The 83,215-nt window shown below is 36.7% G+C and carries 84 protein-coding genes and 3 pseudogenes; 32 read left to right on the forward strand and 55 right to left on the reverse strand.

The window, feature by feature from the left end:
- Window positions 1-31: 31 nt before the first annotated feature.
- Entirely contained in the window at window positions 32-1,777 is a 1,746-nt protein-coding gene (locus HMPREF1052_RS07595) for a ShlB/FhaC/HecB family hemolysin secretion/activation protein (RefSeq protein WP_005761126.1), read from the reverse strand.
- A gap of 246 nt (window positions 1,778-2,023) precedes the next feature.
- Window positions 2,024-3,358, reverse strand: a complete 1,335-nt coding sequence (locus tag HMPREF1052_RS07600; protein WP_005761167.1) for a cation:proton antiporter — start codon at window positions 3,356-3,358, stop codon at window positions 2,024-2,026.
- A gap of 207 nt (window positions 3,359-3,565) precedes the next feature.
- On the opposite strand from HMPREF1052_RS07600, the gene HMPREF1052_RS07605 reads away from it, so the two are divergent.
- A complete protein-coding gene (locus tag HMPREF1052_RS07605) occupies window positions 3,566-4,507 on the forward strand; it encodes a Dyp-type peroxidase (protein ID WP_005761162.1) in 942 nt (313 codons plus the stop codon).
- A gap of 78 nt (window positions 4,508-4,585) precedes the next feature.
- On the opposite strand, the gene tkt is transcribed toward HMPREF1052_RS07605, so the two are convergent.
- From tkt to HMPREF1052_RS07650, 9 genes are all read right to left on the reverse strand, one after another.
- The gene (gene tkt, locus HMPREF1052_RS07610) at window positions 4,586-6,583 is read right to left on the reverse strand and encodes a transketolase (protein WP_005761107.1); all 1,998 of its coding nucleotides are present in this window, start codon (window positions 6,581-6,583) and stop codon (window positions 4,586-4,588) included.
- A gap of 240 nt (window positions 6,584-6,823) precedes the next feature.
- Window positions 6,824-7,672: an RNA polymerase sigma factor RpoH gene (gene rpoH, locus HMPREF1052_RS07615; protein WP_005761106.1), complete on the reverse strand. Its 849-nt coding sequence runs from the start codon at window positions 7,670-7,672 to the stop codon at window positions 6,824-6,826.
- Window positions 7,673-7,836: 164 nt separating this feature from the next.
- Window positions 7,837-8,790, reverse strand: coding sequence for a dicarboxylate transporter/tellurite-resistance protein TehA (gene tehA, locus HMPREF1052_RS07620; RefSeq protein ID WP_005761175.1), 954 nt, complete (start codon window positions 8,788-8,790; stop codon window positions 7,837-7,839).
- Window positions 8,790-9,104, reverse strand: coding sequence for a DUF2322 family protein (locus HMPREF1052_RS07625; protein ID WP_005761123.1), 315 nt, complete (start codon window positions 9,102-9,104; stop codon window positions 8,790-8,792). Before HMPREF1052_RS07625 ends, tehA begins: the two co-directional genes overlap by 1 nt.
- Window positions 9,105-9,128: 24 nt before the next feature.
- Complete coding sequence (murB, locus tag HMPREF1052_RS07630; RefSeq protein ID WP_005761150.1) at window positions 9,129-10,154, reverse strand: UDP-N-acetylmuramate dehydrogenase; 1,026 nt, start codon at window positions 10,152-10,154, stop codon at window positions 9,129-9,131.
- 113 nt (window positions 10,155-10,267) lie between these two features.
- Window positions 10,268-11,476, reverse strand: a complete 1,209-nt coding sequence (gene gltS, locus HMPREF1052_RS07635; RefSeq protein WP_005761129.1) for a sodium/glutamate symporter — start codon at window positions 11,474-11,476, stop codon at window positions 10,268-10,270.
- 176 nt (window positions 11,477-11,652) lie between these two features.
- Window positions 11,653-12,087: a D-aminoacyl-tRNA deacylase gene (gene dtd, locus HMPREF1052_RS07640; protein ID WP_005761145.1), complete on the reverse strand. Its 435-nt coding sequence runs from the start codon at window positions 12,085-12,087 to the stop codon at window positions 11,653-11,655.
- Window positions 12,087-12,932: a virulence factor BrkB family protein gene (locus HMPREF1052_RS07645; RefSeq protein ID WP_005761183.1), complete on the reverse strand. Its 846-nt coding sequence runs from the start codon at window positions 12,930-12,932 to the stop codon at window positions 12,087-12,089. Before HMPREF1052_RS07645 ends, dtd begins: the two co-directional genes overlap by 1 nt.
- Window positions 12,929-13,414, reverse strand: coding sequence for a YchJ family protein (locus HMPREF1052_RS07650; protein WP_005761158.1), 486 nt, complete (start codon window positions 13,412-13,414; stop codon window positions 12,929-12,931). Before HMPREF1052_RS07650 ends, HMPREF1052_RS07645 begins: the two co-directional genes overlap by 4 nt.
- 152 nt (window positions 13,415-13,566) lie before the next feature.
- Between HMPREF1052_RS07650 and HMPREF1052_RS07655 the strand changes: the two genes are divergently transcribed.
- Entirely contained in the window at window positions 13,567-15,069 is a 1,503-nt protein-coding gene (locus tag HMPREF1052_RS07655) for a helicase HerA-like domain-containing protein (protein ID WP_005761143.1), read from the forward strand.
- Window positions 15,070-15,115: 46 nt separating this feature from the next.
- Here HMPREF1052_RS07655 and HMPREF1052_RS07660 read toward each other — a convergent pair whose 3' ends face one another.
- Window positions 15,116-16,468 (reverse strand): patatin-like phospholipase family protein, encoded by a 1,353-nt coding sequence (locus HMPREF1052_RS07660; protein WP_005761118.1) that lies wholly within the window; start codon window positions 16,466-16,468, stop codon window positions 15,116-15,118.
- Between the two features lie 175 nt (window positions 16,469-16,643).
- Window positions 16,644-18,458, reverse strand: a complete 1,815-nt coding sequence (locus tag HMPREF1052_RS07665) for a monovalent cation:proton antiporter-2 (CPA2) family protein (protein WP_005761161.1) — start codon at window positions 18,456-18,458, stop codon at window positions 16,644-16,646.
- Between the two features lie 246 nt (window positions 18,459-18,704).
- Here HMPREF1052_RS07665 and hutZ point away from each other — a divergent pair, with 246 nt between their 5' ends.
- Entirely contained in the window at window positions 18,705-19,220 is a 516-nt protein-coding gene (gene hutZ, locus HMPREF1052_RS07670) for a heme utilization protein HutZ (protein ID WP_005761166.1), read from the forward strand.
- Window positions 19,221-19,294: 74 nt separating this feature from the next.
- Here the strand turns inward: hutZ and HMPREF1052_RS07675 are convergent, their stop codons facing one another.
- The 4 genes from HMPREF1052_RS07675 to envC all read right to left on the reverse strand — a co-directional run bounded on the left by HMPREF1052_RS07675 (window position 19,295) and on the right by envC (window position 22,815).
- Window positions 19,295-19,801 carry a DUF2301 domain-containing membrane protein gene (locus HMPREF1052_RS07675; protein WP_005761169.1) on the reverse strand — a complete coding sequence of 169 codons (507 nt, stop codon included), beginning with the start codon at window positions 19,799-19,801 and terminating at the stop codon, window positions 19,295-19,297.
- A 109-nt stretch (window positions 19,802-19,910) separates the two neighbouring features.
- Window positions 19,911-20,672 carry a uridine phosphorylase gene (udp, locus tag HMPREF1052_RS07680; protein ID WP_005761170.1) on the reverse strand — a complete coding sequence of 254 codons (762 nt, stop codon included), beginning with the start codon at window positions 20,670-20,672 and terminating at the stop codon, window positions 19,911-19,913.
- A gap of 80 nt (window positions 20,673-20,752) precedes the next feature.
- Window positions 20,753-21,601 carry a divergent polysaccharide deacetylase family protein gene (locus tag HMPREF1052_RS07685; RefSeq protein ID WP_005761151.1) on the reverse strand — a complete coding sequence of 283 codons (849 nt, stop codon included), beginning with the start codon at window positions 21,599-21,601 and terminating at the stop codon, window positions 20,753-20,755.
- Window positions 21,598-22,815 (reverse strand): murein hydrolase activator EnvC, encoded by a 1,218-nt coding sequence (gene envC, locus HMPREF1052_RS07690; protein WP_005761146.1) that lies wholly within the window; start codon window positions 22,813-22,815, stop codon window positions 21,598-21,600. The genes HMPREF1052_RS07685 and envC overlap by 4 nt, the downstream gene beginning before the upstream one ends.
- 156 nt (window positions 22,816-22,971) lie before the next feature.
- Between envC and HMPREF1052_RS07695 the strand changes: the two genes are divergently transcribed.
- Entirely contained in the window at window positions 22,972-23,655 is a 684-nt protein-coding gene (locus HMPREF1052_RS07695; protein WP_005761127.1) for a 2,3-diphosphoglycerate-dependent phosphoglycerate mutase, read from the forward strand.
- 156 nt (window positions 23,656-23,811) lie between these two features.
- Here HMPREF1052_RS07695 and HMPREF1052_RS07700 read toward each other — a convergent pair whose 3' ends face one another.
- Window positions 23,812-25,134, reverse strand: coding sequence for an anaerobic C4-dicarboxylate transporter (locus tag HMPREF1052_RS07700; protein WP_005761187.1), 1,323 nt, complete (start codon window positions 25,132-25,134; stop codon window positions 23,812-23,814).
- 258 nt (window positions 25,135-25,392) lie between these two features.
- On the opposite strand from HMPREF1052_RS07700, the gene HMPREF1052_RS07705 reads away from it, so the two are divergent.
- From HMPREF1052_RS07705 to HMPREF1052_RS07725, 5 genes are all read left to right on the forward strand, one after another.
- Window positions 25,393-25,830, forward strand: coding sequence for a rhodanese-like domain-containing protein (locus HMPREF1052_RS07705; RefSeq protein ID WP_005761104.1), 438 nt, complete (start codon window positions 25,393-25,395; stop codon window positions 25,828-25,830).
- Window positions 25,831-25,843: 13 nt separating this feature from the next.
- Window positions 25,844-26,362, forward strand: a complete 519-nt coding sequence (secB, locus tag HMPREF1052_RS07710) for a protein-export chaperone SecB (RefSeq protein ID WP_005761110.1) — start codon at window positions 25,844-25,846, stop codon at window positions 26,360-26,362.
- A gap of 93 nt (window positions 26,363-26,455) precedes the next feature.
- Complete coding sequence (gene gpsA / locus HMPREF1052_RS07715) at window positions 26,456-27,463, forward strand: NAD(P)H-dependent glycerol-3-phosphate dehydrogenase (RefSeq protein WP_005761182.1); 1,008 nt, start codon at window positions 26,456-26,458, stop codon at window positions 27,461-27,463.
- A 25-nt stretch (window positions 27,464-27,488) separates the two neighbouring features.
- Complete coding sequence (cysE, locus tag HMPREF1052_RS07720; RefSeq protein WP_005761137.1) at window positions 27,489-28,286, forward strand: serine O-acetyltransferase; 798 nt, start codon at window positions 27,489-27,491, stop codon at window positions 28,284-28,286.
- A gap of 7 nt (window positions 28,287-28,293) precedes the next feature.
- Entirely contained in the window at window positions 28,294-29,106 is an 813-nt protein-coding gene (locus tag HMPREF1052_RS07725) for a shikimate 5-dehydrogenase (protein ID WP_005761111.1), read from the forward strand.
- Window positions 29,107-29,255: 149 nt separating this feature from the next.
- Here HMPREF1052_RS07725 and HMPREF1052_RS07730 read toward each other — a convergent pair whose 3' ends face one another.
- The 3 genes from HMPREF1052_RS07730 to HMPREF1052_RS07740 form a co-directional block, all read right to left on the reverse strand.
- A complete protein-coding gene (locus HMPREF1052_RS07730; RefSeq protein WP_005761149.1) occupies window positions 29,256-29,585 on the reverse strand; it encodes a DUF413 domain-containing protein in 330 nt (109 codons plus the stop codon).
- Window positions 29,586-29,656: 71 nt separating this feature from the next.
- Window positions 29,657-30,271: a thiol:disulfide interchange protein DsbA gene (gene dsbA, locus HMPREF1052_RS07735; protein WP_005761108.1), complete on the reverse strand. Its 615-nt coding sequence runs from the start codon at window positions 30,269-30,271 to the stop codon at window positions 29,657-29,659.
- Between the two features lie 24 nt (window positions 30,272-30,295).
- Window positions 30,296-30,562 (reverse strand): YihD family protein, encoded by a 267-nt coding sequence (locus HMPREF1052_RS07740; RefSeq protein WP_005761098.1) that lies wholly within the window; start codon window positions 30,560-30,562, stop codon window positions 30,296-30,298.
- A 66-nt stretch (window positions 30,563-30,628) separates the two neighbouring features.
- Here HMPREF1052_RS07740 and mobA point away from each other — a divergent pair, with 66 nt between their 5' ends.
- The 4 genes from mobA (at window position 30,629) to HMPREF1052_RS07760 (ending at window position 34,844) form a co-directional block, all read left to right on the forward strand.
- Window positions 30,629-31,204, forward strand: coding sequence for a molybdenum cofactor guanylyltransferase MobA (gene mobA, locus HMPREF1052_RS07745; protein ID WP_005761131.1), 576 nt, complete (start codon window positions 30,629-30,631; stop codon window positions 31,202-31,204).
- A 33-nt stretch (window positions 31,205-31,237) separates the two neighbouring features.
- The gene (gene mobB, locus HMPREF1052_RS07750) at window positions 31,238-31,756 is read left to right on the forward strand and encodes a molybdopterin-guanine dinucleotide biosynthesis protein MobB (RefSeq protein ID WP_005761173.1); all 519 of its coding nucleotides are present in this window, start codon (window positions 31,238-31,240) and stop codon (window positions 31,754-31,756) included.
- A 9-nt stretch (window positions 31,757-31,765) separates the two neighbouring features.
- Entirely contained in the window at window positions 31,766-33,154 is a 1,389-nt protein-coding gene (locus HMPREF1052_RS07755) for a DHA2 family efflux MFS transporter permease subunit (RefSeq protein ID WP_005761117.1), read from the forward strand.
- 91 nt (window positions 33,155-33,245) lie between these two features.
- Window positions 33,246-34,844 (forward strand): ABC transporter substrate-binding protein, encoded by a 1,599-nt coding sequence (locus tag HMPREF1052_RS07760; RefSeq protein WP_005761097.1) that lies wholly within the window; start codon window positions 33,246-33,248, stop codon window positions 34,842-34,844.
- A gap of 219 nt (window positions 34,845-35,063) precedes the next feature.
- On the opposite strand, the gene proS is transcribed toward HMPREF1052_RS07760, so the two are convergent.
- From proS to lptM, 4 genes are all read right to left on the reverse strand, one after another.
- Window positions 35,064-36,779: a proline--tRNA ligase gene (proS, locus tag HMPREF1052_RS07765; RefSeq protein ID WP_005761176.1), complete on the reverse strand. Its 1,716-nt coding sequence runs from the start codon at window positions 36,777-36,779 to the stop codon at window positions 35,064-35,066.
- Between the two features lie 169 nt (window positions 36,780-36,948).
- Complete coding sequence (locus HMPREF1052_RS07770) at window positions 36,949-37,566, reverse strand: glutathione S-transferase family protein (protein WP_005761114.1); 618 nt, start codon at window positions 37,564-37,566, stop codon at window positions 36,949-36,951.
- An 18-nt stretch (window positions 37,567-37,584) separates the two neighbouring features.
- On the reverse strand, window positions 37,585-38,835 hold the full coding sequence (gene lysA, locus HMPREF1052_RS07775; RefSeq protein ID WP_005761165.1) for a diaminopimelate decarboxylase: 1,251 nt from the start codon (window positions 38,833-38,835) through the stop codon (window positions 37,585-37,587).
- 23 nt (window positions 38,836-38,858) lie between these two features.
- Window positions 38,859-38,981: an LPS translocon maturation chaperone LptM gene (gene lptM / locus HMPREF1052_RS11525; protein ID WP_005761168.1), complete on the reverse strand. Its 123-nt coding sequence runs from the start codon at window positions 38,979-38,981 to the stop codon at window positions 38,859-38,861.
- Between the two features lie 97 nt (window positions 38,982-39,078).
- Between lptM and cyaY the strand changes: the two genes are divergently transcribed.
- Together cyaY and recQ are read left to right on the forward strand one after the other, a co-directional pair.
- Window positions 39,079-39,387 (forward strand): iron donor protein CyaY, encoded by a 309-nt coding sequence (gene cyaY, locus HMPREF1052_RS07780; protein ID WP_005761144.1) that lies wholly within the window; start codon window positions 39,079-39,081, stop codon window positions 39,385-39,387.
- The gene (gene recQ, locus HMPREF1052_RS07785; protein WP_005761147.1) at window positions 39,387-41,279 is read left to right on the forward strand and encodes a DNA helicase RecQ; all 1,893 of its coding nucleotides are present in this window, start codon (window positions 39,387-39,389) and stop codon (window positions 41,277-41,279) included. Before cyaY ends, recQ begins: the two co-directional genes overlap by 1 nt.
- On the opposite strand, the gene HMPREF1052_RS07790 is transcribed toward recQ, so the two are convergent.
- The 11 genes and pseudogenes from HMPREF1052_RS07790 to HMPREF1052_RS07825 all read right to left on the reverse strand — a co-directional run bounded on the left by HMPREF1052_RS07790 (window position 41,268) and on the right by HMPREF1052_RS07825 (window position 51,340).
- On the reverse strand, window positions 41,268-41,516 hold the full coding sequence (locus HMPREF1052_RS07790) for an MBL fold metallo-hydrolase (RefSeq protein WP_005761115.1): 249 nt from the start codon (window positions 41,514-41,516) through the stop codon (window positions 41,268-41,270). The two genes, recQ and HMPREF1052_RS07790, sit on opposite strands and share 12 nt — an antisense overlap.
- Window positions 41,517-41,731: 215 nt before the next feature.
- Window positions 41,732-42,592: a LysR family transcriptional regulator gene (locus HMPREF1052_RS07795; protein ID WP_005761180.1), complete on the reverse strand. Its 861-nt coding sequence runs from the start codon at window positions 42,590-42,592 to the stop codon at window positions 41,732-41,734.
- Window positions 42,593-42,600: 8 nt separating this feature from the next.
- Window positions 42,601-44,013: a type I restriction enzyme subunit R domain-containing protein gene (locus tag HMPREF1052_RS11665; RefSeq protein ID WP_407946246.1), complete on the reverse strand. Its 1,413-nt coding sequence runs from the start codon at window positions 44,011-44,013 to the stop codon at window positions 42,601-42,603.
- Window positions 44,014-44,214: 201 nt separating this feature from the next.
- Window positions 44,215-45,018 (reverse strand): annotated as a pseudogene (locus tag HMPREF1052_RS11670) (DEAD/DEAH box helicase family protein); the annotation flags it as partial.
- Window positions 45,019-45,039: 21 nt separating this feature from the next.
- Entirely contained in the window at window positions 45,040-45,801 is a 762-nt protein-coding gene (locus HMPREF1052_RS11385) for a type I restriction endonuclease (protein WP_005761184.1), read from the reverse strand.
- A gap of 17 nt (window positions 45,802-45,818) precedes the next feature.
- Complete coding sequence (locus HMPREF1052_RS07805; protein ID WP_196793379.1) at window positions 45,819-46,679, reverse strand: restriction endonuclease subunit S; 861 nt, start codon at window positions 46,677-46,679, stop codon at window positions 45,819-45,821.
- 29 nt (window positions 46,680-46,708) lie between these two features.
- Window positions 46,709-47,071 carry a transcriptional regulator family protein gene (locus HMPREF1052_RS11390; RefSeq protein ID WP_005761185.1) on the reverse strand — a complete coding sequence of 121 codons (363 nt, stop codon included), beginning with the start codon at window positions 47,069-47,071 and terminating at the stop codon, window positions 46,709-46,711.
- An 11-nt stretch (window positions 47,072-47,082) separates the two neighbouring features.
- The gene (locus HMPREF1052_RS07810; protein ID WP_196793380.1) at window positions 47,083-48,798 is read right to left on the reverse strand and encodes an HsdM family class I SAM-dependent methyltransferase; all 1,716 of its coding nucleotides are present in this window, start codon (window positions 48,796-48,798) and stop codon (window positions 47,083-47,085) included.
- A 411-nt stretch (window positions 48,799-49,209) separates the two neighbouring features.
- On the reverse strand, window positions 49,210-50,142 hold the full coding sequence (locus HMPREF1052_RS07815) for a hypothetical protein (protein WP_005761164.1): 933 nt from the start codon (window positions 50,140-50,142) through the stop codon (window positions 49,210-49,212).
- Window positions 50,143-50,145: 3 nt separating this feature from the next.
- Window positions 50,146-51,024 carry a hypothetical protein gene (locus tag HMPREF1052_RS07820; RefSeq protein WP_005761102.1) on the reverse strand — a complete coding sequence of 293 codons (879 nt, stop codon included), beginning with the start codon at window positions 51,022-51,024 and terminating at the stop codon, window positions 50,146-50,148.
- Between the two features lie 4 nt (window positions 51,025-51,028).
- Window positions 51,029-51,340, reverse strand: coding sequence for a Mor transcription activator family protein (locus HMPREF1052_RS07825; RefSeq protein ID WP_005761112.1), 312 nt, complete (start codon window positions 51,338-51,340; stop codon window positions 51,029-51,031).
- Window positions 51,341-52,804: 1,464 nt separating this feature from the next.
- Between HMPREF1052_RS07825 and HMPREF1052_RS07830 the strand changes: the two genes are divergently transcribed.
- The 4 genes from HMPREF1052_RS07830 (at window position 52,805) to HMPREF1052_RS07845 (ending at window position 54,317) form a co-directional block, all read left to right on the forward strand.
- Window positions 52,805-53,458, forward strand: coding sequence for a hypothetical protein (locus HMPREF1052_RS07830; RefSeq protein WP_005761178.1), 654 nt, complete (start codon window positions 52,805-52,807; stop codon window positions 53,456-53,458).
- Window positions 53,459-53,460: 2 nt separating this feature from the next.
- Complete coding sequence (locus HMPREF1052_RS07835) at window positions 53,461-53,688, forward strand: hypothetical protein (RefSeq protein ID WP_005761135.1); 228 nt, start codon at window positions 53,461-53,463, stop codon at window positions 53,686-53,688.
- Window positions 53,685-53,909 carry a restriction endonuclease subunit S domain-containing protein gene (locus HMPREF1052_RS07840; RefSeq protein WP_005761152.1) on the forward strand — a complete coding sequence of 75 codons (225 nt, stop codon included), beginning with the start codon at window positions 53,685-53,687 and terminating at the stop codon, window positions 53,907-53,909. Before HMPREF1052_RS07835 ends, HMPREF1052_RS07840 begins: the two co-directional genes overlap by 4 nt.
- 69 nt (window positions 53,910-53,978) lie before the next feature.
- The gene (locus HMPREF1052_RS07845; protein WP_005761179.1) at window positions 53,979-54,317 is read left to right on the forward strand and encodes a phage protein Gp27 family protein; all 339 of its coding nucleotides are present in this window, start codon (window positions 53,979-53,981) and stop codon (window positions 54,315-54,317) included.
- A 126-nt stretch (window positions 54,318-54,443) separates the two neighbouring features.
- Here the strand turns inward: HMPREF1052_RS07845 and HMPREF1052_RS07850 are convergent, their stop codons facing one another.
- The 5 genes from HMPREF1052_RS07850 to rpe form a co-directional block, all read right to left on the reverse strand.
- Entirely contained in the window at window positions 54,444-54,701 is a 258-nt protein-coding gene (locus HMPREF1052_RS07850; RefSeq protein WP_005761125.1) for a type I restriction-modification system subunit M N-terminal domain-containing protein, read from the reverse strand.
- Window positions 54,702-55,124: 423 nt separating this feature from the next.
- Complete coding sequence (locus tag HMPREF1052_RS07855; protein ID WP_005761130.1) at window positions 55,125-56,303, reverse strand: ATP-binding protein; 1,179 nt, start codon at window positions 56,301-56,303, stop codon at window positions 55,125-55,127.
- A gap of 634 nt (window positions 56,304-56,937) precedes the next feature.
- Window positions 56,938-57,948: a tryptophan--tRNA ligase gene (gene trpS / locus HMPREF1052_RS07860; protein ID WP_005761142.1), complete on the reverse strand. Its 1,011-nt coding sequence runs from the start codon at window positions 57,946-57,948 to the stop codon at window positions 56,938-56,940.
- A gap of 46 nt (window positions 57,949-57,994) precedes the next feature.
- Window positions 57,995-58,669 (reverse strand): phosphoglycolate phosphatase, encoded by a 675-nt coding sequence (locus HMPREF1052_RS07865; RefSeq protein WP_005761116.1) that lies wholly within the window; start codon window positions 58,667-58,669, stop codon window positions 57,995-57,997.
- Between the two features lie 16 nt (window positions 58,670-58,685).
- A complete protein-coding gene (gene rpe, locus HMPREF1052_RS07870; RefSeq protein WP_005761160.1) occupies window positions 58,686-59,360 on the reverse strand; it encodes a ribulose-phosphate 3-epimerase in 675 nt (224 codons plus the stop codon).
- 140 nt (window positions 59,361-59,500) lie between these two features.
- Here rpe and HMPREF1052_RS07875 point away from each other — a divergent pair, with 140 nt between their 5' ends.
- On the forward strand, window positions 59,501-60,130 hold the full coding sequence (locus HMPREF1052_RS07875; protein WP_005761155.1) for a LysE/ArgO family amino acid transporter: 630 nt from the start codon (window positions 59,501-59,503) through the stop codon (window positions 60,128-60,130).
- Between the two features lie 141 nt (window positions 60,131-60,271).
- On the opposite strand, the gene ilvC is transcribed toward HMPREF1052_RS07875, so the two are convergent.
- Complete coding sequence (gene ilvC / locus HMPREF1052_RS07880) at window positions 60,272-61,750, reverse strand: ketol-acid reductoisomerase (protein ID WP_005761157.1); 1,479 nt, start codon at window positions 61,748-61,750, stop codon at window positions 60,272-60,274.
- A gap of 163 nt (window positions 61,751-61,913) precedes the next feature.
- Between ilvC and ilvY the strand changes: the two genes are divergently transcribed.
- The 6 genes from ilvY (at window position 61,914) to HMPREF1052_RS07910 (ending at window position 68,052) form a co-directional block, all read left to right on the forward strand.
- The gene (gene ilvY / locus HMPREF1052_RS07885; protein ID WP_005761136.1) at window positions 61,914-62,795 is read left to right on the forward strand and encodes an HTH-type transcriptional activator IlvY; all 882 of its coding nucleotides are present in this window, start codon (window positions 61,914-61,916) and stop codon (window positions 62,793-62,795) included.
- A gap of 144 nt (window positions 62,796-62,939) precedes the next feature.
- On the forward strand, window positions 62,940-64,031 hold the full coding sequence (gene dprA, locus HMPREF1052_RS07890) for a DNA-processing protein DprA (protein ID WP_005761095.1): 1,092 nt from the start codon (window positions 62,940-62,942) through the stop codon (window positions 64,029-64,031).
- Between the two features lie 90 nt (window positions 64,032-64,121).
- The gene (locus HMPREF1052_RS07895; RefSeq protein ID WP_040596444.1) at window positions 64,122-64,385 is read left to right on the forward strand and encodes an oxaloacetate decarboxylase subunit gamma; all 264 of its coding nucleotides are present in this window, start codon (window positions 64,122-64,124) and stop codon (window positions 64,383-64,385) included.
- Window positions 64,386-64,409: 24 nt separating this feature from the next.
- Window positions 64,410-66,209: a sodium-extruding oxaloacetate decarboxylase subunit alpha gene (gene oadA, locus HMPREF1052_RS07900; protein ID WP_005761119.1), complete on the forward strand. Its 1,800-nt coding sequence runs from the start codon at window positions 64,410-64,412 to the stop codon at window positions 66,207-66,209.
- Between the two features lie 10 nt (window positions 66,210-66,219).
- Window positions 66,220-67,527, forward strand: coding sequence for a sodium ion-translocating decarboxylase subunit beta (locus HMPREF1052_RS07905; RefSeq protein WP_005761099.1), 1,308 nt, complete (start codon window positions 66,220-66,222; stop codon window positions 67,525-67,527).
- Window positions 67,528-67,635: 108 nt separating this feature from the next.
- A complete protein-coding gene (locus HMPREF1052_RS07910; protein ID WP_005761128.1) occupies window positions 67,636-68,052 on the forward strand; it encodes a PACE efflux transporter in 417 nt (138 codons plus the stop codon).
- Between the two features lie 45 nt (window positions 68,053-68,097).
- On the opposite strand, the gene rmuC is transcribed toward HMPREF1052_RS07910, so the two are convergent.
- Complete coding sequence (rmuC, locus tag HMPREF1052_RS07915; RefSeq protein WP_005761140.1) at window positions 68,098-69,732, reverse strand: DNA recombination protein RmuC; 1,635 nt, start codon at window positions 69,730-69,732, stop codon at window positions 68,098-68,100.
- 135 nt (window positions 69,733-69,867) lie between these two features.
- Here rmuC and HMPREF1052_RS07920 point away from each other — a divergent pair, with 135 nt between their 5' ends.
- The 4 genes and pseudogenes from HMPREF1052_RS07920 to aroE all read left to right on the forward strand — a co-directional run bounded on the left by HMPREF1052_RS07920 (window position 69,868) and on the right by aroE (window position 72,352).
- Window positions 69,868-70,431: a DNA topoisomerase family protein gene (locus HMPREF1052_RS07920; RefSeq protein WP_005761124.1), complete on the forward strand. Its 564-nt coding sequence runs from the start codon at window positions 69,868-69,870 to the stop codon at window positions 70,429-70,431.
- A gap of 1 nt (window position 70,432) precedes the next feature.
- Entirely contained in the window at window positions 70,433-70,984 is a 552-nt protein-coding gene (locus HMPREF1052_RS07925; protein ID WP_005761120.1) for a Sua5/YciO/YrdC/YwlC family protein, read from the forward strand.
- A 3-nt stretch (window positions 70,985-70,987) separates the two neighbouring features.
- A pseudogene (locus HMPREF1052_RS11530) lies at window positions 70,988-71,440 on the forward strand (GNAT family N-acetyltransferase); the annotation flags it as partial.
- A 102-nt stretch (window positions 71,441-71,542) separates the two neighbouring features.
- Complete coding sequence (gene aroE / locus HMPREF1052_RS11535; RefSeq protein ID WP_040596452.1) at window positions 71,543-72,352, forward strand: shikimate dehydrogenase; 810 nt, start codon at window positions 71,543-71,545, stop codon at window positions 72,350-72,352.
- Window positions 72,353-72,430: 78 nt separating this feature from the next.
- On the opposite strand, the gene rimO is transcribed toward aroE, so the two are convergent.
- The 8 genes from rimO to HMPREF1052_RS07970 all read right to left on the reverse strand — a co-directional run bounded on the left by rimO (window position 72,431) and on the right by HMPREF1052_RS07970 (window position 79,253).
- Window positions 72,431-73,765, reverse strand: coding sequence for a 30S ribosomal protein S12 methylthiotransferase RimO (rimO, locus tag HMPREF1052_RS07935; RefSeq protein ID WP_005761177.1), 1,335 nt, complete (start codon window positions 73,763-73,765; stop codon window positions 72,431-72,433).
- Between the two features lie 218 nt (window positions 73,766-73,983).
- The gene (gene slyD, locus HMPREF1052_RS07940) at window positions 73,984-74,622 is read right to left on the reverse strand and encodes a peptidylprolyl isomerase (protein WP_005761156.1); all 639 of its coding nucleotides are present in this window, start codon (window positions 74,620-74,622) and stop codon (window positions 73,984-73,986) included.
- A 101-nt stretch (window positions 74,623-74,723) separates the two neighbouring features.
- Entirely contained in the window at window positions 74,724-75,440 is a 717-nt protein-coding gene (locus HMPREF1052_RS07945) for an SIMPL domain-containing protein (RefSeq protein ID WP_005761186.1), read from the reverse strand.
- Between the two features lie 48 nt (window positions 75,441-75,488).
- Window positions 75,489-75,923 carry a ribonuclease E inhibitor RraB gene (gene rraB / locus HMPREF1052_RS07950; protein WP_005761113.1) on the reverse strand — a complete coding sequence of 145 codons (435 nt, stop codon included), beginning with the start codon at window positions 75,921-75,923 and terminating at the stop codon, window positions 75,489-75,491.
- A 91-nt stretch (window positions 75,924-76,014) separates the two neighbouring features.
- Entirely contained in the window at window positions 76,015-76,398 is a 384-nt protein-coding gene (gene mscL, locus HMPREF1052_RS07955) for a large-conductance mechanosensitive channel protein MscL (protein WP_005761154.1), read from the reverse strand.
- Between the two features lie 73 nt (window positions 76,399-76,471).
- Window positions 76,472-77,848 (reverse strand): Trk system potassium transporter TrkA, encoded by a 1,377-nt coding sequence (gene trkA / locus HMPREF1052_RS07960; protein WP_005761121.1) that lies wholly within the window; start codon window positions 77,846-77,848, stop codon window positions 76,472-76,474.
- An 11-nt stretch (window positions 77,849-77,859) separates the two neighbouring features.
- Entirely contained in the window at window positions 77,860-78,663 is an 804-nt protein-coding gene (locus tag HMPREF1052_RS07965; protein WP_005761138.1) for a glycosyltransferase family 2 protein, read from the reverse strand.
- A gap of 20 nt (window positions 78,664-78,683) precedes the next feature.
- Window positions 78,684-79,253: an anthranilate synthase component II gene (locus tag HMPREF1052_RS07970; protein WP_005761141.1), complete on the reverse strand. Its 570-nt coding sequence runs from the start codon at window positions 79,251-79,253 to the stop codon at window positions 78,684-78,686.
- A gap of 87 nt (window positions 79,254-79,340) precedes the next feature.
- Here HMPREF1052_RS07970 and HMPREF1052_RS07975 point away from each other — a divergent pair, with 87 nt between their 5' ends.
- Together HMPREF1052_RS07975 and HMPREF1052_RS07980 are read left to right on the forward strand one after the other, a co-directional pair.
- A complete protein-coding gene (locus tag HMPREF1052_RS07975) occupies window positions 79,341-80,321 on the forward strand; it encodes an aminodeoxychorismate synthase component I (RefSeq protein ID WP_005761103.1) in 981 nt (326 codons plus the stop codon).
- Window positions 80,321-80,905: an aminotransferase class IV family protein gene (locus HMPREF1052_RS07980; protein ID WP_005761134.1), complete on the forward strand. Its 585-nt coding sequence runs from the start codon at window positions 80,321-80,323 to the stop codon at window positions 80,903-80,905. The genes HMPREF1052_RS07975 and HMPREF1052_RS07980 overlap by 1 nt, the downstream gene beginning before the upstream one ends.
- Window positions 80,906-81,076: 171 nt before the next feature.
- Here HMPREF1052_RS07980 and HMPREF1052_RS11675 read toward each other — a convergent pair whose 3' ends face one another.
- The 4 genes and pseudogenes from HMPREF1052_RS11675 to tnpA all read right to left on the reverse strand — a co-directional run.
- Window positions 81,077-81,250, reverse strand: coding sequence for an IS3 family transposase (locus tag HMPREF1052_RS11675; RefSeq protein WP_081484408.1), 174 nt, complete (start codon window positions 81,248-81,250; stop codon window positions 81,077-81,079).
- A 580-nt stretch (window positions 81,251-81,830) separates the two neighbouring features.
- Window positions 81,831-82,136, reverse strand: coding sequence for a TfoX/Sxy family protein (locus HMPREF1052_RS11540; RefSeq protein WP_005761171.1), 306 nt, complete (start codon window positions 82,134-82,136; stop codon window positions 81,831-81,833).
- Between the two features lie 21 nt (window positions 82,137-82,157).
- Window positions 82,158-82,484: a TfoX/Sxy family protein gene (locus tag HMPREF1052_RS11545; protein ID WP_005761153.1), complete on the reverse strand. Its 327-nt coding sequence runs from the start codon at window positions 82,482-82,484 to the stop codon at window positions 82,158-82,160.
- Window positions 82,485-82,840: 356 nt separating this feature from the next.
- A pseudogene (tnpA, locus tag HMPREF1052_RS07990) lies at window positions 82,841-83,071 on the reverse strand (IS200/IS605 family transposase); the annotation flags it as partial.
- Window positions 83,072-83,215: the final 144 nt, after the last annotated feature.

Raw genomic sequence — 83,215 nt, forward strand, 5'->3', positions numbered from 1 at the left:
TTATTTAAATAGACTTTATCTAACAATACATTTAAAAACTATAGCCAACATTAAATCCTGCTACAGTATTTGAGGTACGAAAACCTTGAGGCTTTTCAATTGGTTCACCCACAAAAACATCATAATAAAACCCCTTCACTGCACCTTTAAGTCCTATCGCAGTTCCGATTAAATGTTTTCCCAATTGATTTTCTGTTGACCAACCCGAAACTCTACCAGCATCCATCGCCCAATAAAGAGCATGATTCGGGTTAAAATGCCAAATCAGTTCATTCTGCCAATTCCAACCTTGTTCTCCAGAAAGCGTAAGCTCACCATCGAAGCCCCGCACAGTATAACGACCACCAATTGAAAATCTGTCTTGCAGAATTAAAGGCGTTTTATTCCATTGAGCATTTAAACTACTTTGCCATTCCCACATTTGATTTTTTATTTGAAATGGTTTTGTTAAACTCACACTTGCAGTAATAATTTTAGGTCGAGAGGTGCCTTCTCCATAAGCTTCTTCAGGTGCTGACAAAGCACCACGAGCTGCTGTACCTCGTTTAAAATTCACCGAAAATTCAAGGCTTGCAGAATCTAAATATTCTTTATGTGAAACACCAACTTCCCAACCTGCCATTCGGCGTTTTTGTACTGTAATTTCGGAACCATCAATATAATTTTGTGATTGACGAGACCAAAGTGCGGTAGAAATCGTCGTTTTTCTTCGACTATCTCGATAAAGAAGATAAGAAAGCATCAGCTTGTCAGTGTCACTTTCACCTGAATAAATATAATTATTATCAAAAGCCTCAAAAACTTGTTGATGATAACGATTTTGAGTATGTGACAATGCTAATTGCCAATAACCGAATGGAATAGAGTAATAAAGAGTGAAGTTTTTGGATTCACGACTGCCTTTATCATCACCTTTTTGCTTAATAGAATGAGTAAATGAGCTATAAAACAAATCATTTGCTGAAAAAATATTATCAATAGAAAGTGTACCACTTGCTTGCCATTTACCTGTAGCTTTTGAACCAGCATCATCAAGCCCTAAATTGAGACGAAATGGGAAAGCTTGATTGTAGGTAATTTTTAAATCACTCTCACCAATCTCTGCGTTATCAGTTTCGCTAGGAATAATTTCAATATTAGCATCAACCGTTGGCACACGTTTGAGGTTTTCTAAAGATTGTTCAATATCTCGTACATTCAGCACATCACCTGAATCAAATGTTAACCCTGTTAATGCATGTAATCGAGTAAAACGTGGAACTAGGCTGCTATCTGTAATAATTGTATTACGAACTTTACCTATAATCACAGTTAAGGCTAATTTACCCGAATTTAAGTCCTGTTCTTGTGTCACAACACGAGTCGTTACATAACCTTGCTCAATAATTTCATTTTGAATTTGTTTTATCAAAATGCCTACCCCCTGACTACCAAAACAATGAGGCAAGGTAAAATGAAGGTGTTCAGCTGCTTTATCTAATGCCCATTGGAATTGGCTTTGTGGGATAGAGGAACCGTAATCGGTTAAAGTAATTTGATGGATAGGATAGCAAGGAGATTCTTTATTAGATAAGCTAAGTGATTCATTTAGTTCGGTATCTAACCGCACATCTGCTTGAGGTTGTAGCACTTTAGCCTGATGTTGTTGATATTGTTGCTGGCGCTGTTGCTGGTCAGCGTCAATTTTCTGCTGAGTTCGATCCAATGGCTCTGCATGAGATATTGCAGAAGTAGCAAACAATATAATACTTAAAATAACACGTTGATAATTATTCATAAATTAGTAAAAATGGCTGATGGGTTTCGGTAGTCTATAAGATTACTGATTCTTTTGCAAATAAGAATCAATCTTAACAATGACAATGTTTTTAATACTAAGCTATAACTAGTTTGGTCATCATTCTGCCATAATAAAAATCCTGATCAAATTAATTAATCAGGATTTTATCAATTTTAGTTAAATTGTATTTGGCAACAGTGGCATAGTACAAAAATTTTTGAATATCATACCGCACTTTTTGTTTTAGATATGTGGTGGATAATCTCGTGTTCCACCTAGTTTTACATAAGCATCACGTTTAGGATCCACAACTTTAGCTCGCTCAATCATATTTTCCACCGTCATTCCTTGTATTAAAATAGAAAAAGTCACCACCGCATAAGTCATAAGAATAATTACATCTCGTAAATCCGCAGTAATGCCCTCGCCTTGAATAGTGACAAGCTTATCAGGAATTGATAACGCCATCGCTAATGCTAAGCCTCCACGTAAACCACCCCATGTTAAAATCCGTAAAGTATAAGGATTATAAGTACGAAAACGTGATATTATTTGATAAGGAACCCATAAACTAACGTAACGAGCCAGTAAACAAACTGGAATGGCAACTAACATTAAAATTGAGCTTTCTGCATTAAACTCAACTAACAAAAGCGCTAATCCAATTAATAAGAATAATAAAGAATTTAAAGAATGATCAATCATTTCCCAGAAGTGATCGAGGTGTTGCTTGCTTTGCTCAGAAAAGCCTTGTCGGCGTGTCCAGTTACCAATCATAATCCCAGCAGTAACCATCGCCAATGCACCAGAAATATGCAACCAGTTAGCTAAAATAAAGCCAGCGGTAGGAATGGTTAAAGTCAATAAAATTTCTAAACTTCCATCATCTGTGGCAGAAATCAATACATGGGCAATAAAACCAATGCATAACCCAAATAAAATGCCTCCAACGGCTTCATGTAAAAACAATCCAAGTACGGACATGAGACTAGGTTCTTCCCCACTAAAAGCAACGGAAAATACTGTCGTAAAAATCACTAAGCCAACACCATCATTAAATAATGACTCACCTTCCACCTGCATAGATAAGCGTTTAGGTGCTTTTAAATTTTTAATAATCGCTAATACGGCAATAGGGTCTGTAGGTGAAATTAAAGCACCAAACAATAAACAATAAATAAAGTTGATGTGAAAACCAATTAAATCAGCAGCCATATAAATTAAGCCACCGATTAGAAAGGTTGAGGCTAAAGTGGAAAATAGAGCAAACACCGCAATTTCACGGCGTTGTTCTTTCATTAAAGGTAATTTAATACCTAAAGAACCAGCAAATAATAAGAAACCTAGCATACCGTTTAGCAAGAAATTTTTAAAATCCAATTCTTGCATAATATGAGCTGCCATGTGATCAAGATGAAACCAATCTAATAATCCAAGCCCAATTAAAATTAGTGAACTCACCATTGCAGAAGCGGTAATGGCAATAGTAGATTGAATACGATCGCTTAATTTGCTAGTTAAAAAAGCGAGAAAAATGGAGATGCTAAACAGTAAGCAAATATAAGCATACACACCCATGACAGCTAACCTTTAAATAAAAAATGAGTGGAAAGTATAAATAATATGCAACAAATTAGAAAGTTAAAATCATCAAAATACCAACATTACGTTAATAAAAATTTTCCTCAATATAACCGCACTTTTATGCCATAACGTACAAATTCGCACCACCAGTATAAAAAGTGTATACTTATTTCATCCTCTACTCTATAAAAAGGAACAACTATGACAATTAATACTCTACTTGCCCAAGATGTGTGGAAAGATATTGGTAAAAACGTACAATTCACTATCTTAGAACTTAAGCGTGAAGATCAAGCGGTTGAAAAAGAAGCCATTATTGAATTTGCGGATCGTTATCAAGCTATCCTTCGCTCATTACGTATTAGAGCAGAAGATTCTAATTTAAAAGCAACGCTTGGCTTTAGCCGTAAAGCTTGGGATTATTTATTCCCCGATGCTCCCGTTCCCGCAGAATTGGAAATTTTTGAAGGATTAGCTGGGCCTGAATATAAAATGCCTGGTACCAAAGGAGATATTTTTCTACATATCCGTGCGAATGATGAAATGGTGATTTATGAAGTTCTTTCATTATTCCGCAAATCGTTAAAAGATGTGAGTAAAGTCATCGATGAAACCAAAGGTTTTCGTTATTTTGAAGGGCGTTCGATTATCGGATTTATTGATGGAACAGAGGTTCCAACAGGTGTTGAACAACTTGAATGCTCATTAATTGGGGAAGAAGATCCTGAATTTATTAATGGCTCTTATGCCTTTGCACAAAAATGGCGCCATGATATGGATTACTGGGATACCCTACCAACAGAAACACAAGAAAAAGCTATCGGTCGTAAAAAGTTTAATGATCTCGAACTAGAAGATGATGAGAAATTTACCAATGCCCATAGCGTAGTTTCCAAATATGAGGTAAATGGTGAAGAAAAACAAATTATTCGTATGAATGTGCCTTTTTCTGATCCCTCATCAGGAAAAACCGGAACATACTTCATTGGCTATGCAAATCATTGGACCGTCATGAAACAAATGTTAATACAAATGGTTGAACAAAGTGACTATTTACTCACTTTCTCAACTGTGATGTCTGGTCAATTATTCTTTATTCCTTCCATTACCACATTAAATAAAATTGCTGATGGTGAATATTAATCAATAAAAACTGCGGTAGGTTTTAGAAAAATTTCCCAAAATCCTACCGCACTTTTATTTAACTATCCTTCTATTTCATTAAAGGATTTCTTTCGCTTTCGCAACTACATTCTCGACAGTAAATCCAAATAGCTTGAACAATTGATCTGCCGGTGCTGATTCGCCAAAACTATTCATTCCAATAATCCGTCCTTGAGTTCCGACATATTTGTACCAGAAGTCCGCAATTTGCGCTTCTATTGCTACTCGTTTTGTCACTGAACTTGGTAACACGGATTCTCGATAAGCTTCTTCTTGTTTATCAAATACGTTCGTACTTGGCATGGAGACAACTCGTACTTTGACGCTTTCACTCTCTAATACTTCTGCCGCTTTCATTGCCAAATCCACTTCTGAACCCGTTGCAATCAGGATTAAATCTGGTGTGCCTGCACTTTCTTTTAAGATGTAACCACCACGTGCGACATTCGCCAGTTGTTCTGCCGTTCTCGTTTGTTGAGCCAGATTTTGACGAGTGAAAATTAAGGCACTTGGTCCTTCTTTGCGTTCCACCGCTTGTTGCCATGCAATAGCTGATTCCACTTGGTCTGCTGGGCGCCAGGTGTTTAAGTTAGGGATTAATCGTAAGGAGGCGGTTTGTTCTACTGGTTGGTGTGTTGGACCATCTTCTCCTAAGCCGATAGAATCATGTGTGTACACAAATAATGAACGTTGTTTCATTAAGGCTGCCATACGTACGGCATTATGGGCATATTCGTAGAACATTAAGAAGGTCGCTCCGTAAGGAATGAACCCGCCATGTAAGGCGATACCATTCATGATGGCTGACATGCCAAATTCTCTTACCCCGTAGTTGATGTAGTTGCCATCAAGATTGGTTTTCGCTCGTATCGGTTTTGAGCCTGACCATAAGGTTAAGTTTGAACTCGCTAAGTCTGCTGAACCGCCTAAAAATTCAGGTAATAGGTGGGCATAGGCTTCAATGGCATTTTGAGAAGCTTTACGACTCGCTATCGCTGCTGGATTCGCTTGTAATTTCTCTATAAATGCTTTTGATTCTGTCGCCCAGTTCGCTGGTAATTCACCATTGATTCGTCTGGTAAATTCTGTCGCTAATTCAGGGTAAGCTTTCGCATAAGCCGCAAATTTTTCATTCCAAGCTTGTTCCGCTAATTGTCCTGCCGCTTTGGCATCCCATTTCTCATAAATATCTGCAGGAATTTCAAAAGGAGCATATTCCCAACCTAAGGCTTTACGTGTTAAGGCGATTTCTTCATCACCTAGCGGTGCTCCATGGCAGTCGTGAGAGCCAGATTTATTCGGTGAGCCGTAACCAATGATGGTTTTACAGATGATTAATGTCGGTTTCGCTTTTTCTGCTTTCGCCAGTACAATGGCGGATTTGATTTGGCGTGGGTCATGTCCATCAATGTTGCGTATCACCTGCCAACCATAAGCTTCAAATCGTTTTGCGGTGTCATCGGTAAACCAACCATCAACATGACCATCGATAGAGATGTTGTTGTCATCATAAAATGCAATTAATTTGCCTAAACCTAATGTCCCCGCTAATGAACAAGCTTCATGAGAAACCCCTTCCATTAAGCAACCATCACCTAAAAATACATAAGTGTTGTGGTCGACAATTTCATGTCCTTCTCGGTTAAATTGACCCGCTAAGGTTTTCTCTGCTATCGCCATTCCCACTGCATTGGTAATCCCTTGTCCTAAAGGCCCTGTCGTGGTTTCAACTCCTGGGGCATAACCATATTCTGGGTGTCCTGGCGTTTTAGAATGTAATTGACGGAAGTTTTTTAAATCTTCTATTGAAAGGTCATAACCTGTTAAATGTAACAAGCTATAAATTAACATGGAGCCGTGTCCATTAGAAAGTACAAAACGGTCTCTGTCTGCCCATTTCGGATTATTCGGATTGTGTTTTAAAAATTTACGCCATAATACTTCTGCAATATCTGCCATACCCATTGGCGCTCCTGGGTGACCTGATTTCGCTTTTTGCACTGCATCCATACTGAGTGCTCGTATCGCATTCGCCAGTCTTTTATGATCTGCCATTTTGTTCTCCTGAATAATTAAAATGAGGAATAAAGATTAAAGTATTGTACCTGATTTATTGCTAAAAAATACCAATTAATGTAATAAATCTAATCGTTTTGTGATATGGATCGATAAGATAAAACAAGGGATAAATAAACCGCCCTTTATTTGTTTCTTATTTGTTATAATTTTGAAAGATATGTAATAGATAAATAAAAAACCGACAAAATGCCGGTTTTTCATCAATCATAAAATTATTTAAAAACTAACCGCACTTTTCAATTTTTTCAATGCGTTGTTTTCTAGTTGGCGGATACGTTCCGCAGAAACGTTATATTTTGCTGCCAAATCATGTAAGGTTGCTTTGTTATCATCCAACCAACGAGATTGAATAATATCTAAGCTACGTTCATCTAAGGTTTCCATGGCTGCGCTTAGTTGATCTACTGCTTGATTTTCAAAATTTTCATTCTCTAATTCAGCCGCAAAGTTTGAACCTTTATCTTCAAGGTACATTGAAGGAACAAAGGTATCTTCTTCACCATCATCATTTGGCAAATCAAATCCCACATCGGCGCCTGTCATACGGCTTTCCATTTCAATGACATCTTCTTTTGATACGCCTAATTCATTGGCAACTAAATCTACTTCATTATCACTAAACCAACCTAAGCGCTGTTTAGTTTTACGTAGATTAAAGAACAATTTACGTTGTGCTTTTGTGGTTGCCACTTTAACGATACGCCAATTACGGAGGACATATTCGTGAATTTCTGCTTTAATCCAGTGTACAGCAAATGACACTAAGCGTACGCCAACCTCAGGGTTAAAACGTTTTACCGCTTTCATTAAGCCAATATTCCCCTCTTGGATTAAATCAGCTTGTGGAAGCCCATAGCCAGCATAACCTCGAGCTACATGGATAACAAAACGAAGATGAGACAAAATTAATTTTTTAGCTGCCTCTAAATCTTCTTGGTAATACAAACGTTCCGCCAATTCCTTTTCTTCCTCTGCAGTTAGCATAGGATATTCATTAGCAGCTCGAATATAGGCTTCGATACTACCTTGCGGAACTAACATCATAGTTTGAACATCTTTAGTCATTATCTTCCTTCTTAGTCAGAGACTGTCATTACAGTTTTATAGTTATAACACAAATTGAAAGAATATCAACCGCTTTATCTTTCCAAATTTATGTTAAATTAGACGTCGCTTTCATTAAAAAAGTTCATTAATTCTTGAGTTATTTTATCAACTAATATAAGCAATTATTTCAGCAGGAATTTTCCTTTTAATACTAATCCTAAGGTAGCAATAAATAATAAACCGATAGAACAACTTCCTACCCAAAACATTGGTAAACCGACTATCCCTGCACCTTGTCCATGGCTCATAGCATAAATATGAATGCCATCTCCAGCCATGGCGGCAAGCCCAAATGAGATTGCCCAATACCCTACATGGAAATGTCGGAAAATACCCATCCAACCAAGTAAGCGGCTAATAAAAAAGAATTGTAATACGCCATAGCCCATGAGCATCTTAACAATAAAATCAATTTCACCACCATTGATGGTTAAATACGATGAACAGCAAACAAAGGCTGGAGCAAGCTGAATGCCTAAAGTAGGGCGAAGCGCCATGGGCATATCAGCAATATTACGTAAGCGTTGTTGAATCGTAGGTTCAATCATTATCCAAAATAAACAACCTGCTCCAAAAAATAAAATCGCAACATCTGGTTCGCCTAATAACACTAGTCCTATCGCACTTACCCAATTTGCTGGAACAATAGGCAAATAGAGTGCTGGAGTTGTGAATTCTTGTGGTTGCCTTCCTTGCCATAATCCTGCTGAACGATACACCGCATAACTGACCTGTAAAGCAATACAAGTGAAGGAAATATATTCCCCTAATATGGTATAAGGCTTTAAGATCAACCCCACAAAAATTCCCGAAATAAACATCAAACTGACAAAACAACCTGTGATAGGATGTATGACTTCTGCTCGTGCCAATTGCGGGTAATTGATCCACTTATAAACATATACAATAACAAACAATGCCCATACCACTGAAGCAAATAGGCCTATCAGCTCTCCACTCCAAGCGGGTACATTAATTACAGTTGCCGCATAACGCCATGCAAACCCTAAGGAACTTAATCCTAGAGTTAAGGCAAAATAATTAACAGGAATAGGAAAGGGTTTATTGTCTAACATCAGGCTTTTACGGGTTGAAGTTGATACTCTAAATTTTCATTGTTCACTTTAAACAACAAATCAATATTAGGGTGTTTTCCAGGATTTTGCTGGGCATCTGCAACATGTTCAGCAAAAATCTCAATGCCTTTTTGCGCAGAAGTGCGGTCTAATTTTCCATGAAATTGCTGTGCTAGAGCATGATAAACCTTTAATGAACCTAATTTACCAGCTATAGCTGGAATATGATGAATGACTTCACCTTTCGCTAAAATATTTAATCCTGCCAAGCCATCAATGCTTGGTAAAGTTTCTAAATTTGTTTTGAAATCCATCGTTATCTTTAATAATAAAACTAATTAACTAATTGCTGTTTCTGCATTTACTTCACCCTGTGCAGCAATAAAGCGTACTTCAGGTGATAAATATACTTTAAATTTATCGGCTACTGCTTGACGAACATGATGTGCCAAGGCCACGACATCTGCCCCCGTCGCATGGGCTTTATTAATCAATACCAGTGCTTGATTTTGATGAACTGCTGCGCCACCTATTTGATAGCCTTTAAGTTGGCATTGATCGATTAACCAACCTGCGGCTAATTTCACTGAGCCGTCTGCTTGAGGATAATTTGGAATGTGAGGATAAGCCTGTTGCAAGCGAGTGAATTGTTCTGCCGAAATCACAGGATTTTTAAAAAAGCTACCTGCATTGCCAAAATCTTGTGGATTGGGCAATTTTGCTCGGCGTACTGAACAAACCTCATCAAATATTTGTTTAGCCGTAACAGTATTTTCATCAAAATTGGATAATGAGCCATATTTCAATATGGGTTTCCAATGTTTAGCTAATTTTAATCCTACCGCAATGACAATAAATCCATATGCATATTTATGTTTAAAAACACTTTCACGATAACCAAATTCACATTCTGCATTAGTTAAACGAAATTGTTTACCAGTATTCAGATCAAGTACATCCACATAATGACAAAAATCTTTAAATTCACGACCATAAGCGCCAATATTTTGTACAGGAGCGGAACCTGCACAACCTGGGATCAGTGCTAAATTTTCTAGCCCATAAATACCTTGTGATAAAGACCATTGCACTAAATTATGCCAATTTTCACCCGCATTGACGTGTAAATAATGAAAATTTGCATCCTCAGATTTCTCAATTCCCATCAAACGATTGAGTAATACTGTACCTTGAAAATCTTCAAGAAATAAAACGTTACTACCTTGCCCTAAAAATAATACCGGTTGTTGTTCAGCAACACTCTCATTCCATAGCTGTTGAAGTTGTTCAAGTGCGGTAATTTCTACGATTTTTTTAGCACTTGCTGGCACAGAAAAGGTATGAAATGGCATTAAACTTTGCATAAATAATCCTTATGATTTTATCTGGTGCTTAGTTTAACTTTTGTTATCTATTTGAGCAAATTTCTAATAAAAAAATACCGCACTTTGTGCGGTATTTTTTAAGAAAATTTTATTTAGTGAAAGTAAGCAGCAATTTCAACAAAAACTTTCAATAATGAGGCATTCAATAAATCAATAAAAAATGCCCCTACCATTGGCACAATTAAGAATGCTTTATGTGACGGACCAAAATGAGACGTGATCGCTTGCATATTGGCTACTGCTGTAGGCGTAGCACCCAAGCCAAATCCACAGTGTCCCGCACTCAGTACAACGGCATCATAATCCGAGCCCATTGCTTTATAGGTCACGAATACAGCAAATAACGCCATCACGACCACTTGTACAGCTAATATCACAAAAATTGGTAAAGCTAAGCCTGCTAATTCCCAAAGTTTTAATGACATTAAGGCAATAGCTAAGAAAATGGATAATCCCACGGTCCCTAATACATCAATTGCTTCATCAGGCGCTTTAAATTTAATGCCATAAGTTAATGCATTACGTAAAATAACCCCAGTAAATAAACACCATACGAAGGTTGGTAATTGTAAAGCGGTTCCTTTGGTAAGATTATCAAGATGCTCACCAAACAATAAACAAATTGAAAGCATGGTGATGGTTTCAATAATGGTACGTGTATTTACTTTACGACGATAAACAGGTTTTTCAAAGGCTTCTTCAATATCGTCTACATTTTCATCTTCTGTTTCTTCTTGTTTGTGTAAACGTTTAATTAAGAAACTGGCTACTGGGCCACCAATAATACCACCAAAAACTAAACCAAAAGTAGCACAAGCCATGGCTAATTCCATCGCACCAGAAATACCAAAATCACGTGTTAAGGTTTCAGCCCAAGCGGCACCAGTACCATGCCCACCTGTTAACGTAACTGAACCCGCAATTAAGCCATAAGCTGGATCTAGATCTAGTGCTAGCGAACCCAAAATACCGACAGTATTTTGAATAGCAATTAAAGCTGCCGCCACAACTAAAAATACGATTAAAGGTTTTCCCCCTTTTACTAAACGAGAGAAGTTTGCACTTAGACCTATAGAACTGAAGAATACTAACATCATAGTACGCTGTAAGTTCCCATCAAAACTGAAACTTAATCCCCAAAACTGGTGAACAATAGTTAGTACAATAGCAACAATAAAACCACCGACTACAGGTTCTGGAATATTGAAGTGTCTGAGTAATTTAATACGTTTTACGAGGAAATAACCAAGCAATAACACTAAGCAAGCAAGGGCTAGCGTTTCATAAGTATCAAATGTCATAATTTTCCCTTTTTAGTTCAAAATGAGCAAAAAATTAAATCTGAATAGCATAAACCTATTCAGTAAATTAACAAGACTTGTTTTAAATAGCCGTCTGCACTTTATCAGAAAATAAAATAAGGTGCTAGGAAAACCACTTTTATTCTGGTTAACCAGCATTCAATTTATATCAACTGCTATACATTCAACCAAAAGGTAACGGGACCATCATTGGTTAAGCTGACTTTCATATCTGCAGCAAATTGACCATTTTCCACATGAATTTTCTCCGCACATTTTTGAGAAAAATATTCATATAATTGATTGGCAAGCTCAGGAGGAGCGCCATTTGAAAAACTCGGTCGAAGTCCTTTTTGGGTATCAGCGACCAAAGTAAATTGAGAAACGATTAACAATGAACCTTCCGCTTGTTGAACATTGAGATTCATTTTTCCTTGTTCATCATTAAATATACGATAATTTAATAGCTTTTCCGCTAACTTATCTGCTTTAAAACAGTTATCTTCTTTCTCTACGCCAAGTAATACTAATAACCCAGATCCAATTTGACCAATAGTCTGCCCGTTTACATCCACTTTTGCCTGCGTAACACGCTGAATTAATGCAATCATTACTGTTTATCCCGAATACTTTGAAAATCTAAATGTCCCGATTTAATAGAACGCATATCATCTAACACAGCTGCAAGTTGTGCTCCTAACAACACAAACAACCAACTTAATTGAATCCATAATAAGGTAATTGGCAAGGTTGCCATCGCCCCATAAATTAACTGATAAGACGGAAAGGTTACAATATACCACGCAAAAGCTTGCTTACCTAAAGTGAAAAAGATAGCCGCGACTAAGGCACCTACCGCTGCATGTTGAAAACTTACTTTTTTATTGGGTACTAAGGCATAAATCAAAGTAAAACTTAACCAGGTTAAAAAGAAAGGTACGAAACTAAGTAGTTGTAGACCAAAGGGCAAATCTAACTCGGAAGCAAATAAACTCATTGAACGAACATAACTACTTGCTGCAAAACTTACACCAATAAAAATAGGTCCTAAAGTAAGAATCGTCCAATAAATAGCAAAGGAAAATATTGTACTGCGATTTGTTACATTCCAAATATCGTTTAGGGTATTATCAATAGACTTAATTAATAACAGTGCTACGGCAATTAAACTAATCACACCAATAGCACTCATTTGTTTAGAATTATTCACAAACTCATCAATATATTGTCCAACAACATCACCTGTCGAAGGAGCCACATTGGTAAATACAAATTCTTTCATGGTTGCAGTAGCTTCAGCAAACATTGGGAACGCAGAAAAAATCGAAAATACGACCATCACTAATGGCACAATTGCTAACATCGTGCTATACGTGAGAGAACCTGCTGCTTGGGGTAATTTATTTTGATTAAAACGATGCCAAAATACCTGTAAAAATAATTTGAATTGTGTCATAACAATCCTCCACAACAAGCTTTAAATTTTTTTCCCGAACCACAAATACAAGGCTGTTTATTGGTGGGTAATGGCACTGTTGGATCAACAAAATACCAACGTCCATCAATTTTTACAAACAATGAATTTTCATGATGAATCTGTTCACCTTCATTTGTATTAAAAAAAGCCTTAAATTCTACCGCACTATGAATATTAGAAAGTTTGGGATGATGTGCCAAAATCGCTAAACCAACCCAATCTGTTTTTTCTGACCAATCTTGCAATGCTTTAACATCTAACAATGCTTGTTGATTTGGAACCGTAGTTTCAACCACATAAGAAATTAACTGCAAAACATAAGCACTATAACGTGAACGCATTAGCTGTTCTGCGTTTTCAGGAAAAGCCTTTAAAAGATGAAAGGGGGCACAACAGTCTTCATAAGGCTTACCTGATTGACAAGGGCAAGCTTGTGTGAAAAGTGCGGTTAAATTTTTCAAAATTATTTCCTTAACGACAGAATCCAATAATTAATAAAAAGCATACCATAAAATTCAGTATTTTTTGACCGCACTTTGATTTTTCCTTATTATGCACAACAGAATATTCAATCGAACTAACAAAATGTATTAGCGCATTTTTAGGGGTTTTTATGACACAATATAGCATCGCACAAACAGAACAAGGTACTCAACTCGGTATCACTGCTAAAATGGCTAATCGCCATGGATTAATTGCAGGTGCAACGGGAACAGGTAAAACAGTAACACTACGTAAATTTGCTGAAGCGTTCAGTGATGATGGTGTTCCTGTATTTTTAGTAGACGTAAAAGGTGATCTTTCAGGTCTAACTGTCAAAGGAACCATGCAAGGCAAAATTGCCGAACGTATCCAACAATTTAATTTAGGTGGTGAAAACTACTTAACTAGCTACCCTGTATCTTTTTGGGACGTGTTTGGTGAAACAGGCATTCCACTGCGAACCACTATCTCAGAAATGGGTCCGATGTTACTTTCTCGTTTACTCAATTTAAATTCAACTCAAGAAGGTTTACTCAATTTAGTCTTCCGAGTGGCAGATGATCGTGGGTTATTACTAATTGATTTAAAAGATTTACGCGCGATGTTGAAATTCGTTGCCGAAAATGCCAAAGAATTTCAAGTAGAATATGGTAATGTATCATCGGCTAGTGTGGGAGCTATTCAACGTGCATTACTCGCATTAGAAAATGAAGGTGCAGATCATTTATTCGGTGAACCAGCATTAAATCTAGATGATTGGATCCAAACACGTGATGGACGTGGCGTGATTAATATTCTGAACTCTGAAAAACTAATTAATTCTACGCGCATGTACAGTGCTTTCTTGCTGTGGTTAATGGCTGAATTATTCGAACGCTTACCTGAGGTTGGAGACCCAGATAAACCAAAGTTTGTTATGTTCTTTGATGAGGCTCACTTATTATTTGATGGTGCACCATCTGCGCTGATTGAAAAAGTGGAACAAGTAGTACGTTTAATTCGTTCAAAAGGTGTAGGAATTTATTTTGTGACACAAAATCCTTTAGACTTACCAGATACCGTACTCGGTCAATTAGGTAACCGTGTCCAACATGCTTTACGTGCTTTTACTCCACGAGATCAAAAAGCAGTAAAATCCGCAGCAGAAACATTTCGCACCAATCCTCAAGTTAATGTAGTGGAAACAATTTCCACCTTAGGCGTCGGTCAAGCTTTAGTTTCCTTCTTAGATGAAAAAGGCATGCCCTCACCAGTAGAAATTGCAACAATTTTCCCACCAAAGAGCCAATTGTCTCCAATTACTGAACAACAGCGTGCGGCTTGGGTAAAAGATGATGAAATCTATCCTGTCTATCGTGATTTAGTGGACAATGAATCTGCTTATGAAATGCTCAATGATCAAGCATTACAAGCTCAAGTTCAACAACAAGCAGAGGAAGCGGCTAAACAAGAAGAAAGCAATGATTTCTTAGGTGGTATGATTGCCTCAATTTTTGGTTCTAAGAAGAAAAGTCAACAAACCGTGACTGAGCAAGTTGTTAGCAGTGTTGCTCAACAAGTCGGGCGTAATTTACGCAATCAAGTTACCAAACAAATTATGCGTGGCATTTTAGGTGCGATTACTAAACGCTAATTAATCTAGTAAATCATAAGCCCATATATTGATATGGGCTTATTTTTTACCTCAAGGATTTCAACATATCCTGATATTCTTTCGATTCATCTAATAAAATTTTAGCGGAAGCTTTCAGTTTATTCACCTCGGAATCTAATAAATAGAATGAGGTACTAATATTCAATACATCTTTTTTCAATTCAGACTCGGGTAAATTTTTTAAGCCTAAATCAACAAAGTGCATTTCAACGCGTCTATTCACAGGTTTCTTTTGCATATTTTTATTCCATTCATCAGCAAATTCACGGAATCGATGCAAAGTGATTTGGGTATTACGGTCAATAGGCACATTCACGATAGTATTGACTACATCTGCTGGTCCAGGAACATCCGCACTTTTATTAATTTCACTCACAATCTCATTTTGTGCATTGACATTAATCACAATAATACGCTTAATATTATGGTTCAATGCTTGTTGATACATGCCTTCTTGACCCGCCACATCAAAAATATCAATTAACCCCGCCAAACCTAAATTATCGGTTAATCCACCATCTACTAAATGAATATAAGGATATTCTTTACTATTTTGATAATATTTAAGTAAATCTTTTGCTTCTTCAATGTTCTTTGTTTTCTGTGTTTCTGAACTAATCTGTTGTGTCATTCGCACTAACTCAGGCACTGAAAAATGACAATTTCCACCATTATTATTAAGTGTTAAAGGGCTAAAAATTAAAGGTACTGAACTAGAGGCTGCCACGGCTCTAGAAATTTCCATTTTACTTAAATTTAAACAAAGTCCGTCAAAGAACTCTTGGGTAAATGTAATTTTTTGCCCAGAATTCATATCTGTGGCACTTATCACGGCAAAAGGCCCTTTACGCTTTGCCACTAAGTCACCAAAGGTTGCTCCTTTGTATAAGGCTAAATCTAGTTGTTCCTGCAATAAATCGCCTCGCCCAAATTGCGGAGAAGAAATACGAGGTAAATTAGAAAAAGAGAAAACTTGACTAATAATTTCACGTTGAAAATCTTTCTTTAAAAAATTATTTTCAAACTTAGGAACGGCATCTGCACCATATAATGCATAATAAGCCGCCAATACTGATCCGCCAGAAACACCATAAACGATATCTACATTATCAATTAATCTAGAACCTTTATCAGTGGGCTTAATTTGCGTATTTTTAAAAGCTTCAAGTACACCATAGCCTAAACTCGCTGCACGGCTACCACCACCAGAAAACATTAGAATAATTAGATTTCCATCAGGTTGATTTATCGCCGTTTTCATCCGATAACCTTGATTCGGATTAATTTGACTAATTGTCTCAAGAGGCTGATAAGTAATTAAACTACAAGCAGATAAGAGACATAACGTAAAAAAGTTTAGCGATTTTTTCAATATCATATTAATAACAATATTCAGAATAATAATGAAATAAATTTTACTCTACCTTATCCCAACTGATGATGCAATATATGGAATTTGGCCTCGCATAATAAAAAATAACATACAGATACAAATAAAGTGCGGTAAAAATTTTAGAAATTTCTACCGCACTTTAACCTTTGATTGAGGATGATTATTCTGGTTTATCTTCGCAAGCCAAAATTTCTTGAATAAGGCGAGTAAGATCTTGATCTTGCTCCAATACTATACGACGGATTTCTTCATTATCAAATCGCCCAAACTTAGGATCATAAGCATCCGCCATTAACTGCACTGCTTGTTCATCCTTACGTGCATATAACTTTGCAATTTCCTCTACTTTTTGCTGGCTAATTCCTAATGTGCTCAAAGCAAATTTTCCTGCCTGCAAAGCAGATTCGAAAGTTTCACGCACCTCTTTATTTGCCCCAGCTTTTTGTAATTGATAGACATGAATACGGTCGAAAGCACGAGCAATAATAGTGAGGTTTGGATTAAATTTACGTGCTAATTTCACAATACGTGTAGATTTTTCTTGATCATCAATAGCCACAATTAATAGTTTTGCCTGCTCAATTCCTGCTATTTGTAATAATTCTGGACGAGTTGCATTACCATAATAGCCTTTCACTCCGAAACGTTTCATTCCCGCAATCATACTTTCATCCAGATCTATTACCGTGGCATGATGCCCTGTCATAATAATCAAATCATGTACAATCTGACCAAAACGACCAAAACCAATTAAAATAATTGGCTTCTGTTCTTCAATATAATCATCTGGACGTGTTGATTTTTTAGGCAGACGAGGCTCAATTAATTTTTTATAAACTAGAATAAAAACTGGGCTTAGCAACATGGAAATAACCACAATAGCTACCCCATTTGCTTGTTCTGTACGAGTAATTACTCTTTGACTAGCGGCGGCAGAATAAAGCACAAACGCAAATTCACCACCAAGTGCCATGACCACCGCCCGATCAAATGCATCTGTTAAACTTGCTCGAGTTAAGCGTCCAATCATAAAAATACCAATCGCGTTAGCAAGCATTAACAACAGCACACTCATAATAATAAAACGAAAATTTTTCATCACTAGCGAAAGATCTAGCGACATTCCAACACCTAGAAAAAATAATCCAAGTAACAATCCTCGGAAAGGCTCAATGTCTGCCTCTAATTGATGGCGGAAACTTGACTCCGATAGCAATACACCTGCCATGAAAGCGCCCATTGCCGTAGAAAGCCCACTGGCTTCCATTAATAATGCGGAACCTAATACCACTAATAATGCAGCAGCAGTCATCATTTCTCGTAATTTTGTTGAAGCGAGAATTCGGAATAGTGGATTCAAATAACGTCCACTGAGCAATAATATTCCTATACCTCCCATTGCAATCAAAATTTGTTGCCAAATGGGTTCTGCGTCTGAAGCTCCCTCAACAGAAGAAAGGAAAGTTACAATGGCAAATAAGGGCACGATTAATAAATCTTCAAATAATAAGACCGAAATCATACGCTGACCACGTGGTGAACCAATGTCCCCTCGTTCAGTAAGAATTTGAACCACAATCGCCGTTGATGTGAGTACAAAGCCCGAAGCGATAATAAATGCGGTTTGAAAAGAAAAATTTAATAAATAATATCCCACTAAGGTAATCAAAACACCACTAGCGAAAACCTGTAAACTGCCTAAACCAAATATTTGCTTTCTTAAACTCCAAAGGTGAGAGGGTTTCATTTCAAGACCGATAATGAATAAAAACATTACCACACCAAGTTCGGCAATATGTAGGATAGCTTGAGGATCATTTGAAAGCCCAAAGCCGAAAGGCCCAATCACTAAACCTGCGGCAAGGTAACCTAAAACTGAGCCTAACCCTAATCGCTTAAATAAAGGCACAATTAACACTGCGGCAGTTAATAAAGTCACCACACTGACTAGCTGATTTGCACTTTCTGCTGCCATACGTTCCCCAAAATTAAAATCGTAAATGTACAAAATTACATCATTATTATAAAGATAATATTTTTATTTATAAAGGTTATCAACTTGTAACTTCTATTTTTATATTTAGTTACCAAGATTGTTCACCTAACATTGTTAAATTTACTTTTCACACAGCTTGTAAACTCCTCTAAAATGATTATAATACATAACGCTATGTTACATTTTATTAACAAAAAACTATCAAATCGAAAAACAAGGGAAGTTATGGCAAAACAAGAAGTTCTTCAAAATCGTTTAGGACCTCAAATTCAAGAGTTAAAAGCTGAAGCAAAAACAATTATGTTAGCTACAGTGGACAGCATGGGTACGCCGAATATCAGCTATGCACCATTTGCGATTAATCAAGGAGAATACCAAGTATTTATTTCTACGATTGCTCGTCATGCGCGTAACCTACTTGAAAATCCTAAAGTTTCTTTAATGATTATTGAAGATGAAAGTAAAAGTCGTCAGATTTTTGCTCGTCGCCGTTTATCATTTGATGCAACAGCACGTGTTATTGAACGCCATTCAGCAGAATGGAAAGATGGGCTTGCAATGCTTAAAGCAAGACACGGTAAGTTGATTGATGATTTAGCGACCTTAGAAGATTTCAAATTGTTTAGTTTCAAACCAGGTCCTGGTCTATTTGTAAAAGGCTTTGGTCAAGCATTTCAAGTCAGCAATGATGATTTAGTGAGTGCCGTTCATTTAGATCAAGGGCATCAAAAAGAAGAATAACCAAAAACTGCGGTTATATTCTGATTAAATTTTTAAACAAAAGGTTTTGCTTAGCAAAACCTTTTTATTTTCCATTACACCTGATACTTATTTTTATCCCCAATATCAAAATGCAATGGCATACGCCATTTTTGAATGGCTACAATCAAAAATAAAAGTGCAGAAATTGCCGATGTTAACTGCAATAAAACTTCAATATTTAATACATAGCCTATCCATAACAAGGCAACAAAAATCGGTTGATAATTCAATGCAAAAACTTTAAAACAAAAATATTCTTTAAAACATAATCCACCAAGAGTAAGTAATGCACCACCTAATGCTAACTGTGAAAAACCAAACACTTCACATAATAGAGCCAACCAAGTAGCAAATTGTAAAATCAAACGAAAATGCTTTACATAAATATGTAAACTTGATGCACAACAACTCGCAGCGACTAATAATCCGAGCAATGAGAGATTAGGTTGATAAGGTAAAAGCGCAATAAAAATCGCGGCTAACACAAACCCTGAACGGTAGATACAAACGGTTAAGTAATCCCAACTATCCATGGGCGATTTAATATGTGGATCTGCCATAAACTAAACTTTCCTAATAAAATTTACCAGTTTGAAACATGGTATGTACTATATCAAATTTATGATAATAAAAAAGCCTCTTATGAAAGAGGCTCTATTCATTATTTCACTAAATTTTTGCCATTTTACCCGCAGCTTCAACAACAACCGACACTGCCTTTTCTTCTGTGCCTTTTATAGTTGCTTCATTTGGAATTTCTTGTTGAGTACGATTTACAATCACACCAGCAACCATACCCGCTTTTAAGCCAAGTGCCGCACACATGGTAAATAGCGTTGCAGATTCCATTTCATAATTCATTACATTTAATTCTTGCCATTGTTTTAATGAACCTTTAAATTTGGAATATACTTTACCCGTATAAGTATCATAACGTTCTTGGCCTGGATAAAAGGTATCTGAAGAAGCTGTAATACCTACATAAGGCGTTGTACCCTGTGCAACAGCAGCATTATATAATGCATTAGTACATTCAAAATTTGCCACCGCAGGATATTCTAGTGGTGCAAAATGTTGGCTTGCTCCATCTAAACGAACAGCTCCTGTGGTTACCAATAAATCACCTACGTTGATATGTGGTTGAATTGCTCCAGTTGTACCAATACGTAAGAATGTTCTTACCCCTAATTGTGCTAATTCTTCAACACAAATTGAAACAGAAGGTCCTCCAATCCCTGTTGAACAAACCACAACAGGCTCACCATCGACATAACCTAGCCAAGAAGTAAATTCTCGAGTTGAGGCTAAAAATTCTGGGTTTTCCATATGTTTTGCAATACGTTCACTACGTGCTGGATCACCTGGTACAATGGCAACTTTAGCGCCCTTTAGCATCGCTTTCGTCAACCCTAAATGAAATACTTCTGACATATGTCCTCCTTAATATACTGAAATTTCCTTTTTCTTTTATAAAAAACCCCTTCAAAAATGAAGAGGTCTTAAGTTTAAACTTATTTAGGCACCCCACGCAACAGCGGAACCGATTCAAATGGTGCAATAGATGTCGGTGCTGGCATATTAGGAAAAATAAAGATAAATGGTTGCGGTGGAACCACTTTCTCATTACGCCATAAGTTTCCCATCCCTACCAATTGAATATCTGCAGGTAAATTTTTTAATTCTGCTTGTAATACAGCAATAGTATTTTTCCGTGGATGACCAATAGCAATTGCTATACCATGTTTTCTTGCATATTGAATCGCTTGTTGGTATTGATGTTGTACATCATTATAAGCATCACTATCATCAAGGAAAATATGACGATCTAATGAATTAACTCCCTGCTGTTTTGCAATTTTTCCCGCTACTGAACGACCAATTGTTCGACTATCTAGAAAAAACAAATGATGTTTATATAACTCCGCCATCAAAAAATGCATTAATGTTGAATCTGCCGTTGCTGCACTTCCCATATGATTATTCATACCAATAGCATTAGGAAGTATTTGTTTAGCCATTTGAACTCGTCGAGCCACTTCTTCTTGAGACATACCCAATAGTAACCCACCTTCTTCAATTTTCATATTATTCATAGGCTGCATGGGCATGTGAATCAAAATATCACGGCCTTGTGCTGTGGCTTGTTGATGAATATGTTTAGCATAAGGAGCAGAAGGAATAATTGCCACAGAAATCGCTTTCGGCATAGACAATATTATCTCATCCTCTCGAAGATGGTATCCCATATCATCAATGACAAGTGCAAGTTGAGCAGCCTGACTAAATAAGCTCAATAAACATAATGTCAATAAAATAACGGTTTTTTCTACCGCACTTTTAAGCCAAATAATATCAATCATCTTAACCAACTTGCTGGATTCACTGCATTTCCTTGGCGGCGGATCTCAAAATACAATCCTGTTCTACCTTGGCCTCCGCTATTTCCTACTTCAGCAATTTTCTGACCACTACGCACTAAATTACCCACCTTAACGGAAACAGCTTGATTATAACCATATAAAGACATATCACCTTTACCATGATCAATCACTACCACTAAGCCATAACCTTGTAACCAACTAGCTAAAATGACCCGACCATCAGCAATCGCCTTGACTGCCGTACCTGCAGATGCACCAATCACCATGCCTTTCCATTTGACTTCACCCACCTGAGTCGCTCCATAAGAATAAAGTGTTTTACCAATCACAGGACGTGGATACTTACCAGCTAATCCTGTTCCTGTATGCATTAATTGTTGCTCTTGATTCGTCGGTTGATAAGGTCTGTTATTTTTCTTCTCTTCACTGGCTTTTTTCTGCGTATAAGCTTCACGTTCACGTTGTTCTTGCTCTTGTGCAATTTCAGAGGCACGTTGAATCTCATTACGCAATGCATTTTCATTTGCTTTTAAGGTTTCTAATTTATTCTGATCTTTTTCTAATGATTTACTTAATTGATTAAGTGTCAACTGACGTTCATTTTTGACTTTCTGCAATTCTTGCTGTTGCTTCTTTTGAGTGGATAACTGTGTTTTTTGTTCTTCTAATTGAGAACCGAGTAAATTCTTTTGCTCATCTAATTGCTTACGTGTATCACGAATATCTTGAATAGCCGTCATACGAGCTTGATTCATATGCTCATAATAAACTTTCATACGATCTGCTTTTTGTGCATTATCAGACAATAAGTGTTCCACAACAGAGGCAGGATTACCTGAACGATACACAGCATCAAGCTGTTTTGCTAACTTTATTTTCTGTGTTTTTTCTTGTTGTTCTAGCAATTTAATTTGCTTATTAGTTTCATTAATCACCTTACGAGTTTCTTCTACATCAGCCTGTGTCTGACGCAAATTTCCAATCACTCCACTCATTTTGGTTTCCTGAGCTTGTAAAATAGATTGGAGTTGATTTTGGGTACGTTTTTGCTCTGCAATTTTTTGTTCTTGTTGCTTAATTTGTTGCTGAATTTTAGACAAGTCCGCAGATTGTGCAGAAAACGCCCCTAACATCCCGACACAAAAAAGTGCGGTACATTTTAAAGAAATTTTTTTATTAAAATTTGATAGCATTGCTAAAACTACCCAAGCTTATTTTATCTTGTCAGTAAATATAGCATTATTTTTGCGAAAGATCAGAAAACATTAGGTTTTAACTTTTAAATCTACCCATTTTTTGCTATAAAATGCGGAGTATTTTTATTAATCCACTGACTCTAGGAGATTTTTATGGAATTAGTATTTATTCGTCACGGTTTAAGTGAATGGAATGCATTAAACCTTTTTACTGGCTGGCGAGATGTCAACCTAAGTGAAAAAGGAATAGAAGAAGCTAAAGAAGCTGGTCGTAAATTAAAAGCTGCAGGTTTCGAATTTGATATTGCATTTACTTCTGTATTAACTCGTGCGATCAAAACTTGTAACTTAGTGTTAGAAGAATCTAACCAATTATGGGTTCCACAAATCAAAACATGGCGTCTAAATGAACGTCACTACGGTGGTTTACAAGGTTTAAATAAAGCCGAAGCAGCAGCTGAACATGGTGATGAACAGGTTCATATTTGGCGTCGTTCATATGATGTTTTACCTCCAGCATTAGATCCAAAAGATCCTAACTCTGCACATAACGATCGCCGTTATGCTCATTTACCTGCTGACGTGGTTCCAGATAATGAAAACTTAAAAGTGACTCTAGAACGTGTATTACCATTCTGGGAAGACCAAATTGCACCAGCTATCTTATCAGGTAAACGTGTATTAGTGGCTGCGCATGGTAACTCATTACGTGCACTTGCTAAACATATTGAAGGTATCTCTGATGCTGATATCATGGATTTAGAAATCCCTACAGGTCAACCATTAGTTTATACTTTAGATGACAACTTAAAAGTAATCAGCAAACGTTACTTATAATCTATATTTTAAATTCTAAAAGAAACGCCTCTCTGCATAATAGAGAGGCGTTTTTTATTAGAGCTTAGAAAAATTTTTCTAATTTTAACCGCACTTTTACGGTTTAAAAAAATAAAAAAGCGGTGTTAATACACCGCTCAATCAATTAAAGCCAATTTATAGGAATAAATTTGCGAATAGTAAACCAAAGCCAATACTGAATGCCATACTGAGTAAGCCTGGAATCATGAAGCTGTGGTTAAAAATATACTTACCAATACGCGTTGTACCTGTTGTATCAAAGTCAATTGAAGCAATGATTGGACCATAGTTTGGAATAAAGAAATAACCATTCACCGCAACAAATACAGCGATTAAGATTTCTGGTGAAATACCTAATGCAATACCTAGTGGGAATAAAGTTGCCACTGTTGCACCTTGGCTATTAACTAAAACAGAAAGAACAAATAATGCAAAGGCAAATGCCCATGGTGCAGTTTCAACTAAACCTTTTACCATTTCTTTTACTTCGTTCATATGAGCTTGCATTAATGTATCACCTAACCATGCGATACCAAAGATAGCAATTACCGCACGCATACCCGCATGGAATACTGAACCACGGGTAATTTCTGTACCATCAGGTTTACAGAAGAAAATAATCAATGCACCAATAGACAACATAACAATTTCAATAGTATGAGCCATACCCATTGGTTTACCATCAAACACTGGACGTAATGATGGAATTGCCCCCATAAGAACAACTAATAGCGCACCAAATAGGAATAAACTCACAGATAAGATTGCGGTTGGTTTTAACTTAATTTCATCAGTTGATACAGAAGCATTATTCGCTTTTACATATTCTGGATCTTGTAAACGACGTTGATATTCTGGATCATCTTTTAATTCTTTACCAATTTTATTGACAAACACACAAGCTAAAGCAATCCCTAAAATAGTAGCAGGAATGGTAACCATTAATACGTCAGCTAAAGTAATGCCTTGAGGTTCAAGAAACGCAACCACTGCTACAACCGCTGCCGCAATTGGGCTTGCTACGATAGCAAATTGAGATGCGATAACTGCCATAGAAAGTGGGCGTTCTGGACGGATACCATTATGGCGTGCAACTTCAGCAATCACAGGTAATACAGAATAAGCTACGTGACCTGTACCAGCTAAGAAGGTAAACAGCCATGTTACAGCAGGAGCCATGAAAGTAATATATTTCGGATTCTTACGTAGAATATTGGTAGCAACTTTGATCATATAATCTAAACCGCCTGCGGCTTGCATTGCTGCTGCGGCAGAAACAACTGCCATGATCATAAACATTACATCAATTGGTAAACCAGCTGGTTTTAAACCAAAAACAAAAGATAAAATGGCAAGACCTAAACCGCCAAATACACCCAAGCCGATACCACCAACTCGAGCACCAATCAAAATACATAGTAAAACTATGGCAAATTGAAGAAGAAACATTGCAGACATAATTATCTCCCTGGTTACTATTTTATATTTTATTAAACTCAATTGTATTTTAATATTTCTTAAGCTATTTAACGACAGCGATTTCATATTAGAAATAATAACAATTGAAAGCCCTTTGAAATCTGCTGTTAATATACCAATTATGGGGCATTATATCTATAATATAGATCAATTAAATTGCAATAGTTTCTTTGAAAGATGAATAAACTACGGTTATACTTAACCCCTATTTTTGATTACTGATTTTTTGAGAGTAAAATGGAAGAATTAATGCCAATGGCAATTACGTTTGCCAAAAATCATACCCTATTAGTTGTAGCTTGGATTGCTGTATTTGTTTTTGTACTTGTGCAATTCATAAAATCAGCAACCAGCAAAGTTAAAATTGTTTCTAATGCAGAAGCAACGAGCTTAATTAATAATCAAGATGCCATGGTGATTGATTTGCGTAATAGTGACGAATTTAAACGTGGTCATATTGCAGGTAGCATGGAATTTAGTGCCACAGACATTAAAAACCAAAATCTTGGCAAGCTTGAACAATATAAAGAACGTCACCTTATTTTAACTTGTGCAAACGGTATAACAGCACGTTCATCAGCACAACTTCTATCAAAACAAGGGTTCTCCCATGTTTATACCTTAAATGAAGGTATTTCAGGTTGGAGAGCAGAAAACTTACCATTAGTTAAATAAAAGGATTATCCCAATGGCAGAAGAAAATCAAGCTGTAACACCAGCAACAGAAGAACAACAAGAAGCTGTACTGCAAATTCAACGTATTTATGTGAAAGATATTTCTTTTGAAGCACCTAATCTTCCACATATTTTCCAACAAGAGTGGAAACCTAAACTCAACTTTGATTTAAACACTGAAGCAAAACAATTAGCTGAAGATTTATATGAAGTGGTATTAAATATTTCCGTAGAAACTACATTAGAAGACAGTGGCGATCTTGCTTTCCTATGCGAAGTTAAACAAGCAGGCGTCTTTACTATCAGTGGATTAGCAGATATTCAAATGGCACATTGCTTAACTGCACAATGTCCAAATATGTTGTTCCCATATGCTCGTGAATTAGTTTCAAACTTAGTCAACCGTGGTACGTTCCCTGCATTAAATCTTTCTCCTGTAAATTTTGATGCATTGTTCATGGATTTCTTACAACGCCAAGAACAAGAAGAACAAAAAGCGACTGAATCAGCTACTCCTGAAGTTCAGCATTAATCTTAAAATCAAGATGGCACGGCTAATTTGTCCGTGCTATTTTATTTTCGTAATATGGCTTTTTATCTTACTTCAACATTTGCGAGGTAATTTATGAGTACAAATACATCTTCTGTTACGATTCTTGGTGCAGGTTCTTACGGTACAGCACTTGCTATTGCCCTCTCACGTAATGGTTATCCAACTTATCTTTGGGGACATAATCAAGAAGCTTGTCAACAAATGGCAGAACAACGTCAAAATGCACGTTTTCTTCCTAATATTACTTTCCCTGAAGCATTACAAATTGAGTCCGACTTAAAAACTGCAGTACAAAAATCAAAAAATTTACTGATCGTTGTGCCAAGTCATGTATTTGGTGATGTGATTAAACAAGTTAAACCTTATCTTACTACAGAACACCGTATTGCTTGGGCAACTAAAGGCTTAGAGCGAAATACAGGGCGTTTATTACAAAGCTTAGTAGAACAAGAATTAGGCACTAATTATCCTCTTGGAGTATTATCAGGCCCAACTTTTGCGAAAGAGCTTGCAACAGGTTTACCAACTGCTATTACCTTTGCTTCAAATAATGAAAAATTTGCCAAAGATTTCCAAGAACGTATTCACTGCAATAAACATTTTCGTGTATATCTCAATTCCGATATGATTGGTGTACAACTAGGCGGTGCAATTAAAAACGTGATTGCAATTAGTGCGGGAATGTCTGATGGAATGGGATTCGGTGCCAACGCAAGAACCGCACTGATTACACGGGGTATTGCAGAAATTAGCCGTTTAGGGGTATCCTTAGGAGCTCAAGCACATACCTTTATGGGAATGTCTGGGCTTGGAGATCTTGTGCTTACTTGTACCGACAATCAATCTCGTAATCGCCGTTTCGGTATGATGCTTGGACAAGGCATTAGTGCGGAAGCTGCTATGCAAGAAATTGGGCAAGTGGTGGAAGGCTACTACAATACTAAAGAAACCTATTTATTGGCTCAACAACAAGGCATAGAAATGCCGATTACTGAACAAGTGTATCAAGTATTATTCTATCAAAGAAATGTAAAAGAAGCCGCCTCTGCACTACTCGGACGGGAACGTAAAGATGAATAACCTCTCATTCATAAGGAATGAAAATATGTTACTTGAAGTCTGGAATAATATTAGAAATGAAGCGAAAGGTTTGGTAGATCAAGAACCTATGTTAGCAAGCTTCTTTCACTCCACTATTTTAAAGCATAAAAATTTAGGGAGTGCTCTCAGCTATATTTTGGCGAATAAACTGGCCACTGCCACTATGCCTGCAATTACATTACGTGAAATTATTGAAGAAACATATCAAGAAGACCCACGTATTATTGAATGTGCGGCCTGTGATATTAATGCCGTACGCCAACGTGACCCAGCTGTAGGATTATGGTCAACACCATTGCTCTATTTAAAAGGATTTCATGCTATTCAAAGCTACCGTGTGACCCATCATTTATGGTTACAACGCAGACAATCTTTAGCAATTTACTTACAAAACCAAATTTCTGTGGCTTTTGATGTGGATATTCATCCTGCTGCTCGTATCGGGCGCGGTATTATGTTTGACCATGCTACAGGTATTGTGGTCGGAGAAACTTCAGTAATTGAAAATGACGTATCTATCCTACAAGGTGTAACTCTTGGGGGTACAGGTAAAGAATGCGGTGACCGTCATCCAAAAATTCGTGAAGGTGTAATGATCGGTGCAGGTGCTAAAGTACTTGGCAATATTGAAGTTGGCAAATATGCTAAAATTGGTGCGAATTCTGTCGTACTACAACCAGTTCCAGAATATGCCACTGCTGCAGGTGTACCCGCTAAAATTATTAGTAAAGACCGTACAACAGTACCAGCCTTTGAAATGAATCAATATTTTATTGATGATGCAGAAGCCTTAAATATCTAGGAAAATTATGATTAATAAAGAGACTAAACTGTGTATGTCCTTAGCGGCTCGCCCCAGTAATCGTGGCACCAGATTCCATAACTATCTTTATGAAAAATTAAACTTAGATTTTATCTATAAAGCGTTTACTACCACGGATATAGAACATGCAATTAAAGGGGTAAGAGCCTTAGGTATTCGTGGCTGTGCAATTTCAATGCCCTTCAAAGAAAGTTGCATTCCTTTCATTGATGAACTGTCAGAATCTGCTAAATCCATTGAATCGGTAAATACTATTGTCAATAATGATGGCTATCTCAAAGCTTATAATACGGACTATATTGCTATCGAAAAACTCATTCAAAAATATCAATTATCGCCTCAATCAACTGTCATCTTAAGAGGCAGTGGTGGCATGGCAAAAGCGGTAGTTGCAGCCTTTAAAAATGCAGGTTTTAAACAAGTCAAAATTTTAGCCAGAAATACTATTACGGGAAAATATTTGGCTGATCTTTATGGCTATGAACACATTGAAAATTTACATGCTGAACAAGCTGATATTCTTATCAATGTGACGCCTATTGGCATGGCTGGAGGAAAAGAAGCTTCAGATTTAGCTTTTCCTGAAGCGATGATCGAACAAGCAAAAACTATTTTTGATGTAGTAGCCATGCCTGAACTCACACCTTTTATCCAATTAGCAAAAGCGAAAGGTAAGCAAACCATTTCAGGGGCGGAAGTGGCAGTATTACAAGCTCTTGAACAATTTGAACTCTACACAGGCATTCGCCCTTCTGAACAATTAGTCGCAGAAGCAGGAGCATTTTCTAGAGCAGAATAAAGCCAACGTTGTCCAAAACCGAACACAAATTAAGGCATCAATGATGTCTAGATTTTGAAGCCAATAAAAGTGCGGTTAAAAAATAAAAAATTTAGTTGTTTACACATGAAAGGCTTGAATTAATTCAAGCCTTTCATGATTAAGATAAGTTAGTCATTTGCGTTGAAATCATCTAGATTATCGCTAACTACACCAGATAACGTATATACACGTTTTGTTGTTGAAGTATGTAAGCGATATTTATTCCAGGTTTTTTCAAAGAAAGTTTCTGCTGGTCGTTCTCCCTTACAGAAAGCAACAAACTGTTTTTCTTCTGCTGTGCTAGGATCACGTTCACCTAAATCTAACGCCTTAAATGCTTGACCATATTGCTCAAGCGCTTGTGCTTCTTTAATTGTATAGTCACCGTGACGAGCAAAACCACGTGGATAGTTTTTATCGTCAAAGAAACGACGTTCAACACTAAAACTTTCTGCCATAATATCCTCTTTGTTTATATCTCTTTTAAGTGGCACGCATTAAACCAATTTTTTAGATCTTTTGCAAATAGTTATTTACTTAATAGACCATTTACGGTATCTACGTAGTCTTGAACGAAATTATCATGTGATAAACCATCCATTTTTACATGGAATTTGTTATTGACATAAAAATCAGGTACTCCACGCACTTTAAATTGTTCTGCCAGATTAATTTGTTTGTTATATAAAGCGGTTACTGCGAAACTATTAATGCCACCATCAAATTGTTCTGCACTCACACCATTATCAAGAAAAACCTGACGAACATCATTCATAGACTGTAAAGTATTAGCTTTTGCTGCTTTAAATAAGGCTGTTTTCACTTTATCCTCAGCACCAATCGCCATTGCAAGGGCCCATGCGCGAGTTAAATCATCAGAAATACCGCCTAAGAAGGTGACATGATATTGTTTGAATTCAGCGCCTTTAGGAAGGGCTTGCTTAATTTTTTGTGGAATCTGATATTCCAGTTCAAATGAATAACAATGAGGACAATAAAATGAGAAGAATTCAATAACTTCTGGTTGTGCAGAATGGGATTGTGCTAATGTTTCGTATTGTTTGCCTTCCGTTAAATCAGCGGCTTGCACATTGAAAGATAGTGTTGCTAAAGCTACAATGCAAGCAATAAAAAGTTTTTTCATTTCAGTAATCCTTTAAAACTAAGATTATTTAATAATACCACGAGCCTTTAAAATTGCGGTTTTAAAGTCTTCTTCGTAGTCTTTTTTAATACCAGGAATCGGCTCTAATTTATCTTTTCCATGCATCTTTAAATGATAAATAATGACTTCATCTGATAATTCTTCAAGAGGTTTTTCGAAACCCGCCTCTTTTGCAATTTTTTGTAGAATTTGAATAAGATTTAAATCGGAATCCTTAGACCAATATGGTTGTAAAAGTTCCAAGACTTCATTAAGACGATGACATTTCATAAAGTTTTCCTTATCATCAATAAACAGGTTACAAATCATACTTGAATTAAGAGAAGTTTACAATTTATGACAATAACAATTAGTGCAGTAATTTTAGCTGGTGGTAAAGCTCGCCGTATGGGAGGCGTGGATAAAGGTTTGCAATTATGGCAAGGTAAACCTTTGGTAGAAACAATTTATCAACGTTTACATTGCCAAATTGATGCTATTTCTATTAATGCCAATCGTAATCAAGATGCTTATGCACAATTGGGTGTGCCTGTTTTTTCTGATCAAAGAGACGGATTTCAAGGCCCATTAAGTGGTATCCAAACGGCATTAGAGCAGGCCACTACAGATTATGTATTATTTGTGCCTTGTGATAGCCCTTGCTTGCCATTAAATCTTGTAGCAAAACTAAAAAGTGCGGTAGAAAATTCAGAAATTTTAATTGCTTATGCCCATGATGGTGAACGAGACCATCCTACTTTTTGCTTGATTTCAACCGCTCTAAAAACTGAATTAGCAGATTATTTAGCAAGCGGTGAACGTCGAATGTTATGGTTTATGAAAGCACATGGTGCAGTCGCCGTAGACTTTAGTGGAGATAAACAGGCTTTCGTTAATATGAATACTTTAGGAGATTTGCAAGAAAAGGTATAATCAATCTGCAATATTTTGGATGAGATAAACCTTATGAATACACCTATTCCGATGTTGGGTATTACTGGCTACAGTGGTAGTGGCAAAACTACTTTATTAGAAAAATTAATCCCTCAATTAATTACCTTGGGAATTCGAGTGGCTGTGATTAAACATACTCATCATAACGTACAAACGGACAAACCAGGTAAAGATAGCTGGCGTATGAAAGAAGCTGGCGCCAATCAAGTGATAATCACCTGCGATGAACGTTGGGCAATAATGACCGAAACGCCACAACAGCCTGCTACGCTGGATTATTTAGCAAAACAATTTGACCCTGCCCAACTAGACTTAATACTGGTTGAAGGCTTTAAACAGGAGCCTATAGCAAAGATTCTATTGCATCGTCAAAATATGGAAAAGCCTTTACCTAGCTTAGATGAATATGTTATTGCAACAGCAACAGACTACCCTTTGCACACATTCGTTCCTCATTTAGATATTAATAATATTGTTCAAATTGCTCAGTTTATTCAAACCTGGCAGCTTCAACAGTGCGGTCAGATTTAGGTAAATTTTATGAAGCAAGATGTTGATTATCGTCCCTTAGCTTGGATTGCGGCCAGTGCTTTATTTATGCAAGCTTTGGATGGTACGATTTTAAATACCGCGTTACCTGCAATTGCTACAGATCTTAATGAATCACCTTTAGCAATGCAGTTAGCGATTATTAGCTACGCCTTAACCGTTGCCCTGTTTATTCCTATTAGTGGTTGGGTGGCAGATAAATATGGTACGTTAAATGTTTTTCGTGTTGCAGTAATTACTTTTGCACTAGGCTCTCTTGCTTGTGCTTTTTCTGAATCATTAAATCAATTAGTTGCTTCTCGGGTACTCCAAGGCTTCGGAGGTTCTTTAATGATGCCAGTTGCACGACTAACCATTATTCGTGCAGTTCCCAAAAAACAACTTTTATCAGCTTGGAATATGATGGCTACTGCGGGGTTAATGGGACCTATTTTAGGGCCAATTCTCGGTGGTTGGATTGTTACTTATACTACTTGGCATTGGATCTTCTTGATTAATATCCCAGTGAGTCTAATTGGCATTTTTCTTGCGACTAAATTTATGCCAAATATTACAGGTCAATTACGTAAATTAGACTGGAATGGTTTTTGGTTATTTGGTGGCGGCTTAGTCGGTATTACACTAGGATTAGATCTAGTGACAGAAGTCTTTGTTGCAAAATGGCAAGCAATAGCAATTATTCTAGGCGGTGTGATTTTATTAATTTGCTATATTTCCTATGCGAAAAAACATGTTGATCAAGCTTTAGTTCCATTAGATTTATTTAAAGTACGCACTTTTCGAGTTGGTATGAGTGCCAATTTATTAATTCGTCTTTGTGCCTCTGGTATCCCATTTTTATTACCTCTTATGTATCAAGTCGCATTTAATTTTAGTGCTGATAAGGCGGGTATGTTAATTACCCCTATTGCAATGAGTTCAGTGCTGGCGAAACCCATTAGTATAAAATTGCTTAATCGTTTTGGTTATAAATATGTTCTTATTGGCACAGCAATGGTGATGACCTGTACTATTTTTGCGATGTCTCTTTTACATGCCGATAGCGCGTGGTGGATATTGATCCTAAATGTTGCCCTGTATGGCGCATGTATTTCGATTATTTACTCTTCAATCAATACCCTAACCGTAGGCGATTTAGAGGATAAGCAAGCAAGTGCAGGATCAACCATGCTAAGTGTGGTACAGCAAGTGGGTATCGGTATTGGTATTGCCGTATCTACTTTAATTCTCAGTGTTTATCGTTATTTTTTGGGTGATAATATCGAGCAGTTACAACGGGCATTTAGCTACACTTATATGAGTTCAGCGATATTTGGTGTTCTCCTTGTTTTAGTACTTTTACGCTTGCATCAAGATGATGGTGCTCATTTACATAAATAACAGTTATAACTAATAAGATTAGATTATTTTGTTTACACCAAGTTTTGTTATATTTTAACCTTACTTATTCCCGTTAACCTAGGATTTAAATATGCAATTAACTACTAAATTTATTCTTGCTGCATTTACCTTATCAGCAACAACCTTGGTTCAAGCAGAAACTACGTTTATCAACTGTACGAGTCGTGCACCAATGAGTTTTAGTCCAGTTTTAGTGATGGATGGTATCTCTTATAATGCTAGTTCACAGCAAGTGTATAATCGTTTAGTGGAATTTAAACGTGGTAGTGTTGATATTGAGCCAGGCTTAGCTGAAAGCTGGGAAATTAGCGAAGATGGTTTGAGCTATACTTTCCATTTAAGAAAAGGTGTGAAATTCCATTCCAATAAACTTTTTACACCAAGCCGAGAATTTAATGCAGATGATGTTTTATTTTCATTCCAACGTCAATTAGATAAACAACATCCATATCATAATGTTTCAAACGCCACCTATCCGTATTTCAATTCTATGAAATTCCCTGAATTATTAAAATCTGTGGAAAAAGTGGATGATAATACGGTACGAGTTAACTTAACCCATAAAGATGCTACTTTCTTAGCAAGTTTAGGTATGGATTTCTTATCTATTTATTCTGCAGAATATGCAGATAAAATGTTAAAAGCAAACCAACCTGAAACCATTGATAAAGAACCTATTGGTACAGGTCCATTCATCTTTGCTGGCTATCAAGTGGATAAATCAGTACGTTTTATTGCCAATCCAGATTATTGGAAAGGAAAACCAAGCTTAGATCGTTTGGTGTTTAGTATCACTCCTGATGCAACAACTCGCTATGCAAAATTACAAACAGGCGCCTGTGATTTAGCAGAGTTTCCAAATGTAGCGGATTTAGAACGAATGAAAGCAGATAAACGGATTCAAATGCCATCTCAAGAGGGTTTGAATGTGGCTTATATCGCTTTCAATACAGAAAAAGCACCTTTTAATAATGTAAAAGTACGCCAAGCATTAAACTATGCTGTAGATAAAAAAACTATCTTAAATGCGGTTTATCAAAGTGCTGGTGTATCTGCGAAAAATCCATTACCGCCAACAATCTGGAGCTATAACGATAGCATAGAAGAATATCCATACAACCCAGAAAAAGCCAAACAATTATTAGCTGAAGCAGGTTTTCCTAATGGTTTTGAAACAGAATTATGGGTACAGCCTGTAGTGCGCAACTCAAATCCGAACCCACGTCGTATGTCTGAATTAGTACAAAGTGATTGGGAAAAAGTCGGGGTGAAAGCAAAATTAGTAACTTATGAATGGGGTGACTATATTAAACGTGCCAAAGCTGGTGAATTAACAGCAGGTACCTTTGGCTGGTCAGGAGATAATGGCGATCCCGATAATTTCTTAAACCCATTATTAGGTAGCTCAAATATTGGTAATAGTAATTATGCACGTTGGAAAAATGCTGATTTTGACGCTTTATTAGCAAAAGCCATTGGCTTAACAGATAAAGCACAACGTGCGGAATTATATAAACAAGCTCAAGTCATCGTGCATGAGCAAGCACCTTGGATTCCAATGGCTCACGCAGTAACTTATGCCCCATTAAGTGCTCGTGTACGTGACTTTAAACAAAGCCCATTTGGTTATAGTGCCTTCTATGGTGTGAGTGTAGAAGAAAATAAATAATTATGTTTCTATGCAAACCATTCTGTGCTTTTATTATCCATTTATATTAGGCACAGAAGTGACTAAATTAACAAACTGCGGTTAGTTTTTTAAAAATTATTAAGGGGAAATATGATATTTCCCTTTCATTTTTATAAATTCTATAGATAACTAAGTGTCTATTGATGAGCAAGTAAAAAGGCAGATATTAATATCTGCCTTTTCTTATGGATAAAAGTATTAAGCGTTAATTTGCTCTTTTAAGAAAGCTAACAATTGTTCTTTAGCGATCATTTGCTTTTCGCCTGTGCGACGATTTTTATACTCGATTTCGCCATTTGCCAGGTTTTTCTCACCAATAACAAGCATATGTGGCACACCGATTAATTCCATATCCGCAAACATTACACCAGGGCGTTCTTTACGATCATCAAAAATCACTTCGACACCTTGGTTGTTTAAGCTGTTATAAAGTTCTTCAACATAAGCTTGAACACTTTCAGATTTATGCATATTCATTGGCACAATTGCCACAGTAAATGGTGCAATAGCATCACTTGGCCAAATAATACCACGTTCATCATGATGTTGTTCGATTGCAGATGCCACCACTCGTGTTACACCAATACCATAACATCCCATGGTCATCACCAATGGTTTGCCGTCTTCACCTTGAACAGTCGCTCCCATTGCTTCAGAATATTTCTTACCCAATTGGAAGATGTGTCCCACTTCAATGCCACGCTTAATTAATAATGTTCCTTTACCATCTGGGCTTGGATCGCCTTCTACCACATTACGTAAATCAGCTACTTTAGGTAATGCCACATCACGCTCCCAGTTAATATTGAAATAATGTTTACCATCAATATTTGCACCCGCAGCAAAATCATTCATCACGGCCACTGAACGGTCAATAATCACTGGAATATTCAAGTTCACAGGGCCCAATGAGCCAACTCCCGCACCAACTTTCGCTTTAATATCCGCTTCATCAGCAAATTCAAATGGTGATGCCACTTCAGGTAATTTTTCTGCTTTGATTTCATTGAGCTCATGATCACCACGAATCACTAATGCTACTAATGGCTGTTCTTCTGTTGCACCTTTTACAATTAAGGTTTTCACTGTTTTCTCAATTGATAAATTAAATTGTGCTACTAATTCTGCAATAGTTTTCGCATTTGGGGTATCGACTAATTGCATTTCTGCCATTGGTGCTTGGCGTTCACCTACAGCGATCGCTTCTGCTAATTCAATATTCGCTGCATAATCAGATTCTGTTGAGAACACCACATCATCTTCACCACTTGAAGCTAATACTTGGAACTCATGTGATGCTGAACCACCAATAGAGCCTGTATCTGCTTGTACTGCACGGAAATCTAAACCTAAACGAGTAAAAATATTACTATAAGTTTGGTACATCACATCATAGGTTTCTTGTAATGATTCTTTAGTTGTGTGGAAAGAATAAGCATCTTTCATAATAAATTCACGTGAACGCATTACACCAAAACGAGGGCGCACTTCATCACGGAATTTTGTTTGAATTTGATATAGATTTAATGGAAGTTGTTTGTATGAACTCACTTCACGACGGACTAAATCCGTAATCACTTCTTCATGAGTCGGTCCTAATACAAAATCACGGTTACCACGATCGTTAAAACGCAATAATTCAGGGCCATACTGTTCCCAACGACCAGATTCTTGCCATAACTCGGCAGGTTGAACCACTGGCATTAATACTTCAATAGCTCCACTTTTATTCATTTCTTCACGAATAATATTTTTTACTTTTTCTAATACACGAATACCCGTAGGTAGCCAGTTATATAAACCTGAAGCCATTGGGCGAATCATCCCCGCCCGTAACATTAATTGATGGCTAACCACTTGAGCATCATTTGGGGTCTCTTTTAAAGTTGAGAAAAGGTATTTGCTTGTACGCATTATGATTATTCCTAGTAAATATATTTTTTGAATAGAAAAATTGGCGATAGTGTACCATTTTCAGGTATGTTGGAGAATGGGAATGTAACAAATAAATCCAATTAGAAGCTAAAGTGCGGTAACAATTTTAAAAATTATTACCGCACTTTCACCTTTCATAAATGTCAAATTAAGCGCTTAAACCTTGTTTAACTAATACCGTTTTCACCCCAACATCTGCGGCTACACGTTGATAGAAAGGTTCGAGATTTTTGAATTGGCTATAATCTAAACCTAAAGCTTTACACCAACGCAATTCAACATATAAGTATACATCGGCTACGGAGATTTGTTCACCAAAGAAAATGTGGCTTTCCAAATGATCATTAGCAATACTTAACATACGAAGAATATTCTCAGCAGCCGCTTTACGGATTTGTTTGCTTAACTCTTCATTACCTTCAGCATAAGCGGGTAAACGAAATAAAGGAGCAAAGGCTTTATGTAAGTCTGCATTGAAAAAAGCTAACCAACGCATTTGTTTTGCTTTATCTTGTGCGGTCTTACTACCAAAAATTTTGGTTTCTGGCGATAAATCATTTAAGTAAGTTAAGATAGCTATATTTTGTGAAAGTGCTAAATCACCATCAACTAATAAAGGGACTTGACCTAAAGGGTTTAATTTTAAATATTCTGCGGATTTAATTTCTTCACGAGTGACAGCAACTGCTTCATAATCTTCACCAATCCATTCTAAAGCGGTATGTGGAACAATTGAACAAGCACCGGGTAAATAATAAAGTTTCATAAAGTTCTCCTGTATGATTTATGCCAATAGGGCTTCTAAAGCCCATAGTTCTTTATGATCAGCACGGCGACGAATTAAATGCGCTTGATTGCCATCCACCATCACTTCCGCCGTTAATGGTCGAGAATTATAAGTAGAAGACATACTTGCCCCATAAGCACCTGCTGAACGTTGTACAAGGTAATCACCTTGAGCAATGGCTAATTGGCGTTGTTTGCCTAAAAAATCTGAAGTTTCACAAATTGGACCAACCACATCATAAACCTGAGATTCACGCGTTAAAGTGCGGTCAGCTTCAATAATATTCATATAAGCTTCATATAAGGCTGGACGAATCATATCGTTCATACCGGCATCAACAATCGCAAAATTACGGGTTTCATTTGTTTTTAGATATTCCACTTTAGTGACTAAAATCCCCGCATTTGCACTAATGGCACGGCCTGGCTCAAGAATAATTTCTAAATTTTCATAATGTTTGAGTTTTTCCAGTAACGCTTTAGCATAATCCGTTGGGTGAGGAGGCGTCTCATTAGTATAAGTCACCCCTAAACCACCACCTAAGTCTAAATGCTCAAGGATAATGCCATCTTGAGTTAATTGTTCGATTAAAATCATCAGACGATCTACCGCATCTAAAAACGGTTGGATTTCTGTTAATTGCGAACCAATATGGCAATCCATACCTGTTACTTTAATATGAGGTAATTTAGTGGCTAAATGATAAACTTCACGTGCTTTATCCACACTTATACCAAATTTATTTTCTTTTAACCCAGTAGAGATATAAGGGTGAGTATGAGCATCCACATCAGGATTTATCCGCAATGAAATGGGAGCAATCTTGCCTAATTGACCAGCAATCTCATTAATTCGATATAATTCAGCCTGACTTTCTACATTGAAACAACGAATGCCTAATTCTAATGCACGGGCAATTTCTTTAGCATTCTTAGCCACACCAGAGAATACCACTTTATGTGGATCGCCACCTGCAACCATAACACGCTCGAGTTCACCTTGCGAAACAATATCAAAACCCGCACCTAATTTTGCCATCACTTGTAAAATGGCAATATTAGGATTAGATTTCACTGCAAAACAAACTAAATGCGGATGTTCACCAAAGGCACTATCAAAAGCCTTCCAATGGCACTCAAGCGTGGCTCGAGAATAAATATAAAGCGGTGTGCCAAATTGTTCTGCAAGCTCAGTGACTGCTAAATCTTCGGCAAATAATTTATTGTTTTTATATTGGAAAAAATCCATATGTTGTGTCCTGCTTGCTATTTTTATGGCTGTTCTGTGTGTTTTTGCGGTGTTTGTTCAGGATAATACAGAGGGCCTTTAACGCCACAGCCCATCATAGCAGTACAAAGTGCGGTCAAAATAACCAGAGAAATAAATTTTTTCATGTTGATTTCCTAACTGATGAAAATTTACATTCATTCTATCTTTAAAGACAGAAAATATCTATAATTCTGCTCTCAAACTAAAAAATAAGGCAATTTTATGAATGTAGCAGAATTTCACGAAAATATTGACCAAATCTGGAACAGTATTGAAGAGCAATTAGAACAACAAGATATTGATGTGGATTGCGAACGTCAGGGTGCAGTATTTAATATTACCTTTAACGATGGCAATCAAATCGTCATCAATAAACAAGAAGCGATGTTAGAACTTTGGTTAGCTAGTCGTTTAGGCGGTTTGCACTTTGCTTACCGTGATGGTGACTGGCTCAACCATGACAATCTACGTTTTTGGGATTGTTTAGCTCAAGCAATGGCATTTTATGGCGAACCAGTGAGCTTCGCTTAATGACTGATGTTGTAGTCAATGAAGTTACTCAAAGTGCGGTGAAAATTTCAAAAAATTTGACCGCACTTGAAGTGCTGCGTTCCGTCTTTGGTTATCAATCCTTTCGTAAAGGTCAAGAAGAAGTGATTGAAGCGGCCTTAACTGGTCGTGATAGCTTAGTCGTCATGGCAACGGGGAACGGCAAATCCCTCTGCTATCAAATCCCTGCTTTATGTTTTGAGGGGCTAACTTTAGTCATTTCACCACTGATTTCTTTAATGAAAGATCAAGTGGATCAGTTACTCACTAATGGTATCTCCGCAGATTTTCTAAATAGTACTCAGTCTTTTGAACAACAACAAAAGGTGCAAAATAAAGCCATTTCGGGAGAACTGAAATTGCTTTATCTTTCACCTGAAAAAGTGATGACTAACAGTTTTTTTCAGTTCATCTCTTTATGTAATGTCAGCTTTATTGCCATTGATGAAGCCCATTGTATCTCACAATGGGGGCATGATTTTCGTCCTGAATATACCCAATTAGGTGGTCTCAAAAGCTGTTTTCCCAACGCGCCTGTAATGGCATTAACAGCTACAGCAGACCGCACTACACGGCAAGATATTCTACAAAATTTGCATTTAAATGAACCGCACTTATACGTAGGAAGCTTTGATCGCCCGAATATCCGCTATACCCTAGTGGAAAAATTCAAGCCCATGGATCAGCTCTGTAATTTTGTCGTGGCACAAAAAGGCAAAAGTGGTATTGTTTATTGTAATAGCCGTAGCAAAGTAGAACGCATTGCTGAAGCCTTAAAGAAAAAGGGCGTGTCTGCAGCAGGCTATCATGCAGGCATGGAACCGCAACAACGTGATGCCGTGCAACAAGCTTTCCAGCGAGATAATATTCAAGTAGTCGTAGCAACTATCGCTTTTGGCATGGGAATTAATAAATCTAACGTGCGTTTTGTCGCTCACTTTGATTTATCTCGTAGCATTGAAGCTTATTATCAAGAAACTGGACGTGCAGGACGTGATGATTTGCCTGCTGAAGCCGTATTATTTTACGAACCTGCCGATTATGCCTGGCTACATAAAATGTTGTTAGAAGAGCCCGAAGGTCCACAACGAGAAATCAAACAACATAAGTTAGAAGCTATTGGTGAATTTGCAGAAAGCCAAACTTGTCGCCGTTTAGTATTACTGAATTATTTCGGTGAAAATCGTCAAAAACCTTGTCAAAACTGTGATATTTGTCTCGATCCACCAAAAAAATATGATGGTTTATTAGATGCACAGAAAATTCTTTCTACGATTTACCGCACTGGGCAATGTTTTGGTACACAATATGTGATTGGCGTAATGCGTGGATTACAAAATCAGAAGATCAAAGAAAATCAACATGATCAACTGTCGGTATATGGTATTGGTAAAGATAAAAGTAAAGAATATTGGCAGTCAGTGATTCGCCAATTAATTCATCTTGGCTTAGTACAACAAATACTCAATGACTTTGGAATGGGAAGCCGATTGCAACTTACTGAAAGTGCGAGACCTGTGTTACGAGGTGAAGTTCCCTTACAATTAGCCATGCCGAGACTATCCTCAGTTACCATGGCTCAAACACCGCAGAAAAATGCCATTATCTACTATGATAAGGATTTATTTGCTCGTTTACGTTTCTTACGTAAACAAATTGCTGATAAAGAAAATATTCCGCCTTATATCGTGTTTAATGATGCAACATTACAAGAAATGGCATTACATAAACCAACAACTCGAGTGGAAATGCTACAAATTAATGGTGTTGGCGCAACCAAATTAGAACGCTACGGGCAAGCATTTATGGCAATTATCAAAGAACATAAATCCTTAGCTAAAGTCAGCAAAAATCCTTTGGAATTACATGCTTAAGCTCTCGCCCCGGTGATCCAAATACATGTGGGTTAAAAGCACCGCATCAATGCCAGCATCAATCTGATCCACGCTTTCAGGCAACGCAATCATTGGGTTGCGTAAATACCTGTTCACCGTACCCGGGAAGCCATCAAAGCTCTCTTTTTCCGCTAAAAACGGATCTTCTAAAAAAGTCACGCCTGCGTAGGTAATTTTTGCGGTAGCATTGCGAAGGTATTGGTATTGTAACGTCATAATCTTTCCTTAATTTGCAAAATTTTGTTGAAAATAGACCGCTTGTTGCGATGGCGGCTATTATGGGCAAAAGTGCGGTCAGGAAAAATTGACTTTTAGGGCAATTAACGAAAGAATTGGGTCAAGTTGATTGTTGGTCGGAAAATCGGCGTTTGGCAACATTTCCTAAAAATCTGACCGCTTGCATTCCTTTTTAGCTCACTCTCTCAACGAATTCAACACCATTTCAAACGCCCAAGAATGGTATTTTCGGCTGGGATAATAGGCAAAAACGGCTCATATTCATCGGCAAATTCGCCCAAAATTTCAATCAATTCGCCTGATTGTAATTCATTTTCCACTTGCGAGCGGGCGACAAAACCAATTCCCAAATGATTTTTAATGGCGGTTAAAGGATTGATATTTAATGTAATTTGCGATTTTGGCAAATATTCAACTAATTGACCATTTACCTTAAAATCCCAAGAAATCGGCGATTTATCCAAGCCCAAACGAATGTTAATCAACTGATGATTTTCCAACTCATTGATATTTTTAGGAATATTTTTATTTTGCAAATATTGGGGCGTGGCAACCAAAGCGGTTTTGACAGGCTTGGGAATCCGCACTGCTACCATATCATCGACAACCGCATCGCCAAATCGCACGCCCATATCAAAGCCTTGTTCCACAATATCCACAAAACTATTGTCGCTGTGAATTTCCAATGAAATCAAAGGATAATCCATCAAAAGTGCAGTCAATTTTGGCAAAATGACCGTATCAATAGCCAACTGACTGGCGTTAATGCGAACCGTGCCAACGATATTCTCTTGATTTTCCGCCAATTTTTGCAAACCCAAACCAATCGCCGAATACGCCCCCACAATGTCATTGTACAGCGTCAAGCCTTCGGGTGTGGGCGATACGCTCCGAGTGGTGCGGTTTAATAATCTGATATTTAAGCGTTTTTCCAAATTAGTAATGCTTTGTGATAAGGCGAATTTGGACACGCCCAATTTATCGCTCGCCTTGGTAAAACTGCCATTCTCAACAATGGTAATAAATAAATGTAAGTCATCAAAATGGGTTATCATTATTCACATTAAAGGCTATCCCCATTTTTCAACAAACGATACAACACCATCAACACCGTATTCAACGACTGTTTGTCTTTTTGCAATAACAATGTCGCTAATTTCTCGTGTGATGACAAGGCTTGAATGATTGCTTTTGTGGTTGCTTCGGGTAATTTGCCTTGCAAAGCGATTTCTTCGGGATTGTTTTCAATCTGTGCCATTAACACATCATCTTTTGCCAATATCGTCATCAAATGATTGATGAATTGCTTTTGGTCATCTGTGCTAGTTACATCGCCAAATGCTGATGACAACATTTTGATGATTTCAGACAAATAATCTTTTTTATCAGCCGATTCTTGATTACCACTGCTGCCTGAAATCGGTCGCAAGGTTTCTTTGTCGTCTGTGAGTTCAGAATTATCAGTCTCATTTTGACGAATGGCGTAACCTGTCAAAATCAAGCCTGACACATCAATTTCATCTTTGCCAATATTGTCCAAGCGTTTGGCAAGCAATTTACAAAATGCCGCAAAATTTTCCAATTCTGGGTCGCCCAAATCCAAAAGCTGGGCAATGTAGTGATACACACGGCTGAATTTTGCCAAATTGCTTTTGAATTTCAATAAATTTTTTAAGGCAATATCGGTTTGTTTTCGGTGTTCTTCAACTTGGTTTTTGCCGTGTTCATCGCCTTTTTGATTAGCGGATTCAAACGCATTTTCCCATTGAAGCAATTCATTTTGTAATTGGTGCAATCGGTGATTAAACCGCTCCATAGCTGGCGTGGTTGCTGCAAACAATGCCTGATGTTGTTTTTCATCATTGCGATTATTGGCAAGCATTTTGGCGGTGGCAAATTTGGCTTGTTTGAACTGTGCCAAATCCGAATCATCATAAATGCCTAATTTATCCAAATCATCTTTAATATCATAAATCACTTGTGGGTCTTGGATTTCGGTAATTTCTGCACCGCTATCGTATTTGGCAAAACAGGCTTTAATCCAGCTTGGGTCATTGACAAAATCCACTACAAAAGTGGTGTCTTTGCCTTTGCTTGTGCGGTTCAGGCGTGAAAGCGTTTGTACGACTTCCACTTCATTGGCAATTTTTTTGTCCAAATACATCGCACACAATTTGGGTTGGTCAAACCCCGTTTGAAATTTATTGGCAACCACCATCAAGCGGTATTCAGGTTCATCAAACACTTTACGCAAATCGCCTTTTGGATTCATTGAACTTTCGGTAAATTCAGCGTCATCGGCAAAATCAAATATATCGCCAAATTTGGTATCATCGGCGTGTTTGATTTGACTGCCATTCAGGCTGCCTGAAAACGCCACCAACACACGATAATCTTGATATTGCTGTTGTTTTAAATATTTCTCAAACGCCAATTTATACCGCACCGCCGCAGGGCGAGAACTGGTAACCACCATTGCTTTGGCTTGACCGTTGAGCAAATGGGCAACATTGTGATGAAAATGTGCCAAGATAAATTGCACTTTTTGGGTAACATTGGTGGCGTGCAGATTTTGCCATTTGGCGAGCGTGCGTTTGGCATCTTTGACATTCACTCGCTTGCCGTCATTGAGATTTTCACCGCCCAGTTGATAAGCAGTTTGATAGCTGATATAGCCTTTTAACACATCTAAAATAAAGCCCTCTTCAATGGCTTGTCGCATCGTATATTTGTGGAACGATTGTGGCACTTCGTCATTGTCGGTGGCTCGCCCAAATAGGGTAAAAGTGGAATGTTTGGGCGTGGCAGTAAAAGCAAAATGGCTGATGTTTTTGGGTCTCACTCTGGATTGCTGGATTTTTGCCAACAATTCTTCTACCGTCAAATTTGCCATTTCTTCGGCGGATTCCATTGCCAAAGTCGCTTGCAATTTGGACGCTGTTGAACCAGTTTGCGAATTGTGGGCTTCGTCAATGATAATGGCGTATTTTTGGTTGGATAATGATTTGGTGGTCAAAATCGCTTCCATTACAAACGGAAAAGTCTGGATTGTTACCACAATAATCGGTTTATTTTCCAATAAAGCGTCTTTTAACTGCTGGCTTTTGGATTTGCCACTGTTTTCTTTGTCGTCTCGGTTAATGGTGGCAATAAAACCTTTTTGATGTTCAAGTTAGCTGACGGCTTCTTGTAATTGTGCGTCCAACACCGTGCGGTCGGTTACGATAATCACGCCGTGAAAATACGGCTCGCCATCATCATAACGCAAACGTGTCAAGCCGTGAGCCGTCCAAGCAATCGTTGATGTTTTTCCGCTGCCTGCACTGTGTTCGCACAAATAATTCATTCCTGCCCCATTGGCTTTGGCATCGGCAAGCATTTTGGTAACCGCATCAAACTGATGATAGCGTGGAAAAATCAACCGCTCTTGGGTTTTAAATTGCCCCAACAAATCGCCTTCGGTTTTGCGTTCCACAAACACAAAACGATGAAAAATCGCCAGCTAATTATCCTTTTGGCAAATCTGTTCCCAAAAATAAGCGGTCGGATAGCCGTCTTTGCTTGGCGGATTGCCTTTGTGTCCGTTATTGCCTTGATTAAACGGCAAAAAGAACGTATCCGCCCCTTTGAGTTCCGTTGTCATCATGATTTCGCTTTCGGTCATCGCAAAATGCACAATCGCCCCACGCTTGACACTCAACAACGGCTCGGCACGCTTGGCAACTTTATCAAAAGGCAAACGGTCGTTTTTGTATTGATTGATGGCATCTTCCAATTTTTGGGTAAATTCGCTTTTTAATTCAACGGTTGCCACCGCCAAGCCATTGATAAAAAACACCAAATCAATGCGGTTTTGCTCATTGTGGTTATACACCAATTCTGGCACGACACGCAGGCGGTTTTGGGCGTATTTGGCGATAACCGTTTGATTGCGTTGGTCTTCGGGCATTGGGGCTTTAAATTCAACCATGCCAGCCCCTGCAATCTGAAAACCGTCTCGCAACACTTTCAGGCAGCCGTGTTTGTTTAGGGCTTTATCCAATTCGGATAAGATTTTTTGTTCGGCATTGTTTTTGTAAGTGCGGTTTAATTTTTCCCAACTTTCGGCTTGGGTGTTTTGAATAAAACCAATCACATCAGCAGGATACACGCCAAATTTTTGATTGTATTCACTGCTTTTGCCAACCAGCCAGCCTTGTTTTTCAAGCTCGCTGATAATGCGGTTTTGGAATTGTTTTTCTTGGTGGGAAGTGTCGTTAAACATTTTGGATTTTCCTTTTTTCAGGCTGCCTGAACATCAATTTTTCCCGTAACCGCCGCCGAAATTAGCGAAGCACGGTATTGTGTTAAGCGGTCAATTAAGCGATTTTGCTCGGCAATTAGGGCATCAATTTGAGCAGTTTGTTTTTCAATATAAGCCACAATTTCATTTTGTTCGGATAATGGGGGAATGGCGATATATAAATTTGATAAATCAGATGAATTTATCGCAGGATAACTCAATCCTTTTGAATAAAAAGTTACTTGATTTGTAAAACTATCACTTTTCAAACAATTTGTTAAATATCTGCTGTTAATATTGCCTTTTGATGATACAACTGCAAATCCAGTTGAAAAAATACAATCTTTAAATTCATCAGTAACTGTTGCAATAGCTTTTAAATAAGTTCTTACTGTTGAAACCACTATATCGCCTGTTTTTGCCATTCGTCTTGCACGAGATGGAGCTTCGCCAAAAATAAATTTTTCTACTTTTTCAATGCCTTTTTCAAGTGAAACACTACCAATATCAACATATTGAATGACAGCATTTTTATCTGTATTTTCAGGTAAAGTTTGTAAATTTATATTAGAAACATATTTCAACCGCTTAATTTCCCAATGGCTCGGCACATCGCCCAACCATTCCACACCGCTCTTTTTCATTGTGGCGTTGGGATTGATACCACTGGTTACGGCGTGGCTAATCACCGCTTTTCGCTGTTCGGCAAGCAATTCAATTAAGCGGTTTTGCTCGGCAATCAGCGTATCAATACGGGCGGTTTGGCGGTCAAGATAATCGACGATTTTTTGTTGTTCGGTTTCACTGGGGATAAATAAAACAAGGCGGTTTAATTCTTCCATTTTCAATGATTGTCGCATTCCATCGCCCATTGAATAAAATACTTTCATCAAATCATAAGCACGGAATAAATAATTGAAATGTAAGCCGATGTAATAATGCCACGAAATTTTGAAATTGCACTTCGTAAACTGCGTTTATCATTTTGTAAATCGGTAAAGCGAAAAATAATATCGTTAGGATTAACAATTTGATAAGTTTCAAAATTTTCAGGCACTAAACCTTTGGCATTTTCAATATTTTTTTCAATGATATTGCCATAACTCAATGATAATAAATTATTTTCAATCATTCCTTTATTTTTGATTTTGTTTTCGGTAAAAATTTGCCCAAATTTAACCGCTTTCCAATGACTTGGCACATCGCCCAACCATTCCACACCGCTTGGTTTGTATTCTGCATACGCTTTCATTATTTTCCCCTTTACTTGCCAAATTCAGCCAGCATTGCCGATACTTTTGCCGACAGCGTTTGAATTTCCGCCAATACTTCGCTTGGGTGGCGTGGCTGTTCAAATTGGTAAAAATAGCGGTTGAAATTGATTTCATAGCCCACTTTGCCCAATTTTCCGTCTTGTTCGTCCGTTTCTTTGGGGTCAATTTGAGCATCGGGGGCGTGGGGCAACACTTCACGGGCAAAATAATCTTGCACCGATTCGGTGAGCGGCACACGCTCGTAATCCGATAAATCGTTGTCGTATTGCGGCTCAAAGTCAATCACAACGATTTCGCCGTTTTCGTCTTTTTCGCCAAAATGGGCAATCAACGATTTTTTAAGTGCTTTGGACAATTTGGCAAGCGGTGATTTTTCCAGCACTTTTTGCACAAATTCGCTGTATTTCAGGCTGCCTGAAAGCGTGTTTAAATGATTGATAAATAAAGTTTGTTGTTCATCGTTTAATTTTTTGAAGTCTTTGTTTTCGGTAAATTGGGCGATTTTGGTTTCATCAATGGTCATCACATAACGCAGGGGGCGTATGGTTTTGATACGGCGATAACCAAATTCTTGATAATCAAAGATTTTGCTAATCGGCGTTTCGGCAAAATCGGCGTAAATGCGTGTGATTTGGTCAATGTTTTCTTGGGAAATGTATTTGGATTTTTTACCTTCATTTTTTCGCATTGATGATGCCATATTGCTGGCGTCAATCAGTTGGACTTTGTTTTTGCGGTGGGTGGGTTTGCGGTTGGAAATCAGCCAAACATAAGTGCCAATGCCCGTACGGAAAAATATGTTGGTTGGTAAAGCGACAATCGCTTCTAAATAGTCGTTTTCTAGGATAAATCGGCGAATTTCACTTGGACCAGATGCTGCCTCACCATTAAACAAGGGAGAACCTGATAATACAATCGCTCCACGCCCACCGCCATTTTCGGGCAATTCCAATTTAGCGATTAAGTTTTGTAAAAACAACATCGCTCCATCGTCAATACTGGGCAAACCTGCGTTAAAGCGACCTTTTTTGGAATCGTGTTCGGCTTGCACGGCTTTGGCGTCTTTTTCCCATTTTTTGCCAAAGGGCGGATTGGAACATTGATAATGAAAGCGTCTGCCCATAAATTGGTCATCAGACAGCGTGCTACCGAGTTTGATATTGGCGGACAAATCACGCTCCGCCGAGCCTTTTAACAGCATACTGCCCACCGCCACTGCGTAGGTTTCAGGCTGCAACTCTTGCCCAAAGGGAATGAAAGTGGGGGCGATTTTGCCTTGTTCGGCATAGCCTGCCACATAGTTCATCATATCGGTTAAAAATCCAGCCGTACCGCAAGTTTGGTCATACAGCGTACGGATTAAGCCTTTTTCGCCTGCAAACAAATCATCATCAGGGGCTAATAACAGCGTGGCGGACAAATGGACAATGTCGCGTGGGGTCATAAAATCTTCCGCCCCTGTGCCGACTTCTGAACCAAATTTGGCGATTAAATGTTCATAAACATTGCTCATTGTGCGGTCGGAAACGGCGTTGGGGTGCAAATCGGTGCTGGCAAAATTTTGGCAGATTTTGAGCAGTAAATTGGCTTCGTCCAATTTTTTGATGACGGTGTAAAAATCAAATTTTTCAAAAATTTGGCGGACATTTTCCGAGAAAAAGGTCAAATAATCTTCCAGATTTGCCCGAGTTTGCGTACCGCCCAAATTGCCCAAATGGTAGCTAGATGTTAAACCCGAGCGAGATAACCATCACGAAAAAACGAGATAAATCACTTTTACAAAACTTTCATATATTGAAACGTTATTACACAAAAAAGGGCTTTTACTATAAGGAGAGTAAAAGCCCTTTTCGCTTTTTAGCGTCTTTAGTGACGTTTTCCAATTAGTAGAAAACCTTTTATGAAGGTGCAAGCAAACAACTAATTGAAAGGTAAAATCTATTTAGTGAGTAGTTTTCTTAACTCTTTGATTTCTTCTACTGATAATTTGTCTAAATTAAAATGCTTCATTTTACCGTTTACCATAACTGAAATAGTATTGCGTTGCATAAAGCATTTTATGCCCTTTATAACAAATAAAAGCAGTAGAACAACAACTAAAAACCAGTTGAACATGCTATTTAACACAACCTGTAATCAAATATCCAGCAGGTTTACCCACTAAATGCGGAGCGTGAATATCGGTACAACGGATAATTTCTACTTTACCGCCTTTTTCTTGGTAGGTATCCACAAATAAGCCATTTTGACGGCGAACGGTGTAGCCGTAGGACGGTTCGAAAATGTTGCGTTCTTGTTGGCTACCTTGTTTTACTTCTTTTTGCGGAACGTAAGCTAAAACAATGCAATTAGACCAAATCTTTTCTAATTTACCGTTTTTTTCTTGCGAGGCTGAACCAATTTTTACCACATCAACCCCAATCAATTCCGCAAAAATTGCAGGCGTTAAAATACCCGTACGGGTGTATTTAATACGTTCTAATAATGTTTCATTTTCTTTTAACACTGCCCACACATCAGAGGCAATCACACAAACATTCGGCATTCTACCAATCACTGAAGAAACAGCATTTAAGCCTTCATCAATAATTTTTAGCGGATTTGATTTTGCATTCGTAAATTGACTGGTTCCCGATAGCTCAATTTTATTTGAATCTAAATAGTTATCAGGATTTTGAGCAATTTTTGCCACTTCTACTTCTCGCCCTAAAGCGATTACATCCTGCACCGTGCGAACGGCAAAACGTTTTAATGGATAGCTTGCATCATTATCTTCACGATAATCAATAGGATATTCAATATCGTGTTCTTTTAATTCAATCGCTAAAGAGGTCACATCTTCAGGCGTTAAGCGGTTAGAATCGCCGTGCAATTCACGCACCGTTGAACGTACTTGGAACGCTAAACGCCCAAATTGTGGAATACGCCCCGCCTCTTTTTCAATTTCAACTACTGGCATTAAGGCTTCAGCGACTAATTCGTTATTGTAATAACCCTGAGCTAATTCGGTTAAAACTGGATCTTGAATACGTTTATCGGCTAAACTCATTTTTTATTTTCCTCTTGGTTTACAGATAATATCAAATGCTTCGGTATAACTGATTTTGTTTACTTTGGCATAGGTTCGGATTTTCTGATCTAATTCAATCATTTCAGGCGGCGTATTTTCCGCATATTGAATAAAATCTTCTTCTGTTTTGCTTACCGCATTTTCTTTCGTTGCAACTTCGGAAAATGTAATAATTTGCGGTTGAGCGGTTAAAAAATCTTGCACTTTTTGCAGTAGGCTCTCGCCTTCATTAAAATCAAGCGTTTCGCCTTTTCCTATGCGTTCGGCATAATGCAAAATTGCTTCGGCTTCTTTCCGTACTTTAGGGGCTAATTTCCCTTGCTTAATTAAATTTTCGGTAAAATCTGAAATTTGGTTTTCACTTAATTGATTTTTTAAGCGTGCATTTTCGGCTTTTAATTTTTCCAGTTCTGAAAGTTCATTTTCATAATCTGAAAAATCCACCACGCCCGCTTCATTTTCGGCAAAAATTGGATTTTTTAAGCCTTTCACCGCTGGCGGTATCGCCCCTAAAAAGCCAACGTGACGCAAATAGAGAAAGCCTTTTTTCGGATTGCTTTCGCTATCAGGCAAATAAAACGAGGCGGAAACCTTTTTAAATCGCCCATTTTTCACTATTTCAGAGAAAGCGGGATCGACTTGATGAAATTCCGCTTTTAATACATCATTATCGAGCCTCAACCCTTTCACCCACGCATAAGCAGGATGATTATGTTCTGGATGCCCAATCACCGCAGGGGCCTCAAATGTATCTACATCGTAAGCGTTTACCACTTGTTGCAAATCGGCAGGCGTAATATCTACTTCTACGCCGTTAGCATCTTTCCGCTTGCCCGCTTTAAAAATTTCAATCAATTTCATCGCGTTATTTCTCTCTTAATACTTTATAAACCCATTGCACAGAAACATCATATTTCACGGCTAATTGGTTATGATTGTTACCGTTAAAGTCCTTAATAATGCCTTGCTTGATTTCATCGGATCGCATTCTGACTTTAATTGTTTTCGGAAAATAAATATTAATGCCAGAATTTAAGAAACTGATTTCTTTTAAAGCGACTTCTGTCATCTCTTCAATCGTTCCGCCTTTTTCTAAAGCCTTTTTAATTGAAAGTGATAAGCTTTCGATAAAGGCGTTAAATGTTCTACTTGCACTTACTGTTTTTGATTTTCCCACTATAAATTCCCCTATCGCTTAAGAATGGAGAAACTATAAACTAGTTTACTAAACCAGCCTTTTAAACTGCTTTAAGAAAACCAACACACAAAAACGCCCCACGTATTCAACAGAAAGGCAAAAAGAGAAGAAAATAGGCGTTTATAAACGTTTATAAACAAATATAGCGGATAAGTTAAAATCGCCTGTTTAGGGCGTTTTGAAATTGAAAGGCATGAAAAGAGGATTTTTGCGACTGTCGCACAAAATAAAATGAATAAAGTTAGATAAATCAAGGAAAGGATATAGGAAAAGACTGCGACCGTCGCAAAACTACTAACTGTTGGTGGGTTTCTGGTAACGGTTACCATTTTTTAGAATTGGTGGCGATCACCACTTTTTCTAAGTAAAATAACCGACGTTGGTTATTTTTAACTTTATAACTTATTGAAAATTATGGGATTATCTATTTTTGAATTGCCGGTGTTGGCAATTATAGACTACTGACCGTCACCAGTTTTTATTGCTTAAGCGGTAACAGTTACCACTTTTTTCCGCCAACCGTTGGAAGTTTTGAAAACTGTAACAGGTTACAGAAAAATACATAACAGTTAAGAGTTTTAATAACTAGAAAACTGCTGACCTGTTAGCAATTTTGAATAATTAACCATTTGATTTTATTGTATAATTATAAAATAATTGCTGACACGTCAGCAATTTTGATTAACAGAAAAAGTCCTAACAGTTAGGACTTTTTCTGTTACGGTTACAAGTTTTATTTACCGCTTACAGTAAGCAGTAAATTTTAATATAAAGTGGCAATAGGTTACCACTTTTCACTTTTTTATATAAATAAAATCAAATAGTTATAGATTGAGACTGGTGACAAGTTACCAATTTTGATAAATCTGTAGCTACTTACGGTAAGTCGTTCTAATGCATAACCATCTTAAAAACTCGTCACAGTGACGACTTCTAAATATGTAAAGCTAATAAATGCAAGACATTTACACTATAAAACCCGTCACCGTGACGAGTTTTGTTATCATTTTGCTATGAAATTACCGACCGTCGTGACTTTTTTTCTGACCGTCAGAAAACTAATAGAAAATAAAACTATAAATATCAACAAGTTAAAATATTACATTTTTTCCGACTGTCGGAAAAACTCCCGACATGTCGGTGATTTTAAAATTTATCTTATTTTTCTGCTTGTATTATAACACAGATTCAATTATAGTTCTTCTCAAGGTGTCGAAACCTTATTAGTAAGCGGATAACCGCACCCGATAGACAAGCGGTTTTTTTGTACCTGAAATTTACCAATTTTAGGGCGAAAACATACCATTTTTTAAACTCAATGCCGAGAGGGCGAGGAATACAACACCCGCAAGGGGAATAACTCCAGCCTACTTACTAGGGCTTTCGAACCTCTTGGCACCCTTATTTAAGGGAAAATTTCGAAAATTTAGTAAGGAGTTCGTTATGAACACATCAATCCGTCCCGCTTTTACTTCGCTTTCTCAAGTGATTAACGGTAAACATCAAGCCGTTTTTTCTGTGAGTGAATTTAGTTCTAAACTAGGCTTACCTTTCCGCCCACCTGTAGCACTCAATACCCTGCTTAATTATTTACAATTTCGATTAAATGTTGATTATGTTCCGTTTTATGGCTTAGACGGAAAAGGCGTCATAGATTACCGCTTAACGGCTGAAGCAATGTTGCTTTATATTCAAAAAATGACCGATGAAGTCAATTATAGCGTGAAAGCCTGCGTGCATTTTGTGTTAGAACGTATGCAAGCCAGCCCGATTGAGCAAACCATTCAACAACAGCAATTTAACACAGAAACGCAAGCCTTTTTAAAGGAATTTTTCCATACTGACTATCATTACTTATTAAGTGAAGATGATTTTATCAATATGGAAAGAATGAAAAATTCCTTTTTTATGATTGGATGTTTATTAAACGATGCTAAAACGCATTCAACCTTGAATAGCGACTATTTAGCCGACTTACTTGCGAGCCTTATTAGCCCTTTATATGATTTACTCAATCGTACAAATGAAACAGCTAAAAAAGCCGATCAACAAGTAAAAAGATTAAATCAATTAGCCGAAAGTTTACAGGGGGCGTAAAAATGACGACTCAATCAATGATTTTAGACTGTCAAGAATTAACTTGCGACTTACGGGATCAAATTCACGCCCTTAAAACGCTAGATGAGTTACTTTCTTCTTTTAATGGACGAGAGCAAATAGATAGCGGAGGCGTAGCCCGTTTAATTCGTGCGATTGCAAACACAGCGAGCAAGCAAGTAGAGCAATTAGACGTGTTATTAGAAGATTTAAAAATGGGGGCTTTATGATTTATTCACATTTAACGCTAGATGAAATGCAAGCCTTAATAAAATATAGATTACAACAAATCATAGAAAACCAAATACTGCTTGATGCTAAGAAGGCAGAAATAGCACATTTAGAAGAAAAAACAGAAAGGATAAAGGCAGTTATAGCAGAGCAAGATAAAATCATTGAATATTTGGAAAGAAAACAAGCATTATTAAACCAATTTAAAATCAATGAGTAGCCCCCCTGATAACAATTCTCCTATTAGCCCGATAATAATCGGGCTTTTTACTATCTAGGAGAATACAAAATGGCAAAACTTGCTAAACTTCCACCACCTATTTTAACCGCTTTACAAGAGCAAATCAGAGCGAATCACTACGGGCAATACCACGCTTTGAGCGACTGGCTAAAACAACAAGGCTATTCAGTAAGCAAAAGCACCATTCACCGCTATACCCAATATCTAAAAGAAAAAGACGGCTACACCGCAAAAGGCAATTCAAACGAACTCCTAGCCCAAATCACCACAGAAGATTTTGATAGCCTTTCTCTATCATCACTCTATAAAAAGCTAGGCAAGCTAGAACACGAAAAGCAAAAAACGCTGAACCAAATCAACCAGCTATTAAATGAAGAAAAAGCCTAAAAATTTAGGCTTTCTCTTTTTCAAATAGTGTAATGAAATTACATATAGTCCCACATAGTACAGCATCTTCCCGCATCAAAAAGCCCATTTATCTTACATTATTTGTAGTAGTTATGTTGGATCTCTTTAAGATGTGTTGTAAAACGGCGTGCCACTGGTGGTTTTTAAAATTTCGTCCAGCATTAAGCCTTTGTCTTTGTATTGATTGTAGGCGGTCAAAACCGCTTCTTTGTTGGGTTCTAACACGCATTCCAAACGGCGTAACACAGTAAAGGGCAAAATAATCTTGCCAAAATCGGTATGCGGAAAATCGCCCCACAAATCTTCAGCATTTTTCCAGATGAAATTGGCGAGTGTTGATGATTCTTGGGCTGGGATTGACATTTTGAGCTGTCCTTTGAATGTAGTAAATTGAATGATTTTAGTGGATATTTTAACAAATTTACGGCTAAAAAATAAGAGCGGTCAGGAAAAATTGACTTTTGGGGCGATTAGCAAAAGCATTGGGTCAAATTGAAAGCGGTGGGATTTTTGTTGAGTTTTGCAAAATACACGAAAAAAATGACCGCTTGTGATCTGCACCTTAATCAGTTGGTTGTTTAGTCCAACTTTTAGGGGCAGATCAAAGATGACAAATAAAGTTTTCAGGCAGCCTGAAAATAAGAAATCCCTTTAAAAACAGGAAAATACCAATGAAACAACATCAATAAACCGTAACCTTAACCCACACCACAAATACACAAAAAATTTATATTTTGGATTGTCTGACAAAATTTCAACATAGTTGATTAAAAATATTTATCCAATCTAAACACCCAAAATCTCCCCAATAAACTCCCTAACCCCCAAACACTTCACCCCATTCACACTATTTCCATCAAATTCATCAAGCGTAACCACATATTTTGGATAATTATCTTGAATTTTTAATAGATTACCAAATTCTCGCTCGGCAGTTTTTTCGCTATCAATGGTTAAAGCGACTTGTACATAAATCCGCTCGCCATTTTTATCCGCAACAAAATCAATCTCTTGAGCATTTAATCCGCCAATTTTGACAGTGAAACCAGCAATTTTTAAATGATGAAACACCATATTTTCCAATATTTTGGCACGGTCAGAAATACGATAACCAATCAAGCTGTTTCTAACCCCTAAATCTTCAAAATAATATTTTTCACCAATTTCAAAAATGCGTTTTCCTTCAATGTCATAGCGTTGTACTTTGTGAATTAAAAAAGCATTATTCAAATATTCGGTATAATTTTGCACTTGACTATTGGATATATTGATTTTTTGTGATTTTAGAAAATCGCTGATTTTTTTGGCAGAAAATAAATTACCAATATTACCTGCTAAAAATTGTGTTAATTGTTCTAAAAACAAACCATTACGAATGTTATAGCGATTAACAATATCTCGCACAACAATAGTTGAATAAATATTTTTTAAATATTCAAAAATAATTTCATCTTGCAATGGAAATTCTTTTAAAAACGGCAATCCGCCATATTTAAAATATAAATTCAAGGATTTAGCATTATCATCTAATCGCATAAATTCCAAAAATTCAACATAAGACAAACTGTAAATTTGAATTTCAATCGCTCGCCCACTCAATGAACCTGCAATGTCTTTGGATAATAAATTGGCATTTGAACCCGTACAATATAAATCCAATTCATCGTCCAATAATAATGATCGTAAGGCATTTTCAAATTCGCTAATTTCTTGAATTTCATCAATAAAAATATAATTTTTTACGCCAGGTTTTTTATTTTCTAAAATAAAATCCGATAATTCTTGGGCAGTTTTAATAGGGGAAAATGTTAAATCTTCTTTATTGATATAAATGATATGGGCGGAATTATCTGATTGTTTAATTTTTTCCATCAGTTGTAATAACAGATAGCTCTTACCAACACGACGTTGTCCCGTGATGACTTTAATCAATTTTTTGCCGATAAATGGCGTGATTTTCTCCAAATATTGTTTGCGAAAGATGAGATTTTACATAAATTTCAATCAAATTATTATGGGTATAGATAAAATCTTATCCTAATTTAAAAAAAAAATTTCTACTATACTAAAAACTTTATTCAAAATTAAATTAGATTTTAGGTATATTAAAAACTTTAAATTTAAAAAAGTAGCCACTTTAAAGATACTAATTTCATCAACATAATTTCAGCGTTCGGTGTTCAAGAAAATCTGTTTTTGTTGATACCGTATCGGGATTATCTGTAATCATAAGGCATTCAGCCTGAAAATATGATTTATTTCAATTTGGAAAATTTTGACTATCAATGCGTAAAAAGTGCGGACGATTTTCCCAATAATGGGAATGTGTCAGGAAAGTAGATAGATTAACTCGTAGGATTAGGCATTTTTGAAAAATGAAGTTAAACAAAGAAAATTTCTAAATTAACATTGAGTTTTATCGGTTATTGATGGGCTGGCGAGAAGATGAAAAATAAAATCGACTACCCCTAAGTCGCTTTTATTTACTTAATTTTTACGCAAATTTACCAATGCATCAGGCTTAATATCGCTAATGCATTGGTTGGTCTTGAAATAAGCTTTTAAGGTATAAAAAATTATATTCTCTTTTTCCTATAGATTATTCAGCTACAGGTACAAAACCTACTGCTTTGTAAACTTTGTCTAGAGTGGCTTTTGCACGAGCACGCGCTTTTTTTGCACCTTCGGCTGCAATTTTGTTAAGTAGCTCTTCATTATTGCGGTAGTGATAGAAACGTTCTTGTAATGTCGTTAACATTGCAACCACTTCATCTGCGACCGCTGTTTTTAAGTGGCCGTACATTTGCCCTTCAAACTCTTTTTCCAATTGCGGAATTGATTTATCTGTGATCACAGAAAGTATTTCCAATAAGTTAGATACGCCAGCTTTATTTTTTACATCATGTTTTACTACAGGTGGTTCATCGCCATCTGTCATAGCGCGTTTGATTTTTTTCGCTACTGATTTTGGATCTTCTAATAAGGTGATAACGTTATTACGGTTATCATCTGATTTAGACATTTTTTTCTCAGGATCTTGTAATGCCATAATGCGAGCACCTGCTTTTGGAATGAATGCTTCAGGAATCACGAATTGATCTTCGCCATACAAGGCATTAAAACGCTGTGCGATATCACGTGTAATTTCTAAATGTTGACGTTGATCTTCGCCAACAGGGACTTGCGCAGCTTGATATAACAAAATATCCGCAGCCATTAAGACTGGATAGGTGAATAAACCCACATTAATATTTTCTGCATAACGTGCTGATTTATCTTTAAATTGAGTCATGCGGCTCATTTCACCAAAATAGGTATAACAATTTAACACCCAGCTAAGTTGAACATGCTCTGGAACATGAGATTGAATGAAAATTGTACTTTTAGCAGGATCAATACCACAAGCTAAATAAAGTGCTAAGACATCTAACGTAGCTTTACGCAGTTTTTCTGGGTCTTGACGTACCGTAATTGCATGTAAGTCAACAATACAAAATAAGCAGTCGTAGTCATCTTGCATTTTTACCCATTGGCGTAATGCACCAAGGTAGTTACCGATAGTTAATTCACCTGATGGCTGAACGCCACTTAAGACAACTGGTTTAGTCATTATCATGTTCCTTAAATTTTTCTTTTTTGAACCGCACTTTTGGCGATTATAAAATAGTTAGTAGATCTGCAAAATTATCAAAGACCCAATCAGGGTGAGAATCAGCAATAGGAATATTATAATTATACCCATAAGTTAAGCCAACTGCAGGACAACCCGCAGAATGTGCAGCAAGAATGTCATTTTTTGAATCACCGACAAATAATATTTGGTGTGGGTATAAACCAAATTTACCACATAAATAATATAATGGTGCTGGGTGAGGTTTGATCGCAGGCAAGGATTGTCCACCAAGCATTTCACTAAATAAATGGTCGATACCAAAAGCAGATAACACAGGTTGTACATGACGAGTTGGTTTATTGGTTACAACAGCTAAAATAAAACCTTGTGCTTTTAATTTTTCTAATGTGGTTTTAACGTTTGGATAAAGGCGGCTAATATTACATAAATTCTCACCATAAAAATAATTAAACCGTTCTTTTAGTTTACTAATTTCGCTTTTAGTTAAGCTTTTACCTGATTGTTCTTTTGCCCAAGTTAATGCTCGCTGAATTAAAATATCAGCACCATTACCGATCCAAGTTAGAACTAATTCTTCTGAAGCTTGTGGTAAATCAAATTCTTGTAATGCACTATTTACGGAAAGTGCTAAATCAGGCAGGCTATTGACTAAAGTTCCGTCTAGATCAAAACCGATTAATTTAAATTGTAAACTCATTACTTATCCTTATTAATTATTTTTGAATTTGGCTTAATTGCTGGCGCATTTCTTGGATGACTTTTTGATAATCAGGTTGGTCAAAAATAGCTGAACCCGCTACAAACATATCTGCACCCGCTGCGGCAATCTGAGCAATATTATTCACTTTCACTCCACCATCTACTTCAAGGCGAATATCTAAGCCACTTTCATCAATACGTTTACGCGCTTCTTTTAATTTATTTAAGGTTCCAGGAATAAAAGATTGCCCACCAAAGCCAGGATTTACCGACATTAATAAAATCACATCAATTTTATCCATAACATAATCTAAATAGCTCAGTGGCGTCGCAGGATTGAAAACTAAACCAGCTTTACATCCATGATCACGAATTAGCTGTAAACTGCGATCAATATGTTCTGAAGCTTCTGGATGGAATGTAATATAATTAGCTCCCGCTTTCGCAAAATCGGGAATGATACGATCAACAGGTTTCACCATGAGATGAACATCAATAGGCGCTTCAATGCCATAATCACGTAATGCTTTGCATACTGCGGGACCAAAAGTGAGATTAGGCACATAATGATTATCCATCACATCAAAATGAATCACATCTGCCCCACTATTTAATACATGTTTAACATCTTCCCCTAAACGAGCAAGATCCGCAGACAGAATTGAAGGAGCAATTAAATAAGGCTTCATGGTTACCTCGCTAAGTCATTAATAATGCTAGTAGTGTACTACGTTATAAGGCTAAAATTAAGGAAATAATGTTGAATTCTTATCTTTACTTTATAAAATAACTGGATCATTTCAATCCGTTGATAATAATGAGGTATGTTATGGAAATCTTTATGCGAGGATTTCTTGTTTGTGGTAGTTTGATCATTGCTATTGGTGCACAGAATGCTTTTGTACTAAAACAGGGTTTACTTAAAAGAAAGGTATTTACCGTCTCTTTTACATGTTTTCTTTGTGATGTGATTTTGATTTCATTGGGTGTATTAGGCTTAGGAAGTTTAATTAGTGAAAGCCCAATGGCCACTGTCGCTTTAGCTATTGTCGGTACGGTCTTTTTGTTAGTTTATGGTGCGAGAGCATTTCGTTCGGCTTTAACAGGATTATCCGCTTTACAACTGAGTTCAAATCCAGACTCAGATATTGATTCTACTTGGAAATCAATCTTAGCGACGCTAGCTGTTACGCTATTAAATCCTCATGTGTATTTAGACTGTTTTGCCATCATTGGTGGAATATCTGGTACTTTAACCGCAGCGGAAAAGCCTATTTTTTTATTAGGTGCGATAACCACATCTTTCCTCTGGTTCTTTAGCTTAGGCTATGGTGCACGTTTATTAATTCCATTATTTAAACATCCAATTACTTGGCGGATTCTAGATTTTCTGATTGGCATTGTGATGTGGTTAATTGCTTATCATTTAGCAGAATATGCATATGAATTGATACTGTAACGCATAAAAAGTGCGGTAGATTTTCTAAAAATTTAATGCATCTTGGGCTAAATTACTGCTCGCCCTCAGATTTTATCTTTTTAATTAAAAAAGAGCGATCAAAATGACCGCTCCTACAGCTTTCCGAGTATATTAAAAAAATTAACCAGCGACCGCAATACGTTTCATATCAGTCATATAACCACGTAATTCTTGACCGATTAATTCAACAGGATGGTTACGGATTTCATCATTCACTTCACGTAAAGTCACGTTGTCGATTAGCACAGTTGGTGTTGGTTCACCTAAATCGCCTTTTTGTAAGTTAGGAATAATTTCTTTTGCTAAAATTGGTGTTGCTACATGAGAGAACAAATAGTTACCATATTCTGCGGTATCTGAAATAACCACATTCATTTCATATAAACGTTTACGAGCGATGGTATTAGCAATTAATGGTAACTCGTGTAATGATTCATAATATGCAGATTCTTCATAAATCCCACTTGCAACCATTGCATCAAATGCCATCTCAACACCTGCTTTAACCATTGCAACCATTAATACACCGTTATCAAAATATTCTTGTTCACTAATTTTGCCTTCATATTTAGGTGCATTTTCAAAAGCGGTTTTTGCCGTCTCTTCACGCCATGTTAATAGATCTTTATCATTATTTGCCCAGTCCGCCATCATCGTTGATGAAAACTGACCACTAATAATATCGTCCATGTGTTTTAAATATAAGAAGCTCAAATGTTCTTTAATTTGTTCTGAAAGTTCGAACGCTCTGAGTTTAGCACTGTTTGATAAGCGATCCATCATTAATGTGATGCCACCTTGTTTCAACGCTTCAGTAATGGTTTCCCAACCGAATTGGATTAATTTACCGGCATATGCAGGATCTTTTCCATCTGCAACTAATTTGTCATAACATGCGATTGAACCAGCTTGTAACATACCACAAAGAATCGTTTGTTCACCCATTAAGTCAGATTTCACTTCAGCTACGAATGAAGATTCTAGTACACCTGCACGGTCACCACCGGTTGCACTCGCCCAAGCTTTCGCAATCGCCATACCTTCACCACGAGGATCATTGGCTGGATGAACAGCAATTAATGTAGGCACACCGAAACCACGTTTGTATTCTTCACGCACTTCTGTACCTGGGCATTTCGGCGCTGACATCACAACAGTGATATCTTCACGGATTTTTTCACCTTCTTCAACAATGTTGAAACCATGAGAATAACCAAATGCCGAATCTTTTTTCATTAATGGCATAACATCTGCCACGACTTTTGAATGTTGTTTATCTGGCGTTAAGTTGATCACTAAATCTGCCGTTGGGATTAATTCTTCATATGTACCCACTTTAAAACCATTTTCTGTCGCACGTTGGAATGAAACTCGCTTTTCCGCAATTGCTGCTGCACGTAATGCATAGCTTACATCTAAACCAGAATCGCGCATATTTAACCCTTGATTTAAACCTTGCGCACCACAACCAACGATGACAATTTTCTTACCTTTTAAGTAGTTACAACCTTCTGCAAATTCAGCACGGTCCATAAAACGACAACGGCCTAATTGGTCAAGTTTTTGACGTAAATTTAGAGTATTGAAATAATTAGACATTGATTGCTCCTCGCATCAGCTTGTTTGGTAAGTTGTATTATGTTTAGTTTGCATACTGTTTTTATATATTATGTAAACGATTATACGCTTTCTTTATATTGCGTAAATTGATATTATCGGAACTTAATATTGCAATTATTGCAACATAAATTAAGGAGTCTTTATGGATTTTAATGATCTCAAATTGTTTCTGCATTTATCTGAATCAAAAAACTTTAGTAAAACTGCGGTACAAAACCATATGTCCACTTCAACTCTCTCTCGTCAAATCCAACGCATGGAAGAGGAATTGGGAGAGCCTTTATTTTTACGAGATAATCGCCGTGTAGCGCTGACAGACTGCGGTGAGAAATTCCAAATTTTTGCAAAACAAAACTGGTATCAATGGCAACAATTCAAACAACAATTACAGATAGATAAAACCCAATTATCAGGAGAACTCCGATTATTCTGCTCAGTCACGGCATCTTATAGTCATTTACCGAAAATCATTGAAAAATTCCGAACGCATTATCCCTTCGTAGAAATTAAATTAATGACAGGCGATCCCGCCTCGGCGCTAGGTTTAGTACAATCACAAACAGTGGATTTAGCCATTGCTGGGAAACCTGATAATTTACCGAGCTCTATTGCTTTTCATAAAATTGATGACTTAGAATTGTCATTAATTGCCCCTCGTATTGCTTGTCCTGCCACATATTTACTGCAACAAAATCCTATTGATTGGCAACAAATGCCTTTTATTTTCCCTGAGCAAGGCCATGCTCGTCAGCGAATTGAATATTGGCTAAACGTACATAAAAAAATTAAACATCCTAAAATCTATGCTACGGTTGCAGGCCATGAAGGAATTGTGCCAATGGTTGCGCTAGGCTGTGGCTTGGCGATGTTGCCTGATGCCGTGATAAAAAATAGCCCGATTGGTTCACAAGTATCAATCTTTCAATTAGATAATCCTGTTGCGCCTTTTGAACTTGGAGTGTGTGTACAGAAAAAATATCTTCAGCAACCTTTAATCAGAGCATTTTGGGAAACTTTAGAATAATTAATACATAAAAATTTGTAAAAATAATTGCAATTATGCGACTAAGATCGCAAAAAGAATAAAAAAATTGCCTAAAAATTTTCCCAAAATTTACCGCACTTTATAATTCTTAATCTAATCGCTTGATAACCTACGGTAAATTTTATGGATAAAACCACGGAAATATTACTCCGTCTGATGCAGGTACCAAAACTCGGTAGTCGCTATATTCAACAAATGCTTCATCATATTAATTTACAGACCTTACAAGATTATGATGCTGAACAATTACATCATATGGGCTGGGATGAAAAACAAATTCAAGCATGGTTTCATCCTAATATGAAATACCTTGAACCCGCTTACCGTTGGGCAGAACAGGCAGATCAACAGATTATTCATCTTCAACAAGCCAGCTATCCCGAGCTGTTAAAACAAATTAATAGTGCGCCACCAATATTATTTATTAAAGGAAATATTGATACTTTACATCAGCCTCAAATTGCCATGGTGGGTAGCCGTAATTGTTCTGATTATGGCGAATACTGGGCAAAATATTTTGCCTCTGAGCTCTCCTTAGCAGGGCTTATCATTACCAGTGGACTAGCCCTGGGGATTGATGGGTTTTGCCACCGAGCAGTAGTAGAACAACAAGGTCAAACTATTGCGGTAATTGGCTCTGGCTTATCACATATTTATCCAAGTCGACATAAAAAATTAGCTCAACAAATTATTGAAAATCAAGGCGCATTAATTTCTGAATTTTTTCCCACTCATCCACCTTTAGCAGAAAATTTTCCTCGCCGTAATCGGATTATTAGTGGCTTATCCTTAGGCACCTTAATTGTCGAAGCCAGTGAACGCAGCGGTTCATTAATAACAGCCAATTATGCGGTGGAACAAAATCGAGAGGTGTTTGCTATCCCTGGCCATATTCAAAATCAATCTAGCCAAGGTTGCCATAAATTGATCCAGCAAGGTGCAATGTTAGTTGAACAAGTTTCAGATATTTTAGAAAACTTACCGCACTTTTCAGCGGCCTATTCATTATCCCCACGCCCAAAATTAACAATAAAAGAGAAACCGCTTCCCACTTATCCTGAATTATACAAACATATTTCTAGTGTTCCTATTAGCATTGATCATTTAGCTGAAAAAACAAATTTAACTATCAATGAATTATTAGTTCAACTGCTAGAACTTGAATTACAAGAATTAATTCAACAAGAAAATGGAAATTATCTGCGGATTTTATAAAAGCGTCGTATAGAATGTGATCTGTTTCAACTTTTTTTAACTTAAAAATTAGTAAGATATATAAAATTAAAATAAAAAAATGAGGTAACCATGACAGAATCAGAACTTTTTCAAGAGGGTATTAACCTGATGTTCTCAGGTATGGGATTTGTAATCATCTTTTTACTTATTCTCATTTTTGCCATTACTGGCATTTCAAAAATCATCACAAAATTATTCCTAGAAATAACGCCTATCATACCGCCTAATAAACCTATTTCAGCAACGCTCACTGCCACCAATGAGGTAGATAAGCTACGACCTATTATTGTTGCAGCAATTGCACATCATCGCCGTCAACAGGGCCTAAATTAATAATTCAACTAAAAGGATTTTATTATGACTAAAAAAATTCAATTTACTGATGTTGTTCTTCGTGATGCACATCAATCTCTTTTTGCAACTCGTTTACGCCTAGATGATATGCTACCCATTGCCTCTGAACTAGATAACATTGGTTATTGGTCATTAGAAGCCTGGGGAGGCGCAACATTTGATGCTTGTATCCGCTTTCTAGGTGAAGATCCATGGGTTCGTTTGCGTGAATTAAAAAAAGCATTACCTAAAACCCCATTACAAATGTTACTTCGTGGTCAAAATTTATTAGGTTACCGCCACTATGCAGATGATGTGGTAGATAAATTCGTTGAACGCTGTGTTGCCAACGGTATGTCTGTATTCCGTGTATTTGATGCACTTAATGACCCTAGAAATATGCAACAAGCCTTAAAAGCAGTAAAAAAACAAGGTGGTCATGCACAAGGTACATTAAGTTATACCACTAGCCCGGTTCATACATTAGATACTTGGCTAAATGTTACTGAACAATTATTAGAAATTGGTATTGATAGCCTCGTCATAAAAGATATGTCAGGTATTTTAACCCCAATGGCAGCCTATGCATTAGTCAGTGCAATTAAACAACGTTACGATGTAGAACTTCACTTACACTGCCATTCAACCACTGGTATGGCTGAAATGTCATTATTGAAAGCGATTGAAGCTGGAATAGATGGTATTGATACTTCGATTTCTTCAATGTCTGGTACTTATGGTCACCCAGCTACAGAAGCATTAGTCGCAACATTACAAGGCACTGAATACGATTCTGGTTTAGATATTCCTAGCCTAGAAAAAATCTCAGCATACTTCCGAGATGTTCGTAAAAAATATGCAAAATTTGAAGGGCAATTACGTGGTACAGACAGTCGTATCTTAGTAGCACAAGTACCTGGAGGTATGTTAACTAATCTGGAAAGCCAATTAAAACAACAAAATGCTTCAGATAAATTAGATGAAGTATTAAAGGAAATTCCGCGTGTACGCCAAGATTTAGGTTACATTCCATTAGTAACACCAACATCGCAAATTGTTGGTACGCAATCTGTAATTAACGTATTAATGGGTGAACGTTATAAAACGATTGCCAAAGAAACGGCAGGTATTTTAAAAGGTGAATATGGTCGTACACCTGCACCAGTAAATGCTGAACTACAAGCTCGAGTATTAGAAGGTGGTCAACCTGTTACTGATCGCCCCGCCGATCATATTGCACCAGAAATGGATAAATTAGCCGCAGAAGTGAAACAACAAGCGAAAGAAAAAGGCATTAAATTAGCAGATAATGAAATTGATGATATTTTAATTGTTGCATTATTCCCACAAATTGGTCTTAAATTCTTAGAAAATAGAGGCAATCCAGAAGCATTTGAACCTGCCCCTACCGCGGCTTCTGCTGCACCTAAAGCAGCCCCTGTGACAACACCAAAAGCTCAAACAGGCTCAGCTGTTTATACTGTAGAACTTGAAGGAAAAGCATTTGTCGTTAAAGTCAGTGAAGGTGGGGATATCACGAATATTGCACCGACAGCAACACCTGTAGCAACAGCCCCTCAAGCAACACCATCACAAGCACCTATAGCATCTGGTACACCAGTAACGGCACCAATGGCAGGGAATATTTGGAAAGTAGTTGCCACTGAAGGGCAAAAAGTCGCAGAAGGTGACGTGCTATTAATTCTTGAAGCAATGAAAATGGAAACTGAAATCCGTGCTGCTAAAGCGGGTACAGTTCAAGGTATTACTATTAAAGCAGGTGATACTGTTGCAGTGGGTGACACATTAATGACTTTAGCTTAAGGGTGGTGGTATGAAAAGTATTATTGCTTTACTGAAAGGTACGGGCATTATGCATATGGATTGGGGACAAGCGGTGATGATTCTCATCAGCTTATTACTACTCTGGTTAGCAATTGCTCGTAAATTTGAACCATTGCTCCTCTTACCTATCGGTTTTGGTGGTTTATTATCAAATATCCCTGAAGCAGGTCTAGCGATGACAGCTTTAGATAATCTATTGCACTTAGGTAGCGCAGATCAAATCGCAGTTATCGCATCAAAACTAGGTGTAATGGCAGATCCTACTCAGATTAAAGCTGCAATCGCTGCAAGTACGGCTTCTGAAGTCGCACAGCTAGAAGCGACGGCAGTGGATATGGGATATAGTGCAGGTATTCTTGCATTATTCTATAACGTTGCTATTGGCTATGGAGTGGCACCACTTGTTATCTTCATGGGGGTAGGTGCAATGACGGACTTTGGTCCATTAATTGCGAATCCTAAAACCTTATTATTAGGTGCAGCGGCACAATTCGGCATTTTTGCAACAGTGCTTGGTGCATTAGCATTGAACTATTTTGGTATTATTAGTTTCACGCTTCCACAAGCCGCTTCTATTGGTATTATCGGCGGTGCAGATGGTCCAACGGCTATTTATTTAACAAGTCGTTTAGCGCCTGAATTATTAGGTGCTATTGCGGTAGCTGCTTATTCATATATGGCATTGGTTCCATTAATCCAACCACCAATTATGAAAGCGTTAACCACGGAGCAAGAGCGAAAAATTCGGATGGTGCAACTACGTAATGTAAGTAACCGAGAAAAAATTATTTTCCCTATCGTATTGTTACTGTTAGTCGCATTATTATTACCAGATGCAGCCCCATTACTTGGTATGTTCTGTTTTGGTAATTTAATGCGAGTTAGTGGTGTTGTAGAACGCTTAAGTGATACTACCCAAAATGCTTTAATTAACATTGTCACCATTATTTTAGGCTTATCAGTGGGTTCAAAACTTATTGCTGATAAATTCTTGCAACCGCAAACCCTTGGTATTCTTTTACTTGGTGTGGCAGCATTCTGCATTGGTACAGGTAGTGGAGTATTAATGGCAAAATTTATGAACAAATTTAGTAAAAATAAAATTAATCCTCTTATTGGCTCAGCTGGGGTTTCAGCTGTTCCAATGGCCGCTCGGGTGTCTAATAAAATTGGTTTAGAAGCAGATAACCAAAACTTTTTATTAATGCATGCTATGGGGCCGAATGTCGCGGGTGTAATTGGTTCAGCCATTGCCGCTGGCGTGATGCTGAAATATGTCACCGCAATGATGAATTAAAAAATTTTTACCAAAAACCACCGCACTTTTTGAGTAATCAAAGTGCGGTATTTTTTTGTGAATTTTTAATTTTATATAATAGGAAATAATGATTTCATTGAGAACTATATGAGCTTTTTAGAACGCATCTTCCATTCTGCCTTATTTGAAATTGGTGCTATTTTACTCTCGATCGCCTTTATTTGGATCATGACAGGTACCGCTGGGAGCCATGAATCAATTACGATGATATTAATATCCCTTATTGCCATGGTTTGGAATTTTATTTTTAATTGGGTATTTGATCAATTTTTTACAGGTCCAAAAGAACATCGCAGCGCAAAATTAAGACTATTCCATGCTACTAGCTTTGAAGGTGGTTTATTAATTATTACATTACCAATTATTGCCTACTGTCTTAATATTAGCTTGATAGCGGCATTCTTTATGGATCTCGGAATTTCTATTATGATTGTGATCTACGGTTATCTGTTTAACTGGATTTATGCCCATCTAAGACCCTTAATCATTTCCAACAGACAATAAAAATCCCGATATTTAATCGGGATTTTTATCAATATAACTACAAGTTTAATTAGAGCTATTATCTGGCAACGCTTTGACAATCATTAATTTATCTGTTTCTAAATCAGAATGCAGTAATTCTACTTCTGGCATTGTCTTATTCGCTTTAGTGGACAAATCTTTAAAACGCTCCACTTTCCCCACTAAACCTTGATTGCCTACTAGAGCTGTCACCGTACTATTATAATGACCTGTTACAGTAGACAACGTTGTTCCAAGTTTGGATAAACGTTCTGCGACCAAACAAATTTGGTTATAGATTTCCCCTGCTCGCTCACTAATTTCACGAGCTTCTGTATTGCCTCGTTCAATACGCCACAAATTAGCAACAGTACGTAAAATCGGCATTAAGGTAGTATGAGATACTAAAATCACATTTTTTTCATAACCATAATTAAATAGATTTAAATCCGCTTTCATTGCCTCAATATACGCCGGTTCAACTGCAACAAACATCAATACAAAATCTGGGCTACGCATACCAATTAAATTACTATAATCCTTGCGAGATAAATCATCTATATGATTGCGAATAGCCCGCAAATGTTCACGTAAGAACTGTACGCGTTGCGTTTCATCTTCCGTATTGACCGCACTTTCATAGGCCACCAGCGACATTTTACTATCAATAACAAGATGTTTGTTATCAGGTAAGTTCACTACAAAGTCAGGATAATTATTTTTACCTGTTTCATCTTTGAAATGTGCTTGCGACTCATAATGCTCCCCTTTCACTAAACCAGCTAACTGTAATGCACGCTCAAGTTGCATTTCTCCCCAGTTACCTAAAGTTTTTTTCTCACCTTTTAAGGCTGAAGTCAGATTATTCGCCTCTTGCGACATTTGGTTTCCAATATTCAGTACGCGTTTAATTTCAGATTCTAAATTAGCATTTCCCTTTAAGGATTCAGAATGAATTTCATTAACACGTTTTTGGAAACCATCAATCTGCTCACGGAAAGGTTTAAGTAGAGAATCTAATGCGGTTTGATTAGATTGGCTAAAACTTTGGCTCTTCTCATCTAAAATACGATTGGCTAAATTTTGAAATTCCGTAGAAAGCTGTTGTTTGCTTTGTGCAAATGCCTGCTGTTGTTCTGCAAAGTTTTTTTCTTTCTCTGAAAGCGTCGTCTTAAGTTCGGTTAATTCTTGGGTTAATAAGGTCAATTTTTCATTTAAATTAAGAATATCCTGATCTTTACGGACAACCATACTTTGTTGTTGTTCTAATTGTTGTTGATAATTTAATGACTGTGTATTTTTAATACTAAATTGATCACGTAAAATCGTCATTTTATCCACCGTGATCTGATGACGATTCTGTTCTTCATTCAATTCCGTTTGCAAACTAGAAATCTGTTGATCACGCTCTTGCAAACGAACTTGTAATCCTTCTGCCGTGGTTTGAGAACGAATTATCGCTTGATCCAATTGATTTTTACTCACAGTTAAAGCATCAAACTTTTCAACTAATTGATTGTAATCTAAGATATTTTTATTTAGATCTTGTTGTAATTCTTGTACATCACGTTTACGGCGAGCCATCACAAACAAGAAAATCAAACATAAAATAACGAGTACGATAGTGGCAATCACGAAAGGGTCTTGCAGTAATTCTTGATATTGTTGTAAATCTTGCATCTAAAAATCCTTAGTTAAATGAGTGCTAAGTATAAACTAAAAAACAACAGAATGCGGGCTTAATTCCAATTTTTATATTGTAAACTACGCTGATTATTGCTACCCTCAGAGCATTATTAGGAATAGAAGATAATTATGAGCGAACCTCTTTTTCAACATACTAAAAGTGAAGAAATTTGTCCTCAATGCGGTTCTCCCTTACAAATGAAGCAAGGGAAAAAAGGCTTATTTCTAGGTTGCTCTGCCTATCCACAATGCGATTTTATAAAACCCTTACATGCTCAAACAGAAAGTCGGGTAATTAAAGAGCTAAATGAGCTGTGTCCTGAATGTGGGCATCCTTTATATGTCAAGCAAGGGACATTTGGCATGTTCATTGGCTGTAGCAATTATCCTGATTGTAATTTTATTGTGCATGAACAGCCAGAAACCCATAATGAAGAAAATATTACTTGTCCTGAATGTCATAAAGGTTTATTGATCGCTCGTCGTGGACGACAAGGTAAAACATTTTACGCATGCAATCAGTTTCCACAGTGCAAATTTACCTTACCAAGTAAGCCTTATCCGATTACTTGCCCGCAGTGTGGCGAGGCTGTTTGTACCCTAAAAAAACAATCAGAAACCCACCGCACTTTGATCTGTGCCAATAAGACATGTAAACATAGTTTTGAACAAAAAAGAACAGAAGAAATATAGAATGAAAGTAGCACAAATTGTCGAACAATTAAAACAACAGCAAGTGGTTGCTTATCCCACTGAAGCGGTCTTTGGCTTAGGTTGCGATCCTCGTAGTGAAAGTGCGGTCAAAAAATTATTAATTTTAAAACAACGTCCTGTAGAGAAAGGGTTAATTTTAGTAGCTCATAAGCTAGAATTACTCTTACCTTTCATCAATACTCAACAACTCCATGATCAACATTGGGATTTAATTACCGCCCATTATGATCGTCCAATCACTTGGGTCGTGCCTGCTAATCAAGATACACCAAAATTTATTACGGGGCAGTTCAGCTCGCTTGCCGTTCGTTTATGTACACATCCTGCCGTGGCTCAAATTTGTGAACAAACAGGCTTTGCAATTACTTCAACCAGTGCCAACCTTAGTGGACATCCTCCTTGTAAAACCGCACAAGAAGTGCGGTCGCAATTTGGAAAATTTTTCCCTGCATTAGATATGCCTGTAGGGAATGCCATTAATCCATCAGAAATTAGAGATATTTTTACTCAGCAAATCTTTAGACAAGGCTAGTTTATGATTGCTACCGAACTTCACGTCAACGATAAAATCTATTTAAAGAAAGTTCAACTTGATGATGCAAAACCTCTTTTTGCAATCATTAGCCGCCAACGAGAATATCTTGGCCGTTGGCTACCTATGATTGATAAGACACACCAACTTGAAGACACTGAACACTTTATCCAATCACTTGAGCATAGCAACGAATGGGTTTTTGGTATTCACTATAATTGCCAATTAGTAGGTCTGATTAGTTATACCAAAATAGATTATTCAAATTTAAAATTAGATATTGGATATTGGCTTTCAAACACTTTTCAGGGTAAGGGGATTATCACCCAATCCTTACAAGCCTTATTAGATTATGCGTTTAACGAACTCTACATAAATCGTGTACAAATTAAATGTGCCACAGAGAATATTGCTAGTAAAAAAATCCCTCAACGTTTACATTTCACCTTTGAAGGCATAGAAAGACAAGGATTACTATTATCTTCTGGTGAATTTACCGATTTTGAGATTTACAGTATGTTATCTCAACAATGGAAAGCTTTAAAAAAAGGAATAGATATGGATAAGTATGCTGTTTGGGGTAATCCAATTGCACAAAGTAAGTCTCCCGCTATTCATCAATATTTTGCACAACAGACCCAACAAGTTATGGAATATACCGCGATACTTGGTGATGAACAAAATTTTGAGCAACAAATAAAAGATTTTTTCTCAAAAGGAGCAAAAGGTTGTAACATTACCGCCCCATTTAAAGAACGAGCTTACCAACTCGCAGATCAATATAGTGAGCGAGCCTTGAGCGCAGGAGCCTGTAATACCTTAAAAAAATTAGACAATGGTAAACTCTATGCAGACAATACTGATGGTGCAGGCTTAGTGAGCGATTTACAACGTTTAGGCTATTTAAAACCCCATCAACATATTCTTATTTTGGGAGCAGGCGGTGCGACTAAAGGCGTGTTACTGCCATTATTACAAGCTCAACAAAAAATCTTAATTGCTAACCGCAGTTTATCTAAAGCACAAGAACTAGCGACTAAATTTAGTCAATATGGACAAATTCAAGCTGTTGAATTAGCTAAAATTCCTGTGCAAAAATTTGATTTAGTGATTAATGCCACTTCTCTTGGCTTACAAGGTAAAACCGTAGATATTCATCCAGAAATTTTACAAAAAGCCACCGCAGTTTATGATATGCAATATGCAAAAGATGCGGATACGCCTTTTATTGCACTTGCAAAACGCTTGGGTGTCACGAATGTGAGTGATGGTTTAGGTATGCTCATTGGGCAAGCCGCACATTCTTTTAAATTATGGCGAGGAATCATGCCTGACGTAGAATCACTATTCAATAAAAATATTATATAAATAATAAAATATCCTCTTAATATAAGAGGATATTTTTATTTAATGACTTGTTCACAATAAATCAGCTATATAAGCTAACTAACATGTTGCCCATAGATCATATTCATCCGCTTGAGTAATGGTTACTGAAATAATATCCCCCACCTTAACGGCGATTTGGCTTATGTTATCTATATAAACAACACCATCAATTTCTGGAGCATCTGCCATAGAACGGCCTATCATCCCTTGATCATCAATTTCATCAATAATCACTGATAATGTTTTACCAATTTTTTGTTGCAAGCGAGTTGCTGAAATTTGTTGTTGAAGTTCCATAAAACGCTGGAATCGCTCTTCTTTTACATCCTCTGGTACTTGATCTGCCATATCTGTTGCTTTAGCGCCTTCAACAGGGCTAAATTTAAAACAACCCACTCGATCTAATTGTGCCTCTTTTAAAAAGTCGAGAAGAATTTGGAAATCTTCTTCTGTTTCCCCTGGAAACCCAACAATAAATGTAGAACGTAATGTTAACTCTGGACAAATTTCACGCCATTTTTTAATACGTTCAAGTACCCGTTCAACAGAACCTGGTCGTTTCATTGCCTTTAAAATTTTCGGGCTAGCATGTTGAAGAGGTATATCTAAATAAGGCAGAATTTTGCCCGCTGCCATCAGCGGGATTAAGTCATCTACGTGGGGATAGGGATACACATAATGTAAACGAATCCAAACGCCTAAAGTACTTAATTGCTGGCACAATGCCATTAAATTATTTTTAATCGGTGCACCATTCCAGAATACGGTTTTATTTTGTGCTTCTTTTGACTGATCTAATGCATATGCTGAAGTATCTTGAGAAACGACTAAAATTTCTTTTACACCTGAATTAGCTAAGCGTTTTGCTTCATCTAATACTTGTGTAATTGGACGACTATCCAGTTCTCCACGTAATGAAGGAATGATGCAGAATGTACAATGATGATCACAACCTTCAGAGATCTTTAAATACGCATAATGCTTTGGTGTTAACTTAACACCTTGAGCTGGAACTAAGCTAATATAAGGATTGCGTTCTGGACGAGGTACATATTTATGTACATGTTCCATTACTGCTTCGTAGCTATGTGGACCTGTAATATCCAATACTTTTGGGTGCACTTCTCGAATTTGATTTTCCTTAGCCCCTAAACAACCTGTAACGATAACTTTGCCATTTTCTTCAAGCGCTTCACCGATAGCTTCTAATGACTCCTGTACTGCACTATCAATAAACCCACAAGTATTAACAATAACTAAATCCGCATTTTCGTAAGTGGGGATAATATTATATCCATCAGTACGTAACTCCGTTAAAATGCGTTCTGAATCCACTAAATTTTTTGGACACCCCAAACTAACAAAACCAATATTTGGTGCTGAAAAACTCATAAAATTATCTCGAAATAAAATTTTTATTAGAGTGGTACTTTCCACCCACCCCAATCATAGATGCTACCATTGTATAAAAATCATACTGCAAACATGATAGATTAAAATTAAAACTATGCAAAGTTTTGCAGATAAAAAGACCGCACTTTACATAATTCAAAGTGCGGTACTTTTTATGTCAATTTAAGTAAGATTTCGCGCTAAATGGCGACTCTTTCCTAATGTTCGTGACCGTGCCCACCACATCCACAACCGCCATGTCCGTGATGATGACTATGGTCATGGTCGTGATCATGGCTATGTCCGCCACATCCGCAACCACCATGTCCGTGATCGTGGTCATGATCGTGTCCACCGCATCCACAACCACCTTCATGATGATGGTGATGATCACCTGAATGAATGTGGCCATGAGCGATCTCTTCTGGTGTTGCTTCACGAGCAGAAACCACTTCTACGGTAAATAATAATTCTTGGCCAGCTAACATATGGTTGCCATCAACAACGACTTCATCATCAGAGACTTCAGTAATCACTACAGGCAATGGACCCATATCTGTATCAGCAATAAAACGCATACCAACTTCTAAATCATCAACACCAACAAATACATTTTTTGGTACACGTTGAACCATATTTTCATTATATTCGCCATAACCTTCTTCAGGTTTCACACGCACTTCAAATTTGTCACCAACTGATTTACCTTCTAATGCGTTTTCTAAGCCAATAACTAAATTGTTGTGACCTTGTAAATATTCTAATGGTTGATTTGCGGGTGCTTCATCAACTAAGACTCCATCTTCTGTACGAACTTGATAAGCAATGCCTACAACAATATTCTTAGCAACTTTCATTTTGACCTCATATTTATGGTTAAAAATTTTCCACGTATTGTATAGGATTTATCATAGCCTGTCATTGAAAAGACAGCCTGTTTATATACAAATACCTAAAATTATTCTTTAATTAATTGAATCTTACCTTCCACAACGGCTTTAATTAAAGTTTTTCCACTTTCTAATTGAACAGGCTCTGACTCAGGCGCGGCTGTAGCCATTCTCATGCTCATCATATTCGCCCCATAGGGTGCATGATAACGATCATCCACATTAGCAACGTTCATCTCTACAATATGATAACTTTTTGCTTGCAAAGATTGTTGGATTAATTCTGCTTTATGCTGGAATTTAGTTAATGCAAGTTTTACCATTTCATCTTCTAAATCAGCTAATGCTTCCTTGGATAAAATTGCATTAATATGATTAATTGCTAGAAAATCAGATACCTCATCTATTAATTGTGACAACTGATCAAAATCTTTACTTTGAACGACTAATTCTGCAGTTTCTACCCAACCATTTTTCTGACTTTTATCGTTATAATGTACTTGTGTTTGGCGATTATTACTTCGAATCTCAATATTATTTTTTTTCTTAATTAAGGCTAATGCTTTATTTAATTTTTCAGCCACCTGTATATTCAGATCTTTTAAACTCTTACCCTCTTCATGTAAATAAAAAGAAACTTGCAATACATCTCTTGTGACTTCTTTTTCTACTTCAGCAGAAAAGCTGATGACATCTTTTAAATTATTGTCAACTTGATTATTGCTTTCTGCAAAACAAGCAACAGATACAAATAAACATGACCATATTAGTAATTTAGATTTCATATAAAACTCCTTAAAAAAGAACCGCACTTTTCAGTGCGGTAAAATAAATTAATGGATTTTATGATCGTCTTCCTCGTAGAAGTCATCTTCCTCATTGAAGAATTCTCCATCATCACCATATTCATCTTCTTCAGCATTAGGATCTTCAAAATAGGTTCCCCAACCATCATAAAGCCCACCTTGTTTCTCTAAAATAGGTAGAATTTCTTTTTGCTGTAAATCGATAATTTCAGGTTTTAATGCAACTTCACTAATAATATCAAAACAATAAATAACTTTGCCATTATCGTCTTCAAACTCTTCAGCTTCTGATACTTCATATCCCGCTTTAAAGGCATCAACAGCAATTTTTTCCAATTTATCAAAGTCATAATGCGCTACATGATGCTCAATAATATAAAGCGCCTCAGGATCACTCCCATCATTTAATAAATCAGTAATAATTTCTCTGGTTTCAGCTTGTAGTGCTTGCAAATCAGTCATCTTGATATCCTTGTTAAGCTTAGCAAATGAGTGAAGAAATAAACAAAAAATCCTCACAATTATTGAGAAGATTTTTTATTTAATGGTATGATTATTTTTTCAATAAATCACGAATTTCAGTAAGTAGCTCTTCAGATGTTGGTCCTTTCACTACTTCAGCTGGTTTTTTCACCTTATTAATCGCTTTCACCATCATAAAGATCGCAAATGCAATAATAATAAAATCAAAAATATTTTGGATGAATAAACCGTAATTTAATGTTACTGCTGGGGTTTCTCCTACAGCTTCCGCTAATACAATTTTTAAATCTTTAAAATCTACACCACCAGTTAATACACCTAGTACTGGCATAACAATGTCAGCAACTAATGAACTAACAATTTTACCAAATGCACCACCGATGATCACACCGACAGCCATATCAACAACATTTCCGCGCATTGCAAATTCACGGAATTCTTTCATAAAGCTCATAAGATTCTCCTAAGTTAGATTATGTATAAAAGACAGCGTATTATAGTAATTCTATGTTATTTGTATAGCATTTTTAGATGAAAAATGCACTAGGTTGGAACATTTTTTCAACATCAGACACATATTTCTTATCACTAATATAAATAACAACATGGTCTTCTTCTTGTAAAATAAGGTTTTTACTTGCAATGATAACTTCATTATCACGTAACAAAGCACCAACCATTACCCCTTGAGGTAATTTTAACTCGCCAAGTTTACGCCCAACAACATTAGATGTAGTTGTATCTCCATGTATGACAAGCTCTAATGCTTCTGCTTGCCCATGTCGTAAGGAGACTACATTTTTGACATCACCTTTGCGAACATGACTTAACAATGCTGAGATAGTGGCTTGTTGAGGAGAAACGGCAATATCAATTGTCCCACCTTGAATTAAATTAATATAGGCCATACGCTGAATAAGCACCATTGCTTTTTTTGCGCCAAGACGTTTTGCTAATAGTGCTGACATAATATTTGCCTCATCATCACTGGTGAGAGAAATAAATACATCAATATTCTCAATATGTTCCTCAAATAATAGGGATTGATCAGAAGCATCTCCCTGAAAAACCAGTGTATGGGATAATTTTTCAGTTAAAGCTTTGGCTTTTTCTGCATTTCTCTCTATTAATTTAACACTACAGGTTTCTTCTAAATATTTCGCCACCCCAGCACCAATATTACCACCACCAACAATCATAATCCGTTTATAAGGTTTATCTAATCTTTGTATTTCACTCATAAAGGCTTTTGTATTAACCGTCTCGGTAATAAATGTGACTTCATCACCTGCTTCAATAATGGTTGATCCTTGTGGGCGAATTTGTGTATCTTGGCGAAGTATAGAGACAATTCTACAGCCAATATGTGGCAAATGTTCTTTCAAAGTAGAAATAGAATAACCTACCAATGGTCCCCCATAATAGGCTTTCAATACGACTAGACTAATGCGTTTATCTGCAAAATAGGAAATTTGTAACGCTCCAGGATAATCAATCAAGCGAATAATTTCATCAGTGACAAGTATTTCAGGAGAAATAATATGATCAATCGGAATCATATTATGATGAAATAATTTATCTTTTTCTCGTAAATATTCTGAATTTCGAATACGTGCAATTTTTGTTGGTGTATGAAATAACGTATACGCCATTTGGCAAGCCACCATATTAACTTCATCTGAACTCGTTACTGCCACTAATAAATCAACATCAGTTGCCCCAGCCTCACGTAATACACGTGGTGAAGATGCAGGGCCATTTACTACTCGTAAGTCATGCTTTTGCTGAATATCCTCTAACAGTTCTAATTCACTATCAACCAACGTGATATCGTTATCTTCACTAACAAGGTTTTCTGCAAGCGTTAAGCCAACTTGTCCTGCACCAAGGATAATAATTTTCACAATTTTTCCTTCTAATTACGTTCAATAACCAGAGATTGGATACCAACATTCTCTGTAGATAATACTAATTTTAACTGATTTATTTGCTGACAGATATGATCTGTCACTGAATTTGCTTGTACTATTTTCTCAGCAGTAACTTCTTGAGGAACTTTATTAAATAAAATAGCATCTAGTAATCGTTCCGCATGCATGCCTTCACGACAATAATGCAATACACCAACCTCATCAAAAGCTGTCGCAACCAAACTCATTTTTGTGGTTGCAATACCTAATGCCCCGTCTTCCCCACCAAGTTCTTTGAATAATTGATGTTGAGGGAAACCACCGCAGGCTAAAAAAAATGCACGATTAAATACAATATTTCCACCACAAGTCATACGCATATGCTGCCAGGCAAAATCAAAGTTTTCATGTTGACTATAACGCTCAGCAATACCTACAGGTTTCAACGCTAATCGTACAACAGCCACTTCAGGACGAAAATGAAAAATCGCATCTGCCACTTCTAATGCATTATTTTCATAAGCATCGTCTGCATCTAAAAAAGCAATATAATCTGCTTCACTTTGTAATGCTCCCCAATTGCGTGATTTAGCAACACCTGAATTTTTAGGCATTCTTTCTACTTGAATAAATTCAGGATATTGAGCAGCTAATTGTGTAGCCAACATATAAGTTTGGTCTGTTGATGCATCATCAATCAACCATAACTTACCTAAACCAGGCTGATTTAATGCAGACATCGCAGCTCTTTCTAAAGTTTCTACAGCATTGTAACAAGGAATAATGACATCAATTTTGGCAAAACCCATTATGCGCTATCTTTCCTCTTTTATCCATTAAACCAATTTGTAAGTAATTGCTCACCATATTCTGAAATATAAGATTCAGGATGAAATTGTACCCCATAAATTGGTAACGTTTTATGTTGAAATGCCATAATCACGCCATCATGGCATTCTGCAGTAATTTTTAATTGCTCAGGAAACTCATATTTATCCACTGCCCAAGAATGATATAACCCTACTTTAAATTGCTTAGGTAAACCAGAAAAAATACCAGAATTACACCGCACTTTTAAATTACCAGAGACCCCATGTCTCACTTCGGCCAAATTATATAAATGTGCACCAAAAAACTGACATAAGGTTTGATGCCCTAAACATACACCTAGTATAGATTTACATTGATGGTAACGTGCTAGACAAGCAAATAATTGAGGGTAAGCCTCTGGCACATCAGGGCCTGGAGAGATTAATATATGACTAAAAGCATCAACCTCATCTAAATTTAGTAATTCAACATTGACTATTTCCATTGGAATACATAATCTTCGTAACAAATCCACTAAATTATAGGTAAAAGAGTCATGATTATTTATAATTAATAAACGTTTTTCCATAAAAATCTCAAATCAACAATACTTTAGCTAAGTATAAAATAACAATTGTTGCGTTACTTTAATATTTTATGACTTACACTTAAAAAAATGAATTTTAATCAATTTATTCAACAAGCAAATCAATTTGGGAAACAACATATCCCCTTTTTCTTTTTAATTGATTTTGAACAACAAAAACCTATCCTCTGCCCTATAGAAAGTGCGGTTGAAAATGGCATATTTTTTGATTTCCAAGGACTAAAAAATTTTCATACTGACAGTAAAGTATTTACAGATAAAATGACATTGCAAAGCTTCCCTATCAGTTTCAATGAATATCAACAAGGTTTCAAGCTGGTAAAACAACAGCTACAAAAAGGAAACTCTTATTTACTCAATCTGACTTATCCAACAGAAATTAAAATTAACGGGAATCTGGAACAACTATTTTACCTCACACAAGCACCTTATAAACTATGGCTAAAAGATCAATTTTTATGTTTTTCTCCTGAACCTTTTATTAAAATTGAAAATAATCAAATTTTCACTTATCCCATGAAAGGAACGATTAATGCTTCTATTAAAAATGCAAAAGAAAAATTATTAAATAATCCTAAAGAACAAAAAGAACATTACACTATCGTAGATTTAATGCGTAATGATCTCGCTATCGTTGCACAAAATATTCAGGTTAAAAAATTTCGTTACATTGATAAAATTCAAACGAATAGAAGCAGTATATTGCAGACAAGTTCTGAAATTGTTGGCGATCTTCTGATAAATTGGCAAGAAAATATAGGAACCATACTCAGTAAATTGCTTCCAGCAGGTTCTATTAGTGGGGCGCCTAAACAAAAAACCGTTGAAATTATTCAACAAGCTGAAAAACAAAATCGTGGCTATTATACAGGCATTTTTGGTATCTTTAATGGAAATACATTACGAAGTGCGGTGGCAATTCGATTTATTGAGCAACAAAAAGATAAGCTTTACTTTCATAGCGGTGGAGGTATAACTAGCCAAAGTAATGCTGAAGATGAGTACCAAGAATTACTTGAAAAAGTTTATTTACCAATAAGTGAAATATAATGCAATATCCGTTATTTGAAACCATCGCTATTGAACAAGGAAAGATTCAAAATATCCAATTACATCAAATGAGATATGAACATTCCTTGTCTTTATACTATGCAAATCGAGCTTATCGCATTTTTGATCTTGAAAAAATTTTGCAAAAATCTACCGCACTTTTAGCCTTACAAAGTCAACACAATTTGATTCGTTGCCGTATAAATTACAATTATGATAGTTATCAAATTCAATGTTTTCCTTATATGAGAAAGCATTATCATCATTTCCAACCTATCATAAGTGATAACATTGACTACCAATTAAAATATACCGATCGACATATATTCGATAATTTACTAAAACAAAAAAATAATTGTGATGAAATTATAATTATTAAAAACGGTTGTGTAACTGATTGTTCTATAGGAAATCTTATTTTTAAAAAAGATGAGCAATGGTTCACACCTGACACACCACTATTAATTGGTACTCAAAGAACAAAGCTATTATCAGAGAAAAAAATCAAAGAAAGAAGAATTAGACTAGAAGATATTGGGGATTTTGAAGAAATTAGAATTATCAATGCGATGAATCCATTATAAATCAAAAGGACTCATTTGATCTGCGCTCAAAAAGTTAGACGGATTTAATTTAAGGAGTGGGTTCTGTACTCCACTGGGCTCAGTGCTTTTAATTTCAATTGAATATGCACACATCAGTAACCTATTTCTGATTTGTCGCCGTGGAGTGGAAATCCCGTTGCAGCCTATTGTCTACAATTTTGCCAACTTCACCGTGATACGAACGATATCGTCTCCGTTTGCATTTCCTTTTAAATCCAGCTGTTGCATTATCCTTTTTACTTTTTTGTGGTTAATTATCTCGCTTTTCCTCAACATGAGGGTGATGCGAAGATAACCATAATTTCCCTGATTTTCATGATAAATTGCTACTACTTTCTATAAAATATCTGCATTTTATCTACTTTCTCTGCCTGATGATAAAAGAACGAGCTGCGTTTTAAGGTTGTTAGTTGCAACAACAGTTTAAGCGAAAATTAAGTTAGTAGCGATTTTACGAGATTGTTTTTTTTGCATTTTTGCTTGAATAAGCACCTGCAACTTTTTTAAGAGGGCATTCTCCGCATTCCAGTATTAAAATACGATAACGAAAACGTTCTTCTTCGGTTTTGACTACTTGTATCACAGATAATTTAAATTCGGGCGAATAGGTTTGTTTTCTACAAGCACAGATAACCGATCAAAATCATTATGATTATATTGGCTAACCCAGCGTTTTAATGAGATTTCTGAAAGTTGAAAATACTGACGAGTGAATGACTGATTTTTCCCATGTGGGGGATAAAATTTAATCACCTGTTGTTTCAAGGACTAGTTGCATTTAGTCATAAAAAATCTGCACCTTAATTTGTTGGTTGTTTAGTCCAACTTTTGGGATGCAGATCAATTCTTCAAAATACTAATATAATCCCTTAAAGTTTACTAACTTATTGATAATTAATCTTAATTAGAGCAAATATTCACTTTTGATTTCTTTATAGCCTGCCTCTACTAGCATTTTATTGAGAATAAGTAATGCTTGCTTTCTTTCTGCATGAGTTAATAAGCTAACATGTTTATTTTGCAAAGCAGCCAATAATAGCCAAAATAATTCAATATTAATTGGAATACCTTTTTGTTTTAGTTGAATAAAACATCTAAATGGACCAACCTCTTTAAAAGTCTTAACATCATAAATATCTATTTTAGCTAATAAACGTTCATGCTTAATTGATAAATTAGGTAATTCCTTAATTCGCTCTTTGCGTGCCAATTCAGCATCTAACTTTTTTTGCTAAATTTGTTTAACTGAAGCAATGACTAAACGCTTATAAACATTCTCATCCTTAGTCACTGATATTGGCAATTCATAATAATTTGCAATAGCGAGATCTGAAGATTTTGCGGTGGTTGTCCATGAAACAGCCCCCATATTCTCAAACACCTCAGCTAACTTATGCTCACCTTTTAAATAAAATTGTCCTTTACTATAAATACCAAACATTAAATCTTGATAGAATAACCCATATCCCATAAAGAGGTGTCTAGCAGTTACCTCACCACCTAAAAACTCACCAAGACGTTTTCTAATTTCATAAGTATCTTGATTTGTCAGTGTCATGATTCCTTTCTCCTATAAAACTAACTATCCTTTGTTATTAATTAATTCATATGATAAATATAAACATTTATTATAATAAAATTAAACTAGTTAATATATTTTTGCGAGTTAGATCGCAAAAACTTAACTAAATTGAAGAAAAATTAAAAAGATCACTTAAGAAAGTATCACTTACAAGTTACTAAATATATAAATAATTTCCATAAATAAAATATATTAGCTAATAAAATTTCCCTATTTCACCTTTTTAATAACAATCCACCCGTGAAATCGGTGGTTTTTAGTATATCCTATAAAGGTCTAGAGCTTCACATCCCTCTAAAACAAACCACATTCTTTCTCCTGATATATTCCTCTGCCAGTTTCAGCGGGATCTTAAGCAACATATGAATATGATCTTTCATTGCATGAGCTTCTATTATCTCAATGCTTTTATACTGACATAACTGCCTTAATATACTGCCTATATCTACTCGCAATTTTCCATAAATTGCTTTTCTCCGATATTTCGGAATAAACATAATATGATACTTACAGTTCCACCTTGTGTGTGATAGACTTACATCGTCATTGGATTTACTTACCATGACTTGTCCTCCTATATGTTGAATTTTGGTTGTCAGCCTTATTCATTATAGGAGGACTTTTTATTTCTACTCAACGCTTAAGCTCTTTGATTCCATGCGCAAAGCGTATGGTTTTTATAGCTCAACTTTTTGTCTAACTATAAA

It is taken from the genome of Pasteurella bettyae CCUG 2042 (assembly GCF_000262245.1).
In the GTDB taxonomy this organism is placed as follows: Bacteria; Pseudomonadota; Gammaproteobacteria; order Enterobacterales; family Pasteurellaceae; genus Basfia; species Basfia bettyae.

Excerpts from the sequence above, each read along its gene's own strand:
- HMPREF1052_RS07595 (WP_005761126.1), bottom strand. The coding sequence starts at position 1,777 with ATGAATAATTATCAACGTGTTATTTTAAGTATTATATTGTTTGCTACT.
- HMPREF1052_RS07600 (WP_005761167.1), bottom strand. The coding sequence starts at position 3,358 with ATGGGTGTGTATGCTTATATTTGCTTACTGTTTAGCATCTCCATTTTT.
- HMPREF1052_RS07605 (WP_005761162.1), top strand. The coding sequence starts at position 3,566 with ATGACAATTAATACTCTACTTGCCCAAGATGTGTGGAAAGATATTGGT.
- tkt (WP_005761107.1), bottom strand. The coding sequence starts at position 6,583 with ATGGCAGATCATAAAAGACTGGCGAATGCGATACGAGCACTCAGTATG.
- rpoH (WP_005761106.1), bottom strand. The coding sequence starts at position 7,672 with ATGACTAAAGATGTTCAAACTATGATGTTAGTTCCGCAAGGTAGTATC.
- tehA (WP_005761175.1), bottom strand. The coding sequence starts at position 8,790 with ATGTTAGACAATAAACCCTTTCCTATTCCTGTTAATTATTTTGCCTTA.
- HMPREF1052_RS07625 (WP_005761123.1), bottom strand. The coding sequence starts at position 9,104 with ATGGATTTCAAAACAAATTTAGAAACTTTACCAAGCATTGATGGCTTG.
- murB (WP_005761150.1), bottom strand. The coding sequence starts at position 10,154 with ATGCAAAGTTTAATGCCATTTCATACCTTTTCTGTGCCAGCAAGTGCT.
- gltS (WP_005761129.1), bottom strand. The coding sequence starts at position 11,476 with ATGACATTTGATACTTATGAAACGCTAGCCCTTGCTTGCTTAGTGTTA.
- dtd (WP_005761145.1), bottom strand. The coding sequence starts at position 12,087 with ATGATTGCATTAATTCAGCGTGTTACGCAGGCAAAAGTGGATGTAAAC.
- HMPREF1052_RS07645 (WP_005761183.1), bottom strand. The coding sequence starts at position 12,932 with ATGACACAATTCAAATTATTTTTACAGGTATTTTGGCATCGTTTTAAT.
- HMPREF1052_RS07655 (WP_005761143.1), top strand. The coding sequence starts at position 13,567 with ATGACACAATATAGCATCGCACAAACAGAACAAGGTACTCAACTCGGT.
- HMPREF1052_RS07660 (WP_005761118.1), bottom strand. The coding sequence starts at position 16,468 with ATGATATTGAAAAAATCGCTAAACTTTTTTACGTTATGTCTCTTATCT.
- HMPREF1052_RS07665 (WP_005761161.1), bottom strand. The coding sequence starts at position 18,458 with ATGGCAGCAGAAAGTGCAAATCAGCTAGTCAGTGTGGTGACTTTATTA.
- hutZ (WP_005761166.1), top strand. The coding sequence starts at position 18,705 with ATGGCAAAACAAGAAGTTCTTCAAAATCGTTTAGGACCTCAAATTCAA.
- HMPREF1052_RS07675 (WP_005761169.1), bottom strand. The coding sequence starts at position 19,801 with ATGGCAGATCCACATATTAAATCGCCCATGGATAGTTGGGATTACTTA.
- udp (WP_005761170.1), bottom strand. The coding sequence starts at position 20,672 with ATGTCAGAAGTATTTCATTTAGGGTTGACGAAAGCGATGCTAAAGGGC.
- HMPREF1052_RS07685 (WP_005761151.1), bottom strand. The coding sequence starts at position 21,601 with ATGATTGATATTATTTGGCTTAAAAGTGCGGTAGAAAAAACCGTTATT.
- envC (WP_005761146.1), bottom strand. The coding sequence starts at position 22,815 with ATGCTATCAAATTTTAATAAAAAAATTTCTTTAAAATGTACCGCACTT.
- HMPREF1052_RS07695 (WP_005761127.1), top strand. The coding sequence starts at position 22,972 with ATGGAATTAGTATTTATTCGTCACGGTTTAAGTGAATGGAATGCATTA.
- HMPREF1052_RS07700 (WP_005761187.1), bottom strand. The coding sequence starts at position 25,134 with ATGTCTGCAATGTTTCTTCTTCAATTTGCCATAGTTTTACTATGTATT.
- HMPREF1052_RS07705 (WP_005761104.1), top strand. The coding sequence starts at position 25,393 with ATGGAAGAATTAATGCCAATGGCAATTACGTTTGCCAAAAATCATACC.
- secB (WP_005761110.1), top strand. The coding sequence starts at position 25,844 with ATGGCAGAAGAAAATCAAGCTGTAACACCAGCAACAGAAGAACAACAA.
- gpsA (WP_005761182.1), top strand. The coding sequence starts at position 26,456 with ATGAGTACAAATACATCTTCTGTTACGATTCTTGGTGCAGGTTCTTAC.
- cysE (WP_005761137.1), top strand. The coding sequence starts at position 27,489 with ATGTTACTTGAAGTCTGGAATAATATTAGAAATGAAGCGAAAGGTTTG.
- HMPREF1052_RS07725 (WP_005761111.1), top strand. The coding sequence starts at position 28,294 with ATGATTAATAAAGAGACTAAACTGTGTATGTCCTTAGCGGCTCGCCCC.
- HMPREF1052_RS07730 (WP_005761149.1), bottom strand. The coding sequence starts at position 29,585 with ATGGCAGAAAGTTTTAGTGTTGAACGTCGTTTCTTTGACGATAAAAAC.
- dsbA (WP_005761108.1), bottom strand. The coding sequence starts at position 30,271 with ATGAAAAAACTTTTTATTGCTTGCATTGTAGCTTTAGCAACACTATCT.
- HMPREF1052_RS07740 (WP_005761098.1), bottom strand. The coding sequence starts at position 30,562 with ATGAAATGTCATCGTCTTAATGAAGTCTTGGAACTTTTACAACCATAT.
- mobA (WP_005761131.1), top strand. The coding sequence starts at position 30,629 with ATGACAATAACAATTAGTGCAGTAATTTTAGCTGGTGGTAAAGCTCGC.
- mobB (WP_005761173.1), top strand. The coding sequence starts at position 31,238 with ATGAATACACCTATTCCGATGTTGGGTATTACTGGCTACAGTGGTAGT.
- HMPREF1052_RS07755 (WP_005761117.1), top strand. The coding sequence starts at position 31,766 with ATGAAGCAAGATGTTGATTATCGTCCCTTAGCTTGGATTGCGGCCAGT.
- HMPREF1052_RS07760 (WP_005761097.1), top strand. The coding sequence starts at position 33,246 with ATGCAATTAACTACTAAATTTATTCTTGCTGCATTTACCTTATCAGCA.
- proS (WP_005761176.1), bottom strand. The coding sequence starts at position 36,779 with ATGCGTACAAGCAAATACCTTTTCTCAACTTTAAAAGAGACCCCAAAT.
- HMPREF1052_RS07770 (WP_005761114.1), bottom strand. The coding sequence starts at position 37,566 with ATGAAACTTTATTATTTACCCGGTGCTTGTTCAATTGTTCCACATACC.
- lysA (WP_005761165.1), bottom strand. The coding sequence starts at position 38,835 with ATGGATTTTTTCCAATATAAAAACAATAAATTATTTGCCGAAGATTTA.
- lptM (WP_005761168.1), bottom strand. The coding sequence starts at position 38,981 with ATGAAAAAATTTATTTCTCTGGTTATTTTGACCGCACTTTGTACTGCT.
- cyaY (WP_005761144.1), top strand. The coding sequence starts at position 39,079 with ATGAATGTAGCAGAATTTCACGAAAATATTGACCAAATCTGGAACAGT.
- recQ (WP_005761147.1), top strand. The coding sequence starts at position 39,387 with ATGACTGATGTTGTAGTCAATGAAGTTACTCAAAGTGCGGTGAAAATT.
- HMPREF1052_RS07790 (WP_005761115.1), bottom strand. The coding sequence starts at position 41,516 with ATGACGTTACAATACCAATACCTTCGCAATGCTACCGCAAAAATTACC.
- HMPREF1052_RS07795 (WP_005761180.1), bottom strand. The coding sequence starts at position 42,592 with ATGATAACCCATTTTGATGACTTACATTTATTTATTACCATTGTTGAG.
- HMPREF1052_RS11665 (WP_407946246.1), bottom strand. The coding sequence starts at position 44,013 with ATGGTGGTTACCAGTTCTCGCCCTGCGGCGGTGCGGTATAAATTGGCG.
- HMPREF1052_RS11385 (WP_005761184.1), bottom strand. The coding sequence starts at position 45,801 with ATGTTTAACGACACTTCCCACCAAGAAAAACAATTCCAAAACCGCATT.
- HMPREF1052_RS07805 (WP_196793379.1), bottom strand. The coding sequence starts at position 46,679 with ATGCGACAATCATTGAAAATGGAAGAATTAAACCGCCTTGTTTTATTT.
- HMPREF1052_RS11390 (WP_005761185.1), bottom strand. The coding sequence starts at position 47,071 with ATGAAAGCGTATGCAGAATACAAACCAAGCGGTGTGGAATGGTTGGGC.
- HMPREF1052_RS07815 (WP_005761164.1), bottom strand. The coding sequence starts at position 50,142 with ATGAGTTTAGCCGATAAACGTATTCAAGATCCAGTTTTAACCGAATTA.
- HMPREF1052_RS07820 (WP_005761102.1), bottom strand. The coding sequence starts at position 51,024 with ATGAAATTGATTGAAATTTTTAAAGCGGGCAAGCGGAAAGATGCTAAC.
- HMPREF1052_RS07830 (WP_005761178.1), top strand. The coding sequence starts at position 52,805 with ATGAACACATCAATCCGTCCCGCTTTTACTTCGCTTTCTCAAGTGATT.
- HMPREF1052_RS07835 (WP_005761135.1), top strand. The coding sequence starts at position 53,461 with ATGACGACTCAATCAATGATTTTAGACTGTCAAGAATTAACTTGCGAC.
- HMPREF1052_RS07840 (WP_005761152.1), top strand. The coding sequence starts at position 53,685 with ATGATTTATTCACATTTAACGCTAGATGAAATGCAAGCCTTAATAAAA.
- HMPREF1052_RS07845 (WP_005761179.1), top strand. The coding sequence starts at position 53,979 with ATGGCAAAACTTGCTAAACTTCCACCACCTATTTTAACCGCTTTACAA.
- HMPREF1052_RS07850 (WP_005761125.1), bottom strand. The coding sequence starts at position 54,701 with ATGTCAATCCCAGCCCAAGAATCATCAACACTCGCCAATTTCATCTGG.
- trpS (WP_005761142.1), bottom strand. The coding sequence starts at position 57,948 with ATGACTAAACCAGTTGTCTTAAGTGGCGTTCAGCCATCAGGTGAATTA.
- HMPREF1052_RS07865 (WP_005761116.1), bottom strand. The coding sequence starts at position 58,669 with ATGAGTTTACAATTTAAATTAATCGGTTTTGATCTAGACGGAACTTTA.
- rpe (WP_005761160.1), bottom strand. The coding sequence starts at position 59,360 with ATGAAGCCTTATTTAATTGCTCCTTCAATTCTGTCTGCGGATCTTGCT.
- HMPREF1052_RS07875 (WP_005761155.1), top strand. The coding sequence starts at position 59,501 with ATGGAAATCTTTATGCGAGGATTTCTTGTTTGTGGTAGTTTGATCATT.
- ilvC (WP_005761157.1), bottom strand. The coding sequence starts at position 61,750 with ATGTCTAATTATTTCAATACTCTAAATTTACGTCAAAAACTTGACCAA.
- ilvY (WP_005761136.1), top strand. The coding sequence starts at position 61,914 with ATGGATTTTAATGATCTCAAATTGTTTCTGCATTTATCTGAATCAAAA.
- dprA (WP_005761095.1), top strand. The coding sequence starts at position 62,940 with ATGGATAAAACCACGGAAATATTACTCCGTCTGATGCAGGTACCAAAA.
- HMPREF1052_RS07895 (WP_040596444.1), top strand. The coding sequence starts at position 64,122 with ATGACAGAATCAGAACTTTTTCAAGAGGGTATTAACCTGATGTTCTCA.
- oadA (WP_005761119.1), top strand. The coding sequence starts at position 64,410 with ATGACTAAAAAAATTCAATTTACTGATGTTGTTCTTCGTGATGCACAT.
- HMPREF1052_RS07905 (WP_005761099.1), top strand. The coding sequence starts at position 66,220 with ATGAAAAGTATTATTGCTTTACTGAAAGGTACGGGCATTATGCATATG.
- HMPREF1052_RS07910 (WP_005761128.1), top strand. The coding sequence starts at position 67,636 with ATGAGCTTTTTAGAACGCATCTTCCATTCTGCCTTATTTGAAATTGGT.
- rmuC (WP_005761140.1), bottom strand. The coding sequence starts at position 69,732 with ATGCAAGATTTACAACAATATCAAGAATTACTGCAAGACCCTTTCGTG.
- HMPREF1052_RS07920 (WP_005761124.1), top strand. The coding sequence starts at position 69,868 with ATGAGCGAACCTCTTTTTCAACATACTAAAAGTGAAGAAATTTGTCCT.
- HMPREF1052_RS07925 (WP_005761120.1), top strand. The coding sequence starts at position 70,433 with ATGAAAGTAGCACAAATTGTCGAACAATTAAAACAACAGCAAGTGGTT.
- aroE (WP_040596452.1), top strand. The coding sequence starts at position 71,543 with ATGGATAAGTATGCTGTTTGGGGTAATCCAATTGCACAAAGTAAGTCT.
- rimO (WP_005761177.1), bottom strand. The coding sequence starts at position 73,765 with ATGAGTTTTTCAGCACCAAATATTGGTTTTGTTAGTTTGGGGTGTCCA.
- slyD (WP_005761156.1), bottom strand. The coding sequence starts at position 74,622 with ATGAAAGTTGCTAAGAATATTGTTGTAGGCATTGCTTATCAAGTTCGT.
- HMPREF1052_RS07945 (WP_005761186.1), bottom strand. The coding sequence starts at position 75,440 with ATGAAATCTAAATTACTAATATGGTCATGTTTATTTGTATCTGTTGCT.
- rraB (WP_005761113.1), bottom strand. The coding sequence starts at position 75,923 with ATGACTGATTTGCAAGCACTACAAGCTGAAACCAGAGAAATTATTACT.
- mscL (WP_005761154.1), bottom strand. The coding sequence starts at position 76,398 with ATGAGCTTTATGAAAGAATTCCGTGAATTTGCAATGCGCGGAAATGTT.
- HMPREF1052_RS07965 (WP_005761138.1), bottom strand. The coding sequence starts at position 78,663 with ATGGGTTTTGCCAAAATTGATGTCATTATTCCTTGTTACAATGCTGTA.
- HMPREF1052_RS07970 (WP_005761141.1), bottom strand. The coding sequence starts at position 79,253 with ATGGAAAAACGTTTATTAATTATAAATAATCATGACTCTTTTACCTAT.
- HMPREF1052_RS07975 (WP_005761103.1), top strand. The coding sequence starts at position 79,341 with ATGAATTTTAATCAATTTATTCAACAAGCAAATCAATTTGGGAAACAA.
- HMPREF1052_RS07980 (WP_005761134.1), top strand. The coding sequence starts at position 80,321 with ATGCAATATCCGTTATTTGAAACCATCGCTATTGAACAAGGAAAGATT.
- HMPREF1052_RS11545 (WP_005761153.1), bottom strand. The coding sequence starts at position 82,484 with ATGACACTGACAAATCAAGATACTTATGAAATTAGAAAACGTCTTGGT.